General features: G+C 43.8%; 90 protein-coding genes and 8 tRNA genes (2 of these 98 running past the window's edge). 70 read left to right on the top strand and 28 right to left on the bottom strand.

Features of this window, described 5'->3' with window-relative positions:
• The 3 genes from phoB to CXF83_RS17410 all read left to right on the top strand — a co-directional run.
• Positions 1-668: the 3' portion of a phosphate regulon transcriptional regulator PhoB gene (gene phoB / locus CXF83_RS17420; RefSeq protein ID WP_101090388.1), read on the top strand. It extends 22 nt beyond the left edge of the window; the window shows 668 of its 690 coding nt (coding positions 23-690); its start codon lies off the left edge, out of view; it ends in the stop codon at positions 666-668.
• A 69-nt stretch (positions 669-737) separates the two neighbouring features.
• Entirely contained in the window at positions 738-2060 is a 1323-nt protein-coding gene (gene phoR / locus CXF83_RS17415; RefSeq protein ID WP_101090387.1) for a phosphate regulon sensor histidine kinase PhoR, read from the top strand.
• Positions 2061-2250: 190 nt separating this feature from the next.
• Positions 2251-3222, top strand: coding sequence for a PstS family phosphate ABC transporter substrate-binding protein (locus tag CXF83_RS17410; RefSeq protein WP_101090386.1), 972 nt, complete (start codon positions 2251-2253; stop codon positions 3220-3222).
• A gap of 78 nt (positions 3223-3300) precedes the next feature.
• Here the strand turns inward: CXF83_RS17410 and CXF83_RS17405 are convergent, their stop codons facing one another.
• Positions 3301-4185, bottom strand: coding sequence for a collagenase (locus CXF83_RS17405; RefSeq protein WP_101090385.1), 885 nt, complete (start codon positions 4183-4185; stop codon positions 3301-3303).
• Positions 4186-4323: 138 nt separating this feature from the next.
• Between CXF83_RS17405 and CXF83_RS17400 the strand changes: the two genes are divergently transcribed.
• Positions 4324-6114 (top strand): M1 family metallopeptidase, encoded by a 1791-nt coding sequence (locus tag CXF83_RS17400; RefSeq protein WP_101090384.1) that lies wholly within the window; start codon positions 4324-4326, stop codon positions 6112-6114.
• Between the two features lie 2436 nt (positions 6115-8550).
• Here CXF83_RS17400 and CXF83_RS17395 read toward each other — a convergent pair.
• A complete protein-coding gene (locus CXF83_RS17395) occupies positions 8551-9033 on the bottom strand; it encodes a glutathione peroxidase (protein WP_101090551.1) in 483 nt (160 codons plus the stop codon).
• A 203-nt stretch (positions 9034-9236) separates the two neighbouring features.
• Positions 9237-10322, bottom strand: coding sequence for a DUF4382 domain-containing protein (locus CXF83_RS17390; protein ID WP_101090552.1), 1086 nt, complete (start codon positions 10320-10322; stop codon positions 9237-9239).
• A 419-nt stretch (positions 10323-10741) separates the two neighbouring features.
• On the opposite strand from CXF83_RS17390, the gene CXF83_RS17385 reads away from it, so the two are divergent.
• Positions 10742-11281, top strand: coding sequence for a YfaZ family outer membrane protein (locus CXF83_RS17385; protein ID WP_101090672.1), 540 nt, complete (start codon positions 10742-10744; stop codon positions 11279-11281).
• Positions 11282-11522: 241 nt separating this feature from the next.
• A complete protein-coding gene (locus tag CXF83_RS17380; RefSeq protein ID WP_101090553.1) occupies positions 11523-13193 on the top strand; it encodes a 7TM diverse intracellular signaling domain-containing protein in 1671 nt (556 codons plus the stop codon).
• Between the two features lie 72 nt (positions 13194-13265).
• Here CXF83_RS17380 and CXF83_RS17375 read toward each other — a convergent pair whose 3' ends face one another.
• From CXF83_RS17375 to CXF83_RS17365, 3 genes are all read right to left on the bottom strand, one after another.
• A complete protein-coding gene (locus tag CXF83_RS17375; RefSeq protein WP_101090554.1) occupies positions 13266-13493 on the bottom strand; it encodes a hypothetical protein in 228 nt (75 codons plus the stop codon).
• A gap of 215 nt (positions 13494-13708) precedes the next feature.
• Entirely contained in the window at positions 13709-15058 is a 1350-nt protein-coding gene (locus tag CXF83_RS17370; protein WP_101090555.1) for an RsmB/NOP family class I SAM-dependent RNA methyltransferase, read from the bottom strand.
• A gap of 188 nt (positions 15059-15246) precedes the next feature.
• Complete coding sequence (locus CXF83_RS17365) at positions 15247-15918, bottom strand: DUF2461 domain-containing protein (protein WP_101090556.1); 672 nt, start codon at positions 15916-15918, stop codon at positions 15247-15249.
• A gap of 372 nt (positions 15919-16290) precedes the next feature.
• Here CXF83_RS17365 and CXF83_RS17360 point away from each other — a divergent pair, with 372 nt between their 5' ends.
• From CXF83_RS17360 to CXF83_RS17350, 3 genes are all read left to right on the top strand, one after another.
• Positions 16291-16746, top strand: a complete 456-nt coding sequence (locus tag CXF83_RS17360; RefSeq protein WP_101090557.1) for a YaiI/YqxD family protein — start codon at positions 16291-16293, stop codon at positions 16744-16746.
• Positions 16747-17294: 548 nt separating this feature from the next.
• Complete coding sequence (locus tag CXF83_RS17355) at positions 17295-17858, top strand: OmpA family protein (RefSeq protein ID WP_101090558.1); 564 nt, start codon at positions 17295-17297, stop codon at positions 17856-17858.
• Between the two features lie 31 nt (positions 17859-17889).
• Positions 17890-18714, top strand: coding sequence for a mechanosensitive ion channel family protein (locus CXF83_RS17350; RefSeq protein WP_101090559.1), 825 nt, complete (start codon positions 17890-17892; stop codon positions 18712-18714).
• A gap of 75 nt (positions 18715-18789) precedes the next feature.
• On the opposite strand, the gene CXF83_RS17345 is transcribed toward CXF83_RS17350, so the two are convergent.
• A complete protein-coding gene (locus CXF83_RS17345; RefSeq protein ID WP_101090560.1) occupies positions 18790-19428 on the bottom strand; it encodes a trimeric intracellular cation channel family protein in 639 nt (212 codons plus the stop codon).
• 413 nt (positions 19429-19841) lie between these two features.
• On the opposite strand from CXF83_RS17345, the gene ltaE reads away from it, so the two are divergent.
• Complete coding sequence (ltaE, locus tag CXF83_RS17340) at positions 19842-20855, top strand: low-specificity L-threonine aldolase (protein ID WP_101090561.1); 1014 nt, start codon at positions 19842-19844, stop codon at positions 20853-20855.
• Between the two features lie 130 nt (positions 20856-20985).
• Here ltaE and CXF83_RS17335 read toward each other — a convergent pair whose 3' ends face one another.
• The 3 genes from CXF83_RS17335 to CXF83_RS17325 form a co-directional block, all read right to left on the bottom strand.
• Positions 20986-21750, bottom strand: coding sequence for a hypothetical protein (locus CXF83_RS17335; protein ID WP_157822898.1), 765 nt, complete (start codon positions 21748-21750; stop codon positions 20986-20988).
• A gap of 126 nt (positions 21751-21876) precedes the next feature.
• Entirely contained in the window at positions 21877-23511 is a 1635-nt protein-coding gene (locus CXF83_RS17330; RefSeq protein ID WP_101090563.1) for an alkaline phosphatase, read from the bottom strand.
• Positions 23512-23595: 84 nt separating this feature from the next.
• The gene (locus CXF83_RS17325; RefSeq protein WP_101090564.1) at positions 23596-25101 is read right to left on the bottom strand and encodes an alkaline phosphatase; all 1506 of its coding nucleotides are present in this window, start codon (positions 25099-25101) and stop codon (positions 23596-23598) included.
• Positions 25102-25388: 287 nt separating this feature from the next.
• Here CXF83_RS17325 and CXF83_RS17320 point away from each other — a divergent pair, with 287 nt between their 5' ends.
• Positions 25389-25757 carry an acyl-CoA thioesterase gene (locus CXF83_RS17320; protein ID WP_101090565.1) on the top strand — a complete coding sequence of 123 codons (369 nt, stop codon included), beginning with the start codon at positions 25389-25391 and terminating at the stop codon, positions 25755-25757.
• Positions 25758-25785: 28 nt separating this feature from the next.
• Here CXF83_RS17320 and CXF83_RS17315 read toward each other — a convergent pair whose 3' ends face one another.
• Together CXF83_RS17315 and CXF83_RS17310 are read right to left on the bottom strand one after the other, a co-directional pair.
• A complete protein-coding gene (locus tag CXF83_RS17315) occupies positions 25786-25995 on the bottom strand; it encodes a hypothetical protein (RefSeq protein WP_101090566.1) in 210 nt (69 codons plus the stop codon).
• Between the two features lie 214 nt (positions 25996-26209).
• Positions 26210-26572: a cytoplasmic protein gene (locus tag CXF83_RS17310; protein WP_101090567.1), complete on the bottom strand. Its 363-nt coding sequence runs from the start codon at positions 26570-26572 to the stop codon at positions 26210-26212.
• A 569-nt stretch (positions 26573-27141) separates the two neighbouring features.
• Between CXF83_RS17310 and CXF83_RS17305 the strand changes: the two genes are divergently transcribed.
• The 3 genes from CXF83_RS17305 (at position 27142) to CXF83_RS17295 (ending at position 32626) form a co-directional block, all read left to right on the top strand.
• The gene (locus CXF83_RS17305; RefSeq protein ID WP_101090568.1) at positions 27142-28302 is read left to right on the top strand and encodes an efflux RND transporter periplasmic adaptor subunit; all 1161 of its coding nucleotides are present in this window, start codon (positions 27142-27144) and stop codon (positions 28300-28302) included.
• A gap of 9 nt (positions 28303-28311) precedes the next feature.
• The gene (locus CXF83_RS17300) at positions 28312-31464 is read left to right on the top strand and encodes an efflux RND transporter permease subunit (protein ID WP_101090569.1); all 3153 of its coding nucleotides are present in this window, start codon (positions 28312-28314) and stop codon (positions 31462-31464) included.
• Positions 31465-32155: 691 nt separating this feature from the next.
• On the top strand, positions 32156-32626 hold the full coding sequence (locus CXF83_RS17295; protein ID WP_101090570.1) for a hypothetical protein: 471 nt from the start codon (positions 32156-32158) through the stop codon (positions 32624-32626).
• 141 nt (positions 32627-32767) lie between these two features.
• Here CXF83_RS17295 and CXF83_RS17290 read toward each other — a convergent pair whose 3' ends face one another.
• The gene (locus tag CXF83_RS17290; protein ID WP_101090571.1) at positions 32768-33190 is read right to left on the bottom strand and encodes a MarR family winged helix-turn-helix transcriptional regulator; all 423 of its coding nucleotides are present in this window, start codon (positions 33188-33190) and stop codon (positions 32768-32770) included.
• 99 nt (positions 33191-33289) lie between these two features.
• Between CXF83_RS17290 and CXF83_RS17285 the strand changes: the two genes are divergently transcribed.
• The 4 genes from CXF83_RS17285 to CXF83_RS17270 all read left to right on the top strand — a co-directional run bounded on the left by CXF83_RS17285 (position 33290) and on the right by CXF83_RS17270 (position 36051).
• On the top strand, positions 33290-33736 hold the full coding sequence (locus tag CXF83_RS17285) for a DUF2798 domain-containing protein (protein WP_101090572.1): 447 nt from the start codon (positions 33290-33292) through the stop codon (positions 33734-33736).
• 41 nt (positions 33737-33777) lie between these two features.
• A complete protein-coding gene (locus tag CXF83_RS17280; RefSeq protein WP_101090573.1) occupies positions 33778-34215 on the top strand; it encodes a cupin domain-containing protein in 438 nt (145 codons plus the stop codon).
• A 127-nt stretch (positions 34216-34342) separates the two neighbouring features.
• Positions 34343-35335 carry a transposase gene (locus tag CXF83_RS17275; RefSeq protein WP_101090574.1) on the top strand — a complete coding sequence of 331 codons (993 nt, stop codon included), beginning with the start codon at positions 34343-34345 and terminating at the stop codon, positions 35333-35335.
• A gap of 281 nt (positions 35336-35616) precedes the next feature.
• Positions 35617-36051, top strand: coding sequence for a GNAT family N-acetyltransferase (locus tag CXF83_RS17270; RefSeq protein ID WP_232775139.1), 435 nt, complete (start codon positions 35617-35619; stop codon positions 36049-36051).
• An 824-nt stretch (positions 36052-36875) separates the two neighbouring features.
• Here CXF83_RS17270 and yiaY read toward each other — a convergent pair.
• Positions 36876-38024 (bottom strand): L-threonine dehydrogenase, encoded by a 1149-nt coding sequence (yiaY, locus tag CXF83_RS17265; RefSeq protein ID WP_101090576.1) that lies wholly within the window; start codon positions 38022-38024, stop codon positions 36876-36878.
• Positions 38025-38470: 446 nt separating this feature from the next.
• On the opposite strand from yiaY, the gene malQ reads away from it, so the two are divergent.
• The 6 genes from malQ (at position 38471) to CXF83_RS17235 (ending at position 50909) form a co-directional block, all read left to right on the top strand.
• Positions 38471-40783 carry a 4-alpha-glucanotransferase gene (gene malQ, locus CXF83_RS17260; protein ID WP_101090577.1) on the top strand — a complete coding sequence of 771 codons (2313 nt, stop codon included), beginning with the start codon at positions 38471-38473 and terminating at the stop codon, positions 40781-40783.
• On the top strand, positions 40776-43046 hold the full coding sequence (gene glgB, locus CXF83_RS17255; RefSeq protein WP_101090578.1) for a 1,4-alpha-glucan branching protein GlgB: 2271 nt from the start codon (positions 40776-40778) through the stop codon (positions 43044-43046). Before malQ ends, glgB begins: the two co-directional genes overlap by 8 nt.
• A 3-nt stretch (positions 43047-43049) precedes the next feature.
• On the top strand, positions 43050-45287 hold the full coding sequence (glgX, locus tag CXF83_RS17250; protein ID WP_101090579.1) for a glycogen debranching protein GlgX: 2238 nt from the start codon (positions 43050-43052) through the stop codon (positions 45285-45287).
• The gene (locus CXF83_RS17245; RefSeq protein ID WP_101090580.1) at positions 45284-47815 is read left to right on the top strand and encodes a glycogen/starch/alpha-glucan phosphorylase; all 2532 of its coding nucleotides are present in this window, start codon (positions 45284-45286) and stop codon (positions 47813-47815) included. The genes glgX and CXF83_RS17245 overlap by 4 nt, the downstream gene beginning before the upstream one ends.
• 55 nt (positions 47816-47870) lie before the next feature.
• Positions 47871-49136 carry a glucose-1-phosphate adenylyltransferase gene (gene glgC, locus CXF83_RS17240; RefSeq protein WP_101090581.1) on the top strand — a complete coding sequence of 422 codons (1266 nt, stop codon included), beginning with the start codon at positions 47871-47873 and terminating at the stop codon, positions 49134-49136.
• Positions 49137-49235: 99 nt separating this feature from the next.
• Positions 49236-50909, top strand: coding sequence for a glycogen synthase (locus CXF83_RS17235; RefSeq protein ID WP_443018868.1), 1674 nt, complete (start codon positions 49236-49238; stop codon positions 50907-50909).
• Positions 50910-51051: 142 nt separating this feature from the next.
• On the opposite strand, the gene CXF83_RS17230 is transcribed toward CXF83_RS17235, so the two are convergent.
• From CXF83_RS17230 to ettA, 7 genes are all read right to left on the bottom strand, one after another.
• A complete protein-coding gene (locus CXF83_RS17230; protein WP_101090582.1) occupies positions 51052-51525 on the bottom strand; it encodes a LabA-like NYN domain-containing protein in 474 nt (157 codons plus the stop codon).
• 187 nt (positions 51526-51712) lie between these two features.
• A complete protein-coding gene (locus tag CXF83_RS17225) occupies positions 51713-51892 on the bottom strand; it encodes a hypothetical protein (RefSeq protein ID WP_101090583.1) in 180 nt (59 codons plus the stop codon).
• A 293-nt stretch (positions 51893-52185) separates the two neighbouring features.
• Complete coding sequence (locus CXF83_RS17220; protein ID WP_101090584.1) at positions 52186-55290, bottom strand: multidrug efflux RND transporter permease subunit; 3105 nt, start codon at positions 55288-55290, stop codon at positions 52186-52188.
• The gene (locus CXF83_RS17215; protein WP_101090585.1) at positions 55291-56397 is read right to left on the bottom strand and encodes an efflux RND transporter periplasmic adaptor subunit; all 1107 of its coding nucleotides are present in this window, start codon (positions 56395-56397) and stop codon (positions 55291-55293) included. It lies immediately after the preceding gene.
• A gap of 340 nt (positions 56398-56737) precedes the next feature.
• Positions 56738-57823, bottom strand: a complete 1086-nt coding sequence (locus CXF83_RS17210; protein WP_101090586.1) for a shewanella-like protein phosphatase — start codon at positions 57821-57823, stop codon at positions 56738-56740.
• A 30-nt stretch (positions 57824-57853) separates the two neighbouring features.
• Positions 57854-58969, bottom strand: coding sequence for an acyltransferase family protein (locus tag CXF83_RS17205; RefSeq protein ID WP_232775138.1), 1116 nt, complete (start codon positions 58967-58969; stop codon positions 57854-57856).
• A 390-nt stretch (positions 58970-59359) separates the two neighbouring features.
• A complete protein-coding gene (gene ettA, locus CXF83_RS17200) occupies positions 59360-61027 on the bottom strand; it encodes an energy-dependent translational throttle protein EttA (protein WP_101090587.1) in 1668 nt (555 codons plus the stop codon).
• 508 nt (positions 61028-61535) lie between these two features.
• Here ettA and glyA point away from each other — a divergent pair.
• The 9 genes from glyA (at position 61536) to CXF83_RS17155 (ending at position 69132) form a co-directional block, all read left to right on the top strand.
• Entirely contained in the window at positions 61536-62792 is a 1257-nt protein-coding gene (glyA, locus tag CXF83_RS17195) for a serine hydroxymethyltransferase (RefSeq protein ID WP_101090588.1), read from the top strand.
• Between the two features lie 124 nt (positions 62793-62916).
• Positions 62917-63366 carry a transcriptional regulator NrdR gene (gene nrdR / locus CXF83_RS17190; RefSeq protein ID WP_101090589.1) on the top strand — a complete coding sequence of 150 codons (450 nt, stop codon included), beginning with the start codon at positions 62917-62919 and terminating at the stop codon, positions 63364-63366.
• Between the two features lie 46 nt (positions 63367-63412).
• Entirely contained in the window at positions 63413-64534 is a 1122-nt protein-coding gene (gene ribD / locus CXF83_RS17185) for a bifunctional diaminohydroxyphosphoribosylaminopyrimidine deaminase/5-amino-6-(5-phosphoribosylamino)uracil reductase RibD (RefSeq protein WP_101090590.1), read from the top strand.
• Between the two features lie 4 nt (positions 64535-64538).
• Positions 64539-65204: a riboflavin synthase gene (locus CXF83_RS17180; RefSeq protein WP_101090591.1), complete on the top strand. Its 666-nt coding sequence runs from the start codon at positions 64539-64541 to the stop codon at positions 65202-65204.
• Between the two features lie 147 nt (positions 65205-65351).
• Positions 65352-66455 (top strand): bifunctional 3,4-dihydroxy-2-butanone-4-phosphate synthase/GTP cyclohydrolase II, encoded by a 1104-nt coding sequence (gene ribBA, locus CXF83_RS17175; RefSeq protein ID WP_101090592.1) that lies wholly within the window; start codon positions 65352-65354, stop codon positions 66453-66455.
• Positions 66456-66600: 145 nt separating this feature from the next.
• Positions 66601-67077, top strand: a complete 477-nt coding sequence (gene ribH / locus CXF83_RS17170) for a 6,7-dimethyl-8-ribityllumazine synthase (protein WP_101090593.1) — start codon at positions 66601-66603, stop codon at positions 67075-67077.
• A gap of 14 nt (positions 67078-67091) precedes the next feature.
• Entirely contained in the window at positions 67092-67499 is a 408-nt protein-coding gene (gene nusB / locus CXF83_RS17165) for a transcription antitermination factor NusB (protein WP_101090594.1), read from the top strand.
• Between the two features lie 179 nt (positions 67500-67678).
• Positions 67679-68638, top strand: a complete 960-nt coding sequence (thiL, locus tag CXF83_RS17160) for a thiamine-phosphate kinase (RefSeq protein WP_101090675.1) — start codon at positions 67679-67681, stop codon at positions 68636-68638.
• A complete protein-coding gene (locus CXF83_RS17155) occupies positions 68638-69132 on the top strand; it encodes a phosphatidylglycerophosphatase A (protein ID WP_101090595.1) in 495 nt (164 codons plus the stop codon). Before thiL ends, CXF83_RS17155 begins: the two co-directional genes overlap by 1 nt.
• Positions 69133-69203: 71 nt before the next feature.
• Here CXF83_RS17155 and recN read toward each other — a convergent pair whose 3' ends face one another.
• Both recN and CXF83_RS17145 read right to left on the bottom strand, forming a co-directional pair.
• Positions 69204-70865: a DNA repair protein RecN gene (recN, locus tag CXF83_RS17150; RefSeq protein ID WP_101090596.1), complete on the bottom strand. Its 1662-nt coding sequence runs from the start codon at positions 70863-70865 to the stop codon at positions 69204-69206.
• A 272-nt stretch (positions 70866-71137) separates the two neighbouring features.
• Entirely contained in the window at positions 71138-72094 is a 957-nt protein-coding gene (locus CXF83_RS17145; protein ID WP_101090597.1) for an AEC family transporter, read from the bottom strand.
• Between the two features lie 145 nt (positions 72095-72239).
• On the opposite strand from CXF83_RS17145, the gene CXF83_RS17140 reads away from it, so the two are divergent.
• The gene (locus CXF83_RS17140; protein ID WP_101090598.1) at positions 72240-73142 is read left to right on the top strand and encodes a LysR family transcriptional regulator; all 903 of its coding nucleotides are present in this window, start codon (positions 72240-72242) and stop codon (positions 73140-73142) included.
• A 108-nt stretch (positions 73143-73250) separates the two neighbouring features.
• Here the strand turns inward: CXF83_RS17140 and CXF83_RS17135 are convergent, their stop codons facing one another.
• Both CXF83_RS17135 and barA read right to left on the bottom strand, forming a co-directional pair.
• A complete protein-coding gene (locus tag CXF83_RS17135) occupies positions 73251-73856 on the bottom strand; it encodes a YjaG family protein (RefSeq protein WP_101090599.1) in 606 nt (201 codons plus the stop codon).
• Complete coding sequence (gene barA / locus CXF83_RS17130; RefSeq protein ID WP_443018867.1) at positions 73846-76635, bottom strand: two-component sensor histidine kinase BarA; 2790 nt, start codon at positions 76633-76635, stop codon at positions 73846-73848. The genes CXF83_RS17135 and barA overlap by 11 nt, the downstream gene beginning before the upstream one ends.
• Before the next feature lie 116 nt (positions 76636-76751).
• Between barA and rlmD the strand changes: the two genes are divergently transcribed.
• The 13 genes from rlmD to rpoS all read left to right on the top strand — a co-directional run bounded on the left by rlmD (position 76752) and on the right by rpoS (position 90612).
• Positions 76752-78089 (top strand): 23S rRNA (uracil(1939)-C(5))-methyltransferase RlmD, encoded by a 1338-nt coding sequence (gene rlmD, locus CXF83_RS17125; RefSeq protein WP_101090601.1) that lies wholly within the window; start codon positions 76752-76754, stop codon positions 78087-78089.
• Between the two features lie 137 nt (positions 78090-78226).
• The gene (gene relA / locus CXF83_RS17120; protein ID WP_101090602.1) at positions 78227-80440 is read left to right on the top strand and encodes a GTP diphosphokinase; all 2214 of its coding nucleotides are present in this window, start codon (positions 78227-78229) and stop codon (positions 80438-80440) included.
• A gap of 24 nt (positions 80441-80464) precedes the next feature.
• Positions 80465-81268: a nucleoside triphosphate pyrophosphohydrolase gene (gene mazG / locus CXF83_RS17115; RefSeq protein WP_101090603.1), complete on the top strand. Its 804-nt coding sequence runs from the start codon at positions 80465-80467 to the stop codon at positions 81266-81268.
• 116 nt (positions 81269-81384) lie between these two features.
• A complete protein-coding gene (locus CXF83_RS17110; protein ID WP_101090604.1) occupies positions 81385-83022 on the top strand; it encodes a CTP synthase in 1638 nt (545 codons plus the stop codon).
• Positions 83023-83150: 128 nt separating this feature from the next.
• Positions 83151-84446 (top strand): phosphopyruvate hydratase, encoded by a 1296-nt coding sequence (gene eno / locus CXF83_RS17105; protein WP_101090605.1) that lies wholly within the window; start codon positions 83151-83153, stop codon positions 84444-84446.
• 90 nt (positions 84447-84536) lie between these two features.
• Entirely contained in the window at positions 84537-84833 is a 297-nt protein-coding gene (ftsB, locus tag CXF83_RS17100) for a cell division protein FtsB (protein ID WP_101090606.1), read from the top strand.
• Between the two features lie 33 nt (positions 84834-84866).
• Positions 84867-85568: a 2-C-methyl-D-erythritol 4-phosphate cytidylyltransferase gene (gene ispD / locus CXF83_RS17095; protein ID WP_101090607.1), complete on the top strand. Its 702-nt coding sequence runs from the start codon at positions 84867-84869 to the stop codon at positions 85566-85568.
• Between the two features lie 38 nt (positions 85569-85606).
• Positions 85607-86086, top strand: coding sequence for a 2-C-methyl-D-erythritol 2,4-cyclodiphosphate synthase (gene ispF / locus CXF83_RS17090; RefSeq protein WP_101090608.1), 480 nt, complete (start codon positions 85607-85609; stop codon positions 86084-86086).
• Between the two features lie 15 nt (positions 86087-86101).
• Positions 86102-87169 carry a tRNA pseudouridine(13) synthase TruD gene (gene truD, locus CXF83_RS17085; protein WP_101090609.1) on the top strand — a complete coding sequence of 356 codons (1068 nt, stop codon included), beginning with the start codon at positions 86102-86104 and terminating at the stop codon, positions 87167-87169.
• Positions 87166-87918, top strand: coding sequence for a 5'/3'-nucleotidase SurE (surE, locus tag CXF83_RS17080; RefSeq protein WP_101090610.1), 753 nt, complete (start codon positions 87166-87168; stop codon positions 87916-87918). The genes truD and surE overlap by 4 nt, the downstream gene beginning before the upstream one ends.
• A 34-nt stretch (positions 87919-87952) precedes the next feature.
• Entirely contained in the window at positions 87953-88588 is a 636-nt protein-coding gene (locus tag CXF83_RS17075) for a protein-L-isoaspartate(D-aspartate) O-methyltransferase (protein ID WP_101090611.1), read from the top strand.
• 82 nt (positions 88589-88670) lie between these two features.
• Positions 88671-89567: a peptidoglycan DD-metalloendopeptidase family protein gene (locus CXF83_RS17070; protein WP_101090612.1), complete on the top strand. Its 897-nt coding sequence runs from the start codon at positions 88671-88673 to the stop codon at positions 89565-89567.
• Between the two features lie 76 nt (positions 89568-89643).
• A complete protein-coding gene (gene rpoS / locus CXF83_RS17065; protein ID WP_101090613.1) occupies positions 89644-90612 on the top strand; it encodes an RNA polymerase sigma factor RpoS in 969 nt (322 codons plus the stop codon).
• A 75-nt stretch (positions 90613-90687) separates the two neighbouring features.
• Here rpoS and mutS read toward each other — a convergent pair whose 3' ends face one another.
• The gene (gene mutS, locus CXF83_RS17060) at positions 90688-93270 is read right to left on the bottom strand and encodes a DNA mismatch repair protein MutS (RefSeq protein WP_101090614.1); all 2583 of its coding nucleotides are present in this window, start codon (positions 93268-93270) and stop codon (positions 90688-90690) included.
• A gap of 319 nt (positions 93271-93589) precedes the next feature.
• On the opposite strand from mutS, the gene recA reads away from it, so the two are divergent.
• The 22 genes from recA (at position 93590) to CXF83_RS22995 (ending at position 111972) form a co-directional block, all read left to right on the top strand.
• Positions 93590-94657, top strand: coding sequence for a recombinase RecA (gene recA, locus CXF83_RS17055; protein WP_101090615.1), 1068 nt, complete (start codon positions 93590-93592; stop codon positions 94655-94657).
• 469 nt (positions 94658-95126) lie between these two features.
• Complete coding sequence (gene alaS, locus CXF83_RS17050; RefSeq protein WP_101090616.1) at positions 95127-97751, top strand: alanine--tRNA ligase; 2625 nt, start codon at positions 95127-95129, stop codon at positions 97749-97751.
• A 474-nt stretch (positions 97752-98225) separates the two neighbouring features.
• Positions 98226-98423 (top strand): carbon storage regulator CsrA, encoded by a 198-nt coding sequence (gene csrA, locus CXF83_RS17045; RefSeq protein WP_101090617.1) that lies wholly within the window; start codon positions 98226-98228, stop codon positions 98421-98423.
• A gap of 200 nt (positions 98424-98623) precedes the next feature.
• Positions 98624-98715, top strand: a tRNA-Ser gene (locus tag CXF83_RS17040).
• 21 nt (positions 98716-98736) lie between these two features.
• Positions 98737-98813 (top strand) — tRNA-Arg (locus CXF83_RS17035).
• Positions 98814-98845: 32 nt separating this feature from the next.
• Positions 98846-98922, top strand: a tRNA-Arg gene (locus tag CXF83_RS17030).
• A gap of 31 nt (positions 98923-98953) precedes the next feature.
• Positions 98954-99030: transfer RNA gene (locus tag CXF83_RS17025), tRNA-Arg, on the top strand.
• A gap of 33 nt (positions 99031-99063) precedes the next feature.
• Positions 99064-99140 (top strand) — tRNA-Arg (locus tag CXF83_RS17020).
• 30 nt (positions 99141-99170) lie between these two features.
• Positions 99171-99247 (top strand) — tRNA-Arg (locus tag CXF83_RS17015).
• A 32-nt stretch (positions 99248-99279) separates the two neighbouring features.
• Positions 99280-99356 (top strand) — tRNA-Arg (locus CXF83_RS17010).
• A gap of 104 nt (positions 99357-99460) precedes the next feature.
• Positions 99461-99552 (top strand) — tRNA-Ser (locus tag CXF83_RS17005).
• Between the two features lie 465 nt (positions 99553-100017).
• On the top strand, positions 100018-101568 hold the full coding sequence (locus tag CXF83_RS17000) for an arylsulfatase (protein WP_180960995.1): 1551 nt from the start codon (positions 100018-100020) through the stop codon (positions 101566-101568).
• Positions 101569-101665: 97 nt separating this feature from the next.
• Complete coding sequence (locus tag CXF83_RS16995; protein WP_101090618.1) at positions 101666-102643, top strand: AAA family ATPase; 978 nt, start codon at positions 101666-101668, stop codon at positions 102641-102643.
• 19 nt (positions 102644-102662) lie between these two features.
• A complete protein-coding gene (locus CXF83_RS16990; RefSeq protein WP_101090619.1) occupies positions 102663-103601 on the top strand; it encodes a DUF58 domain-containing protein in 939 nt (312 codons plus the stop codon).
• Positions 103598-104071, top strand: coding sequence for a DUF4381 domain-containing protein (locus tag CXF83_RS16985; RefSeq protein WP_101090620.1), 474 nt, complete (start codon positions 103598-103600; stop codon positions 104069-104071). The genes CXF83_RS16990 and CXF83_RS16985 overlap by 4 nt, the downstream gene beginning before the upstream one ends.
• On the top strand, positions 104055-105056 hold the full coding sequence (locus tag CXF83_RS16980; protein ID WP_101090621.1) for a VWA domain-containing protein: 1002 nt from the start codon (positions 104055-104057) through the stop codon (positions 105054-105056). The genes CXF83_RS16985 and CXF83_RS16980 overlap by 17 nt, the downstream gene beginning before the upstream one ends.
• Positions 105046-106626, top strand: coding sequence for a vWA domain-containing protein (locus CXF83_RS16975; protein ID WP_101090622.1), 1581 nt, complete (start codon positions 105046-105048; stop codon positions 106624-106626). Before CXF83_RS16980 ends, CXF83_RS16975 begins: the two co-directional genes overlap by 11 nt.
• On the top strand, positions 106619-107875 hold the full coding sequence (locus CXF83_RS16970; protein WP_157822899.1) for a BatD family protein: 1257 nt from the start codon (positions 106619-106621) through the stop codon (positions 107873-107875). The genes CXF83_RS16975 and CXF83_RS16970 overlap by 8 nt, the downstream gene beginning before the upstream one ends.
• 522 nt (positions 107876-108397) lie before the next feature.
• Positions 108398-108643, top strand: coding sequence for an OadG family protein (locus CXF83_RS16965; protein ID WP_101090624.1), 246 nt, complete (start codon positions 108398-108400; stop codon positions 108641-108643).
• Positions 108644-108660: 17 nt separating this feature from the next.
• Positions 108661-110469, top strand: a complete 1809-nt coding sequence (gene oadA / locus CXF83_RS16960; RefSeq protein ID WP_101090625.1) for a sodium-extruding oxaloacetate decarboxylase subunit alpha — start codon at positions 108661-108663, stop codon at positions 110467-110469.
• A gap of 8 nt (positions 110470-110477) precedes the next feature.
• Positions 110478-111608, top strand: a complete 1131-nt coding sequence (locus CXF83_RS16955; protein ID WP_101090626.1) for a sodium ion-translocating decarboxylase subunit beta — start codon at positions 110478-110480, stop codon at positions 111606-111608.
• 238 nt (positions 111609-111846) lie between these two features.
• On the top strand, positions 111847-111972 hold the full coding sequence (locus CXF83_RS22995; protein ID WP_269801715.1) for a hypothetical protein: 126 nt from the start codon (positions 111847-111849) through the stop codon (positions 111970-111972).
• Between the two features lie 58 nt (positions 111973-112030).
• Here CXF83_RS22995 and CXF83_RS16950 read toward each other — a convergent pair whose 3' ends face one another.
• Positions 112031-112219 (bottom strand): hypothetical protein, encoded by a 189-nt coding sequence (locus CXF83_RS16950; RefSeq protein WP_101090627.1) that lies wholly within the window; start codon positions 112217-112219, stop codon positions 112031-112033.
• A gap of 97 nt (positions 112220-112316) precedes the next feature.
• On the bottom strand, positions 112317-113567 hold the full coding sequence (locus tag CXF83_RS16945; protein ID WP_374702313.1) for a dicarboxylate/amino acid:cation symporter: 1251 nt from the start codon (positions 113565-113567) through the stop codon (positions 112317-112319).
• Positions 113568-114060: 493 nt separating this feature from the next.
• Here CXF83_RS16945 and CXF83_RS16940 point away from each other — a divergent pair, with 493 nt between their 5' ends.
• Positions 114061-115343, top strand: partial view of a M16 family metallopeptidase gene (locus tag CXF83_RS16940; protein WP_101090628.1) — the 5' portion only. The gene runs 1555 nt beyond the window's last position; only the first 1283 of its 2838 coding nucleotides appear in the window; it begins with the start codon at positions 114061-114063; the stop codon falls past the right edge of the window.

Below are 115343 nucleotides of genomic sequence, written 5' to 3'. Positions count from 1 at the left end.
TTGAAGATGAGTTAGCGATTCGCGAGATGCTAACTTTCGTGTTAGAGCAACATGGCTTTACCACAACGTCGGCTGAAGATTACGACTCAGCACTGGATATGTTAACAGAGCCCTATCCCGATCTTGTTTTACTTGATTGGATGTTCCCAGGTGGCAGTGGTATTCAATTAGCTAAGCGATTACGTCAAGATGAATTTACCCGTCATATTCCAATTATCATGTTGACGGCTCGTGGTGAAGAGGAAGATAAAGTGAGGGGCCTTGAAGTGGGCGCCGATGACTTTATTACGAAACCTTTTTCTCCTAAAGAGCTGGTTGCGCGTATTAAGGCGGTATTACGCCGTGCCGCGCCAACATGTCTTGAAGACCCCATCGATGTGCAAGGATTACAATTGGACCCTGTAAGTCATCGTGTCACCGTTGGTGAACAAGTATTAGACATGGGCCCGACAGAGTTTCGTTTATTACATTTCTTTATGACGCACCCGGAGCGTGTTTACAGCCGTGAACAGCTGCTTGATAATGTTTGGGGCACCAACGTATATGTTGAAGATAGAACGGTTGATGTGCATATTAGACGTTTACGCAAAGCGGTGACTGAATCAGGGCATGATCGCCTTATTCAAACTGTTCGTGGCGCTGGCTACCGTTTCTCAACGAGACTTTAGTTCAATATCTCATAGGCATAAGATAGCTTTTCCGTTATCTTATGCTCAGCTCTCCCATATGGTCGGTCTATGTTTGATTCATATTCTGGGTATCGTCTAATTTCTCGATTGGTGATCTATCTACTGCTTTGTTTAGTGGTTGGTTTGCTGGTTAATGAAGTCTTTTGGATACTTTTACTCGGTTGTATCTGTTTACTGTTTTGGAATTACCGTCAGCTTTCACGGCTTAACTATTGGCTGTGGCATGACCGCCGCTTAACACCGCCGAACGGCAGCGGTAGTTGGGAAGGGGTATTTAACGGTATCTACCGCTTACAGGGCAAAAACCGTAAACGCGTATCTCAACTCGCATTTCTACTCGGCCGCTTCAGGCAGGGCGCTGAAGCACTTCCTGATGCTGCCGTCGTGCTCGATGCTGAGCACAATATACTCTGGTGTAATAAACTCGCGCAGCTGTTATTAGGTTTTGTCTGGCCGCAAGATAATGGCCAGCGAATTGATAACCTTATCCGTCATCCTGATTTTTCTAATTACTTAAAAGATGCTGAATACCAAGAGCCTTTAGAATTAGCGGCCCCCCTGTCTGAAGGGCGCTTATTAGAGATTCGGATCATGGGCTATGGCTCTGGCCAATTACTACTGATTGCACGAGATATTACTCGGGTGCGTCAACTGGAGGGGATGCGTAAAGAGTTTGTCGCTAATGTATCACACGAGCTAAAGACGCCTTTAACTGTGCTGCAGGGCTATTTGGAAATGATGCAGTCCATGGCGGAGCCTGACTCTCCCAATATTAAAGCGATGGAGCAGATGCAACAGCAAACCACGCGTATGCGTTCTATGGTTGAGCAGTTACTCGCGTTATCAAGAATTGAGGATGCCGGGGATGTAAACCTCGAAGTTAAAGTGAACATGTCATCGATGATGGACATACTGCATGACGAGGCACTCGCGTTAGCACAAGATCAGTATCAGGTAAGTCTTTATTGTGAGCCAGGGCTTGATATGTATGGTAATGAGGTACAGCTACGAAGTGCTTGCACAAACCTTATCTCCAATGCGATTCGATATACAGAACCTGGTGGGACTATCGATATTAGCTGGCGGAAGATTGCCACTGGCGGACAATTTAGTGTGCGTGACAGTGGTGAAGGTATCGCAGCGCAACATATTAGCCGCTTAACGGAACGCTTCTATCGGGTTGATAGTGCGCGCTCAAGACAAAGTGGTGGTACAGGTTTAGGCCTTGCGATTACTAAGCATGCGCTGAATCATCACCAGAGCGAGCTTATGGTATCAAGCCAGTTAGGTAAGGGCAGTACATTTAGTTTTGTTATTCCGCCTAACCTGATTGAGTTTACGGTGCCTGAGGCTCTCACTTCAGCCGACTGAGGGCGATAAGCTAAAATTAGATGACATAAAAACAGGCGCTTAGCCTGTTTTTTTATATTACCGCTATTAACTTGTCAAAAATACCCGCGTTGTCATCCAAGTGTCACGTTACAGTAATAGACTTGTCATCATAGAAGTTAATACTGACAGCGTTTTAAGAAACCATGATATTTAAACACTGGAGCAAAGAATGAAATTGAAACAACTTGTTGGCGCAGTAAGCTTAACTGCAGCGACTGTATTTTCTGCAGCATCAATGGCTGCAATCGACCAGTCTTTACCAACTTATGAAAAAACAAGTGGTGTGTCTGGTAACTTATCGTCTGTTGGTTCAGATACTTTGGCTAACATGATGACGCTATGGGCTGAGGATTTTAAACAACTGTACCCTAACGTGAATATTCAAATTCAAGCAGCGGGTTCTTCTACTGCGCCGCCAGCATTGACTGAAGGTACTTCTCAGTTCGGCCCGATGAGCCGTAAGATGAAGCCAAATGAAGTTGAAGCATTCGAAAAGCACTACGGCTACCAGCCAACTGCGATTCGTGTTGCAATCGATGCGTTAGCAGTGTTTGTGCATAAAGATAACCCAATCAAAGGCATGAGCATGGAGCAGATCGACGGTATCTTCTCTTCTACTAAAAAGTGTGGCGGTGATGATGTTAAGCGTTGGGGTGATGTTGGCCTAACGGGTAGCTGGTCTACACGTGACGTACAATTATATGGTCGTAACTCAGTATCTGGTACTTACGGTTACTTCAAAAAGAAAGCGCTTTGTAAAGGCGACTTCAAAGCTAACGTTAATGAGCAACCCGGTTCAGCTTCAGTAGTTCAGTCGGTATCTCAATCACTCAATGCGATTGGCTACTCTGGAATTGGTTATAAAACAGCAGGCGTAAAAGCAGTTGCGATTTCTAAGAAAGGCACCAATTACATCGCTGCTTCACCTGAAAATGCGGCAAGCGGTAAGTACCCACTATCACGTTACTTATATGTTTATGTGAACAAGCATCCTAACAAGGCACTTGCGCCAATGGATCGTGAGTTCATCCGCTATGTACTGTCACTGCAAGGACAGCAAATCGTAGAGAAAGACGGTTATGTTGCACTTCCACGCAGCGTTATTGCTAAAGATTTAGAGAAAGCCGGTATCCGCCTTTAAACTCTAATCTAGCAAGATAGACCTAAAAAGGCCTCATTAAGAGGCCTTTTTTGATGGTGATATAAACGGTAATCGTAACTAATTTTTTACTGTTAGGTCTGTTAACCACACTTGAAACTCATCATCCATACTGGTTCCCCATTGGCTCACTAATGCTTGGTATCTCGGGTAATCACCTTTACGTGTAAAAGTCAGCATCTCATCAATCTTGTCTTTATGGTTTTCAAGCATAAAGCGCACCGCTAAATAGCCCCAACGGTACACTCTATCACCACCACCATTACGCTCATAACTGGTATTAAACAAATCACTTAAGACTAAGTTTTTATCGCCTATGACCTTGATGGCCTTTGGGTTGTCATCGCCAAGAGAGATGTATTCTGCAACACCTTCGCTCCACCAAACAGTATGAGGGTACAAAGGAGCGGGTTTCGGGCAATATTCTGGTGCACTATGTGAGTCATGCAGTGATGCGCAAAAATCGCCGTAAAGGTTAAAGCGACCATCGAGATAATGCACATACTCATGGGCGAGGTTCCAAACTTGGCCTTTTTTCTCATAGGCAACAAACTCTGCTTGATTGCCATCTACCCAAGGAAAGCCCTCTAGGTACATGCCGCCGTTATCACTAGGAACATCAAAGTGAGCGGTCACATTGGCTATATAGTCTTCTCTGGAATGGTAAACATTAGCCCGCATACTGTGGTTGTTGTCGTTGGCTACAGGCTTATTCAATGTGCCGAACAAAAGGTGAAACTTAGCTTCCTGTGTTTGCAGTAATAAGCATGCAGACTCAATTTGTTGTGACGTTAATGCTTGAGAACGAATTATGATAGTGTCACTACAGGCATAATTTTGGCTGAGTACAGTATTAAGGTCCTTGGCCGACTCGGCAGCAGCAAGCTGCGGTGTTATAAGTAGAGGACTGAGCAATAAAGCGAGTGTAAGGTGTTTATTTTTCATGGAGGGTTTCTCTCATTTTTATATTTGCATACAATATCCGCAAGTGTTCCATTTAAACTTATTCAAGTCAATCTCATCTACATGGATGAATTATGGCTAAAATACCCTCAAAGATTCAGTGACTAAAAAGGATATGCCGTGTTAGAGCCCTGGGATAATAGCCGTGACTACCATTCATTCGCCAATACAGAGCAAGTTTGTGTTAAGCACTTATCATTGATGTTAGATGTGGATTTTGCATCTAAACAATTGACTGGGCTGGTGGAACTCAAGCTTACATTTTTAGATAACGACACTCGTGAATTGATGCTCGACCTGCGTGATATCACCATCTTTAATGTGACCACCGGGGCAGATCAACAGTTAGAATACGCCATCGACAAAGAAGACGAGATCTTAGGTCAACGCTTATGCGTAAAATTAGATCCGTCTGTCAGCAGTGTCAAAATACATTACGCTACATCGCCAGCAGCGCAAGGCTTGCAGTGGTTAACGCCCGCTCAAACAAGTGGCAAGCAACTGCCGTTTCTTTTTAGTCAATCTCAACCCATTAATGCTCGTAGCTGGATCCCACTGCAAGATACACCAAAGGCTAGAATTACCTTTGATGCGGTGATCAACGCACCTAAAGGCATGCGAGCGGTAATGAGTGCCATGAATGATGCCAATGTTGCGCTTGATGGTCGCTTTAGTTTCACCATGGAAAAAGCGATGCCGACTCACCTGCTTGCCATCGCCGTTGGTGATCTGGCTTTTGGTCGATTAGGAGCACGTACCGGAGTTTATGCCGAGCCTGAGGTTGTCGAATCGGCAATCGCTGAATTTGAAGACACCGAGAGCATGGTTGAAGTGGCTGAGTCCTTGCTTGGCCCCTATCCTTGGGGCCGTTATGACATGCTCGTTTTGCCACCCAGTTTCCCATTTGGTGGAATGGAGAACCCGCGACTCGCTTTTATGACGCCAACGTTAATTGCTGGTGATAAAAGCCTAGTGTCTACTGTTGCTCATGAGTTAGCGCACTCTTGGACCGGTAACTTGGTCAGTAATGCGACTTGGCGTGACTTATGGCTAAACGAGGGCTTCACCACATACTTCACTAACCGTATCGTCGAAAAAGTCTTTGGTAAAGAGTTAGCTGAACTTGAAGTTGTGCTTGAATACGGCCGACTAAAAGAAGCCATTGAGTCTACTGCACTGCAGGCACAAACCTTGCCTGCCAATATGCAAAATCAAGATCCAAACGAAGCTTTTAATCGCTTCACTTATGACAAAGCATCAATGTTCGTACACGACTTAGAAAAAAGGCTTGGGCGTGAGTCTTTTGATACATTTCTTTATGATTATGTGCAAGCGTTTGCTTTTGAAGCGATAACAACGGAAACCTTCGTTGAGTATGCTAAAAAGACCTTATTAGTTGAGCATGCAGATTCAATAACTGAAGCTGACTTATTGGGTTGGATCTACGGCGAAGGTATGCCGGAATGGTTTACCGCACCCACTTCAAATAGCCTAGATAAAGTGAACGTTGCACTCGCTGCATTCACATCGGGTTGTCTTGCGACAGAGTTAAATACCCTTGGCTGGTTAGTACACCATTGGCAGTACTTTTTGGCTAACCTACCGTTGGTGATTACACACACGCAACTGAGCGATCTTGATAACGTCTTTTCATTGACAGTTTCGACTAACGCAGAGATCGCATGTGATTGGTATAAGGTCGCTATTCGTAACGGCTATACTGCGGTATTGCCAGCGGTAAGTGACTACCTCGTTAAAATAGGTCGGGGTAAACTTGTCAGGCCTCTCTATGCTGAATTACTCAAAGCGGGATTTACAGCTGAGATTAAAAATATCTACGCGCTGGCACGTGATGGTTATCATCCGTCAATAGCTGTGATGCTAGATATTCAGCTTGAAGATGTTCGTTAATGGGAAAAAAAATGGCAACCCAAATGGGTTGCCATACAATATGTTTCTCAGGAGTTAAACAAGTCAATGCGCTAGCGAAACTGTTAACTCCAATGGCAAACCTCAACAGGAGTGCCCAAGGGAATGATGATGAACAATGAAACTAAAAGCTAAGCCAACTGATGAAATTCACTTAACGAGAATCGGTTCATATAGTGAGAGTCGTTTATTTCAAATTAGTTCCCAAATGAAGGCGTTTTATTGCATTTTATTTCACTTCTTTCTCTTGGCTTAAACTGAACATAAAGTCTATGTGCTTCTTTTGTCTTAAATTCTATTGTTTGAGCCTTGTAAAGCTGGATAAGAACCGCGATTAAGTCTCAAGTAAAAAAGTCTCAAGTAAAAACAGGCAAAAAAAATGGCAACCCAAATGGGTTGCCATACAATATGTTTCTCAGGAGTTAAACAAGTCAATGCGCTAGCGAAACTGTTAACTCCAATGGCAAACCTCAACAGGAGTGCCCAAGGGAATGATGATGAACAATGAAACTAAAAGCTAAGCCAACTGATGAAATTCACTTAACGAGAATCGGTTCATATAGTGAGAGTCGCTTATTTCAAATTAGTTCCCAAATGAAGGCGTTTTATTGCATTTTATTTCACTTCTTTCTCTTGGCTTAAACTGAACATAAAGTCTATGTGCTTCTTTTGTCTTAAATTCTATTGTTTGAGCCTTGTAAAGCTGGATAAGAACCGCGATTAAGTCTCAAGTAAAAAAGTCTCAAGTAAAAACAGGCAAAAAAAATGGCAACCCAAATGGGTTGCCATACAATATGTTTCTCAGGAGTTAAACAAGTCAATGCGCTAGCGAAACTGTTAACTCCAATGGCAAACCTCAACAGGAGTGCCCAAGGGAATGATGATGAACAATGAAACTAAAAGCTAAGCCAACTGATGAAATTCACTTAACGAGAATCGGTTCATATAGTGAGAGTCGCTTATTTCAAATTAGTTCCCAAATGAAGGCGTTTTATTGCATTTTATTTCACTTCTTTCTCTTGGCTTAAACTGAACATAAAGTCTATGTGCTTCTTTTGTCTTAAATTCTATTGTTTGAGCCTTGTAAAGCTGGATAAGAACCGCGATTAAGTCTCAAGTAAAAAAGTCTCAAGTAAAAACAGGCAAAAAAAATGGCAACCCAAATGGGTTGCCATACAATATGTTTCTCAGGAGTTAAACAAGTCAATGCGCTAGCGAAACTGTTAACTCCAATGGCAAACCTCAACAGGAGTGCCCAAGGGAATGATGATGAACAATGAAACTAAAAGCTAAGCCAACTGATGAAATTCACTTAACGAGAATCGGTTCATATAGTGAGAGTCGCTTATTTCAAATTAGTTCCCAAATGAAGGCGTTTTATTGCATTTTATTTCACTTCTTTCTCTTGGCTTAAACTGAACATAAAGTCTATGTGCTTCTTTTGTCTTAAATTCTATTGTTTGAGCCTTGTAAAGCTGGATAAGAACCGCGATTAAGTCTCAAGTAAAAAAGTCTCAAGTAAAAACAGGCAAAAAAAATGGCAACCCAAATGGGTTGCCATACAATATGTTTCTCAGGAGTTAAACAAGTCAATGCGCTAGCGAAACTGTTAACTCCAATGGCAAACCTCAACAGGAGTGCCCAAGGGAATGATGATGAACAATGAAACTAAAAGCTAAGCCAACTGATGAAATTCACTTAACGAGAATCGGTTCATATAGTGAGAGTCGCTTATTTCAAATTAGTTCCCAAATGAAGGCGTTTTATTGCATTTTATTTCACTTCTTTCTCTTGGCTTAAACTGAACATAAAGTCTATGTGCTTCTTTTGTCTTAAATTCTATTGTTTGAGCCTTGTAAAGCTGGATAAGAACCGCGATTAAGTCTCAAGTAAAAAAGTCTCAAGTAAAAACAGGCAAAAAAAATGGCAACCCAAATGGGTTGCCATACAATATGTTTCTCAGGAGTTAAACAAGTCAATGCGCTAGCGAAACTGTTAACTCCAATGGCAAACCTCAACAGGAGTGCCCAAGGGAATGATGATGAACAATGAAACTAAAAGCTAAGCCAACTGATGAAATTCACTTAACGAGAATCGGTTCATATAGTGAGAGTCGTTTATTTCAAATTAGTTCCCACAGCTTAGAGTCTTTTTGCTTACTTTTTGTTTTTTGTCGTTGAATTTGACTGTTTTTGATAATTTAGGATAAAAAAAGGGCAACCCAATGGGTTGCCTGATTGACCTACTTAGAGATCAAGGGGACTGCGCTAGAAGTCCCAGGGAGAATGATGAACATGAAAACAAATTCAATGCTCAAGAAGTTAGAGGGTGTTGTTTTGTGAAAGTTCAAAAAATAGACAAATAAATTTCAATTTTTTTTACTCAATAATTAAGGCACTGTTTATTCAATGTTTTTATTTACAGTAACTTTAAAATATCATTTTCAATAGCCATTGGTTTGGTTGTTGAAGCAAAGCGCTTTTCAACTTTACCTTGCTTGTTAACCAAGAACTTTGTGAAATTCCACTTTATCCGCTCAGAGCCAAATAGGCCTTTTGCTTCAGCTTTTAAGTGACGATATAAAGGGGCTGTATTTTCCCCATTGACCTCTATTTTTTCAAATAGAGGGAAGGTGACGCCAAAGTTAAGTTCGCAAAATGAACTTATCTCTGCGCTATTACCTTTTTCTTGAGCACCAAACTGGTTACAAGGGAATCCGAGGATCGCTAAGCCTTGTGATTGGTACTTCTTATAAAGCTCTTCAAGCTCCTTGTACTGCGGAGTAAAGCCACATTCACTAGCAGTATTAACAATTAAAACCACTTTTCCTTTGTAGTCCTCGAGAGAGGTTTCTTGCCCTTGAATATTTGTTACTGAAAACCCGTAAATTGAAGATGACATAATGTGCTCCTTTTTCTGCTGATACCTTACTATTATTTATAATTGCTAGCAATATTGTTGCGCACAATTTATTTTAATGTGACATATTCAGCAACCAGATGTAGAAGATATCAAATTTATGGGATGGTATTTTTTTGATGAAAAAAAGGCATGCATTAAATCATACCTTTTTTTCCGTAGCGTGATGTTAAATCCAAGCGACTTTACGAGTCACTTGGTACAAATGATTCAGGGAAGTGACGTGTTGTTGTTTCATCAACGACAACAGTAACGTCCTGCTCGGAAGAGTCGATGAAAAAAGCCGCTGTTCCATCCTGAGGATCACGAACATTGGATGCTTCAGGATCATCATTTTGTGCAAGACAGGTGTAACCTAAGCTATATGTGTCGGCGACAACAAAGCCAAACTCATATTTATAACCTGAGGTGTTTCCTTCATTGTCTTCAATAGGGTTAACTCTAGCGGAGGTGATCGGGGCTACTTGAGTTAGTACATTTTCACCCGTTCTAAAGTCTGCCATATTATCTAATGCTGTACTGTTAGGATAAAGGTATACCGCAGGAGAAAACTCTGAGCCGCTAGCGTTGGTTTCACAGTTGCTCATCGTCTCAGTACTAATTTCGCCGGCTATTGCGCCAACATCTGCACTATTCACCAATTGGACCGATGTTGGTTTTAAGGTCCAATATTCTTTATTGCCATGAGGGCCTTGGAGGCCTTGTGATAAATTGAATTCAGCCACAAATGAGTTGTTGCCCGCTGCAATAGTGAATGCTTTATTAAAAAATAATCGACCGGTATTTTCTTCATCAGCACCAACGCCGCCGCAAGATCCATTACTATTGGTGACTAAGCCTTCGACAACGCCACCGACATAGTCGCCATTGGTGTCTTTGCTTGCACCTGAAAGAACATAAGAGCTGTCTGTATCAGATATCTGGTTATTTTGCATATAGATACACATTTGGTACTCACCAACAGCGACAGATTGACCACTGACGAGTGTTTCCACATCTTGCCCTTGCACACTCAGTAAGTCGACGTGTTGTAGGCCATCATCACCGACAGAAACATCGAATGATACTGAGCCAGCACTGTTTTTTAGCACGACTTGCTTAAATGCGATATTAACCACATTGGCATCGGCTGGATTGTCGGATACACCAAGGCTAAATTTGCCGAACTCTGGGTTCGGTGATGAATCAGAATCTGAATCAGAACCACAGCCCATTAGCACGATGCCGGTTGTAATTGCTATTGCTATCGAGGTGAATTTTAATTGTTTCATGCTTGCTCCAAATCATACCACTCAGGATATTTATTATAGTTGTTTTAAACATTTTTGAGATTTTAAAACTAGGTATAGCAAAGCCATTAATTGAGATGATTAAAGGCTTTGTCGACCAATACCATCGATTAGTATAAAGGCGTTATAACGAGTCTGTAACTCCCAAAATGAGGAATATATCGTAAAATATTTAGATGTTTTTTATCAAGGGAGAAATCAAGCGTTTAGCGAATAAAGCCTTTATATAATCTCCTGCCCCACTTGATACCAAGGTTGTGTTGATGTTGATTTTGTTGGTTGGTGGTTTACTTTTGGTAGCGCTTTATTGAAATGCGAACTTGATCTCACTGTTTAGATGAAACATTAGCTTGGTTTTGTGTATGCTCGCCGCAAATGACAACTATGTGTTGAGACGACAAATGAAAATTAAAGTGTTAGTGGGCGTGGCTTCGCTCTATTTGGTCAGCGTTTCAGCTCTGGCAACAGATGCTAGCGTAAGTTTAAATGATGACACCTTTTTAACCGACCTACAGGTTGACCTGAATAAGGATGTTAACGCGTCTGCAGAGTATATTTATTCTGAAAATGGCGGACAGATGCTATCCGGTGCGATGCATATTGCTCATGATGCGGGTATACACCATATTGAGATTGGCGCAAAGTTTAGTCAGCTTTGGTCTAAGAAAAGTCAGAATGGTAATGTTGTTGGTGTTGGCGGGCGTTATGCAATGCAGTTAGGCTCGAATATTTCGTTTCAGGGGTCGGGCTACTATTCACCTTCAGTGCTGTCATTTGGCAATATTGATGGTTCTTGGCAAGTAGACGGTAAGGTTCAATATCAACTTAACCCTGCACTGGCGTTATTTGTGGGTTATAGAGATATCCGTTTTCAATATGATGATGCTCCAAATGCAACCTTTGAATCAGGCTTTTATTTAGGTGGCAGAGCAACGTTCTAGCGACTTTTTTTATGCTGTTCTATGCAGCTAATAGCGCGGTTATAACATCAGCTATTGGTTGCATGTCTATTTTTCTTTATTTTACCTTCCTCTAAAGTATATCCTCGGGATAACAAAGTGTGCTTTAAATTGTTGATAAACGCCTGTTTCATGTAGACTTAAGTCAAAATATTGTCGAATACGTGAACTTTGTCACGTTGATTTTTGTTCGATGTGGCTTTAGGAAGTGAATTTATCCCCCATGCACATAAAAATTATAACAATCACTTTATTGATATTGTCTCTCTTTGGCAGTAATGAAAGTGTTCATGCAAGTGCTGTATTTGATCATACTTTTCTTTTTGAAGCCTCTGAAGGTGAAAGTTTTCCGCAAGACTTTATGGCAATTACACCTTGGATAAAATCACATCCTCAGCTGAATAAAGTCTCATTGGCGGGCGGTGATTATTGGATGGCAAGCGCTTTTGTTATCTCAGCAGATGAAGGCTTGTGGAGCGTTAATGTCAAAAATGCCATTATTGAATCTATTGACTACTGGATAATTGGCGAAGATGGTTCGAAGCAGTATTTCCACAGCGGTTATTATGCGCCATACGAATTTTTGTTCGACTATGCACGAAAAGCTGAGCTTAAAAAGGCAACTAACTACTGGCTAGTGACCCGAATAAACAGCCGTTATTACTCCTCACAACCCAAGCTTCAAGTGCAACCCTACGAGCAGCATCGTCTTGACTCTGACTTTAGTGCAATGTTTATTGTGCTGTGCTTAGGGGCTCTAGTCTCAATTGCTTTTTATAATCTACTTATTTATGCATCCATTAAAGATAAAGCCTTTTTATATTATGGATTTTACGTGTTAACTTATTTCTGTGGTTGGGCGTTAACATTCCATATTCCGGCACACCTTTTTGGGTTTCATGGCTTGCCGTTGCACCATCTGTTCTTTATTGGTTTACCTATATTTAACATTCTTTTTTATAAGCATTTTTTGCAATTACCAGAACTGTCACCGAGATTATGGACATTAAGTAAATACCTTATGTGGGCATGTATTATTGCGTTGCCAACCAGTATTTATTTAATCTCTTACACTGCTATCATCGCGTCTATTTTGATTATGCTGTGGATTGCTTTAGCGATTACCTGTGGCAATGTGTGCTTGTTAAAAGGCTTTTACCCAGCCCGATACTTCATCTTTGCATTCACCTGTTTGTTGTTACCAGCCGTATTAATTCTTCCTGGAAATATGGGGTTAATGCCTGACTTTTTTGACAACGCTGAGTTAGCGACTTTGATTGGTGGCACAGCCGATGCGTTATTATTGTCGCTAGCATTGGCACATAAAATTCGCATGTTGTCGGATGAAAAACAGCGCTATATTGAAACGCTCGATATCGCCTGGAAAAATGCCCGTATTGATGAGTTAACTAAAATCGCTAACCGTTTTGCATTTGATGAGTTTATGCGTCAAGAGCAACCTATCGGGTCATCGGCTATCTCTGAATGTTACTTAGTACTGGTCACGATAGAGGGCTTGTCACTGGTTAATAAAAAATTGGGTCTTGGAGAGGGAGATAAGCTCATTTGTTTTGTTGCTGCGCAATTAGGTCGACGGACAAGTAGCCATAACCAAGAAAGTATTTTCCGAATAGGTGTAAATGATTTCGTGCTGTTTATTAATAAAGAGTGTATCGAAGATATTGAACTGGCAACAGCTCAGATAGAATCTCACTTTAGTGAAAAAGGCTTTAGCGATGCAAGTCTTCATGTTGGTCGGTGTTTGAATACCAATGTACAGAATAATCATGAATGGTTGCGTAATGCAGATCAAAATTTGTATGCCAATAAGAGCGTTAAGCGTCGTCAACTATATGCGCAGCGGTTAAACAGTACGCTTGATGTAGATGTGTGAGGCTTAGTCAGTATAAAGAGTAAGAGGTTGAAACCATGTTAACCTCTTACTTTATTATAAAACTACAAAATATCAACGCCTTCTACTCTCACTCACAAAATGTTCTTCAGAAAATGCTTCTATTGGCGCTCGCTTATTGTGGCTGCGCTGCTCTTTTCGTCGCAACTTTTGGCGGTTACTTTTACTGTCTTCAGTGAGGTTATCGTCGACATCATTTTCGTAAGATAAATTGTTGTCGAAACGGTTTTCTAAACTATTGTCCCGCTCTACATGTTGATCAAACTCGTATGTATTTCTCATCGCCTTAATCCTAACATTTCCGATTATTGGTGCGTTTTGCACATTGAACTTTGCTGGCTTACCACTGGATAATAAAAACAGAACATGACAGCACAATGACAGCATCGACAGTAATTTGGATTATCAGACAAAGGAAACAAAAACGCCGTGCATTGCACGGCGTTTATCTCTCAATATAGCACTAGATTTTCTCAATATAGTTCTTAAGTATTGAGCTAGCTTTTTCGGCACATTTTAGCAACGAACATACCATCAGTATCTGCATCTTGCGGCCATACCGTGAGCATTTCTGCTGGTTGCCCTGTAAACGGGTGACTCAGTTGCTGCAATGCAAAATGTGGGTGTTGAGAGAGAAATGCATTTACAACCTGCTCGTTTTCAACCGGTGACAGTGAGCAAGTGGCATACACTAATTGTCCCTCTAACTTTACCGCTTTGGCACTGCGGTTAAGAATATCCAATTGCAGTGCTTGCTTGTCATTGACCACACTTACATCGTCTAGCCAGCGCATATCTGGGTTACGGCGCCAAGTGCCAGTGCAACTGCAAGGTGCATCGACAAGTACTCCATCAAAGCTGCCTTGGGAGACGGGGAGAGAATCGTCCTGCCAAGGTGCAATAGAAATGCCACTAAACCCGGCTCGTTTTGCCCGCTTCATCAGCTCTTCTAATGGTTTTTTACGAATGTCTGATGCTGTGATTGAACCCGTTCCGTTCTCATCTTGATTGAACATTAAAGAGCGGATCTGCAGTGATTTTCCACCAGCGCCGCTGCAGGTGTCCCACCAATGGTCATCGGCTTTAGGATCACAAATTTGTCCAATCACTTGTGAGCCGAGATCTTGGATCTCTAAATGGCCCTGAAGGTAAGGTTTTATCGCATTAAGGTTAATGCTCTTATGCCCAAGGTTGACGGTATCACTAAAAAAATCACTGCTGCTAGCGTCAATGTTGTCATTTTTCAGTTCAGTGGTGAGTTGCAGGGCAGAGCACTTTTGCGCCCGTCCCCAAATCGGTGGACGTGAACTCATGGCTTCGATAAGCGCAAGCTCATGCTGAGCGTCTATATCGGTAATGTCCCAAAACCACTGCGGTAATAAGTCTTTTTCTTGAAAGTCGATATCAGTAAAACATTGCTGAACAAATTGGCACTTATCTGACACTGTCGGCAAAGGCTGAGGGCTAGCGTTGACATTGAATTTACCCGACTGATTAGCAAAGCCTTGCCAAGCTTCACTAAATTGGCTCCAAGAGTGGCCTTCTAACTCCGCGACGACCGCAAGTGCTGCAAACCAACTATCGTCTAGCTCTGTGCTGGTATGCACTTTTTTAAGCCAGCCCCACCAACGGAACAGCGCAAATAAGCTTTCTCTAATAACTCGGCGGTCTTTAGAACCATGTTTCTTATTGGCTCTGAAGTATTCGCCTACGATACGATCAGCGGGCATTTTTTGCTGGAACACGCTGTTAAATAGCTGATGTATGGTATTGCTATAGCTAAATGCGCGTTTTTGAGCGCTGGTTTCAGCTTGAAATGCATTAGCTGCTGTAGATGATTCGACCATGTAAATGTGCCTGACGCAGAAGCCTCGAAGGGCTCAGATAAAAAGTGGCGCAATTGTAGCAGAGTCTGCGGTTAAGCGCCTCAGCCAAGGTTGACAGAGTGCACAGGCTTCACCGCCTTTATCCAAGCTGTAGGTGAAAACGGCTGCAGTTGCATAACAAGGAGTTGATTAACTACTAAACGGGTAAGTTAGTAATCCAATTCCAGTGCAAAGCACAGGTAGCGCATGAGTTGCTGGCATTGCTCAAACTCTGCTGCGCAAACGTCGGCAAATTGCGTTGAGCACACTTGCTCTATACTTATCGGTTTAATGGCGATGAAGTCTTTTCGTTTAAGCTCTTCTAGCATAGGGTGAGTTTTATCAAACCCTCTGGGCGGCCTAATTAGCTGACTGCCTTCCATGTTAAACCCGCTTTGTGATAGCGCTGTTAATGCTTTTTTATAACCATTGGGATTTTCGTCGATACAGCTACGGATAGCATTGAGTGCTTTGGATTCAGGATGCCAAATACCCGCCCCTAAAAAGCAACTGTCGTTGGCGATATGTAAGTACAGACCTGGAGCATGTACATCTTTACCTTGAAAGTGGCGAAATTGGATGCCGACATTGGTTTTATAAGGTGTTTTATCCTTACTAAAGCGGCTATCACGCTGGGGGCGCATCATACTGCCGCCGACCTTTTTCGGTACCGCGGTTAATCTAGGTGAAAGCGCTAAGACGGCTGGCTGCATCGATTCGATAAACTGCAGTGCGGGCGTTCGCACTTGATCTTCATATCTTGACTGGTTGGCTTTAAACCATTCTCGCTCATTGTTGACCGATAATTCGTTTAAGAAATCAAAACTGGCATGAGTAAACATTGCTGCGCTCTCAAAGAAACTTAATTGTTGATTAACATAACAAAGTAGCAGCGTAATTTATAGGTTAAATCGACTCACTGACTCGATTAAGGACGAGGTTTTAGCGGGGCTGGTCTCTGTCTAAATAAGTGAGATACTGCTATAGTCTGCGCCAAAATTTATATGGCGGCGCTAAACATCGGTGATGTAAGTTGCAGCGGTGACGGGGCTGATTATGCGTGAGCTAAGCCACTTTAACAGCTTGCGACGGTACAGTATTTAAATCCATAATCGCCATATTTTTAGACACTGTTGTAGGTTCTTATCTGCAGGGAACTTATCGGCAGTCATCGATTTAATACGCCATAATGGCTCGATATATGAAGGAATATTATGAAAATTTGGGTTGATGCTGACGCCTGTCCAGGTGTCACCAAAGAGACGCTTTTTCGCGCTGCTGATCGTGCTGAAATTGAAACGACACTGATTGCGAATCATAGCGTTAAAATTCCACCTTCGCGCTTTATTAAAATGGTCATTGTTTCCTCTGGCTTTGATGTCGCGGATGATGAAATTGTTAGACGACTGCAAGTGGGGGATTTAGTCATTACAGCCGATATTCCTCTAGCAGCTGAAGCCATTGAAAAAGGCGCACTCGCGTTGAATCCACGTGGTGAGCTGTATACCGATCAAAACATTAAATCGATTTTGAATATGCGAGACTTTATGGATACGATGCGGGCAAGTGGGGTTCAAACCGGAGGCCCCGCAGCCATGGGACAAAGTGAGCGACAGGCTTTTGCCAACCAATTAGACCGTATTATTACTAAGTTTAAACAACAAAAGTAATTCGGGTTATTAGCACATCTTATGATGTGATCAGCCCTAATAAAATTTTGAGTGTTACTTTTATCTCGACGGCATGCCGCTAACAGCGTATTGCCATTGTTTGCTTATTTTATTTACTATTTCCGCTAGCTTTCACTGCTTTTTATCTTCTATTTTTTTACTGTTATTTCTCACCCAAAAAAGCGGTTAAACAATCATAAAACTAAGCCAATGAGTTGTAGCGCTGGCTTCAAGGGAATGACTCCCTAGGCGATGTGCTTTGAATTGAAGGCGCACAAAACCTCTGCAACGAGTCTTTTCAAGTCCTGCTCTGCTCAATAATTCACATACAGCCCTATAAATAGCGAATGGCGACGTTTGTTAACCTCTGTAAATACAGTGGTTAAACGGGTGATGTTGGGGTAATTACCGAAAACTGACTATGATGTAGTGATTAAGTTAATTATTTAACTGCCTTTTTGCTTTTTGTTAGTTAACATAGTTAACAGGTAGCCCCTGTCTAATCATGCGGCTTTGCGAAAGGTTTGCTCCGACTCTAGGTTAACGATATGCGATGGTTGATATTCGGTCTGCTGTTTTGCTTGTTATTTACCCGTCCGACTTTTGGGCGAGACTGGTTAGATAGCGATGCAGATGGCGTACCTGATCGCAAAGATGCGTGCGTCGAAACGAATACCGGTCAAGCGGTAGATGCTAGCGGCTGTGCTCGCACGGTATTAACGACTGAGCTTTGCCTTAACACATTGATGGGGGATTTTTACCCGACCCATTGCACGCAGTTGTCATCTAATGTTGTTAAATTCGACTTTGCTAAGTCGGATCTATTATCCAGCCAAAGGCCAGTGCTTGAACGTGTTTCGCTCTGGTTAAGCAAGGTACCGGTTAGGTTGTTACTGATTGGTCATACGGATTCTGTCGGCAGTGAGCGTTTTAATCTGACGTTGTCATTGTCACGGGCAAACGGGGTTAAACGAGCGCTAATAGATGAGTTTAATTTTAATGCCAAGCGTTTTGATGTAAAAGGCGTCGGCGATCAACAGCCCATTGCTGATAATCAAAGTCGTCGTGGTCGAGCGTTAAATAGAAGAGTTGAGTTTTTCGTTATTTTTTAAAAATACATTTCAAAATTAAGGGAGTATATACATGGATAATTTGCAAGGTCTGATGGATCAAGCACCAGAACTGATTGTCACTTATGGTCTGAGAATTCTATTCGCAATCATTATTTTTGTGATTGGTAAGTTTTTTGCTGGAGTTGCCAAAAAACTCACGACAAAACTACTTAACAAGCGCAAAGTCGATGAAACTGTCACTTCGTTTGTTGGCAATATAGCTTGGTCATTGGTATTTGTATTTACCATAGTGGCGACATTAGGGCAGATTGGTGTGCAAACTGCGTCTCTGGTGGCTGTTATTGGTGCCGCTGGCTTAGCGGTTGGTTTAGCGCTACAAGGTTCACTGTCCAATTTTGCCGCAGGCGTATTGATGGTGTTATTCCGCCCTTGTCGTGTGGGTGACTATGTTGAAGCTGCAGGTATTGCAGGTACGGTCAGTGAAATTACGATTTTTTCAACCAAGCTACTTAGCCCTGATAATAAAGTGATTATTGCACCAAACTCAGCAATGATGGATGGCACTATTGTCAACTATTCGGCAATGGAAACTCGTCGTTTAGACTTGGTCATTGGCGTGTCTTATGATGCAAATCTTGCTGAAACAAAGAAGGTATTAACCTCAATACTGGATAATAGTCAGTATGTACTTAAAGATCCCGCTTACACTGTAGCGGTAGCAGAACTTGCTGATTCTTCAGTTAACCTTGTGGTTCGTCCATGGGTAAAAGGCAGTGATTACTGGCCTGCGCATTTTGAAATTTTAGAGCAGATTAAAATTGCTCTTGATGAGGCGGGTATTGGAATTCCTTATCCACAAATGGATCTCTATGTGAAAGAGACCCCAGCAAGCTAATAGCTTAATTGGATAAGTAAAAGGTCAGCATTTGCTGACCTTTTTTATGATTTTAAACTGCTAGCTTAGTGGTTATTAATGGATGTTGTCTGACTGATATTGGTAGTCAAACTTGGGCATTGACCAATGATAGCGGATAGCGAGCATTCTAAAGCTAAAGCCAAAGGTCAGTGCGATAGAAAGGCTTATCCATTCAACTACACCGTTTAGCTTCATCGCCACATATAAAGCAGATGTTAGCAAAGCTACTAATGCGTATAGTTCTTTCTTAAAAATAAGCGGCACTTGATTGCATAAAATATCACGGATAACGCCGCCAAAAACGCCAGTCACAACCCCCATCACAATCGCTATCTCAATGCTGTAACCCAGCATTAAGGTTTTTTGTGTACCAACAATAGAAAATACCGCTAGACCAATTGCATCAATGGCCAAAAACAATCGCGATAAGTAGCGCATTAACGGTGCAATCATCACCGTGAGCAGTGATGCTGCCGCGATGGCTAGCAAGTAATGTGCATTTTCAATCCATACTAGGGGGTAATTTCCAAGGAGCATATCACGCAGGGTGCCACCACCAATCGCGGTGACACAACCAATAATCACCACACCAAAAAGGTCCATCTGTTTTTTACCGGCGGCTAGGGCGCCCGTCATCGCTTCAGCTAAGATGCCGATGAGCCACAAAGCACTGATCACTTTTACTTCTAACATAAGATAATTCTAGCTAACCAAAAGAAAGCGAAGTCTGCCCGTATTTCAGCAAAAAATACAGTGATAAATATTGTTTTTAGCATTACTTAATCTAATGCATTATTTTGGCGTTTGTTTGTCATAGCCCAATAAATTTGGGTTTTTGGTGATGTTTAGGCATAGTTTTAATGATTAAGTAAAATAAACGGTGTCTATTTATGGTGCTTTGGCTGTATTCGCTGCAGGTATCGTTCATTTGATTTATTGAAGTATCTGTAAACTTGGCGCTGGTAGAAGCTGGGTTGTCACAGTATTATTAGGGGGCTTTAATCATTCTATTCTTTGTAGCCAAGAACAGAACAAAAACTAAGCTCGAAAGAACAACCGTCCCCGAGTAATTGAGTTCAAACACAATATTGATAATGAGGTAAGTGATGATAGATTTTCGCAGTGACACTGTGACGAAGCCAACAGCCGCTATGCGCGCTGCAATTGGCGTTGCTGAAGTCGGAGATGATGTATATGGCGACGATCCAAGCGTTAACTACCTTGAAGATATGGCCGCTGAAATGTTTGGTTTTGATGGCGCTTTATTTACCTCATCAGGCACTCAAGCTAACTTACTAGCCTTGATGGGCCATTGTGAACGCGGAGATGAGTATATTTGTGGCCAGCAAGCGCATAACTATAAGTTTGAAGGCGGTGGTGCTGCTGTTTTAGGCAGCATTCAGCCGCAGCCACTGAACAACCAAGCCGATGGTAGTATTTTACTGTCGGACATTGAAGCTGCGATTAAGCCCGATGATGTCCATTTTGCGCGAACTCGGTTATTGAGTCTGGAAAATACCATTGGTGGCAAAGTGGTACCACAAGGCTATTTGGCCGATGCACAATCTTTAGCATTTGAAAAAGGGCTTAAGATTCATCTTGATGGTGCACGCGTTGCGAATGCTGCCGTGGCTCAAAACTTACCGATGACCGCAATTACGCAGTATTTCGACTCCGTATCTATCTGCTTATCTAAAGGGTTGTGTGCGCCAGTGGGTTCAATATTACTGGCTGATGAGCGCTTAATTAAAAAAGCTCGACGCTGGCGTAAAATGCTTGGCGGAGGGATGCGCCAAGCGGGTATATTGGCGGCAGCGGCTCAGTTGGCATTGACTGACCAAGTCGAACGATTGGCTGACGATCATGATAATGCCGCTTATCTGGCGTCGCAATTGTCTACGATTGATTGTTTTGATGTTGATATGTCACTGGTGCAAACCAATATGGTGTTTGCCAAGGTTGTTGGCGAGTTAGATATTCATCAGGTTACCGAGCAACTTAAGCAAAAAGGCATACTGGTTAGCGCGGGTAAAACACTGCGTTTAGTGACTCATGCTGATATATCGCGTGTCGATATTGATTGCTTTATCCGCGAGCTTAAAATAATTTTGAAGCGTTAAGCTGGATCCAAATCATCGTCCTTCATTCATTGATGGATTGAGATGTTTGAGTACTTAAGCCCTACGCTAATGAAACTTAAAAGCCCTTAATGTTAAGGGCTTTTTTGTGACCTAAACCAATTTTCAGCCTCTAGTGCTGATGGCCGCTTTCTCCGTTTTGGATCTGCTTGCCTTGGCTATCATAAAATCCACTGCTACCGTGTTGAATAAAGCCTTGATGGATCATTTTCGCGATGAAAGGGTCTGACTCATTGTCGCCGACATCGGCAAAATCAATATCCCGATAGCCCGACGTCAGTGCGATAAACTCGCTCTTAGGAAGCGCTTTTATCTCTAGCAATTCATATTGAATACTGCCTTTTTTATCGGTCACTCGAAACGATTTTGGCAGTGCGAGTTTATCGAGCCATGTGATAGCTAACAGGTGATTTCGTTGTTGCCCTTGATATTGTTGCTCAGTCATACAGATGTCAGTCGCTTTATTTGAGTTCGATGGCAGCTGTTGCATACTGGCGATCGTCTTTGGGGAGATAAGGTGATTGAGCTGCTTGAAGTCAAAATGGATATTCAGAGAAAGAAGGTCGCCATTCTGATAACTAACTGAGCGACGTTCGGTTGGAAAATAACGCACATATTCCCCGCGAGTATTCCACAGCTCAAAGCTTTGCGCACTATGCTGATAGATGACTTCTTGGTCATTTCTTAGCAAGGTTATCTCTTTAGTGACTCCTTGGTTATTGGAGACTGCATATCGCGCACTGAGGTGTGATGAATCTAGCGATTCGCATTGCACTGCATGGGCCGCTGTACTGCTGATTAAGAGCGCAATTAATGTGCCCGCCATAGTAAGCGCTGAAGTATAAGAGAACGGCTTTGAAGATGTATTGTGCTGCATGATCACTCCTGATAAGGGCTGAATATTGGATACTGATTGTTGATTAAAGTGATTGTTGATATCCATATCTGAAGGCTTGAATAAGCCACTGAAACTATCCAGTGGCTTTTCAATCACCGTTTGTTGTTATGGTTGGGCAGCTTCTGCCTTTTCAACCAAATTGATGGCATGGTTCATGACATGAAAAATGTGGTTTTGCTCAACAGTGCCTTGAATAAGGTGTGAACCTGGACCGCTGGCAAATATAGCAACATCTTCACCTGCATGCGTTTCACTGCCCAGTGGTACGAGGGCTTCTTGATGGAAGCCTGCGCTTTGGGTATCAACATAATTTAGGTCAAAACGACCCGATGCTGCAGCGTAGCCATAGCGCTCGTCGCCACCGGTGGCTAAGTTGGCGTAACCTAGGCCGTTAGCGTAGCCAACAGTGGTATACGGTAAGCCATTTGTATCGGTTGAATTAGTGATAACAGGTTGACCGTCAGTGCCATTACCTTTAACTAAGCCCAAGATTGGGTTACCACGAGTAGGGTAGCCTGCAATGGTAAACACATGGCTATGATCGGCGGTAACAATTAGTAAGGTGTCTTTAGCGGACGTTTTCTCCATCGCAACGCGAACCGCTTCTGACATGGCTATCGTGTCATGTAGCGCGCGTGCTGCATTACCCGCATGGTGAGCATGATCAATGCGTCCGGCTTCAATAATGAGCACAAAACCTTTGTCATTTTTCTTCAAAATATCAATCGATTTTGCGGTCATCTCAGCCAGTGATGGTTCGCCAGTGGCACCCGTCGTTGTGCGGTCATAGTCATATTCCATGTGCGAGGAGTTAAACAGGCCTAACACATGGTCTGTGGTGCTTGGGTCTAACGCTAAGAAGCCATCTCTATCAGCAACATAAGCAGCGTTAGTATATTTATTTAGCCATTCATCGGTTAAGTCGCGGTTATCGAGACGTTTACCTGATTTACCTTCTGGATCTGTCATCGAACTCGGAATAAAGGCACGACGACCGCCGCCCATTACCACGTTAAGTCCGCTGCCAAAATTAAAGTCGATTAACTGTGATGCGATATCTTTACAACCATTGGTGACCGCTTCTGCTGACAAGTCAGCATCGCTTTCCCAGTTACGCTCAGGTGCATGGGCATAGGTTGCCGCTGGCGTTGCATGGGTGATGCGAGCAGTAGAGACCACACCCGTTGATAATCCCGCCATCGCGGCTAGCTCAAGTGAAGTGACCAGGTTTTGGCCTGAAGTTGAAGCGCAGTTACCCCGTGAGACACCTTCCGCTTGTGAAAGCACGCCAACATCGGTTTTGACGCCAGTGATCATCGCAGTCATGGTGCCTGCTGAATCGGGTGTTTGACCGTCGACATTATACGTTTTAGCCAAGCCTAAATAAGGGAGGGTTTCAAAAGAGAGCGAGTTTTCTTCACCCGTTTGTCCTTTTAGCTGACCTTCTAAAATACGCGCTGCCGTGACGGTAGATACTCCCATACCATCACCAACAAACAGAATGATGTTCTTGGCCGCGCCAGCTTGGTTGTTAACGGTTAGCTCCTCGGCTTTGGCGACTCTAGCTTGGCCGTCGATATACCACTGGTTAACAGCGCTCCAGTCTTGGCCATTGTTACCGTTGCCACCATTATTGCCATCAGTGCCATTGTTGCCGTCGGCACCATTATCACCATCGCTGCCACAAGCTGCTAAACCAAGCATTGCTGCAATCGAAAGTACGAGTAATTTCTTGTTCATTTTAAACTCCAATTATTGGGTACTATTGCTGACGTATTTGAATGAGTCAGTAAGAAAAATTATTAATGACCAGTTGCTTAGGTATTAATATTTAGTACCGCCTAGCGTTTGTGCTTGATTGATTATGTGGAAGATTACGTTCTGCTCAATAACACCTTGGACAAGGTCTGAACCTGGACCCGTTGCATGTAGCGTAATATCTTCGCCTGCATGAGTTTCGCTATTCATCGGGACCAATGACTGCTGCATAAAATCTTTGTCTTTGGTATCGACAGAGCTTAAATCGTCACGCACACCCACAACAGCGCCAGGACCATTGGTATAACCGACAGTGGTGTAAGGTTTACCGTCTTTAGCGATGGCGAGATCACCCCCCACATTGTGGACTAATCCTAATATTGGATTGCCGCGCTTTGGGTAACCTGCGATGGTGAATACGTGGCTATGATCGGCAGTGACCATGATGAGTGTTTCGGCTGGATCAGTTGTTGCAACGGCTGCTTTTACCGCATTAGACAATTCAACGGTATCCATCATTGCGCGATAAGCATTACCCGCATGATGGGCATGATCAATACGTCCCGATTCAACGATGAGCAGGTAACCGTTTTCATTTTTGTTGAGTAGCTCAATCGATTTGGTGGTCATTTCAGTCAATGATGGCTCGCCTGCGGTATCATCAGCTCGGTCAGCTTCATATTCCATGTGCGATGAATTAAATAAACCCAGCAGGTGGTCGGTTGTCGTCACATCAATGGCGTCAAAACCCGTTTTATCCCACACGTAAGCTGAATTGCTAAGGTTGTCGGTCCAAGCTTGAGTTAAATCAACACCATCGTCGCGGCGACCGGTTTTATTTTCGCCATCAGTGACATCGTTTGGAATGAAGTTACGACGACCGCCACCAAGTGCCACGCTTAACGCATTGGCTTCATCGCGCATCACCAACTGATAGGCTATATCCTTACATTCGTTGGCAACGGCTTCTGCTGGAAGATTAGAATCTGCTTCCCAATTACGCTCAGGCGATGCCGCGTAGGCTGCTGCTGGCGTGGCGTGGGTGATGCGAGCCGTACTGACGACACCCGTCGATAAGCCTTTTGCATTGGCGAGGTCGACCAAGGTGATGAGTTCATTGCCTTTTGAAGATAGGCAATTAGCACGCAAGCTGTTGTCTGATACTGATAACACACCCGCCTTTGATTTTACGCCGGTGACGATTGCAGTCATGGTGCCAGCAGAATCAGGTGTTTGTTGGTTGGTGTTGTAAGTTTTAACCAGTGCCGTTTTTGGGAAGTGCTCAAAGCTGAGGAGGTTTTCTTCGCCGCCTTTATTATCAACCTGTTGCTGTCCTTCGAAGATGCGGGCTGCTGTTAAGGTCGAAATACCCATGCCATCACCGACAAATAAAATCACATTTTTAGCTTTCTTTGGCGCTGTCTGTTGAGTTTTATCACTCACTAATTGAGCGCTGTCTTTAAACCATTGACTGTCAGTTTGGTTGCTAGGAAGTACCGCTGCATTTGCTGCTATTGTCACGAGACTGCAAGAGGCTATTGCCGCTATCTTTTTGATATTAATCACTATCATCACCGTCAATTTATATTATTTATAGGAGGTTTCTTTGTGGCGATGTGATTGTCGAGTATAAGCATGACGATATGGCGATGATTTTGTTTCAGTTTTGTTGCTTTAACAACTGACTGGCTAGCGCTGCAGGCGATTCACTTCGGTGCAAGTAGGCTCTATTAATGTGCATTTCATGCTGTGAATAGATGTGATAAATCCTTAGCTGTTGAAAAATATGATTAATATTGTTGGCGCGCTTGTTGCTACCTCTTTGGGGGTATTATTAAGTAAAGCTAAGAGGCACCATTATGAAATTTTATAGTCGACGATTTATTAAACCAGAACATCTCAATCCTGCTAATTCACTGTTTGGTGGTCAACTATTAAGTTGGATAGATGAAGAGGCGGCTATCTTTGCTGGTTGCCAAATGAAAAGCCTAAGTCATGTCACCAAGCTCATCTCTGAAGTGAACTTTATGACATCTGCGCGGCAAGGGGATGTGATTGAGTTTGGTTTGTCGTTGCTAAGTTATGGTTCAAGTTCAATAACGGTTTGTTGCCAAGTGCGCAATAAGCTCACTCATGCCCCTATCGTGAGCATAGACAAAATGGTATTTGTTCACGTTAATGAGCAAGGGCAACCGGCACCGCATGGCATGCGAGCCAATGCTGCTTAATACTGACCGCAAGCTTGGTTAACTCACTTTAGTTTTTACTGAGGTCATCTTTTACTGAGTTGACAGCGTCACGGGATGCATGGCCGATAGCACGAGTGGTATCCCGCGAGGCATGACCAATGTCGGTGGTGACCTCTTTGGTGGTATCACCGATCTGACGGCCGGCTTCTTTTAGTTCTGCACAGGCACTGATCGTGGTTATTGTGCTAAGGAAAATAACTAAGGTCGATAATCTCACAATAAGATCCAATCATTAATAATGGCAAGCACTATGCCAGCAATTACCCAATGGGTCTAGTGTGTAATGTGGTCAATTACGGCTGCTTTTGATACGAGATAAACAATGGTGAATGAGGAGGGATATCACTGTTTGGCAGTGTCGATGGAATGGGATTTTCTAGTCGTTGAAAATTAGCGGCATGTTCTAGTGATTAGAACATGCCTACTGATGGTTACAGTTTGCTTAAGCGCGACTTATAATCATCAATGATATGTTCCATAACCTCTTGTACTGACGTGTCTTTGGTTTTGTTATCCATAAAGACTTTAAAGGTCGCTAGCACATGAATGTCATCTCTCAGACGATCATTTTTAATCGAAAAGTAGGCTTGTTCTGCTTCTGCTTCTCTAACGACGCATCCCTCGTGCTCGAACAATCGAGTGCCTGAGTGGCCATGCCACTTAGTGATTCTGTCGAGTGCTATTTCACATGAACGGTTAATCTCGATATGGTTTAGCCAGCTTGTTGGGTGAGCGGGATCCTTTATCTGTGGGCATCGGACTGTATAGTTATAAACGTGAGAAATTGCTGTCATAAATTACCTACCTGTTCGCTGTAACGGATGCCATATTGGGCACTGTTCTTATTATGCTCAACACATGGTGTTGGCCTGTGCGTACTGTATGTGTCTAAGGTTAACAATTAACTGCTAACTTGGGTTATTCAATCTAATAATAGCTTACGTGTCATGCTGTTATAGAAAACAGCGTAAATGAGCTAAGTCATTTGTACCACTATTGGGCTGCTATTGAAACTAGAACACTTACTAATTTTAAGCCTAGTTAAACTTAGTTGCTCTGAGTATTTTTTACCACGACATGAACTCCAATAAACTTGCTCTAGCTCCCACTTTTGCCTCTCACAACAATTCCATAGGTTACTTTGACTAATAAAGCATCAGTTAATTTAACAAAGCATCAGTTAATTTAATAAAGTGCTTTTGTTGGTCGCTTGATTCGTTTTATTTAGCAATATGAGGTTATCTATGCTGTTTTATGTAAAAACAATGATACTTCAATGTAAAAAGGTTTATGTGCGGTGCAGTATGTGCTTATAATTTCAAGATAAATATAATGCAAATATCTGACACTTCAGGAGGCTTAAATGGCCTGTTCAACAGTTTCAAAACTAAAACTGCTCACCATTGGGTGCATCAGTATTATTGCCAGTGGGTGTGGTGAAGCGCCAGCGCCTCAGGCAGCAGTGTTGCCAAGCGTGATTGTTAGCACCGCAAGCATGCAAGATATTCAATCTAAAAGTGAAATTGTTGGCCGTACAAGAGCATCTGAAGATGTGACGATTAAATCGCAAATTCAGGGACAACTGCTTAAACGCAGCTTTATCGAAGGTGAAGATGTTAATCAGGGGGACTTACTGTTCGAGATTGATCCTGCAACTTATGTGGCAGAGTTAGCTCAGCAAAAAGCCGTACTGAAACAAGCTATCGCCTCAAGAGATGTCGCAGTAATGAACTGGGAACGTGGTCGTCGCTTACTGCCCGATGGCATGATCAGTGCGCAGGATATGGATGAGTTGACCTCTCGTAAGCTGACAACCGCCGCTGGCGTTGTGCAAGCCGAAGCGGCCGTTAGTGGCGCTGAGTTACAGCTCAGCTATACCAAAGTGTACGCGCCAATCTCTGGGCGGATAAGTAACGCTAAAGTGAGTACCGGTGACATCATTAGTCCGCAATCTGAAATGGCAAACTTAGTCCAGTTACAGCCAATGTGGGTTAACTTTCAAGTTGCTGAACGTGCGTTAATTACCGCTCAACAAAGTTTTTCTAAGGCGTTATCTCGCGATATAAAGATCCAAGATATTGTGATTAATCTGCGGTTGCCCAATGCAACCATGCATAAAGAATCTGGTTATATCGATTTTGTGAGTAACAAGGTTGATCCCGCCACTGGCACCTTACCTATCCGTGCCACTTTTAAAAATGCCGATAACTTTATGTTACCTGGCATGTTCGTCACTTTGATTATCGAATCGCCCATTACAGAACAAGCGTTATTAATCCCGCAAGCGTCAGTGCAAGAAGATCAACAAGGCCGTTTTGTGATGGTGCTTAATGATAAGAATCTAGTTGAGAAGCGTATTGTCGAGCTCGGTGAACGTTTCGGCATTCAATGGCGCGTGTTAAGTGGCTTAGATGGTGGCGATCGTATCGTTGTTGATGGACTACAAAAAATTCGACCAGGCATTGAAGTTAATGCGGTTGAGCAAGAGATTATTCCTTTCCAAGAAGCTAACCAAACAAAGTAGGGGATAACTATGATTAGTGAATTCTTCATCAATAGGCCTAAATTTGCCTTTGTGATCTCTACCGTACTGACGTTGGTGGGGCTTATCTCTATTCCTATCTTGTCAGTGTCAGAGTTTCCTGAGATCGCACCGCCACAAGTGAGTGTGTCGACCAGTTATTCGGGTGCCAGTGCCAATGTTGTAAAAGACACCATTGCCCAGCCTTTAGAAGCTGAAATTAACGGCGTGGAAGGCATGCTGTATATGGAGTCAAAGAGCGCCAACGACGGTAGCTATTCACTCAATGTAACCTTTGAGGTCGGTACCGACCCTGACATGGCGCAGGTAAAGGTACAAAACCGGGTACAGCAAGCCATGCCAAGATTGCCTGAAGAGGTGAAAAGGCAAGGGGTGAAAGTCGAGAAACAAAGCCCCAATATCTTGATGGTAGTGAACCTAGTTTCCCCTAACGAAACGTTTGATTCGCTGTTTATTACTAACTATGCAGGCCTCAATGTAAAAGATGCCTTAGCGCGTCAGAACGGCGTATCGAAAGTGCAGATTATTGGCGCGCTCGATTATGCGATGCGCATATGGCTTGATCCCGATAAAATGGCTAGCTTTTCAATTACTGCCACCGACGTTATTGCAGCGCTGCAAGAGCAAAATATTCAAGTGGCAGCGGGTCGAATTGGTGCTGCACCAGTCGATCCAGACCAGCAGTTTCAATATACGCTGCAAACCAAAGGACGACTAAAAAATACCACCGAATTTGCTAATGTTGTGGTTCGAGCCAATGAAGATGGCTCAAAAATCACCGTAGGTGATGTGGCTCGAGTTGAACTAGGGTCACAAACTTATGATGCTCAAGGCAAGCTTAACAATAAACCATCAGCGATTATCTCTATTTACCAGTCACCTGATGCTAACGCATTAGAAGTGGCGGCGGGCATTAGGGAGCAGATGGATACTTTGTCGGCTAACTTCCCAAGAGATTTAGAGTACGAGGTGTTATATGACACCTCAGACTTCGTCGAAAGCTCGATTAATGAGGTGGTGCAAACACTGTTTATCTCGGTAGCCTTGGTTATCTTTGTGGTGTTTATTTTCTTACAAGATGTGCGCTCAACATTGATCCCAGCGATTGCGATCCCAGTGTCTTTGATTGGTACCTTTGCCTTTTTGCTAATATCTGGCATGAGCATTAATACGGTATCGCTATTCGCGCTTATCTTAGCCATTGGTATTGTGGTTGACGATGCCATTGTGGTGGTCGAGAACGTGACCCGCTTGATGCAGGATGAGGGCTTGTCACCTAAAGAGGCCACCTCTAAAGCGATGAAAGAGGTGACAGGGCCGATTATAGCGACCACGTTAGTGCTATTAGCGGTATTTGCACCCACGGCCGTGATGCCCGGGATCACCGGGCAGATGTACGCACAGTTCTCTGTGACTATCTGTATTGCAGTGCTTATCTCGTCAGTTAATGCATTGACCCTAAGTCCTGCATTATGCGCCTCGGTATTACGTTCTCCAAAGGAGCATACCACTGGGTTCCACGCCAAATTTAATAAATACTTCAATATCTTCACCGGTAAATACACCAAACTAGTCCATGTGCTAACCCGTAAATTGGTGTTGGTGTTGGTGGTCTTTATCGGGCTATTGGCGGCGACCGGCGGTTTAGCGACAATCTTGCCATCAGGCTTTGTGCCAATGGAAGATAAGAAAGCCTTTATGGTCGATATTCAACTCCCTGATGGCGCGTCACTTAACCGTACTGAAGACGTCATGCGTGATTTAGTTGAGTTAACGCTGGCAGAGCCAGGTGTTGAAAATGTGATCCATGCCAGTGGCTTTAGTATCTTGTCGGGCTCAGTGGCATCAAACGGCGGTTTGATGATTGTCACTCTGTCTACTTGGTCTGAACGTGAATCTGCCGATATGGCAGAACACGCGATTGTGGCAAAGCTGCAAGCCAAATATGCGGCGAATCCATCCGTTAAGGCGATGGCTTTCTCACTGCCGCCCATTCCGGGCGTCGGCAGTGTCGGTGGTTTTGAGTTTGTATTGCAAGACACCCAAGGCCGCAGTCCGCAGGAGCTGGCATCGGTGATGCGTGCGCTTATTATGAAAGCGAACGAGCAGCCAGAAATTGCGATGTCATTTAGTAATTTCCGCGCCGATGTGCCGCAAATGTTTGTCGATGTAGACCGTGATAAGGCCAAAGCATTAGGCATACCGCTGAATGAGATTTTTACCACCATGCAGACGATGCTGGGCTCAATGTACGTCAATGACTTTAACCGTTTCGGTAAGGTCTTTAGGGTCATACTACAAGCGGAGGGTGAATACCGAAATTCCGATATGGATATTGCGCGCTTTTATGTGCGTTCTTCTTCCGGGGAAATGGTGCCACTGAGTACCTTGGTGACGGTGACGCCGATATTGGGGCCCGACGTGATGAACTCATACAACATGTTTAGTTCTACCACGATTAACGGTTTCCCAGCACCTGGTTATAGTTCCGGTGATGCTATTCGCGCCATGGAACGCGCAGCGGCGCAGAGCTTACCAACAGGTTATAGCTATGAGTGGACAGGGCAAACTTACCAAGAGATTAAGGCGGGTAACTTAGCGCCATTAATCTTTGCTTTGGCGTTGGTATTTACCTATCTATTTTTGGTGGCTCAGTATGAGAGTTGGACCATTCCATTTGCGGTGATGCTCGCGGTGCCGATTGCCATATTGGGGGCGTTCCTCAATATTTGGCTGGTGGGCGCTGAACTTAACTTGTATGCCCAAATTGGCTTAGTGTTGTTGATAGGCTTAGCGTGTAAGAACGCCATCTTGATTGTCGAATTTGCCAAGCAGTTAAGAGAAGAGGGCAAGAGTATATTGGATGCTGGTGAAACGGCGGCTAGACTGCGTTTTCGCGCGGTATTAATGACAGCCTTTTCGTTCTTACTCGGAGTGCTTCCGTTAGTTGTTGCCACTGGCGCAGGCGCGGGAAGTCGTCGAGCACTGGGTTACTCGGTGTTCGGTGGTATGGTCGCGGCGACGATAGTCGGTACACTGCTTGTGCCAGTTTTTTACGTGATGATGCAAACCATGCGTGAAAAGTTTAAAGGTACAGCAGAGCCTAAAGAGGAAGAACTTAAAAACGAAGAGGTCAAGAGTTAAACGCTTAAGCCTTAGTCTCTAAGTCCGTTTCAAGTCCATCTTGAATTAATGAAGGCCTGCATTGTTGCAGGCCTTTTTGTTTACTAAGCGTGGGGTGAACGAGAGTTCTGTGTTGGCTAAAGGTGAGCTGATTGGGGGACTCATTTGTGCCCCAAAACGTTTTAGTTATCTATTAGTTTCATCAAGCTATGCTTGAACAAAGTCGTGGCGACAAGGAATTGAGCTCTAAATTACAGCTTCATTGTTATCAATCGCCTACATCGGGTGCTGGACAGGATGTCCGAATGTCGTGAACAGATGGGTGTGTAGGAACGACCGTATGTGCAGACACTGCAGTGACACGCTATAAATACATCCTTGTAAGCTCGGCCATGACGTCCATGTCATGGACGGTCACGGCCGTATCTACACTGACAGTTGGTGTAGATACGACCTATAACGGTTTGATTGCTAACTTGTATAAATTCAGTAAGATGTAAGTGTGCGTTCATGAAAAGTTTAGATAACAGGAAAGCAAAGTGTGCGACTCACTTTTGTCCTGAGGTGTATTGGATACAATCTTAAGCGTAAATGTTTAATTATTTGTTATTAGTGAGTTTTTCAGGCTTTTACCTGTGCACGCTTTCTCAACATGGCTTGGCAAAACGCGCAAGCCGTATATTAAAATGTTATGCAAATGGAGTATTGCAATATGCACACGTGTAAATCTTGTATAAAAGAAATAGAAACTGGAGCTACAAAATGCCCTTACTGTCAGGCATATCAGGTTTGGTATAAAAACCCTCAAAACTATAGCTTTATTTTTATGCTGCCTTTATTTATTTTCATTTTTTGGAATACTGGCTCATTTAATAAAAAAGACTTTTTAGATTATGAAAGCAAATTTACATTTACCAAAGAAAAAATTATCGATGTAGGTGGTTCTAAAGCAAAACTAATAACGTTTAATGTTACCAATAACACTGAGTATAAATGGAATCATATTAGTTATGAGGTAATAAGCAAGAAAAACGGAGAGTTGTTAGCTTCAACATCAGACAGTATCTATAGCTGGGTAATCCAGCCTAATTCAGAGTCATTATTAACTGTAAAGGCGCCTTTTATAGCTAATGCAAATGAATGGCAATTAAAGATAAAAGATTTGAAGTCTGACCGTTACTAAAATTTGCCTAACAAGAAATTAAACAAGGACAAAAAACAGTTGATTTTTGCTCCTTCGTCGCTTATTTTAACCAACTATTTTTTGCCTGTTAATTAGGCGTTAACAATGACTGGCTGGTATAAGCCCTTGTATCTTGTATAGTTATCTTTTCAGGTTCTTAGTCATCGCTAATGCTATGGCATTAAATTGATCAACTTGGTTCTCTGTTATTGAATCCAGCATGACTTTCATGATACCACTTTCAATATGTAGTAATTGCTTCAAAACTTCTTGCCCAAATTCAGACAATTCAATCAATTGGCTTCTGCTATCTGATGGATTAGACACTTTATAAATTAAATCCTTCTTTAACATATCTCTAACGAGTCTAGCTACTTGCCCTTTATCCCTATCTAGCTGTTCTGAGATATATGCAGCGGTACAACTATCAATACGATTAATACAATGAAGCGACTGGATTTCCATCGGGGCAATATCAATGCCTACTTCACGTATTTCCTTGTTTACACAAGATTTGAAGGTATAGGTAAGCGCTAAAAAAGAATCTGGGATTTTAATAGTCAAAATTGGCCTCTAAGAATAAGTTGACAGTGTCAACTATAACAGTTAGAGTTCAATTTGTACATGGTTGACAGTGTCAACTATAATTGAGAAGCGATAAATATGAAGAATATGGCAAAAAAAATCCTAGTGACTGTGTCTTTAGTTTTGACGCTAATCGGCAGTCTTACCTTTGTGATGACTTATAAAAATATTGGCTTTGGCGAACAGTTCCTTTATCAATGGATAGCGTCGACATTAATAGTAGCCATAACGATGGCTCCAATAGGGTTTATGATGGTTGCTGTTATCAGTAAAATAGTTGTTCTTGTTTTGCCCAGGGCTTCAGAATCGAAACGTAATGTTATTATTGGTGTCGCTATGGCATTAGTAATGGAAAGTATTATGGCATTAGTAACTACCCTAAATAACATTGAATTTACGACGTTATCAGAACTCATGAATGTTTGGTGGAGTGCGCTAATTATTGCTCTGCCATTAGGGCTACTGATCTCTTTGATGATGACAACACTCGTTAAACCTAAGCTTGAGCGATATCTGGCTAGTTAACATTTTTACACTGAACAAGACGAAATTAGGTGGAGGTCAAAATGAGATACAAACATGTTAAAGCTGGCAAAGCTGAAAGATACTATCTTGATCAAGGTGAAATGACTTCAATTCTTGCCTCTGGTGCTGACACCGATGATCGTGTTTCTATCTTTGATAGCAAACTTCCCAAAGGCAATGAAGCTCCTTGGCATTACCATGAAATTGATGATGAGATATTTTATCTGATTTCAGGGGAAATTGAATTTGGTGTAGAAAATGAGGAGTTTGTTGCAAGTGCAGGTGATCTTGTTATTGCAGGGCCTAATGTAAAAAGGCGTTTTAGGGCAATCACAGATAGCCATTTACTCGTTATAAATGCACCGTCAGGACCTTCTGAGGGTTTTATTAGGGATATTTCAACATTCAGCCAAGATAACCAGCCAACAGATTCAGACAGGCAAGCGTTTATCGATAAGTATAGAATTCATATAGTCTAGCTATTAAAGCTTCATAAAAGCTAATTAATAAGGGTAACAAACAGTAAAATACATAGACACCCATAGTTAATAGCAATAAGAACGACCTTCAACTAAGCTTTGCAAGAGCATTTAACAAGGAGGTTGTATGCCCCGTCCAAGACGAACGCTAATTAGTATCGAAGACACACCTTACTATCATTGCTGTAGCCGTGTAGTACGGCGTGCCTTTTTGTGTGGTGATGATAAATACACGGGTAAAAACTATGACCACCGTCGAGGCTGGGTTGAAACGCAAATATTGAAGCTTACCGAGGTGTTTGCTATTGATGTGGCGGCTTATGCCGTGATGAGTAATCATTTGCATGTTGTGCTTTATATTGACCTAGAAACCGTGAATAACTGGTCAGATAGAGAGGTTGTTGAGCAATGGCATAAGCTTTTTAACGGTACTACATTGACTCAAAAGTTTGCTAAAGGTGAAGTGATTGATGAACACCTAGTTGCTCAGTTAAAGCATCAAATAGCGATTTACCGCTCAAGACTCAGTGATATCTCATGGTTCATGAGATGCTTGAATGAACCAATAGCCAGACAAGCCAATCTTGAAGATAATTGCACTGGGCATTTTTGGGAAGGGCGATTCAAATCCCAAGCTTTGTTAGATGAAGCAGCCGTATTGGCCTGTATGGCCTATGTTGAGCACTTTTTGCCAATAGATAGGCCAATCCGTGCGAAGATGGCTTGTACGCCAGAGCAATCAGACTTCACCAGTTTAAAACTAAGAGTCACCGCAGCGCTTAAAGGTCAACAACCGAGCAAGCTATTAGCCTTTATTGGCAACGAGCGAGAGCACCAGGTAAAAGGTATTGCTTTCTCGCTGAAAGACTACCTTGTATTGGTTGACGAAACAGGCAGGATTATCCGTAACGATAAACGGGGGGCTATATCTTCGAATGCAGAAAAAATCCTGAGTCGATTAAATATCCCAGCGGCAAATTGGGTAAAAATCACCACCGAGTTTGGGCAACTGTTTCACGGCCCAGTCGGGACGTTGCAAGAGCTAAGTAGCTACTGTGAACACTTAGATAAGCGACGACGGCACTTTTCAAATAGTTGTCAGTATATGCAAGTAAACTAGCCTAAAGACCGTAACTTCAAGAACACTCTTCTCTGTTAATGCACAGGGTTAACAATCCACGCCTTAAAACTCACTAATCTCTGTTAATTCACTTCTTTTCCGGCATTTATTCGCGCCACTCTGTTGAAAATGGTTCAAGTACTTCTTTGATAGACGTCAATCGTTGATATTGGGTTGAAAGCTAGTTATGTTATTGATTAACAATGGCTGGCTGGTATAAGCCTTACGCTTAAGCGGGCGTTATGTGTACTTAATCATTTACTATATGAAGTGAGATAAACGTGAGAATTGTTGTAAGTAATGACGCAGAGTCAATAAAAATATCACAGGAAATCCGCAATGAAGTATTTGTTAAAGAGCAAGGAATACCGTTACATTTAGATCTCGATGGGTTGGACGCTAATTCATACCATTCGTTAGTTTATATTGATGGTATAGCAATTGGTGTTGCAAGATTGGCTTTAGTCGAAAATAACAATGCAGTTATGGCTAGAGTCGCTATCAAAAAAAATTATAGAGGCAAGGGGATTTCAACAAAACTTGTGGATTCATTAATAACTAAGGCTAGGGAATTAGGCATCAACAGCATTGAAATTCATGCCCATGAATACCTAAAAGAATATTACGAAACGTTTGGATTTCATTACATTAAACAAGTTGAAAAAGTTGGTGAGCATCAATTAATTCAAATGTGTTTAAATCAAACTAACACATAACAAGCACTTTAAACGTAACAAAAACAGTTAGCTACGTCCCGCTTCGCTCAACAATTTTAACCAACTAAATTTTGTCTATTAACGAGGGCGTTACCGCATATCCGATTGCCACACTTTCCCTAATGGTAATCGTAGATTTCAGAGCTTAACCATTAACTAATTTTTGTCCATAAACGTGCTGAAAGTGAGCAGGCTATAGGGTCACGGGCTCAATTTCTTTAAGGCGCCAGTCTTTGTCGCATCGATCAAAACTTAAGATGAGTTCAGTTCCTTTATCTGAAAACGTATAGATAAATGATCAAACTTTATTGAGTGCCGACAACGGACTCGCAGCATGGATGTTTCGCTTAAGCGTTCATAGATGAGTTAACATTTTTTGGTGGAATATTGAATAGCACGAGCTGTTGGTAAATGTAAAGGGGAGCATAGAGTGGAGGGATTGACTGAAAGGAAAAAGCCCACTCCGAGGAGTGGGCTTTTAAGCTGGCTTTAACTTTTGCAGGGAAAAAGCGAACACTTTAATTATATCGTAACTGTAGCAATTTGTATCATTAAAATCGATCGAAAACCACTTGAAATCGCCTATCTATAGGCTTTTTTACTGATTTTGAGATATTTGTATATCTGGAAATCTTCTCAAAGCACATCTCATAAAGAACTCGGCGTTAAGTTAAGTAGATTTTTTACTCAAGCTTTATAATCTGCTTTAAATTAAGCAGTAGATTGAAACGGCAATGAAAGATAACAAGCTCTGCCAAGGGAGTGTTGACAAGCTTGCTACCGCTTCACCTTTTACTTAACCAATACTCAGTTCAAGCCTAACGCTATAAAGCGTTAGTAAAGATCTGACAGATCTCTTCATGGGTTGCTTGTTTAGGGTTGGTGAATCCACAGGCATCTTTCAATGCATTGTCTGCTAGCGTTGGAATATCTTCAGCTTTTACACCAAGCTTTGTTAGGTTTTCTGGGATTTTGACAGCAACAGATAGCGCTTTAATTGCTTCTAATGCAGCTGCAGCTCCCTCTTCATCGCTCATTGCAATGACATCGACACCCATCGCTTTAGCAACGTCTTTTAAGCGTTCAGGTACCACTTGTGCGTTGTAGGCTTGTACATGCGGTAATAACAATGCGTTACATACGCCGTGTGGCAGGTCATAGAATCCGCCTAACTGGTGCGCCATTGCATGCACATAACCTAAACTCGCGTTGTTAAATGCCATGCCTGCTAAGAACTGTGCATAAGCCATTTGCTCACGTGCTTGAATGCTTTGACCATTTTCAACCGCTTCGACAAGGTTACCTTGGATAAGCTCAATGGCTTTAATCGCACAGGCATCCGTGATTGGGTTTGCAGCAATTGAAACATAAGCTTCGATTGCGTGAGTGAGTGCATCCATACCTGTTGCAGCTGTTAAGCCAGCAGGTTTGAGCAGCATCAATTCAGGATCATTAACGGATAAAAGTGGCGTTGTATTTTTGTCGACGATGGCCATTTTAATGTGGCGACTTTCATCAGTGATGATACAAAAACGCGTCATTTCACTTGCTGTGCCAGCTGTAGTGTTAATCGCGACAAGTGGTAGTTGTGGCTTAGTAGACACATCCAGACCTTCATAGTCTTTAATGCTGCCACCGTTAGTTGCCACTAATGCGATGCCTTTAGCGCAATCATGAGGAGAACCACCACCCAGAGAGATGACAAAGTCACAATCATTTGCTTTGAGCAGCTCAAGGCCAGCTTCAACGTTACCAATAGTCGGGTTTGGTTGTACACCATCGAATACTACCGCTGCAATACCATTGCTTGCGAGCTTATCCGTGACTTGAGCAACCAGTCCGATATTAACTAAAGGCTTGTCTGTCACAATTAGAGCATTCTTAAAGCCAAGATCTTTGATATCTGCAATAGCTTCGGTAACCGCGTCTTTGCCTAAGATATTGACAGATGGGATAAAAAATTTAGCAGCCATAAAATTCACCTATACGCTTAATGTTAAAAGTTGTTATATCTTCTGGTAATTAAAGTACCAATACTGATGCGATAAAGGTGTGATCTGGCTCTTAATTAGCCCTTAAACTAGTGGAAATGACTCCAAAATTCGATCTAGGTAGCTAATTCTGTAATTTTATGACGTTGACAGCTGCTAATTTCATCATTCAACCCCCTTTATGTGGCCCAAGTGCTCTTTATTGAAGCACTGTTGCGTTTTTTTTGTGCAAAAAGCCAATCACCCTATGTCTAATTATCATTTTATAACTGAGGAGGCAACGAGCGATTGCTGGTTTAAGTTATTGATTTTCATTAGCAGAGAATTGTCACCTCATTGAAATAAAACTGTCTTTAAGCTGTTACTTGTTGTTGGCATGGTTACTGCTCCATCTAGAGAGTGGGTCACTAAATTCAAGGAAGACAAGTATGGGGCTAGAGAAGTTACTGTATTTGCAAGGTGTCGGTGCCGAGTTTGTCAGTTGTAGTGGTGAGAATATCTATACTCCAGAACAAGATCGCATCGGGATTTTACGCTGCATGTTGGATGCTGGTATTACTGACAACCAACAACGCCTTAGCGATGATATGGTTGCGAGCAAAACCTTCGAGCTCGATGCACTGCCATGGACCCAACCATTGCCGAGTTTTCAGCACTGCAGTATCAATGCGCCTTTGCTCAGCCTTTATTTGCCAGAAAATACCAATGACTTGCTGAATATTCGTCTACAACTTGAAAGTGGTGACGTTTATCAATTCTCCCTTTATGCCGCTAAGCTGCACTGTCACATTGGCGGTTTGGTCAATGTAGTGGGTAATTATCAAATGGGTGCAGTGGCATACCTGCATTACCAATTGTCGATGACTCAAGCGCTGTTGCTGTCTGCTCTTGTGCGCACTGAGCCAATGTCCGGCGCTGAACTTCCTTATATTGGACTCGGTTATCATCGAGTAAGTATTGAGTTGGAAAACTCCACCATTAAAGGCGAGGCCGTTTCTGGTACTTGGTTAGTTGCGCCCGCAACGACCTATCAAGGCAGTCCTAGTCGCACAACGTTAAACGATAGATTGTGGGGCCTTAGCATTCAGTTGTTTAGCCTACGCAGTGATACCCAGTGGGGTATTGGTGATTTTGCTGATCTGTTATCTCTCATTGCCGTCGTCGCCAAAGAGGGCGCGAGTTTCATCCTACTTAACCCTTTGCATGCGCTTGATATTGCAAGCCCGCAAACTTGTAGTCCCTACAGTCCATCTGATCGACGCCGGTTAAACCCGCTCTACATTAATATTGAGATGGTGCCTGAATTTGAGTTGTTATTGCGACAAAAGGCTAAAGGGACAATTGACTCGGGTGATGTTGAATTTGAATCCGAGTTATTGGCAACTAAGGCGCTGGTTAACGCGACAGATTGGCTCGATTATCGTTTGGTCAGTAGCCACAAATACCGTATTTTTACTCAGTTATATCGGTTGTTTGTATCAGGTCATGTTGAGCCTATGAGTGCGCGGGCACGACGCTTTAACGCTTTTATCGCCGAAAAAGGCGAGGCGTTAATGCAGTTCTGTGATCAGCAGGTGGCTGACACACAAAGTTTAAGCGAGTTTGAAGGCCTAGATAACCGCTTTTTTGCCTATCTACAGTTTGTTGCTGAGCAGCAATTATCCCAATGCCAAGGACACGCTAAACAGCTTGGAATGTCGATTGGCTTAGTACGCGATCTCGCTGTTGGCGCCGCGGCAAACAGTGTTGAAGTCCAAGCGGGTAATAATCCCTTTTGCCAACAAGCCAGTATCGGCGCGCCGCCAGATCCATTTGCACCCCAAGGTCAAAACTGGGGGCTGACTCCGCTCGATCCTATTGCCCTTAAACACAGTGGCTATCAACATTTTATCTATCTGTTGCGGGCCAATATGCAGTCTTGTGGTGCGCTGCGGATCGATCATGTGATGTCGCTGTTGCGCCTATGGTGGTGGCCCGCATCTGCGGCACAGGGTAATGGCGCCTACGTTTATTATCCACTGGATGCGTTACTGGCCATTTTGTGCATTGAAAGTCAGCGAGCACGCTGCCGCGTCATTGGTGAAGATTTAGGGCTTATTCCGCCTGAGATAGTCAGCAAACTCTTTGATGCGGGTGTGCTGTCAAATGATCTGTTCTATTTCAGTAAGCAAGATGATGCTTTTACCTTGCCCGAAAACTATAAACCGCAAAGCTTGATGATGCTGGCTAATCACGATGTGCCGCCGTTATTGGCTTGGTGGCAAGCCGATGATCTTCATCTTAGACACAAGATTGGCCTTATCGACACTGACACTGATAAAGACAGTCATCTTCAACATGCGCTGTCACATCGTCAGCATGAAAAGCAGCAATTACTCACGCTGCTGTGTAATGCAGGCGCATTGAGCCATAGCGATATCAACACCACCGACTATTCAACATTATTGCCGGCTTGGATCTCCGTTTGCGCTGCGGGTACTGCCGGATTGTTTAGTGTGCAGTTGAGCGATCTAGTGCAAGACAATCAACCGGTAAATATCCCTGGTACTTGGCTTGAATACCCCAATTGGCAGCGACGTATGCCAGTTACGCTTGAAGTCTTAGCCGCTGCGACGAGTGTTAAGGCGCTGTTTAAACACCTTAGGCTGGCGCGAGCATCCGCGAGTGTAACCGATGCTCAAACTCCACCTTGCCCGACAACATTGTCACCACAATCTAATGGATTAAACCGCTATGACTAACAACGCTCCCGAATTTCAACATGGTTCCGCTGTCGCCTTGCTAAACGGTGAGTTTGTCGATGTGTTTTCGCTATTAGGGATGCATGCAAGTGATAACAGTAAATCACTTACGGTGCGTTGTTTTTTACGTGGCGCGGTGAGTGTTGAGGTGATTTGCATTAAAACGTCTCGCAAAGTGGCCAGTTTAACTAAAGAGAATGATGAAGGCCTGTTTAGCGGCAAAATGGGCCGCAGAGTTAAGCCATTTCTCTACAAATTGCGAGTTCAATATCCTTTATCTGAGGTCGATATTGTCGACCCTTATCAATTTGACAGTTTACTCGCTGCTGATGACCTCTATCTTTTTGGCGCAGGAGCTCAGCAACAAGCTTATCGATTTATAGGGGCTAATTGGCGTGAATGCCAAGGCGTTGCTGGTGTGCTGTTTTGTGTTTGGGCACCTAACGCTAAACGGGTTTCTTTAATCGGTGATTTCAACCATTGGGACGGCGCTGTTAATGTGATGCGCCAGCATCTTGCTAACGGTGTTTGGGAGATTTTTGTGCCCAATGTGGCGGCTGGTGCTTACTACAAATTTGAGATCATCGATGCCAATGGCGCTTGCATCGAAAGAGCCGACCCATATGCCAAAGCGATGCAACCCGCCCCGGGTAATGCCTCGGTGGTGAGCAGTGCAAAGGTTCATGTTTGGCAAGATGAACAATGGCTTGCTGAGCGTAGCCAAAAGGTGTGGCATCAAGCGCCCATGTCCATCTATGAAGTGCACTTAGCCTCTTGGCGCAGGCAAGGTGATGATGGTGCTAAGTATCTTGATTATGCAGCACTAACGCTGCAGCTGATCCCCTACCTACTTGAGATGGGCTTTACGCATCTGCAGTTAATGCCAATCAGCGAGTATCCGTTCGACGGTTCTTGGGGCTATCAGCCCGTGGGGCTGTATGCGCCGACTTACCGTTTCGGAGATATGAATGGCTTAAAAGGCTTTATTGATGCTTGTCATCAAGCAGATATTGCGGTGCTGCTTGACTGGGTTCCGGCGCACTTTCCAAAAGATCCCCATGGATTATGTCAGTTTGATGGCACGAGCTTGTATGAGCATGCCGACCCGCGCCAAGGTGAACATCCTGATTGGGATACATTGATCTACAACTATGAACGCGGTGAGGTACAAAGTTATCTGTTGAGTAACGCTTGCTACTGGCTGGAAGAGTTTCACTTTGATGGGCTAAGGCTCGATGCCGTGTCTTCAATGCTGTATTTAGATTACAGCCGAGAAGCGGGGCAGTGGTTACCCAATGCTAATGGCGGGCGAGAAAATCTAGCCGCTATTAGCTTTCTACAAAATTTGAATCAACGCGTTTATAGCTGCTTTCCAGGGGTTTGCATGATAGCCGAGGAGTCGACAGCTTGGCCTGGGGTAAGCCATATTATCGACCAGCCGTTAGCAGAGTCGGCGTCGATAGATAGCAAAACGCAACATAATTTGGGCTTTGGCTTTAAGTGGAATATGGGCTGGATGAATGACAGCTTGGGTTATTTACAACGCGACCCTATCCATCGACAGCACCACCATCACGAGTTTAGCTTTAGCCTTGTGTACCAATATACCGAGCAGTTTATCTTAGCGTTAAGCCATGATGAAGTCGTCCATGGTAAAGGCTCATTACTGCATAAAATACCGGGAGATGATTGGCAGAAATTTGCCACGTTAAGGGCTTATTACGGTTTTATGTGGGGTCACCCGGGCAAGAAGTTGTTGTTTATGGGGGATGAGTTTGCTCAGCGAGATGAGTGGAACCACGATGTGAGTTTGGATTGGCACTTACTGCAGTACGCGCCTCATTCGGGGATGCAATCTTGGGTCAAAGATTTAAATCAGCTCTATAAAGCATCCTCTGCACTGTGGTTAAAAGATTGCGACCCCAGCGGTTTTAGCTGGTTAGATTGTGATAATGCTGAGTCGAGTATTTTCAGTTTTATCCGCTATGGGGCTGATGACACTGATCAAAGTGAGGGGAGTCATAATAGCCCGCTGGTGTTTATCGTTAATATGACGCCAGAGGTGCATTACGGATTTAGAATTGGGCTTGCTGACAATAGCGATGTTGTTGAGAAGCTTAACAGTGATAGCGCATTTTATGGTGGCAGTGACGTTGGTAATCAAGGTGTTATTAGCGCAGAAGCTAGCCCTTACCAAGGGATGCCTTATAGCGCGCTGGTGACGGTTCCGCCGCTGTCGTGCTTAGTCATAGGGAAGGCGTAAGTGATGCAAACCACAGTAGGGCGGCCTTACCCACTCGGTGCCACGGTAGATGAGCATGGCGTTAACTTTGCCCTGTTCTCAGCCCACGCCACAGCGGTAACCCTGTGTGTGTTTGATAGTGCAGGCGAGAATGAACTTGCACGTTATCCGTTGACGCAAAAAAGCCAGCAAGTGTGGCACCTGCATATTGAATGTTCGGACAAGGCGTTGGTTTATGGTTATCGAGTCGATGGTCCTTACGAACCCCATTCTGGTCACCGCTTTAATGCCAATAAATTACTGCTCGACCCATACGCCAAACAATGGCTGGGTCAATTTATTGAACATCAAAGTCACTATGGCTATTGCGCTGATCATGCCTTAGAAGATCTCTCTTTTGACGAGTGTGATAACGCGGCTTATATGCCTAAATGCAAAGTGGTTGATACCTCCTTGCTATCTGCTATCTCTCCTTTACGCGCGTCAGCAACGCCTATTACTAATGATCTCAACGGCCACATTATTTACGAGCTACATGTTAAGGGCTTTACCCAGCTTTGCGGTGAGATAGAGGAGTCAATTCGAGGCTCATATTTGGGGTTGGCGGAGCCTAATGTGCTGCGTTACTTAACGGAATTAGGGGTTACCTGTGTTGAGCTATTGCCGGTACACAGTTTTATAAGTGAAGCATTTCTACAAGATAAACAACTGACTAACTATTGGGGCTATAACAGCTTAAGTTTTTTTGTGCCTCAGCATCAATATCAAAGTGACTCTCCCACAGCCCCAACACCTATTGAACAGTTCAGAAACATGGTGAGTGCACTGCATGGCGCTGGTATCGAAGTGATTTTAGATGTGGTTTATAACCACACCGCCGAGGGCAACCGTCTTGGACCTACCTTGTGTTTTAAAGGTATCGATAATCTGAGTTATTACGGGCTCCTCCCGAGTGATAAACGGTTTTATATCAACGATACCGGCTGTGGTAATACGCTCAACATTAGTCACCCCAAAGTCTTGCAGTTGGTCATGGACTCGCTGCGTTACTGGGTCGAGATTATGGGTGTTGATGGTTTTAGGTTTGATTTAGCCAGTTGCCTAGGTCGAGAAAGCCATGGTTTTGATAAAGGCGCCGGATTTTTCGATGCGATAGCGCAAGATCCTGTACTGAATAAAGTCAAACTGATCGCCGAGCCTTGGGACATTGGGCCTGGAGGCTATCAGTTAGGGGGGTATCCGCAGGGCTGGAGTGAATGGAACGATCGTTATCGCGATACCGTGCGCCGCTTTTGGCGCGGTGACTTTGGCATGCTACCTGAATTGGCTCGCAGGCTACATGGTTCGAGCGACTTGTTTGAACATGCTGATAGAGGGGCAAGTTCGAGTATCAACTTTATTACCAGTCATGACGGTTTTAGTCTGCACGATCTGGTGAGTTACTGCCAAAGGCATAATGATCCTAATGGTGAACAAAGCCGCGACGGGCATCAAGAAAATCACAGCCATAATTATGGTGAAGAGGGAGAAAGTAACAGCGCTGCTGTTAACGCACTGCGCCAGCGCCAGGTGAGAAACATGCTCACCACATTAGTCTTGTCGCAGGGCGTGCCGATGCTGCTAGCGGGAGATGAAATAGGCCACAGTTTAAACGGTAACAACAATGCTTATTGCCAAGATAACTCGACCAATTGGCGTGACTGGTCAAATACTGCCGAGCAGCGCAGTTTACTGCATTTTGTAAAACGTCTGATTGCGATTAGAAAGCGTTTCTGTGGTTTATACCCTCAGCATTTTATTCACCAAAACGTATCGACAGACGGCGGTGGGCTAGGTTGGTTCTGTCGGCAAGGCGAACCGATGAATAAGCTGCAGTGGGGCGATGCTCACACGCGCAGCTTAAGCTTGGTACTTTGCGGTGAGGTTGCCGCTGAACATTCAATAGCGCCAGAGCAGCAGGCGTTACTGTTAATGCTTAATGCTGATGATCAAAGCTTGGTATTTAATGCCCCGAGTATTGAAGGTTACAGCGAGTGGCACTGCTTATTACACACCCAAACCGATGATGACATAACGTCGAGTACCGTCGCCATGGAGGGGACTGCTCCCTTTGTGCACCAGGTCTTTTCTCAGCCAGAGCTGGGCTTAACCAACACTGAATCAAAAAGAGACACTTCACCTTCAGCTTTCACTCAGAGCTATCAGCTCAAAGAGCGAAGTGTGATGTTGTTCTATGCCCAACTTAAAGGAGCAACCGCATGACTGCACCTGTAAAGACGACTACCACTAAAGCCAAATCAACAGCAAAACTCACAAAAGCCAACAAGACGAAGGTCACTTTGGTGAATGATAAGCCGACTGAAAATAGCCCATGTGAGCCTTGCGATGCATTTCATCTGGTGATGGCGCGGCATATTAATAATGGTTTAACGCGTGATGAGTATGAAAAACAGGACTTGTTTCAAGCGCTGGCGACCACGGTAAAAGAGCAGATGTTAGCCCCTTGGCGACAAACTCGAATTGATGATGTTGCGCAACAACGTAAGCAGGTGGCTTATTTGTCACTGGAGTTTTTGATGGGGCGCGCGCTGGGCAATGCGTTGCTTAATCTCGATATTGAGCAAACCACTCGTGATGCATTAAAGGATTACGCAGTAACGCTTGAAGAGGTTGAGCAACAAGAGCATGACGCTGGGCTAGGTAATGGTGGTTTAGGGCGCTTAGCGGCCTGCTTTTTGGATAGCTGCGCCAGTATGAACTTGGCGGTGACAGGCTATGGCATTCGTTATGAATATGGCATGTTTGCCCAAAAGCTGGTGGACGGTTTTCAAGTAGAGCGTCCGGATCGCTGGCTTAGAGAGGGGAATCCTTGGGAAGTCAGAGCCGCACAACATAATGTTAAAGTGCCTTTTTTTGGCCGAACCAGCAGTTATATCGACCCTAATGGACGCTGTAATGTCACTTGGGTTGATAGGCAAGATGTGCTTGCTGTGGCTTTCGATATGCCAGTGCCGGGTTATCAAAATGGTCGTGTTAATACCTTAAGATTGTGGAAAGCGGAAGCGACCGATGATTTCGACCTCACTGAGTTTAACCAAGGGGATTACAGTGAAGCTGTGGCACGCAAAAACATGGCTGAGCAGATCACCATGGTGCTCTATCCAAATGATGCCAGTGAAAACGGCAAGGAGTTAAGGCTACGGCAGCAATATTTCCTGTCGTCTGCCAGCTTACAAGACATTCTTAACACTTGGGTTAGTCTGCATGGCAATGACTTTAGTGATTTTGCCACGTTCAATGTGATGCAACTTAATGATACGCATCCTGCTATCGCCATACCTGAGTTGATGCGTTTACTGGTTGATGAGTACTTCCTTGAATGGGATGACGCATGGCAGGTTACAACGCAGACCATGGCCTATACCAACCATACATTGTTACCTGAGGCGCTGGAGCGCTGGCCGGTAAAAATGATGCAGCATATGTTACCGCGGATCATGGAGATCATTTTTGAGATAAACGCGCGCTACTTAGAGGTTGTCGCTCATCAGTGGCCAGGCGAACCGGTAAAGCTGGCTGATATGTCAATTATTGAAGAGGGCGATGAGCCGCATGTACGCATGGCGTATTTAGCCATTGTGGCCAGCTTCTCTATCAACGGTGTTGCCGGTTTACATACTCAGCTGCTGACCTCTGGTTTGTTCAGCAATTTTTATCAGCTTTGGCCTGAAAAGTTCAACAATCGAACCAATGGTGTGACCCCAAGGCGCTGGCTTGCACAGTGTAATCCTAAGTTAAGTGCATTGATCTGTAAGCGCTTAGGGGATGAATGGGTGACTGATTTAAGTCACCTAAATGCGCTTAACGCCTTTACCGATGATGTGGCGTTTATCAAAGAGTGGGCGGATGTTAAGCAAGCCAATAAAGTGGTGTTGCAACAGTTGATCCGCACCGAGTGCAATGTTGAATTTGATCCGGAGATGATGTTCGACGTACAGGTTAAGCGTATTCATGAATATAAACGCCAACTGCTTAATATCTTGCACGTTATCCATCTCTATCAACAGATTAGGCTGGGTAATACTGACAACTTAGTGCCGCGTTGTGTGCTTATTGGGGGCAAAGCCGCGCCAGGTTATGCGATGGCTAAACTGCTGATTAAATTGGCCAACAACGTTGCACACATGGTTAATTCTGATGCGGTTGTTAGCCCATATCTGCGATTTGCCTTTTTGCCTAATTATAACGTCAGTGCAATGGAAAAAATTTGTCCGGCAACGGATCTGTCTGAACAGATCTCAACCGCAGGTAAGGAAGCTTCAGGTACTGGCAATATGAAATTTATGATGAACGGTGCGCTGACCATCGGCACCCTAGATGGCGCCAACGTTGAGATGTTGGAGGAGGTGGGCCATGACAACTTTTTCCTATTTGGGCTTGATGCCAGTGAAGTCACGCAATTGCGACAGGACGATCAATATCAACCACAGTCGTTTATCACCGCTTCTAGCGCCTTATCAGGGGTGATGGAGTTATTAGAAAGTGGTCACTTTAACCTGCAAGAACCCGACATTTTTGCCTCTATTATCAATAGTATTAAAAACCCTGATGATCCCTGGATGACTGCGGCTGATTTTGAATCTTACCGTCTAGCGCAAGTCGAGGCGGCTAATAGCTATAAAGATCAATTGAGTTGGACACAAATGAGTATTAGAAATACCGCGGCCAGTGGTCGCTTCTCAAGTGATATGACTATCGCTGGATACCGCGATGAAATTTGGAGAGCGTGATGAGCATTCAGTTAATAAAGAATATCAATAACGTACGTTCAAGGAGTGAACCAGTATGAGCAATGATCCACGCTACATTAGTAATTTAACGCGCGATACCTATGCCATTATTCTTGCGGGTGGCAGGGGCTCTAGGCTACATGAACTCACCGAATGGCGTGCTAAGCCGTCACTGTATTTTGGAGGTAAGTTTAGGATCATTGATTTTCCATTATCGAACTGCGTTAACTCCGGGATCCGCCGTATTGGGGTGGTGACGCAATATAAGTCACACTCGCTTATCCGTCATGTTATGCGGGGCTGGGGTCATTTTAAGAAAGAGTTGGGCGAATCGGTTGAGATTTTACCGGCCTCACAGCGCTACTCTGAAAACTGGTATCAAGGCACTGCCGATGCTGTGTTTCAAAACATTGATATTATTCGCCACGAACTACCGAAATACGTGATGATTTTGTCGGGAGACCATGTTTACCGCATGGACTACGCGGGACTTTTAGCCACGCATGCTGAGTCGGGGGCAGATATGACCGTCTCTTGCCTAGAAGTGCCCACGCCTGAAGCGGCTGGTGCATTCGGTGTTGTTGAGGTCGATGAGTCTGGACGGATCTTAGGATTTGAAGAGAAGCCTGAATTACCAAAACACCTACCTGAAGACCCTGAAAAGTGTTTAGCGTCCATGGGCAACTATGTATTTAACACCGAATTTTTATTCGAGCAGCTTAAACGTGATGCGCAAAATGAGAACTCTGAGCGCGACTTTGGTAAAGATATTATTCCGTCGATTATTGAAGATCACAAGGTCTTTGCCCATCGATTTAGAAGCGCATTTCCAAATGAAGAGGCTTATTGGCGCGATGTCGGTACGCTCGATTCATTCTGGTTGTCGAATATGGAGCTATTGTCGCCCACGCCAGCGTTAAACTTATACGATGCTAAATGGCCTATTTGGACCTATCAAGAGCAGCTACCGCCAGCAAAATTTGTCTTTGATGATGACGACAGACGTGGCATGGCACTCGACTCGATTATTTCGGGTGGCTGCATTATCTCTGGCGCAACGGTGCGGCGCAGCGTGCTGTTTAATGAGGTGAGGGTTTGCTCATACTCATTGGTTGAAGACTCCGTGATCCTGCCTGACGTGGTGGTGCTTCGAAACTGCAAGATTAAAAATGCCATTATCGATCGCGGCTGCATCATTCCAGAAGGCAGTGTGATTGGTTATAACCTTGACCATGATCGCGCCAAAGGTTTTAGAGTTTCCGAGAAAGGTGTGGTGCTGGTTACGCGAGACATGTTGGGTCTGCCAGTGGGGTACGAGTAAACGATGGCAAATGAACAACCAGCAGCTAATGTTGCAAGCCATATCACTGGCAACAAAACACATCAATATTCTGAGCATAAGATCATGCCCAGAATATTGATGTTAGCGGCTGAAAACGCTGCTATCGAAGGCGGTAAAGTGGGCGGCATGGCGGACGTTATCAGGGATCTGCCACTCGCGCTAGCAAAGGTCAACGTTGCCGTTGATGTGGCTATGCCCAGTTATGGTTTTTTGGACCGTGCTGCTAATGCGCAGTGGCTTGCAGAGATCAAGGTTAATTTCTCTGGACGAGAAGAGCAGGTTACTGTCTATAAAGCGGCTCATCCGAGTCTGGATAATCGCTATTTCTATCTGTTCTCACATCCATTGTTTAACACTAATGGCGAGATCTATTCCCAAGGCGATGCAGCGCGTCCTTTTGCAGATGATGCGACTAAATTCGCCCTGTTTAGTTTATCTGTCGCCAAGGCATTGAATGATGATTTGTTAGCCATTGCAGCGGATGAGCCAAGTCAGGTGATATCGCCAGCGCCCGATGTGATTCATCTACATGATTGGCACTGTGGTGTTTTTGCACTGTTGCGGGCATTTGATAGCCATTTTCATTCACTTAAAACGCTACCTTGTGTGTTTACAATTCACAATTTGGCACTGCAAGGTATTCGACCACTTAGCAATGATTGCTCTTCACTTTCGGCTTGGTTGCCGACGCTAACGGATAGGCTAAGCGAGCAACAGTTTGCAGCGATTACCGACCCAAGGTATCCCAATTGTGTTAACCCGCTACGAGCCGCGATTGTCTTGAGCGATAAGGTGCATTTGGTGTCCCCCAGTTATGCCGCAGAGGTGTTACAGCCTTCAGCACATAATCGAGGTTTTTTTGGGGGGGAAGGGCTGGAAGCTGACTTGCAAGCAAAGCTTGACCAGCAAAGCCTTATTGGTATTTTGAATGGTTGCATGTACCCCGCACTGCCGTTAAGTAAAGTCACAGACATGGGGGGCAACCTGTCTGCTCCGCGTGTATTCCCGCTTAACGATTGGCAAGCATTGTTAGCTCAAGCTGAATCAGCATTGCTGCGTTGGCAAATGGGGAGAGAGCATGTCAGCAGTCAGGATTTTATTGCGCTGTCTCGGTTGCATCAATGGCAGCAAGATTCAGCATTAACCAGTGAAGCTGATTTTCTAATGACCTCTGTTGGTCGACTCACCGACCAAAAAGTGATGATTTTACGCTATCGTTTTGCTGATGAGGTGGTTGAAGCGTGCTGGCGTGGCAAAACGGTGTTGCAAGTTTTACTTGAGCGCATGGCGTTGCTAGCGCCTGACGGCAAGTTTGTATTGCTGGGCAGCGGCGATCCTCAAATCGCACGTGAGTTTGCAGATGTTGCTGCTCGCAATGCTAATTTTATCTTTCTTGATGGTTATGATGAAGGGGTGTCTACGGCGCTTTATCAACACGGTTCACTGTTTCTGATGCCGAGCTCCTTTGAGCCTTGTGGCATTAGTCAAATGTTAGCCATGCGAGAAGGGCAGCTTTGTTTGGTCAATCACGTGGGTGGACTTAAAGATACGGTGCATCATTTAGAAACGGGATTTGTATTTGAAGGAAGCAATGTGTTTGAACAAAGCGCTGCGCTTGTCTCTACTTTTGAAGGTGCTATGGCGCTATATCAGAGTGACAAATGGCATTCGATGGAGCGATTAGCGAAACAGCAACGTTTTGATTGGCAAAGCCAAGCGCCTAAATATGTAGAACAGCTTTATCGAGTTTAAGAGGGGTTGCTCGGAATAGCCTTTAATGAAACCGTTAAAGGCTTTTTGCAGGTTTAGGTTTGCAGTAACGATGAAGCAGCATTGCGAGCGATATTCAACATCGGCTGTTCGCTACACTTTAGTCAGCTAACAAGGTCGCAATTTAGAGTAACAAGCTATCATCAATTTCGTGGTATTGACCTGTAGAGTCGATCAAGGATTTTGCCGTTAAACCTGGGACGCCATACACTTGGGTTTCAACGCCATATTTTTGGTAGATTTTTAGCATCAACAGGTCGAAGTCGCCATCTCCTGACAGTAGAATCACACAATCAACGTCACTTGCGGCTTCCATAATGTCGATGGTGATCCCCACATCCCAGTCACCCTTAGCCGAACCGTCACTGCGTTGTATAAAAGGCTTGAGCTTGACCTCAAAACCTATGTGTTTCAGCGCATCTTGGAATTTTAACTGACCGTCATCGCCACGATGAATGGCGTAAGCTGTGGCATTGGTTATCTCGCCTTCATAGCCAAGGTGTTGCCAAAGTTTACGGTAATTGAATTGACGACCGTAGGCTTGTCGGCAGGTGTAGTAGATATTTTGTACATCAACAAACAGAGCAATTTTTTTCACGGGATGACCATTTTTAGAAAGTAGCGATCAAGACAATACATTAGGCTGGTAAAGGAGTGAAGCGTCGCGAGAGATTAAAAGCAGATAGTTAACGTTAGTGACAGCTGAGCATAAGCAGAGCTTATTCCCATCGCACCCAATATAGGGTTATTCAGTGGCAATACAAAGTGCAGTAAGTAAGTTGATATTAGACCCAAATGTCGATATTGGTGTATCTATGACTGCTATTTTTGCGTCTACGCTCATAGGCTTCGACTTGAGTATTGTCAGTCGTTTGCTCGCTGGATACAGCACGTCGGTCAGCAAAATACTTGCCATTAATATTAATAGTTTCAATTACTCGAGGGGGCACTTTAGACTTAATCATAAGCTTAACCGTCTTATCTGAGGTTAAAGACCACTTACTTTCAACCAGTTGAATATACTTTTAATTGTAGTAGGGTTTTACAAAACTGTGTATTAGAGGGGCTAAATTGTCCAACATTTGGTTTAGCTTTATGGGTAAGTTAATTTGTTCTATGGAGCGAAGGCATTTATTACAGCGTCTTCTAACATTACTCCATTTGTCCTAGCTTGAGATAGGCAGATTCAGCACCAGGTGACTGACACAACAAAAGGGCTTGCGCTAGCAAGCCCTTTTAAGTGATGTAACCTTGATATTTATTGTAGTTTTAGCTCCTGCTCAGCAATGGCTTTATCGAGCTGAGCCTCTACATACCCTGGTGACTTAGTCGCCCCCGAGATCAATCGATACATGGCGGGGATCACCAGTAGTGTGACTAATGTGGCGAATGCCATGCCGAAGAACACGACTGTACCTACGGCAATACGACTTTCTGAGCCTGCACCCGTTGACATAATCAAAGGTATCGCACCAATCAGTGTGGTAAAAGCGGTCATTAGAATAGGGCGCAAACGCCTTGCCGATGCGTCAATAATTGCTTGCTCTATCTCCAAGCCTTTATCTCTAAGCTGGTTGGCAAATTCAACAATCAAAATGCCGTTTTTGGTCACCATACCGATAAGCATGATCATGCCAATTTGGCTATAAATGTTCAGCCCTTGACCCGTCAAATATAACCCTAAGAAGCCACCGAATATGCCCATAGGCACGGTAAACATCACCACTAACGGGTTGATAAAGCTTTCGAATTGCGCTGCAAGCACTAAATAGGCGACCAGTAGTGCTAAACCAAATACGATAAATATGCTGCTCTGGTTCTCTTTGAAGTCTTTTGACTCACCGGTATAAGCCACTGAAATATCGCTCGGCAGCATCTCAATCGCTTTTTGATCTAAAAAGTCTAACGCTTCACCTAAAGTGTAACCTTCGCCTAAGTTGGCTTTAAGGGTTATCGACTTCTGTTTATTATTGTGGCTTAGCTTTTGCGCTGAAGCGACCTCTTCAATATGGGTGATAGTGTCTAACGTAATGAGCTCTCCTTTTGCGGATCGCATATAAATCTGGCTGAGATCGGCAACGTTGTTAAAGCTATTTTCATCACCACGAAGATAGACGTCATACTCTTCACCACGCTCGACAAAGGTGGTTTCACTGCGGCCACCTAACATGACCTCTAGAGTTTCAGACACTTCTGCCACGCTAACGCCCAGTTCAGCTGCGCGTTCACGATCAACCGTGACCACCAGTTCCGGTGTGGTCTCTTTATAGTCAATTTCAGGACTTTCTAGGATTGGACTGTACAGAGCTTCCTCTTCCAGCGCGGACGCCCATTTAAATAATTCTTGGTAATCTGAGCCCCCTAAAACGAATTGTACTGGTTCGCTCGAACCGCCCCTAAAGCCAGGCAACATTGGGCGCACCATTACATCGGGGATCCCTTTTAAGGCTTTGGCAATGACGCCTAGCGCTTGTTGGGCATTGATGTCACGTTCGTTCCAATCTTCTAGCTGAATAATCACAAAGCCAGTTTGATCACCAGCACGACCACCAAAAGCGGGAGCTTGAATGCTAAAGGACTTGACCACACCTTGGCCTAATAGCGGCATGAGTTTCTTTTCGGCTATCTCCATATTGGCGGCCATACGGTTGTAACTGGTACCTTCTGCACCCTTGATAAAGGCGAATATTACTCCTCTATCTTCCTGTGGGGAAAGCTGAGCGGGCACTTGATTCATCAAAAACCAACTGCCTAAAATACAAGCGATAATCACCAGTGGTGCCGCTAATCTTAATGACACCGCTTTGCTAACCATGCGTCGGTAGAACCGTTCTAGCCGCGCGAACATGGACTCTATCCAAATATTGAATCGATTCGGCTTAACATTTGCTTTTAGCAGTTTACTGGCCAGTACAGGCGTTAAAGTTAATGCGACAATCGAGGAAAAAATAACGGATACTGCCAACATCACCGAAAATTCGGTAAATAGCAGGCCAACCATGCCTTCCATAAATGAAATGGGTAGAAACACCATCACCAGTACAGCAGTGGTGGCGACAACCGCAAAACCAACCTCACGCGTGCCTTTGTAAGCAGCAAGGAGAGGGGGCTCCCCTTTTTCAATATGGTGGAAGATATTTTCAACCACCACAATGGCGTCATCGACCACTAAGCCAATGGATAAAATTAGCGCCATCAAGGTCAATAGGTTAATCGAAAAACCCAGAGTGTTAGCGGCGATAAAGGCTGAGATCAAAGACACTGGCACGGTAACGGCAGGAATAAGCGTTGCGCGTGCTTGGCCAATAAAAATGTACAGCACCAATATCACCAGTAAAGCCGTTACCGCTAAGGTATTAAACACTTCATCAATAGAGCGATCGATAAACACGGTGGAGTCATAGTCGACGATTAACTTTGTTCCTTCAGGAAGAAACTGCTGAATGCGGTCGACTTCTTTATGCACATCTTGAGCAACTTCAAGCGGGTTTGCATCGGATTGCGGTACCACGCCTAAACTGATATTGACGACGCCATCACTTTTAAACGTCGAGTTTTCGTTCTCTGCACCAATAAAGACATTAGCTACATCCTTTAAATAAACCGGTGTGCCATCACTCGATCTGCGCAGTACTAGGTAGTCAAAATCTTCAGGTTTTTGATATAGCCTTGCCGTTCTTACGGCCATCACAGTGGTGTCATTTCTGACTTCACCGCCTGGGGTTTCTACGTTTTCTTGATTGAGAACCTTAATAATGTCGCTGGCAGTCACTTGCCTGCCCGCCATGAGTTCTGGTTGGAGTTGAACGTACATGACTTTGTATAAGCCGCCAGAGATGTCGACACTACTCACGCCGCTGATGAGGCTGAATCGGTCTTCAAGTACGCGCTGGGCGTAGTCGGTAAGTTGAGTTCTATCCATTATTGAGGAACTCAAGTTAACGTATACCGAGGGCTCACCGGTGCCGTTATCTTTTGAAACGATAGGATCTTTTGCTTCATCTGGCAGCCGGCGTTGAGCGCGGGCGACAGCATCACGTACATCGCTGACCCCTTCAGTTAGGTTCCATCCTAAAAAGAAGGTCACTGTTATCCGACTCATGCCGTTACGGGTCACCGACTCAATTTGGTCTACGCCGCTAATACCGGTAAGTTCATCTTCTAATGCGGTGGTGATTTGACTCTCCATAATGGTCGCCGAGGCACCATCATAGGTGGTCATCACTGTGACGACTGGACTTTCAACGTCAGGCATTTCACGCACAGAGAGCTTACTAAACGAGACTGCGCCAAATACACACAGCAGTAAGCTTAAAACAATCGCCACCACAGGACGTTTGACGGATACATCTGATAACCACATTTAAATGCTACCTCGAGCTTGTTCTGTAAGCTGTTCAGCTTCTTTGGCGATCACTGAGGGAGTTGTTAAATCTTCGACACGTAAACCATCGCGCATATTGACCAGCCCTTGTACGACGACCTTATCGCCAATGGTTAAGCCATTAGTGATCAATACTTCATTATCGATGCGGGCACCCAAGGTCACTTTAGTGCGCTTAGCGATATTGTCTTCTCCAATGACATAAACAAATCGATTGGTACCGGAATACTCCAATGCTTGCACGGGAATAACCGGCTCAGAGACTGTCGGAAAAACCAGGGTGGCAGACATCATCATGCCAGGCTTTAGGTGATGATTAGGATTGGTGAATTGGACCCTAACGCGCAAATTTAAGGTGTCTTGGTTGACGCGAGAATCGATTGCAATGACTTCACCGGTAAAGTGGGTATCTGGCCAAGCACGGCTAGTAGCGACCACTGTCATTCCGGGACTTAGCAAGGCTAAGTAATGCTCTGGGACTTGAAGATCTAAGCGCATACTCGACAGGTCGTCGAGGGTGATGAGCTCCGTTCCGGCCGTCACCATCTTTCCTTGGCTAAAGTCGACTAAACCTGCAGTTCCCGAGAAGGGGGCGATTAAATAATGATAATCCAAGTCTGCTTGGGCAGCTGCGAGTCTGGCTGTTGCCATATCAACATTGGCTTTTTGTGCATCAATTTCAGTCTGGGTAATGGCATTGCGGCTAATCAGTTTTGAAAACTCTTTGAGTTTGCGCTTTTCATCCGCGAGGTATGAAGCGGTTTCTGCTAGTGCTGCTTGCGCTTTTGCATCATCAAGTTGAATGAGTAGTTGGCCTTCGTTTATCTCTTGGTCTGAGCTGATATTAATCGCACGTATTTTCCCCGCGATTTGTGGTGCAATAAACACTGACTGTTCAGCATCAAGTTTACCAACGAGTGATAGGGATTGTGCTAAATCATGTTGCTCAACAGTCCCGGTTATCACGGGGACAGTACGAACAGCTCGCTCTTTTGAAACTGGTTTTTTAGCCTCAGATAAACGGCTATACGTCAGCGTACCGGCCAGTATCAGCAAGATAGGAATGAGAAAATATGAGGTTTTCATGAGTGATTACTTAAGACAGCCGAAGTTGGGTGTATTTTAAGAAAAAAACAGCCTCAGTAGGGTAAAGCAATGTAAAGTAGAGAAAATTAGCGTTTAGTTATTTACAGTCTCAGTACAAAAAACCTGCTGAGTTAACATCTAAATAGCATCTCTTGAGTTTGCGTATCATTTGTCGCGCTGTAAGTGGGGTTTATTGAGTAATGAAGCGCAGATAAGCGTGTTGACTGACAGAGTGTGCTAAATGAATAATGCTTAGAGAGCCAACCAAACTGAATTAGGTGGCTGTCACTTATTGACCGCCACCATACTGCTTTGCTTACTATCTAGCTTAGAGGACTTTTTATTGATTACGGCTATTTGCCTGCAGTGTTTCACGTGTTCCGTCATATAACCCGCGTATAAGCTGGTTATTTTCCAGTAATAGCAGTTCACCTGATTTACCGACTTTTATGCTGCTATCAACGGCAATCACCTTGTTGTTAAATAGACCTAAGACCCGTTCTTGGGAGGTGTGTCCGACCACGATATGACTAACATTAAAGTGTTGCAAAATGGCATCCAGTTCAGCTTCGGTAAATGTTTCTGAAAAGTAGCCTCGATACCAAGTTGGCCCGTTTCCAAAAAAAAGGAAATTGAGTAAGTCATCTGCCTTTAGTGATTTTTTCGACGCATCCACATTAGCACGATACAGGGCATTCGCTTTGGCTAAGGTTAGCTCTCGACTGATCCATTCACTGCTGATCCCACCATGCATATACAGCACATCGTTGATCTTGATAATGGTGTTTTTACTTCTTAACCACTGACCTATTTCAGTATCTGCGCCGTAGAGCTTGTTATAGGGGCGATTAATGAGGGTTGCGGCTATATCATAACGCTGGTGTACATAGCGCAAGTCACCGCCGAGTACCATCTGTTCATGATTGCCCATTAATAGATGTACCATGCCGCCAGCATCTCTAGCTTGTTGGTCGAGCTGATACATAAACCACAGCACTTCATTGACTTGATGGCCGCGGTCAAAAATATCCCCCGTCATCACCATATGCCCCTCGCCGAAGGCCCAATTTCCCTCACTATCAATAATCTTTTGCTTTTTAAGCAGAGTAATCAGCACGTCATACTGGCCGTGTACATCACTTAACGCGACCACCTTTTTAATACCTACGTAAGTGTCAGGCATGAGCTGCTTAATCTCGCTTGAGATCTTAGCCTCGGGTAAATCCCCGCAATGCTCTGGTCGATTCACTTGCAGCTTGTCTATCGAGGTCGTTTTGAGTTTATTGTCACAGATCCAGTAAGCCGTGCTTTGGCCAGATATCGGGGTTATCACGTAAGGGCCATCAAACTCAGTTGCTGCATCGGCGCGTGCTAGTGGGCCCTGCAATGTCAGACCCAGTAATGCAAGGCAATAAATTTTATTCATTTTCTACTTCTTATTATTTTGTACAAATGATTACCAACCAATAAGGTATCGGCTGCGTTTACTTAATAATTTTTTGATTAACACGGCGATCATATACGAGATGGCGACCACTATGAGCGTGACAATTAACGTAGTGAAGATGTTGCCTTTACCTGCGAGGCCGAATAAATCTGGGCTATCGTAGATCATCCACCAAGGCGTAGTAAGCCACGGGTGGATAAAGTAAATGGCAAAACTCACCTCCGCTAACTTTTGCAGTGGCGCGATTGAAATATGTTCAAACTTGTTCAAAATGGCCAAGATCACCAATGTCAGTAACAGTTTTTGCGGTAGCATCAGGTCTGGCACCGTCATTTCAAATGGCGCTTTATTAAGCACGCCAGCACCAAAAAATTGTGCTTGAATCAATGCCAATGCAATGGCTGAAATAAACATAGGGATCCAGTACTTATCAATAAATGGGAACAGCTTATCGCGATGTGCTGAGCCCCACACCCCCAGCAAATACACCGGGAGAAAGTAAACCAAGGATTGAATAGCATTAAGGTTGGAAATTGGCCGATGCACCATCACGGCAATAGCAAGCAGCGCAACAGCCCAATACATGACGTGTTGTTTTTTAATTAAGTACATTACCCACGGTGACAGGGCAAAAAGCATCATACCCATTGGAATATACCAGTAGGCGGTTAATGTACGGCCGGTGATGACATACCAACTGGCAGCCTCTGCAGGCGCTGTTATATCGGCATAAAGAACATGTAATGCAGGCTCGGTTCCAACGGTGAGATGCCAGACAATCCAAGGTAGCGACAGCAGTAAATAGGGCAGAAAAACAAACTTAGTTTTGCTCTTCATGTATTTTTTGTAATCCCAGCGGTTATAAAATACATGGTGAAACAGAAAGCCTGAAATAAACACAAAAAAGACCGTGCCATTCATCATTAAATTAAACCAAGCTTTGTCGGCAAAAGTTTCAATCTGCCACCCGGCAGGGCGGTAGCAGTGCGCCATAACAATAAAGATGATAGCGATGCCACGAAAATGATTAATGCTGTTTAAAAATTTCTTTGGTTTTATATCTTTAGGTGCACTAACAGTTTGAGGAGGCGTATTGTCTTGTGGCTGAGTAATTTTTTCATCCATGGTATTTACACTTATTGTTATTCCACTGATTTACAAACTAGCATCTCATAATTTGAGCTTATTTTGTTGTGAAATTGAAAATAAGCTGTGATGAGTTTTTGTTGTTGTTATTCAGTCTACTCGAACAGTGAGTGAGCTAAAGGCAAATGCGGTATTTGTATCGAGAAACTCTATGCCTTGCTTTTGGGATTAGAAGTTAGAAGATACACCAATGAAAAGTTGATAACTTTTACCTGCTTTCATATTTGAATAGCATCCGATGTCACTAGTATTTTTTGCGGTTTTGAGGTGTATTCCTCTGAGATGTGGCAGAAAAATACGAAGTAGGTTTAGATTGTAGAAATAAAAACAGAGACCTAAGTCTCTGTTTAACAGTGGATAATTGAAGTGTTACTTACTCATTCGTTTGTATTTTAAGCGATGAGGCTCAACAACGTCAGTGCCCATTTCTTCTTTTAACCAGGTTGAATACTCGGTGTAGTTACCTTCATAGAAGTTCACTTTACCTTCATCACGATAATCGAGAATATGCGTCGCGATACGGTCAAGGAACCAACGGTCATGCGAAATCACCATGGCGCAACCAGGAAACTCGAGTAGCGCTTCTTCAAGTGCTCGTAGTGTTTCAATATCGAGGTCGTTGGTAGGTTCATCGAGCAGTAGCACGTTGCCACCGGCTTGTAACAGTTTGGCTAAATGCACACGGTTACGTTCACCACCCGATAAGGTGCCAATGATCTTTTGCTGATCGCCACCACGGAAATTAAAGCGGCCAACATAGGCTCTGCTTGATATTTCAGTGTTGTTAATTCGCATAATATCTTGGCCGCCAGAGATCTCCTGCCAGACGGTGTTCTTGTCATTCATCGAATCACGGAACTGATCTACTGAAGCAATTTGTACCGACTCACCGACTTCAACGCTGCCGCTGTCTGGCTGTTCTTCGCCAGAGATCATTTTGAACAGTGTTGATTTACCTGCACCGTTGGCACCGATAATACCGACAATCGCCCCTTTAGGGACGGCAAAGCTCAAGTCATCAATTAACACCCGGTCGCCGTAGGATTTTGTCAGGTGATTAATTTCAATCACCTTGTCACCTAAGCGTGGTCCTGGTGGAATAAACAGCTCGTTGGTCTCGTTACGCTTTTGATAGTCATTGGTATTAAGCTCTTCAAAGCGAGCCATACGTGCTTTGCCTTTTGATTGACGTCCTTTAGCACCTTGGCGCACCCACTCCAATTCTTTAGCGATGGTCTTTTGACGAGCGCTTTGAGTTGCAGATTCTTGCTGTAAACGAGCATCCTTTTGCTCTAACCATGAAGAGTAGTTACCTTCCCATGGGATCCCTTCACCACGGTCGAGCTCTAAAATCCAACCCGCCGCATTGTCGAGGAAATATCTATCGTGGGTAATTGCCACGACAGTCCCCACATAGTCTTGCAGAAAACGCTCTAACCAAGCGACTGATTCAGCATCTAAGTGGTTGGTGGGTTCATCAAGCAGTAGCATGTCTGGTTTTTCAAGCAGCAGACGGCAAATAGCCACTCGGCGTCTTTCACCACCCGATAGCACTGCAATTTTTTCATCCCAATCAGGCAAGCGCAGTGCATTAGCAGCGCGCTCTAAAACGACATCAAGATTATGAGCATCTTGTGATTGGATGATGGCTTCGAGTTGGCCTTGCTCTTTAGCGAGTGCATCAAAGTCAGCATCTGGCTCTGCATAAAGCGCGTAAACCTCATCGAGTCTTACGAGGGCATTTTTGGCATCGGAAACCGCTTCTTCAACAGCTTCACGAACCGTCTGATTTAGATCAAGTTTTGGTTCTTGCGGTAAGTAACCAATCTTTAGGTCTTGCATCGGTCTTGCTTCGCCCTCAATTTCGGTATCGAGACCGGCCATGATGCGTAGCAGAGTTGATTTACCTGAACCATTGAGCCCTAACACACCAATTTTGGCACCAGGGAAAAAGCTTAAGGAGATATCTTTTAGAATTTGCTTTTTAGGCGGAACAATCTTGCCCACTCTAAGCATGCTGTATACAAACTGAGCCATTTTATTTCTCTTTGACTGGGAATGGCAGCAATTCTACTCGAATCGCCGCCTAACTTAAATCTGATCTTTATCTTAGGTGCAGCTTAGTTAAATAAAAGTACTGTTCTACATTTGGGGATTGGCTAATATCTCCAAAAATAACCGTTACTGAGGGGCATACTAGATTGTATTTTATATATTGATACTGGACGGAGGAGTAATGAATAACAGAAAGACATCGCGTATCGGTGTTATTGCCATTATGGGCCATTAAATGATGTCAGGGCTGGAGTGTTTGCAGAACAGAGTTTTCTAGATTTACACCACAAAGTAATGAATCAATAGATTAAAGGCGTTTTTTCTATGTAATACAATCGTTGAGCAAGTTTACGGCGTCTATTTGCTATTGTTGAAATATCGCTGATGGGAAATTGCAAGTAATTTCATGTTTCTAATGCTGGGATTGTGATCAATTGCGCTGTATCATACCGCGCAACCCTACTATAAGAATTTACAGCTGGAGTAAATAATGCTGAAAAAAGACATGAATATCGCGGATTACGATCCACAATTGTTTGCAGCGATTGAAGATGAAACTCGCCGTCAAGAAGAGCACATCGAACTTATTGCTTCAGAAAACTATACGAGCCCACGCGTTTTTGAAGCTCAAGGTTCTCAGCTTACTAACAAGTATGCCGAAGGTTACCCTGGTAAGCGTTACTATGGTGGCTGTGAGCATGTTGATATTGTTGAAGAACTCGCAATATCTCGTGCTAAAGAGTTGTTCGGTGCAACGTATGCTAACGTTCAGCCGCATTCTGGTTCACAAGCTAACGCAGCCGTATTTATGGCCCTTCTTCAAGGTGGTGACACGGTTCTAGGTATGAGTCTTGCTCACGGTGGTCATTTGACTCACGGCTCACATGTCAGCTTCTCTGGTAAGCTCTATAATGCGGTTCAGTACGGCATTGACGAGTCAACGGGCAAGATTGATTACGCTGAAGTTGAGCGTCTAGCGGTTGAACATAATCCTAAGATGATTATTGCGGGTTTCAGTGCATACTCTGGCATTGTTGATTGGGGCAAGTTCCGCGAAATCGCCGATAAAGTAGGTGCTTACCTATTTGTTGATATGGCGCACGTTGCAGGTCTTGTTGCTGCGGGTATCTATCCAAACCCACTTCCACACGCACATGTTGTGACAACGACAACGCATAAGACGTTAGCGGGCCCTCGTGGTGGTTTGATCCTTTCTGCTATCGATGATGAAGCTATTTATAAAAAGCTAAACTCAGCCGTCTTCCCTGGTGGTCAAGGCGGTCCTTTGATGCATGTTATCGCTGCTAAAGCGGTTGCATTCAAAGAAGCGCTCGAGCCAGAGTTCACGACATACCAAGAGCAAGTTGTGGTAAACGCAAAAGCAATGGCTCGCACGTTTATTGAACGTGGCTATGATGTTGTTTCTGGCGGTACTGATAACCACCTGTTCTTGCTTGATTTGATCAGCAAGGATATTACCGGTAAAGAAGCTGATGCAGCGCTCGGTAATGCCAACATTACTGTCAACAAAAACTCAGTACCTAATGACCCGCGCTCACCATTTGTGACATCTGGTCTGCGTATTGGCTCACCTGCGATTACTCGACGTGGTTTTGGTGAAGAAGAGTCTGTGCAGCTGACTCACTGGATGTGTGATGTACTTGATGATATTACAGATCTTGCTGTTAGCGAGCGTGTAAAAGCACAGGTTCTTGAATTGTGCGCTAAGTTCCCTGTTTACGGTTAACCTTAAGCGTTAAATCAGGTAAACTTTAATGGCCGCATTTATGCGGCCATTTTTGTTGGTAATTGATAATGATTTTTTATTAAATCGTTTATATAAGTCGTTTTAATACCTGACCGGAGGCTAGATGCATTGTCCATTTTGCAGCGCAACAGACACTAAAGTGATTGATTCGCGACTTGTCGCAGATGGCCATCAGGTACGTCGTCGTCGAGAGTGTGTGCAATGCCATGAGCGCTATACTACATTTGAAGGTGCTGAACTGGTGATGCCTCGTGTGGTTAAACAAGACGGTAGTCGTCAACCTTTCGATGAAGATAAACTGCGTGGTGGCATGCTTCGAGCGGTAGAGAAAAGACCGGTATCGATGGACCAAATCGAGCAGTCCTTAACTAAGATTAAGTCGATGCTGCGAGCGACAGGTGAGCGTGAAGTTAAATCAGAGATGATAGGTAACTTGATGATGGACCAATTGGTCAACTTAGACAAAGTGGCTTATATACGCTTTGCCTCCGTTTACCGCGCGTTTGAAGACGTGTCGGAGTTCGGCGACGCTATCGCGAACTTACAGAAGTAGTTATACCCTCTTATTACCCAATTGATTAATCGGAACTCATTTCACTATGTGGTCAACTGAAGACAATCAAATGATGAGTCTTGCTATTGAATTAGCGCAAAAAGGACTCTATACCACCCGACCAAATCCTTGCGTTGGTAGTGTATTAGTTAAAGACGGCGTGATTGTGGGAGAAGGTTACCATATCCGTGCTGGTGGCCCCCATGCCGAAGTCTACGCACTTAACATGGCTGGTGATGATGCCATTGGTGCGACCGCGTACGTCACATTAGAACCGTGCAGCCATTATGGTCGAACTCCACCTTGTGCCAAGGCCTTGATCGAAAGCAAGGTTAGCCGCGTTGTTATTGCCGTTACGGACCCCAACCCACAAGTCTCTGGTCGTGGTATTACCATGCTCCGTGATGCAGGCATACAGGTTGACGTTGGTTTATTAACCGATGCAGCTAAACAGGTTAACCTCGGTTTTTTGAAGAGAATGGAGCAAGGGTTACCTTGGGTGACGGTAAAGCTTGCGGCGAGTCTTGATGGTAAAACGGCACTATCAAACGGTGAGTCTAAATGGATCACAGGGCCAGAAGCTCGCAGAGATGTGCAGCGGGTACGTGCAAGACATTGTGCACTCATTACTGGCGTTGAAACGGTTTTGGCCGATAACCCGAGTCTAAATGTACGACATAGTGAACTGGGTTCTTTATCAAATGAGATCGCGCCAGCAGAACTACATCAACCGATGCGTGTAGTATTAGACAGCCAAGCACGGCTAGGTACTGACCTTAAGATGTTTAGTATCAACAGCCCGATTTTACTAATTAGCACTTGTGACTACCCTGATAAGGTGAAGTCGGCATGGCCGGCCCATGTTAGTCACCAAATATTATCCGCCAAAGATAAGCGGGTAGACCTTAGTGCCTTGCTGGTATTTCTCGGTAAAAGCTGTAACTCGGTGTTAGTTGAGGCCGGTGCAACACTCGCTGGTGCATTTGTTAGCGCGCTATTAGCGGATGAAATTATTTTATACCAAGCAATGAAAATACTCGGTGCTCAGGGGCGAGACTTACTTGCTTTGCCTCCATTTGAGGCGATGTCCCAAATACCCAGTATTAATGTAATAGATGAACGAAAAGTGGGTAAAGATACTCGCTTGACGTTAAGAATGAGTAATTAACTTTATGTTTACCGGAATTATTGAATCTGTAGGTCATTTACGAAAAGTTGAACGTCGTGGCGATGATATTAGATTAACAGTTGCAAGCGCTAAGCTTGATTTGTCGGACGTTAAGCTCGGTGACAGCATTGCCACCAATGGTGTGTGCCTTACTGTTGTAGAGCGGCTAGCAGATGGTTATGTTGCGGACATTTCAGCCGAGACAGTCAGCCTTACCGGGTTTGCACATTACGCTGTCGGCACCTCGGTTAACTTAGAGAAAGCCGTGACGCCAACAACACGCTTGGGTGGCCATATGGTCAGTGGTCATGTAGATGGCATGGCGCGTGTAGATGACCGTCAAGTTCGCGGTCAGGCAATTGAATTTTGGTTATCACCTCCCGTAGAGCTGGGTCGCTATATCGCCCATAAAGGGTCTATTACTATTGATGGTGTGAGTTTAACGGTTAATGAAGTGCAAGGGCATCGATTTAGACTGACCATAGTGCCGCATACAGCAGGTGAGACTACCTTAATAAATTTGAAGGCTGGTGATAGCGTTAATATTGAAGTTGACCTCATTGCTCGCCACTTAGAAAGATTGATGAACTATTCATCAGAGCATGAAAAACAGCAACCTAAGTCCGAAGTTACTATGGAACTGTTAGCTCGCTCAGGTTTTTTACGTTAAATACTGGCTTAAGGCTATTTTAAAGATAGAATTTATCTTTAGAAGCTCCAAAAAAATAATCATATAAATTTATATACTGTTTTGCCACGATAGGCATAAAGGTTAGCAACCTCACTTAATGCAGTAATACAAAATAAAGGTCTGAACATGTCGCTACATAGTATAGAAGAGATCATCGAAGATATTCGTCTAGGCAAGATGGTTATCTTGATGGATGATGAAGATAGAGAAAATGAAGGCGACCTTATTATGGCTGCTGACATGGTGACGCCAGAGGCGGTTAACTTTATGGCGATGTTCGGTCGCGGTCTTATTTGTCAAACCTTGACTAAAGAACGTTGCGAACAGCTAAACCTGCCTTTAATGGTCACCAACAATAATGCCCAGTTCTCAACCAACTTTACAATGTCTATTGAAGCGGCTGAAGGTGTCACAACGGGTATTTCAGCGCAAGATCGTGCCGTCACGGTAAAAGCTGCAGTTGCCAAAGATGCTAAGCCTAGTGATATTGTGCAACCTGGCCACATATTCCCATTGATGGCAAAAGAGGGTGGCGTGCTCATCCGTGCCGGTCATACTGAAGCGGGCTGTGACTTAGCAAGATTAGCAGGTTTTGAAGCTTCATCAGTCATCGTTGAAATTTTAAAGGACGATGGCACCATGGCGCGTCGTCCAGATCTTGAAATTTTTGCTGAAAAGCACGGATTAAAGATGGGCACTATTGCTGACCTAATTGAATACCGCAACACTAAAGAAACCAGTGTTGTACGTGAAGCGCAATGTAAGCTACCAACCCGTTTTGGTGAGTTTGATATGCTGACTTTCCGTGACACTATCGATAATCAATTACACTATGTATTAGTCAAAGGTCCGGTTACAGAGAACATACTTGTACGTGTTCACCTACAAAATACCTTTAACGACCTTTTACATTCCGAGCGCGATCAGCAACGCAGTTGGCCACTAGAAAAAGCAATGCAGCGCATTAGCGAAGACGGTGGCGTACTGGTACTGCTCGGTCATCAAGAGCATAGCAGTGATATTTTAGCCAAAGTTAAAGCATTTGAAGCTGAAGATAACGGCAGTGCACCTATTACAGCTAAGTGGCAAGGAACCTCACGTCAAGTGGGTGTTGGCTCGCAAATCCTAGCAAATGTAGGCGTGACATCAATGCGGTTACTTAGCTCACCAAAGCGTTATCATTCACTATCAGGCTTTGGTTTAGAAGTAACTGATTATATAGCAGAATAAAATACTATCTTGGGTTGGAAAATCATCCAAGGGGTAATTTAACACTTTTCTTATAAATTGCATGGGGATCAGCGTTAACGGCTGTGGTATCATACCGCCTCTTCCGCCCCCATGCTGGGTAATTAGCTAATTTTAGGTAAGATAAATGCACATAGTTCAAGGTAATATCGAATCGAAAAACGCAAAAATTGCGATCGTAGTTTCACGTTTTAATAGCTTTGTTGTAGATAGTTTACTTAGTGGTGCGGTAGACACTCTTAAGCGTTTTGGCCAAGTTTCAGATGATAATATCACTGTAATTAAAGTGCCTGGCGCTGTTGAACTGCCACTTGCTGCACGTCGTGTTGCGGCAAGCGGAAAATTTGACGGAATAATCTCACTTGGTGCGGTTATCCGTGGCGGTACACCTCATTTTGATTTTGTTGCAGGCGAATGTAATAAAGGTCTAGCTCAAGTTGCACTTGAATTTGATATTCCTGTTTCATTCGGCGTTTTAACCACTGATACTATTGAACAAGCAATTGAACGTTCAGGTACTAAAGCAGGCAACAAAGGCGGCGAAGCTGCTTTGGGTCTGTTAGAGATGGTTAACGTGCTGCAAGCACTTGAAGAACACCTGTAATCTAGGACAATTTAATGAAGCCTTCAGAGCGCCGAAAGGCACGTCGTTTAGCGGTTCAGGCCATTTACTCTTGGCAGCTAAGTGGCAACAATATTGCTGATGTTGAGCATGAGTTTCTAACTGAACAAAATGTTGATGGTGTCGATATAACTTACTTTCGTGAGTTATTAGCGGGCGTAGCAACTAAGAAAAGCCAATTGGATGAGCTAATCATTCCATTTTTGACTCGTCCTTTGAATGAAGTTGACCCTGTCGAAAAGGCGATTGTTCGTTTAGCAACTTATGAGCTGACTTTCCGCAAGGATGTTCCTTATAAAGTAGCAATTAACGAAGCTATCGAGCTTGCCAAAGCATTCGGCGCTGAAGATGGACATAAGTTCGTTAACGGTATTCTGGATAAGCTAGTCGCAAGAACGAAATAGTAAAAACGGCATCTTCGGATGCCGTTTTTGTATGCCTAAAAAGAGAATAACAGTTGCATGATCCGTGGCTGGCATTTAATAGCAGAACACATCTAACGTAACTAAAATCATAGCTAAGATCCTCTTACTATTAGATCCTCTTTTTTCCTCAAACCACTTCTTAATTTGTGATTGGTATTGTGAAAGAATTTCAATTAATCGAAAGCTTTTTTATTGGGCGTGCCCAGTCTCGAAAAGACGTTGCACTTGGCATTGGTGATGATTGCGCCATTGTTGAACCCGCTGCAAATAAATCTGTTGTGATATCTTGTGACACCTTAGTGGAAAACGTGCACTTCTTTGCTGATATGCCTGCAAAAGATCTGGGGTATAAGTCGCTAGCGGTGAATTTATCCGATCTGGCTGCTATGGGGGCGGAGCCTGCATGGATGACATTGGCGCTAACCTTGCCAGAAGTCGACGAAAATTGGTTGGCAGATTATAGTGAAGGCTTGTTTGAAATTGCCGAATACTATGGCGTAGCACTTATTGGCGGTGATACTACTCGTGGTCCCCGCTCAATCACCATTACCATTAATGGCCAAGTGCCTAAGCATGCGGGTCTGACTCGTAGCGGCGCAAGAAATGGAGATTGGATCTACGCTACCGGCACATTAGGTGATTCAGCTTTAGGGCTAGATCTACTGCGCGGAAAAGCGGATTGTAATGAAGACGATAGAAACTATCTTATTAATCGTCATTACCGGCCAACTCCAAGGGTATTAGCGGGGCAAGCACTGCGCACGCTGGCATCGAGTGCCATTGATATTTCTGATGGTTTAGTCTCTGATATCCGACATGTACTGAAAGCCTCGAATATTGGCGCCACAATCAATGTCGATAAGCTGCCTTTATCTCCCCAGCTCAAAGCCAATGTCTCAGCTGAGATGGCGCTAAGCTATGCATTAACGGGTGGTGAGGATTATGAACTACTCTTTACTGTCTCTGAAGCCCAAAAAGGCGCACTAGAGATCGCATTGGCTGAGACGGGTGTGAAGTTTACTAAGATTGGTCAAATTTGCACGGGTGGCAAGTTGAAATTGTTGTTAGATAAACAGCCATTTGAGCCCATTAACCTCGGATTTGAGCACTTTAATTGATGAATTTACTTTCAAAAGATAAAGCACTAACCAAGCTGTCTCTTAAAAATCCTATTCATTTTTTGGCATTAGGATTTGGCTCAGGTTTAGCCGCAAAGGCGCCAGGTACGTTTGGTACGCTTGCCGCCATACCGCTCTACTTATTAATGGCACCATTGAGCTTACCTTGGTATATCGGCTTGACGCTTTTTACCGTCTTAATCGGCTTTTATATATGTGATAAAGCCGCTAAAGATATGGGCGTGCATGATCACGGTGCTATTGTTTGGGATGAGATTGCCGGTTTACTTATCACCATGATAGCGGCGCCAGTGGGTTGGCAATGGTTACTGGCCGGTTTTGTGTTGTTTCGCTTTTTTGATATTTTGAAACCATGGCCGATTCGTTGGCTGGATGCAAAAGTGCAAGGTGGTTTTGGGATTATGATTGATGATGTACTTGCAGGGATATTTTCCTTGATTTGCTTACACACCGCAGCTCACTACTTGATTTAGGTCGTGAGTGTGGCATTAAAAAAGGAGCTATTGTTAGCTCCTTTTTTAATGGTTGTTTTACGCAAGTTCATTTAACTAAACAGCAGCTCTTTAGCATTGGCAATCGTATTACTGGTAATGGTGTCACCTCCCAGTAAGCGAGCTAACTCCTCAATTCGCTGGTCTTTATCTAGGGCAACCATGGATGTTTCTGTTTTACCAGATTTACTGGTCTTATTAACAAACATATGTTGATGGCCATTACCGGCAACTTGCGGTAAGTGGGTCACGCAAAATACTTGAGTCGATTCCCCTAAACTCCGCAGCATCCGGCCGACGACAGCCGCCGTTGGACCTGATATCCCCACATCTACTTCATCAAAAATGAGTGTTGGAGTCGCGACTTTTTTAGCGGTAATAACTTGTATGCCAAGGCCTATTCGAGAGAGTTCTCCGCCTGAGGCCACTTTAGCAATGGGCTGCAAAGGTTGACCTGGATTGGTGGTCACGAGAAACTCAATAGCATCGGAGCCTTGAGGGCTAATGACGGCTTGATTAAAGTTGACTGCGATACTGAATTTACCCTTAGGCATGCTCAGCTCATGAATCGATTGAGTCACTTTTTTATCGAGTTCTTTAGCGTAGCGGCCACGACTAAGGCTTAGTTTTCGTGCGTGATTCAAATATGCCTGTTGGCTATTTTGCAGTTGATTGCGGATCTCTTCAAGTTTGTCCCCGTCCGATCCAAGCTCATTGAGTTCATTCAACAGACCTTGATGGTGAGCAAACAATTCACTGGCATTGACATGGTGTTTGCGCGCCAGTTGCAGTGCTTTAGAGATCCGAAGCTCTAATTGTTCAAAGTATTCAGGGTCGAGTTCTAAACCTTCTAAATACCGTTCAAGCTCGCTACTACTCTCTTGTACTTGAATAAGTGCATCATTAAGCATGGCGACAACGCTGCCAAGTTCGGCATCATAACTTTCTAAATCTTGCCCCTGACTTATAGAGGTATTTAATAATGACTCAACACTCGCTTGATCATTGTCCTGCAAAATATTTAATTGGCTACGGCATAGCTCGATTAATGCTGTGCTGTTGGCGAGTTTTTTATGTTCAGCCTCTATGGTTTCAAACTCGCCTTTAGCAATGGCAAACTCATTGAGTTCTTCAACCTGGTATTGCAGTAACTGTTTACGAGCAAGCCTTTCATGCTGCGCTAACTCTAATTGATGTAACTGTTTTTCAACAGTTTTACATCTCTGATAACTCGCCGCTACAGTGTCGAGTAGCATTTTATGGTTGGCGTAACTATCGAGTAAAGTAAGCTGGTGCTCACTTTTTAGCATCGCATGGTGAGCGTGTTGGCCATGAATGCCAATCAGCAGTTGTCCGAGGCATTTTATCTGTGCAAGTGGGACTGGATTACCATTGATATATGCGCGTGAGCGGCCATCATTATTGATGGTTCGTCTTAAGATACACTCATTATCTAGTTCGAGATCATTATCTTCTAACCAGCGCTTTGCGAGTGGAATATCAGATAATGAAAAGCGTGCACTTACCTCCGCTTTGGTGGCGCCAGGCCGAATGGCATTAGCGTCGGCTCGATTACCTAGGCACAAGCCTAATGCATCTATAGCAATAGATTTACCCGCGCCGGTTTCACCAGTGATACTGGTCATGCCGGCTTTAAAATCGAGTTCCAAAAAACGCACAATAGCAAAATTATTAATGCTGAGTTGGCAAAGCATAGTGATGTCCTATCCCAATACACTGTATTAATGAACAGTATATACTGTTTTTTTATACAGTAAACTATCAGTTGGAAAATTAATCGATATCGGCAACTTTTTTCATCTCTAATTACCGCGTTCTATAAGCTAAAAGGTAATAAATACAGTTAGATGGGAAGTATTCATTAGCGGAGTAATAAATTTATCTAGTGCACTCTCTCACTATGCAGAAGTAAAAGTTGCTAGAACCAAGGTTTAGCAAGGCGGGCTTTTAAATTAAGCATCGAATGTTAACCCAATAGATAAGCTTCTAATAACGGTAAAGTAATAAAGGTGACAAGGGTACCCAATAGTATTCCCTGAGCACTGGTGATGACTTGAGTTTGGTACCGTTGTGCAAGTAGGTAGACACTGGCAGCAGTCGGCAGCGCCGCGAGTATGACGCCCATAGCAATCAATTGTGGATCAACATCTAGGCTAAACATGATCAAGTAAGTGACTAGAGGCTGAAAAATCAGTTTAATGGCATTGATAACACTAATCTCTGTGAGCTGTTTCAGGCTAATAATATGTGTTGAAGTTTGGTGTTGAGCTGATTTAGCGAGCACCATACCTATGGCAAACAGTGCACAAGGGCTCGAGGTCATACCCAGTTGACGAATGATGAGGGCGATACTATCAGGCAAAGTAATTGTCATTGCGGATAGGACTATCCCAACCATACTACCCACTACAATAGGGTTGTGCATTAAGGCGAGGCTAATGATTTTTGCCGCTGAGCTGCTTTGCTTGCGGCCAATCATTTCCAATGACACGAGCGCGATGGCAAAAATTAACACCGATAATAGACTGGCAATAGCGGCTGCGGCGAGTGCCGTTTGATTATTGGGAAACAACATCGCCATTAAGGGAATACCGATAAAAGCAGTATTGCCAAAGGTGGCGTTGAGCGCTCGCATAGACGCGACTGCGTTTTGAGATGGATTGGTCCAACGCGAGACGAGAAAGGTGATCGCGTAGCTGGTTAGCATGGCGCCACTAAACCCAGCGATATAACCCCAGTGCAGTATGTCGTTGATCGGGGTTTGTGCCAATGTGATCAGCATAATGGCCGGAAACGCAATATAGTACACATATTGGTTTAAAACTTGATCGGTCTCAGCAGGCAGCAGTTTTGATTTTTGCACCAAAGTGCCAATCAACATGATGCCAAATACAGCGAGTAGTGGCGTTATAACAGCTGACATATTTTCTCTATTAACTTGTCCACAATATACGTAAAACACGCATAAAATTGAGTTAGAACATTATCATATTTACGTTTTGTTATACTATTAATCTTAGGTCGTAGCCGATCCCCTTTTTATGTTTTAAACGCTTGGGTTTATATTGATGAATAGTAATTTTGGTTTGGAATTACAGCTGATCTACCAATTTGTTCATTTAGTTAATGCAGGGAGCTTTTCCCAAGCCGCTAAAGAGCTGGAGATGCCAATTGCAACGGTGAGCCGTAAGTTGACTAAATTGGAAACACAGCTCGATAAGCAGTTGTTGATGAGGAACACTCGCAAGCTGCGTCTAACAGAGGAGGGCATAGCGCTGTTTCAGCAATATCAGGCCATAGTATCTCAGTTTGACAGTATCAGAGGCGCTGCGGTGGATAAGCCTGAAGGTACCCTTAGAATAGCGGCTCCGGTGTCAATTATTTCGATGATTTTCATCCATGCCATTAACGAGTTTTGTGAAAAATTCCCAGATATACAGCTGCATATAGTACAAAATAATAACGTAATCGATCTTATAGATGAGGGGGTTGATGTTGCTATTGTCGGTGGCACCCAACCAGATTCTTCTTGGGTGTCGAGCTCTCTTGGCGTGCTTAATTATGGTTTGTTTGCCTCGTCGCAGTATATGGATAAGGCACCTAGCTTGTGCCATCCAAGCGATTTAGAACAACACGCGTTGATTAAAGTATGGCCTTTGTTTAACTGGACTTTAAAGCACCCATCGGGAGAGAACTTTTATTATGATGGACCTGCAAAACTGACGTTAAGTGAGTTAAATGGCGCAGTGCAGGCCGCTGTAGATCATGGTGGGGTTTTATATGGCCCAGCACTTTTTGTGAAAAACCAGCTTAAGAGCGGCCAGTTGACAACGCTATTACCTGAATGGATTGGTGAGAAAAGGCGGATTTCAATCTTGTATCATCAACGCAGTCATCAACCTTTGAAGGTTAAGCTCTTTATCGAGTTTATGCAGTCCAAAGCGGAGCAATTGTTCTCGATGGACAGTTAAGGGAACAACTATCACCTTGAATTAAGCGTATTCTATACCCACGTGATCCTGATGTTACAAATGGCATGAGTATAAGAGTCGCTTTAATAAAGCGACTCTTTTGCGGTATTACTCTGCTGCGCTGACGCCAATATTTGATATGCCGACGGTGACAATTTCTCGGCGTAACTCTTTGATGAAATCGGCTTTGAGATGTGGGTTCTTTTCGATGGTTTGCAGAAGATCTTCTTGCATCTCTTTTTCTTCAACCATGACTTCATGGTTAAAAATATAATCATCTAATTCTGATTCTTTATCAAAATCTTGCTCGCAGGTTGCTTCAATATAGTTGGCAACCGTAGCTGACGAGAGCTTACTGATATTAGTGATATCTTCTTCAACTTTACTTTCTAGTGCGCTTAGCAAAGAGGTTAAGGCTACCGCTGCATCTAGTGCTGGATATACGCCGTAGACGTCAAAATCAGCAGGCTCTGGCGTATTTTCTTCTATACGTTCCATTTGTAGCTCTAAATTTAGTTTCAGTTTATTGTCGTACATTGACTGCCAAAGCAGGTTGAGCAGTGTATCGAGCACCTTCGGGTTGCCAAATTCACACACTTCAGAAAAAAGCTGATAATTGGGTAGCATGCGCTGGCATAATGCAATAGCAAAAAGTTTCTTTTGTGCTAGTGTTAGCCCTTTTAAGCGTTGAAAAAAGCCCGGTTTATTTGTCATCTTTTATTTCCACTGATAGCTGGGTGATCACTTGATTAGCGGCTGATTCTACCTTAGTTAACTCATCAAGTAACTCAAGGATTTCAGGTTCTACATCTTCTACAGTAACACCACGCTTTAACCCTGACTCTATCTCCTGACAAAGTTGTTGGGTGGTCGGCACGCCACAATAACAGCTTGCACCGTGTAATTTATGAATACAGGTAAGCATGTTTTGCTGATCAAAATTCGTGAGTGCACTATTGATATGCTCCACCGTCTCTGGCAGTGACTTTAACAACATCTTCAACATATCAATGGCTAAGTTTGGCTTGTTATTTGCCTGCGTCAAACACAGTTCCCAATTTAAGGTGCGCTGATCAAAGTGGGTGAACTTGGGTTTGTTTTTCCATTTGCGGATCACTTCCTTCAGTGCTGCCTCATCGATAGGTTTGGGTAAGTAGCCATCCATACCACTCGATGATATACGCTCTCGCTCTTCAGCTATAGCGTGGGCGGTCACTGCTATAATGGGCGTATTGCGATTAGCTGAATTTTGTCTTATTAGTTTAGTGGCGCTAATGCCGTCAGTGCCTGGCATTTGAATATCCATAAAGATAAGGTCAAAACTGCGTTGTCTTGCAATTTCTACCGCGGCATCACCATTATCGACAATGAGCACTTGGGTCACTAGCTCTTTTAGTAATGTATCCATAAGCTTTAAATTAGCAGGGTTGTCGTCAACTGCCAGTACGGTTAAGTTTTCTCTCACCTCGGGGGCCGACATTATTGCAGGCATTGGCAATACTTCGGCTTCAAGTGTAGATTGTTGATCGATCAAGCTACTGGACAGTCGCTTCTCACCGATAGGCATCGTGAGTTGCTTGTCGATATAGGGGCGAATTTGAGTGAAGATATCCTCACTTTCGACGCAATTGTTTATCAGCATTAAGTAACTTATTTTAGGTTTAGCCACTTTGAGCAGCTCAACACCGTTGCCGCCAGTCGCGAGCGGTTTACAACTAAAGAGCCCATAATCAAACAAGTGATTTGACTGAGTCACAATAAATTCGAGCTGTTTACTGCTGGTCACCTTAGTGACTTTAAGACCCCAGCGTAGCAGCATACGTTCAATGGCATGCTGTGATAACGGATTAGGTTCGAATAGTAAAATGCTTTTATTCTTAAGCGTACCAATTGGTAAGGTATCGCTGATGGGGAATTGGCTTAAGTTAAGAGGTAAGGAAAACCAGAAGGTTGAGCCTTGTTGTAGCTCTGAATTACAGCCTATTTGGCCACCCATTCGATTAACCAAACGCTTGGTGATCACCAGTCCAAGACCGGTACCACCAAAGCGCCTTGAGATAGAAGAATCTGCTTGGCCAAAAGCTTGGAATAATGCGGCCAGTTTTTCGGCATCAATACCGATACCTGTATCAATTATCTCAATACGGACACGCGCTTTACCGTCCGCAATCTCTTCAAGTTGCATCTTAAGCTGCACACTCCCCCTGTCGGTAAACTTAATTGCGTTGCCGACTAAATTCGTCAGGATTTGGCTAAAACGCATCGCATCGCCAGTAACATCCTCTGGAATACGTGGGTCAACATCGATCACCAACTCAATCTGTTTTTCTCGTGCACTGCTAGACAACATAGTGACGGTTTCTTCGACTATTTCACGCAGAGAAAATGGCATGTTTTCCAATACCATTTTACCGGCTTCTAGCTTAGAAAAATCCAAAATATCGTTGATGATACTGAGTAGGCTCGTGGCGCTGCGCTCAATGGTACGAATATAGTCTTGCTGACTGGAGTGTAATGGGGTCTTTAATAACTGTTTTGCAAAACCAATGACGCCATTAAGTGGGGTGCGTAACTCATGGGACATGTTGGCTAAAAATTCAGACTTAATCCGGCTGGCTTCTAGCGCCCGCTTTTTGGCCATATCAAGCTCAACGTTTTGGATCTCAATTTGTTCGAGTGTCTCTCGTAAATCAGATGTGGCTTGGTCAATATTTTGCTGCATTTCATCATGGTATTCCGACAAGGAGCCTGCCATGGCATTAATACCGCGTTTAAGCAGATCCAGCTCACCAATGAGGTTTCCGGTTAAACGGGTGTCGAGTTTACCTTCTCGAATTTTGGCTACCACTCGTACCATTTCAGTAATGGGTTGGGTTACGTTTTTAACCAGTCGGAAAGTAAAAAATAGATTCAGCTGCACCCCAATCAATACAATAATAAACGCCGCCACAGCGGCGCGATGTTGCTCAAGCAGCGCATTCTCTTTATTGATCAATATCGATATGTAGCCGAGTTTAACGGCCTCTATTGAGATCCTATTGTCATTCTCATCGAAGGTATCGACAGGTCGCACTGCACTGTTTTTGAAAATCGGGCTGCGTAAAATCATACTGTCACCGACTTGCTCAAGTTCAGTTCTTAGCATCGAACTTAGCGGTTTGTCGTAACGCATGACTTCATGATTTTTATAATGATGCGAGGTGACGACGACACGGTTGTCGACATCAAAAATAGCAATAAACTGTACTAAAGAGGCTTTGTTGAGCTGAGCGGCGGTGATTAAGCGCTTTGTGGTTTCAAAATCTTTACTGTCTAAACCGACCTCTGCCGCAATGGCTAAAGGCTCGATGATACTACTCGCTTGATCTATGAGCGTTTCTTCAAGTTCATAAAATCTATTTATGGTAAAATAGCTTCCCAATAAAATACCCACTAAAATAGTTGGAGCTAACGCCAATACCAGAACCCATGAACGCAGGCTGTACTTGGTCATATTGTTGGCTTCATTCATGAGACGATTGGGTTACCGATAAATATAGTGAGAGTATTCGATAGACTGCCAGTAACAGCCTGTGTTGGCCAGTTTTTTTTATCTATTTAGAGAGTAACATGGCACAATTTTTTAAAGCAAAACCAAATAGATCTAAACAATTATCCTCAAAGTTATCTTTGGCTGTAACCCAGCTGGATCATCTCGGTGCAGGCATTGCTCATGATCAAGGGAAGATTGTGTTTATAAGCGGTGCACTTCCTGGCGAAACGGTTCAAGTCCAGTTGACTGAGCAGAAAAAGAAGTTTTCTAGAGCAAAACTGTTAAAGGTTGAAAAACCATCAAGCGAGCGTGTCGAGCCTGCGTGCCCGCATTATGCTAGCTGTGGCGGTTGTGATTTACAGCATCTAGATATAGAGGCTCAACGAGCACACAAAGCTCGAGCATTGCAGGAATTGGTCGCTAAATTTGCTCAAACTCAGGCAAGTGAAGTCTGTGATACATTGAGTGATTCGCCTTGGCACTATCGTCGAAGAGCGCGCTTAGCGACTTGGTTTGATCGAAACACCAAACATATTAGTTTAGGGTTTCGGGCCAGTAGTAGCAGCGACGTCGTAGAGATCCAATCCTGTGCTGTAATGACAAAACCACTATCGGGGTTGATCCCTGATCTGGCTTACTTATTAAATCAGCTCAGCGGCAAAAAAGCGTTAGGGCATGTAGAATTGACCCAGGCTGACAACGGCATTTTTGTAGTATTACGTATTACCAAGGCGTTATCGGATAAAGACAGAGAACGTTTGGCTGCATTTGGTGAGAGCAAGGTGCTCAATCTGGTGTTGCAAGACGATAATGCCGAGACTGAACATCTTAGCGGCAATGGTGAACAACCATTCTATTGTTTGGGTGACAGCGATACTGAACTTAAGTTTTCAGCGGGTAACTTCATTCAAGTTAACGCAGCGGTTAACCAAGCAATGGTCAAGCAAGCGGTAGACTGGCTTAACCCTCAAGCAGATGAGCGGGTGCTTGATCTGTTTTGTGGTATCGGTAATTTTAGTTTGCCATTAGCTAAAAGTGGCGCTGAAGTTATTGGTGTTGAAGGGGTGCCAGCCATGGTGGCTCAGGCAACGCTTAACGCGCAGCATAGTGGTTTAGATAAAGTGTCCTTTTTTCATGCCGATTTAAGCGCGGATTTGTCACAAGAACCATGGTTAGGCAAAGTGGATAAGATGCTGATTGATCCTGCAAGAGCGGGGGCTTATGAAAGCATGTTATCGCTAAAGAAGCTTAAACCTAAGGCGTTGGTTTATGTCTCTTGTAATCCTGCAAGCTTAGCGCGTGATAGCGAAGTGATATTAAAGCAAGGTTATGCACTTAAAAAGATAGCCTTGGTGGATATGTTTCCACAAACACACCATTTAGAATCAATGGCATTATTTGAACTGGATAAATAGACAACTTTAGTTACGATTGTCAGCGTTTGTTTATTGACAATATACGCTCAATGCTGAAGATAGAAGGTCTGAATTTTAATGGTTTGGACTGATGTTTTTGGTTTAATCCACTTCGAGACGTAAAGGAATAATAGACGATGGTATCAGTTCGCGAAGCACATTTTAACGACCCTCACTTTCAACTAGAAGAGTGGGTAAAACGTTATATTAGTGATTCCAACGAAGCCAAAACTCTTTTGGAGTTGATAGAGCAGGTTGAGTTATTAGTGGGCCAAAATAAAGAGGCCAACCTTCCTGTACTGCAACGTGCTCGAGAGATGATTGAAATCCTTGCACCTTTGAATATGGATATTGAAACGCTGCAAGCTGCCATTTTGTTTGTTGTTTTTGATGCAGACTTAATCACTCAAGAAGACATTCAAGAGCGCTTTGGCCCAAAACTTGAAGTTTTGGTCTCCAGTGTGGAAACCATGAATGCCATTGGTGCGCTAAAAGTTAACAATCAAACCCGCCATGGTGAGCCGCAAATAGACAACATTCGTAAAATGTTGCTGGCGATGGTTGAAGATGTGCGTGCCGTGGTGATTAAGCTTGCTGAGCGTATTTGTTTGCTGCGGGAAATTAAGAATGCCGACGAAGACGTAAAGGTACTTATTGCGAGAGAGATTGCTGATGTGTATGCACCGTTGGCAAATCGTCTTGGTATTGGGCAGTTGAAATGGGAGCTTGAAGATATCTCTTTTCGCTACCTGCATCCGCAAACTTATAAAGATATCGCCAAGCAACTTGATGGTAAACGCCTCGATAGAGAAACCTTTATCGACGACTTTGTGAGCCAGCTGCAAGCGCGTTTAGATCAGGACGAGATCCGAGCCAAAGTGTATGGCCGTCCAAAACATATCTACAGCATCTGGAAAAAGATGAATGGCAAGCAACTCAAATTTGATGAGTTGTTTGATGTTCGAGCGGTAAGAATTGTTACCGACAGACTACAAGATTGCTATGGAGCATTGGGTGTTGTACATACTCTTTGGCATCATATTCCGCGTGAATTCGACGATTACGTCGCTAACCCTAAGCCGAATGGCTATCAGTCAATCCACACTATTGTGGTGGGGCCTGAAGGTAAAACAGTCGAGATTCAAATCCGTACTGAACAGATGCACGAAGATGCTGAATTAGGTGTCGCCGCCCACTGGAAATATAAAGAGGGCAGTGCAAGTAGCAGTGGCAAGCAAAGCGGCTATGAAGAAAAGATTAACTGGTTACGTAAAATCCTACAGTGGCAAGAAGATGTCGCTGAAAGCGGTAACCTCGTCGAAGAGGTACGTAGCCAAGTTTTTGAAGACCGTGTCTATGTATTTACCCCTAGTGGCGAAGTTGTTGATCTTCCGCTAGGTTCGACGGTGCTGGATTTTGCTTACTATATTCATTCGCATGTCGGACATAAGTGTATTGGCGCCAAGGTTGACGGCCGTATTGTCCAGTTTACTTACCAAGTTGAAACAGGGCAGCGGATTGAAATCATTACTTCTAAAAATCCAAATCCGAAAAGAGATTGGCTTAATCCTAATCTAGGCTATATCAAAACGTCACGGGCACGCTCTAAGATCCAACATTGGTTTAAGCAACAAGATAGAGACAAAAACATTGTTGCAGGCCGTGAAATGCTTGAAAACGAACTGGCGCGCACTAACTTAAAACTCAAAGACGCTCAATCCGCCGTGGAACGATTTAACATGGTCAGCATGGACGATCTCCTTGCCGGGATCGGTGGTGGTGATGTTCGTCTTAATCAAGTTGTTAACCATGTTCAAAGCAAGTTGCGTACTCACGAGCAGTCTGACGAAGAGGTACTAGAAGATCTTGTTAAAAAGAGTCACAGCAAACCGGCCAGAAAAGGGCAAGGACAGGTAGAGGTTAACGGCGTAGGCAATTTAATGAGCCACATTGCTAAATGTTGTCAGCCGGTCCCCGGTGATGAGATTTTCGGTTTCATTACTAAAGGCCGTGGTATCTCGGTGCATCGTGCCGATTGCGATCAAGTAAAAGAGCTTATTCGCGCCCAACCAGAACGTTCTGTTGATGTTGTCTGGGGAGAGAACTACTCCGGCGGCTACAAAATTCGTTTACGAGTGATTGCAAGTGATCGTTCGGGATTGCTTAGAGATCTGACATCTGTACTTGCTGCGGAAAAGTCTAATGTTCTTGCAATGAGCTCATCGTCAGATGTCAAAACGCAAACAGCAGCCATTGAACTTGAGCTTGAACTGTACAATTTGGATGGTTTATCTCGTGTGATGGCCAAGTTGTCACAAGTCGATGGCGTCAGCGAAGCTCGTAGAGTATAAGCCAACATAAAGTAGGAAAGCTTAATGACTAAGCCAGTGGGAAACATGCAGCCTTTGCTGACGATTATGCAAAAGCTGCGAGATCCTCAATCGGGTTGTGCTTGGGATAAAGCCCAAACGTTTCAATCAATCGTGCCTTTCACTTTAGAGGAAGCCTATGAAGTCGCCGATACCATCGAGCGTATTGCACTTGATGAACTGCCAGACGAGTTAGGTGACCTATTGTTTCAGGTGGTATTTTATTGCCAGTTGGGTAAAGAGCAGGGCATGTTTGATTTTGACACTGTCATTAATCGCATTTGCGATAAGTTGACTCGGCGTCACCCGCATGTATTTACCGACCTCAAAAGCAGTAGTACCGATCAGATAAAACAAAACTGGGAAAAAATTAAGGCATCTGAACGCGCAGAGCGTGAACAACATTCAGTACTAGATGATATTCCTCTTAACCTACCAGCACTTTCTCGTTCGATGAAAATTCAAAAAAGAGTCTCTCGTGTCGGTTTTGATTGGCCTGAATTGCCTCCAGTGGTTGCAAAAATCCACGAGGAGATTGATGAAGTACTGCATGAGGTCAATCAAGACGATATTGATCCTGCTAGAGTTAAAGATGAAATGGGTGATCTGCTATTTGCGGTGGTCAATCTAGCTCGGCACTTGGGAGTTGAGCCTGAAGCTGCATTAAGGCAAGCAAATCAAAAGTTTGAAAGGCGCTTTAGAGGGGTTGAAACTAGTGCCGAAGCTAACGGTAAGCCGATGAGTGAACACACATTAGCAGAATTGGATAGCTATTGGGATCAAGTGAAACGAGCTGAGTCGGACAAATAAACTGAATTTTAGGTTAATTCTAGTTTGTCGAATCCGCTATGCTTTGGTATAATATTTCCCCGTCCTCGTGCTTTCTTACAAGCACATATTTCCAACTCATTTTTCTCAGGTTCAGAATGACTACAAGGTATATCTTCGTTACTGGTGGCGTTGTTTCATCACTAGGTAAAGGCATTGCAGCAGCATCTTTGGCTGCAATTTTAGAGGCCCGTGGCCTAAACGTAACCATTATGAAGCTGGATCCATACATTAACGTTGATCCAGGTACCATGAGTCCAACACAGCACGGTGAAGTGTTTGTGACTGAAGACGGCGCGGAAACAGATCTTGATTTAGGTCACTATGAGCGTTTCATTCGTACCAAGATGAATCGCCGTAATAACTTTACTACCGGTCGAATTTACGAAGAAGTATTGCGTAAAGAACGTCGTGGCGATTATTTGGGAGCCACTATTCAGGTTATCCCACATATCACCAATGCAATTAAAGAAAAGGTACTCGCTGGTGGCGAAGGCCACGATGTTGCCATCGTTGAGATTGGCGGCACGGTAGGTGATATTGAATCACTGCCTTTCCTTGAGTCTATTCGTCAACTGGGTGTTGAACTCGGTCGCGAAAGAACACTCTTTATGCACCTTACGTTAGTGCCGTTCTTAGGCGCTGCAGGCGAAGTTAAAACCAAGCCTACCCAGCATTCAGTTAAAGAGCTCCGTTCAATCGGTATCGCTCCTGATGTGTTGGTTTGTCGTGGTGACCGTCCTGTACCTGCAAATGAGAAAGCGAAAATTTCGCTATTTTGTAATGTAGAAGAACGTGCCGTTATTTCACTTAAAGATGTTGATAGTATCTATAAGATCCCTGCTTTGCTTAAAGCGCAGAATCTTGATCAACTGGTCACTAAGCGTTTTGGCATTGATTGTCCTGAAGCTGATTTGCACGAGTGGGAACACGTTATCTACCAAGAAGCGAACCCAACAGGCGAAATCGTTATTGGTATGGTCGGTAAGTATATTGAACTACCTGATGCCTATAAATCAGTTAACGAAGCGTTGAAGCACGCGGGTCTGTTTAATCGTGTATCTGTGCATATTAAGTACATTGATTCACAAAACGTTGAAGCTAAAGGCGACGAAGTCCTTAAAGGTCTTGACGGTATCTTGGTTCCTGGCGGATTCGGTGAACGTGGTATCGAAGGTAAGATCATGGCGGCTAAATACGCTCGTGAGAATAACTTACCTTACTTTGGTATCTGTTTAGGTATGCAAGTTGCGCTGATTGAGTTTGCACGTAACGTTGCGGGCCTTGAGGGTGCGCATTCAACTGAATTCAATAAAGAGACACCACATCCTGTAGTTGGCTTGATCACTGAGTGGACTAACGAAGAAGGTCAGGTTGAAGAGCGTCATGAAACATCAGATCTAGGCGGTACTATGCGCTTAGGTGCGCAGTTATGCCATCTAGAAGAAGGCACAAAAGCGGCTGGAGCCTATAAAGAACTCAGTTGTGTTGAGCGTCATCGTCATCGTTATGAAGTGAACAACAACTACAAAGATCGTCTTGAAAATGCAGGCATGATTTTTAGTGGCCTTTCTTCAGATCGTCAATTGGTTGAAATGATTGAGCTACCAAATCACCCATGGTTTGTAGCGAGTCAATTCCACCCTGAATTTACATCGACACCTCGTGATGGTCAGCCATTATTTGAAGGGTTTATTGCAGCAGCTGCCGCGTATCAGAAACGCGATTTAGGCTAAACCAAAATATCAACCGCTTCCATGTAATGGGAGCGGTTTTTTTGTTTTTGGTGATGTGAGTTTAGATATTACAAATTCGTTTTACTTTTTACTTTAAATTTATCTTTCAAACTTAAATCGAGGGCATTATGGCTAAGATTATTAACATTATCGGTCGCGAAATCATGGATTCTCGCGGTAACCCAACTGTTGAAGCTGAAGTTCATTTAGAAGGCGGATTCATGGGTATGGCTGCAGCACCATCTGGCGCATCTACGGGTAGCCGTGAAGCACTAGAACTTCGTGATGGCGACAAGTCTCGCTACATGGGTAAAGGTGTATTAAAGGCAGTGGCAAACATTAACGGTCTTATTAAAGACGCGTTACTGGGCCAAGATGCAACGGCACAAGCGACAATCGATCAGATTATGATTGATGTTGACGGCACTGAGAACAAAGATAAGTTAGGCGCTAACGCGATCCTTGCTGTTTCTTTGGCTGCTGCAAAAGCGGCTGCTGCATTTAAAGGTATGCCTTTATATGCGCACATTGCTGAGCTGAACGGTACTCCAGGTCAGTACTCAATGCCTGTTCCTATGATGAACATCTTGAACGGTGGTGAGCACGCTGATAACAACGTTGATATCCAAGAGTTCATGGTTCAACCTGTTGGTGCTAAGAGCTTCCGTGAAGCATTACGTATGGGCGCAGAAATTTTCCATAGTCTAAAGAGCGTACTTAAGTCTAAAGGCTTAAACACTGCTGTTGGTGATGAAGGTGGTTTTGCTCCAAACCTTGCTTCTAACGCAGACGCACTTGCTATGATCAAGATTGCTGTTGAAAAAGCGGGTTACAAGCTAGGCACTGATGTCACGCTTGCACTTGACTGTGCTGCTTCTGAGTTCTACAAAGATGGTCAGTATAATCTTGCTGGCGAAGGCAAAGTTTTCACTGCAAACGGTTTCTCTGACTTCCTTAAGTCATTAACTGAGCAGTATCCAATTGCATCAATCGAAGATGGCTTAGATGAGTCTGATTGGGATGGTTGGGCTTACCAAACTCAAATCATGGGCGACAAGATTCAATTAGTGGGTGACGATTTATTCGTGACTAACACTAAAATCTTAAAGCGTGGTATCGACAACAATATCGCTAACTCAATTCTTATTAAGTTCAACCAAATTGGTTCACTTACTGAGACATTAGCTGCAATTCGCATGGCGAAAGAAGCGGGTTACACTGTTGTTATTTCACACCGTAGCGGCGAAACAGAAGATTCAACTATTGCTGATCTTGCTGTTGCGACTTCTGCTGGCCAAATTAAGACAGGTTCTCTATGTCGTAGTGACCGTGTTGCTAAATACAACCAATTACTGCGTATCGAAGAGCAACTTGGCGAAAAAGCACCTTATAACGGCTTAAGCGAGATTAAAGGCCAAGCATAATTTGCTATAAATTTTGAAAAGGCCACCACTCGGTGGCCTTTTTTGTTGTACTATCTGTTTACTATTCCCAGACTCTTTCTATTTAGCATCATGAAACGCCTTCTTCTTGCCTTAATAGTGTTACTTATCTTGCTGCAATATCGCCTTTGGTTAGGGGATAAAAGCCTTGCGGACTCTATTCACCTGCAAGAGCAGATTAAACTACAGCAAGAGAGCAATGCACAATTGGTGGCTAGAAACCAAGTATTAAGAGAAGAAATCAATGATCTACGTAGCGGAACTGAAGCGATTGAAGAGCGAGCCCGTAACGAATTAGGCATGGTTAAAGAGGGAGAGACATTCTTTCGAGTTGTTGGTGGTGACCGCCTCTCAAAACAGAATGATTGATGCTAGATATCAGCTGCTAAGTGGAATTCTTTAATGAGCCAATCAACTAAACAAATCATCGCTGTCGTACCAGCCGCAGGGATAGGCAGTCGCATGGGTGCTGAGGTGCCAAAACAGTATTTAGCCCTTAACGAGCAAACGATCCTCGGACACACTTTGGATTGCTTGTTGAGTCATGCTGGCATCTCAACGGTGATCATTGCGCTCCATCCACAAGATAAGTATTTTTCAACGCTGCCTCAGGCGACACATCCTAAATTATTAGCCGTAATTGGCGGAAATGAGCGAGCTGACTCAGTGCTTGCGGCTCTGCAACATGCTGATGAAGACAGTTGGGTGTTAGTACATGATGCGGCGCGCCCCTGTTTAAGTCATGCCGATATCGATAAACTCATAGCTTCAAGCTCGGTCTTTCCACAAGGGGCGATATTAGGCGCTCCAGTGCGTGACACCATGAAGCGCAGCAAGGATAATGGCGAGATATGTAATACTGTTTGCCGTGACAAACTTTGGCATGCCTTAACACCGCAGTATTTTCCTGTTAAGCCGTTAAGGGATAATCTAAAAGCTGCATTGGCTGCAGGAGCACTTATCACTGACGAAGCGTCAGCTATGGAGTGGGCAGGCATTATGCCGGGTATTATTAGCGGTCGCGCTGACAACATCAAAGTGACCCATCCTGATGATCTGCAGCTGGCTTCGCTATTTCTTAAAAATCTAAGCAGCATAGGCTAACGTTTAAACGCTGGTTAGTGTCATCACTAGGAATTGAAATGAAAATTAGAATTGGCCATGGGTTCGATGTGCATAAATTTGGCGGCGAACCACCATTGATCTTAGGCGGCGTTGTTGTCCCTTTCGATGTTGGTCTTATTGCGCACTCAGATGGTGATGTGGTGTTACATGCCATTTCTGATGCAATACTCGGTGCAATGGCATTGGGTGATATAGGTAAGCACTTTCCGGATACTGACGCCCAGTTTAAAGGCGCTGACAGCCGGGTCTTGCTGAGGCACTGTTATAAATTGGTGCTGGATTTAGGCTTTTCGTTATCAAATTTGGATGTGACCATTATTGCGCAAGCCCCAAAGATGGCACCACATATAGAAAGTATTCGTTGTTTGTTAGCTGCGGATCTGCAGTCTGATATTGGCGATATTAATGTTAAAGCGACAACGACAGAGAAGCTTGGTTTCACAGGCAGAAAAGAAGGTATTGCAGTTGAAGCTGTAGTGCTGCTGGCAAAGATATAAAGAGATTATAGAGATATGAGCGAACTTCATTATTTACACGGTAAGCCCGCAGCTACTGCTGATCTAAGAACACATAATAGTGATTTCTTAGTACAAGAAATTCTGCCTTTTGTGCCAACAGGCGAGGGCGAGCACCACCTGCTACACATTCGCAAAGATGGCCTTAATACACTCGAAGTCGCAAAAATGCTCTCAAGTTTTGCTCATGTTCATCCAAAAGAGGTGACTTACGCAGGGCAAAAAGATAAACATGCAGTGACCGAACAATGGTTTGGTGTTCGTATCCCAGGTAAAGAAACACCTAATTGGCAAGCACTTAACAGTGACAAAATCACAGTGATGACCGCTTCTCGTCATGGCAAAAAATTACGGATAGGGGCTTTGGCGGGAAACCGTTTCACCTTAGTATTGAGAAACGTCACTGAGATTGACGATGTTGTCGCTCGGTTGGAAAAGATAACTCAAATAGGTGTCCCCAATTATTTTGGTGAGCAACGTTTTGGTCATGAAGGCAAGAACCTTGTATTTGGTCGGCAGATGTTTGGCGGTCGCAATGTTAAAGACCGCAATAAACGCAGTATGTATCTTTCTGCTGTTCGCTCGAATGTGTTTAATGTGGCTACATCCGCGAGATTAGCCTCACATGGCATTGCGACGCTAAGCGGTGATTGTGTCATGCTGGCGGGTAGCAAGAGCTATTTCATTGCCGAGCAATGGGATGAAACCTTAACCGCACGTTTGGCCAAAAAAGATATCCAACTCTCGGCTCCTATGTGGGGGCGTGGTTTGCCATTAGCTCAAGCTGACGCCGCTGAAGTGGAAGCAAACGCGCTTGAAGACTTAGCGATTGATCGTGATGGATTAGAACATGCGGGGCTAAGTCAGGAGCGTCGTGCTCTGCTACTTGAACCACAGCATTTACAGTATCAAATTGAAGAAGATACCATTACGCTTAAATTTGCTTTACCATCAGGCTCTTATGCTACTTCTGTCTTACGAGAACTGTTTGAGTATCAAGATGTGCAAGAGGTGGCTAGAAAACAAATGCTAGCGGCACAACAGGAACTCGTTGCAACAGAATGAAAATTTTAATTAGTAACGATGATGGTGTAAATGCCGAAGGTATCGTTGCTTTGACAAACGCGTTAAAGCAGATAGCAGAAACCTTAACTGTTGGCCCAGATCGTAACTGCTCTGGTGCGAGTAACTCGCTGACCTTGACCAATCCACTGCGGCTGAATAAGTTAGACAATGGTTATATCTCGGTGAGCGGCACTCCAACTGATTGTGTACACCTTGCGATAAGAGAGTTGTATCAAGATGAACCAGACATGGTAGTGTCGGGGATCAACGCTGGTGCAAATATGGGCGATGATACTCTCTATTCTGGCACTGTTGCGGCAGCAATGGAGGGCCGCTTCTTAGGCTTTCCAGCGATAGCTATTTCGCTTGTGGGCTCTGAGTTAAAACATTATGAAACAGCAGCTTATTTTGCGTTGAAAATTGTTAAAGGCTTACAGAAACAACCTATTGCGCAAGATAAGATTTTGAATATCAATGTGCCTGACCTGCCTATTACTGATGTTAAAGGCATCAAGATCACTCGATTGGGTGCAAGGCATAGAGCTGAAGGGATGATCAGGACACAAGATCCCGCAGGCAAAGAGATATTTTGGTTAGGCCCGCCAGGTGATCAACAAGACGCAAGTGAAGGTACTGACTTTTATGCTGTTGCCAACGGCTATGTTTCTATAACGCCATTGACTGTCGACTTAACCGCCTTTGAGCAGTTAGCGGCAATGACGACTTGGTTAGCAACCGTAGAGTTGTAGACAAATAATTTTAATACTATTGGAACCGTTATTTATGAACCGGCTCGCGTCAACGTCAGCTTTGAATCTAGCAAAAAGTCTGTATGAAGCTGGCATCCGTCAAGAGTCAGTTTTAAAAGCGGTGGCTAATACGCCAAGAGAGCGTTTTTTAGATGCTGCGCTAGGGCATAAAGCCTATGAAAATACGGCACTGCCAATTGGTCAAGGACAGACCATATCGCAACCTTATATTGTTGCCAGGATGACCGAGATTTTATTGCAAAGTAAACCGAAAAAGGTGCTAGAAATAGGCACTGGTTCAGGTTATCAAGCGGCAATATTAGCTCAGTTAGTACCACAGCTATGTACTGTTGAACGGATTAAGAGCCTACAAATTCAAGCAAGACAACGTTTAAAAAAGCTTGATCTACATAATATTGCTTTTAAATATGGCGACGGTTGGCAAGGCTGGCCGAGTAAAGGGCCTTATGATGCGATTATGGTCACCGCTGCTGCTGCGAGTGTGCCTAGCGCGTTAATAGAACAGCTAGCAGAGGGTGGTGTGCTTGTTATCCCTGTAGGAGAAGCATCTCAGCAATTACTGAAAGTCACTCGTGTGGGTGATAAATGTGTGTCAGAGGCAATAGAGGTTGTGCGATTTGTGCCATTAGTGAGTGGTGAACTTGCTTAACTTTATTGTTACTCTTGTTGTAGTCCTTGTCCTAAATTTTAAGTCATGGTCGCAGATTTGCGATTTGGGGTAGCCGAGTCATATGAAGTTTATTGCGTACTTCTGTATCATTTTTACTTTTGCATTATCAGGTTGCAGCTTCCAAGCTGAGCGCCCCGCACCCGTGGAATCCTTGAACTCCCCGATAAAGCCGTCTTATGACAGAGGTTCGATTACCAGTAGCCGATATAAAGTTAAACAGGGCGATACCTTGTACTCTATCTCTTGGGGGGCAAATAAAGATTTTGCTGATGTTGCTAAGGTCAATAACCTGCGAAAGCCTTATACCATCTACCCTGGACAGGTATTGAGTTTTCGCTCTAAAAAATCTGTTACAAATACTAATACTGCCAAAAAAACGTCAAAAACAGCTGTTAAATCGACAGCGAAGAACACTAAAGCTGTTAGTAAACAAAGTGTTAAGCCTAATTCCGTTGATAAAAAAACGACTAAAACAGCGTCAAAAAAACAGCTTGATCAAGTTGCAAAGCCTGCGTACTCTGTAACAAGCAGTCAACAAGTTGTTAACCCTGTTATCCACAAGCGAGAGTCAACCTTACCTAAAAAGGTAAGTCGGTGGTTCTGGCCTGTGAAAGGTAAGGTGATTGGAACTTTCTCAGCCAAAGAGCAGGGAAATAAAGGAATAAAGATCGCGGGTAATCGTGGTGATGCAATTAAAGCTGCTGCTAGTGGTAGAGTGGTTTATGCAGGAAGTGCACTACGAGGTTATGGTAATTTAGTTATTATAAAGCATAGTGACGATTATCTAAGTGCATATGCACATGCTGATAAGATCTTAGTAAAAGAAAAGCAACTTGTTAATGTTGGACAGACAGTTGCTGAAATGGGTAATACCGGCACTAATCGGGTCATGCTACATTTTGAGATCCGTTATCATGGGAAGTCAGTAAACCCACTTAAATATTTGCCTAAGCAATAGTTGATTAGGCTGCCAGTTTGGCAAATCGGAGGACAGTACAGTGCAGTAGTTAAATATGAAATTTGGGAGATATATTATGGGCAGAACAAATAATGCCGTAGTGGCAGAAAAACCTACGAATACTTCTGTAAAAGGATTAACATCAGACGTCAATAAAAAGGAAGTTAAAGAAGCAGAGTTGGAGCAACAAGTACAAGACGATTTACAAAAAAACCTCGATGCGACACAACTGTATCTAGGTGAAATAGGATTTTCCCCCCTTCTCAGCGCAGAAGAAGAGGTGTTTTTTTCACGCAAGTCACTTAAAGGCTGTGAAAAATCCCGCAACCGCATGATCGAAAGTAACCTCAGATTAGTCGTAAAAATTGCACGTCGATATAATAATCGTGGCTTAGCGCTGCTCGATCTTATTGAAGAAGGTAATTTGGGCTTAATCCGTGCCGTAGAGAAGTTCGATCCTGAACGTGGTTTCAGATTCTCAACTTATGCGACGTGGTGGATTAGACAAACAATCGAACGAGCAATTATGAATCAGACTCGTACGATTCGATTACCCATCCATGTCGTAAAAGAGCTTAATGTTTACCTGCGTACAGCACGAGAGCTAGCTCAAAAATTAGACCATGAGCCTACCGCAGAAGAAATTGCAGATAAACTCGATCTATCAAGCAGCGATGTCAGTCGTATGCTCAAGTTAAACGAACGCATCACCTCAGTTGATACCCCGTTGGGTGGCGAAAGTGATAAGGCGTTACTGGATGTATTAGCTGATGACGACAATGTTGGACCTGATTATAAGGTTCAAGATGAAGATATGTCGAAATCAGTAGTGAAGTGGTTAGATGAACTTAATACCAAGCAAAGAGAAGTGCTAGCGCGCCGATTTGGTTTATTAGGCTATGAGCCATCAACACTTGAAAACGTCGGTAAAGAGATTGGCTTAACCCGTGAGCGTGTACGCCAAATTCAAGTTGAAGCATTAAAGCGCTTAAAAGATTTGTTAGGCGCCCAAGGTCTATCTGTTGAGGCTATTTTTAGAATTTAGCAACCGGTAGATAAAGAAAAGGCGCCGCTGGCGCCTTTTTTGTTTCTATTGCTTAAAGCAAAGAGACTTATATTATTACAGTGACAACTTTTTTAAGTGATAAAGATAATCGAGCGCTTGCCTTGGTGTCAGTTCATCGGGATTGAGCTTTTCAAGTGCCTCAATCACAGCTGATGATGCTTGTGTTGGTAAACTGATGGCTTGTTGAGCCAAAATCTGACCATTTTGCGACTGCTCCATTGCCTGATCGCGGCTTTCTAAATGGTGAAGCTTTTGTTTGGCAGCACTTATGACGCTGTTTGGCACACCTGCAAGTGCGGCAACCTGCAATCCGTAACTTCGACTGGCTGGGCCCTCTTGCACCGCATGCATAAACACGATTGAATCACCATGTTCAACGGCATCCAGATGCACATTTTCGACGTTATCCATCAGCTCAGGAAGCTGGGTTAACTCAAAGTAATGCGTTGCAAATAGCGTCATTGCGTTAAGGTTTTTGGCTAAATACTCTGCAGCCGACCATGCCAATGATAAGCCATCGTAGGTAGATGTACCACGGCCAATCTCATCCATTAAGACCAGACTGTTTGGCGTTGCATTATGAAGGATATTCGCCGTTTCGGTCATCTCGACCATAAAAGTCGATCGTCCAGAAGCGAGATCGTCTGACGCGCCAATACGGGTAAATATTCTATCGACAGGGCCAATTACGGCATGCTCCGCAGGAACGTAACAACCAATATGTGCCATCAAGGTGATTAAGGCTATCTGCCTCATATAGGTGGACTTACCCCCCATGTTTGGACCGGTAACAATCAGCATTTTACGTTGGTCATCTAGCGTTACTGGGTTCGCTATAAAGGGACTTTGACTTACTTGCTCGACAACAGGATGGCGACCTGCTTCTATATGTATTCCTGAAGCTTCTGATAGTTCTGGGCAGGCGTAGTTAAGTGTTTCAGCGCGTTCAGCAAAGTTACACAAGACATCCAATTCAGCCGCGGCTTTGGCAAACTCTTGCAGCTCATGTATTTTCGGCAATAGGAGGTCAAATAACTGTTCCCATAACTGTTTTTCTAATGCGAGTGCTTTACCTTGGCTTGAAAGGACTTTTTCTTCGTGTTCTTTCAGTTCCGCAATGATATAACGCTCTGTGTTTTTTAGCGTTTGACGGCGTTGATAACTCAAGGGCACCAGATCTGATTCGCGGCGGCTGACTTCAATGTAGTATCCATGTACTCGGTTGTAGCCGACTTTTAGGGTAGATATCCCTGTTTGTTCTTTCTCTCGAGCTTCCAACTGGGCAAGGTAATCGGTAGCACCGGCGCTTAGTACACGCCATTCATCAAGCTCTGCATCATAACCGTCACGTATTACACCACCATCACGAATAAGCATTGGTGGATTATCGACAATGGCATTTGACAGCAAGACTAGTTCCTCAGGGAACTCGCCAATGACTTGAGACAGGTATTGAAGGTGAGGAACTGTTGTCGACTTAAGCGTTTGCTGTAGTTGCGGTAACAAGCCTAATGCTTGACGTAAGCGCGCAAAATCTCTTGGTCGGGCATTGCGAAGGGCGATACGAGCTGTTATTCGCTCAACGTCACCTAACGCTTTTAAGTCTTCAGCAAGGGTAAGGTAATGCTCACTGGTAATTAACTCGGCAATAGATGACTGTCGAGCATTTATGACTTGGTGATCACGCAGTGGCTGATGCAACCAGCGCTGTAGCATGCGGCTACCCATAGCTGTAACTGTATTATCTAATACAGAGGCTAAGGTGTTAGTTTGTCCGCCTTGCAGGTTTACTGTTAACTCTAAATTACGACGCGTCGCAGCATCAAGTATGATGCTGTCAGCTTGGTTAAAACGTATGATAGAGTTTATATGTGGTAATGCTGTACGCTGAGTATCTTTCACATACTGCATTAGGCAACCTGCAGCTTGCAGTGACAGTCTGGCATCTTCAATACCGAAACCTTTAAGGTCTTTAGTGCCAAATTGACTTAGCAGCAAACGGTGGCAAGTCTCAAAATCAAATTCCCACTCGGGTCGACGGCGAGTGCCATTCATGCCTGCAATAAGACTCATTTGTGAAAAGTCTTCGCTATAAAGCAATTCTGCCGGATTGGTTCTTTGCAATTCAGCTTCCAGAGACTCGGTATCTTTCAGCTCTGTGACCACAAAACGGCCGGATGCGATATCAAGAGTCGCGTAACCATATCCCGCTTTGCCTTGATAGAGTGCGGCAAGTAAATTATCTTGCTTCTCTTGTAGCAAGGCTTCATCAGTCAAAGTCCCTGGGGTGACGAGACGGACAACTTTGCGATCAACTGGCCCCTTTGAAGTGGCTGGATCGCCTACTTGCTCGCAGATCGCGACAGACACACGAAGTTGCACTAGCTTCGCTAAATACCCTTCAACAGCGTGGTAGGGTAGGCCAGCCATAGGGATCGGGTCGCCACCACTTTTTCCGCGTGCTGTTAATGAGATACCGAGCAACTCAGAAGCGAGTTTGGCATCTTCGTAAAAAAGCTCGTAGAAGTCCCCCATGCGATAAAATAGCAACATATCTGGATTTTCCGCTTTTAGCGTCAAATATTGACGCATCATCGGGGTGTGTTTTTCTAAGTTTTGCGGATCAATAGCAGTCATCAATTTGCTTTGCCTGTACTTTACTGCGGCGCGTAGTGGCCATTAAACATTTATGGTTGCCAATCTTAACAATTTTTTACTCATCTTAGTGGGGATTATTATGATGAAATACTGCTAACTAAGGGCGTTTTTTACGTACTATTGCTTATCTGTATGATTTTGTTGGTTTAATAAAAAAATCTTGCACAGTACTTGATACTGTATGATTGTACAGTATACTAGTTTCATATTGAGGCCCTAAAGTAGATATTAGAGTCGTCATCAAAATGATAATACAGTGCTGAAACTGTGTTAGCACTGTGATTTTAAGGAAATAATAATGAAGATAGATCCAAATAAAGAGAAAGCGTTAAACGCCGTTTTAGGTCAAATTGAAAAGCAATTTGGTAAAGGTTCAATTATGAAGTTGGGCGAAAATCGTTCAATGGATGTTGAAACAATCTCTACTGGCTCTCTATCTTTGGATGTGGCGTTGGGTGCTGGTGGCCTGCCTATGGGGCGTATTTGCGAAATCTACGGTCCAGAATCATCAGGTAAAACAACACTAACGTTGGAAGTGATTGCTGCAGCACAGAGGCAGGGCAAGATTTGTGCATTTATCGATGCCGAGCATGCTTTGGACCCCATCTATGCAAAGAATCTAGGTGTTGATATTGATAATTTACTTTGCTCACAACCTGATACTGGTGAGCAAGCGTTAGAGATTTGTGATGCATTGAGTCGTTCTGGCGCAGTTGACGTTATTGTTGTTGACTCCGTGGCGGCATTAACGCCAAAAGCTGAAATTGAAGGCGAAATTGGTGACTCTCACATGGGCCTAGCGGCGCGTATGATGAGCCAAGCAATGCGTAAACTTGCAGGTAACCTTAAGCAATCAAACACTTTGCTTATCTTCATTAACCAAATTCGTATGAAAATTGGTGTCATGTTTGGTAACCCTGAAACCACGACTGGTGGTAACGCACTTAAGTTCTACGCTTCTGTTCGTTTAGATATTCGCCGTACTGGTGCGATCAAAGACCGCGATGAAGTTATTGGTAACGAAACGCGCGTTAAAGTGGTTAAGAACAAAATTGCTGCGCCGTTTAAGCAAGCTGAATTCCAAATCCTTTATGGCAAAGGTATTAACAGTACTGGCGAGCTAGTTGACTTAGGCGTTATTCATAAGTTAATTGAAAAGTCAGGTGCTTGGTATGCATATAAAGGCAGTAAAATTGGTCAAGGCCGTGCAAACGCTGGTAAGTATTTAATTGAAAACCCAGAAGTGTCTGACGAAATTGAGGCTACTTTGCGTTCAATGTTATTAGGCAAAGGCGAAAAAGTAACAGCGGAAACTACTGACACTGCAGGTGACAATGTTGATTTAGAAACAGGCGAAGTTTTTTAAGTCCCTTTTTTGAGTTAGCTTGGTAAGTTAGCTTTTTAATACTTATGCCCCAATCAGCATTACACGTCACGGCGCGCTTATAGCGCGCCGTGATCATTCCCGTAAAAAATCCAAACCAAACTAAACTTTCTGAGTTTGACGTACTAAAAATTAAAATGGTGCTAATAGCCGTGCTCTTACAGTCTATTTAGACGACAGTCGTTATCTAATAGGGCAAAGTCTTCATTCGAACAAATATCTTATGCTCTTGAATGTGATCCTTACGATTAATTTGTCATTTGCTAGCAACCTCATTTTCACCACTCATATCTTAGAATGATCCCGCAATACCCATTTTTTTAGCTGTCTACGCAGTTTTGTCACTACAGGGCTGGTTGTTAGCCATGACACTGCTTATAATGCTTTTCATAAAAATTTATCATTAGGCTCTTTTTCGGGCTAGTTGCACAACCTAATTCAGGACGGTTTCATGTATCAAACTACTGCAGCACTGCGTAGTGCTTTCTTGGCATATTTCGGTACCAATGGTCATCAGGTCGTTGATAGTAGCTCTCTAGTGCCAACTAATGACCCTACGTTATTATTTACTAATGCGGGTATGAACCAGTTCAAAGACGTATTTCTTGGAGAAGACAAGCGCAATTATAGCCGTGCCACCTCATCTCAGCGATGTGTAAGAGCGGGCGGTAAGCATAATGATTTAGATAATGTTGGTTACACAGCGCGCCACCATACATTTTTTGAAATGCTCGGTAACTTTAGCTTTGGTGATTACTTCAAAGAAGAAGCGATAAACTTTGCTTGGAATTTTCTAACTAAAGAGCTAAAACTGCCCAAAGAGCGTTTATGCGTCACTATTTACGACACCGATAACGAAGCTTACGATATCTGGACGAAAAAAATCGGTATTGCACCTGAAAATGTTATTCGTATAGGCGATAACAAAGGCGCTGCTTATGCTTCCGATAATTTCTGGCAGATGGGCGACACAGGACCTTGTGGTCCTTGTTCTGAAATTTTCTATGATCACGGCGAACATATCTGGGGTGGCCGTCCCGGTACGCCAGAAGAAGACGGTGACAGATTTATTGAGATCTGGAACATCGTATTCATGCAGTATAACCGTCAATCAAATGGTGATATGAATCCGTTACCTCGACCTTCTGTTGATACAGGAATGGGGATTGAGCGAATTGCTGCGATTATGCAGGGCGTGCATTCAAACTATGAGATTGATATTTTCCAAGCGTTAATCAAAAAGACGGCTGAAATCCTCGGCGTTACTGATTTAGAAAATAAATCACTACGTGTTATCTCCGATCATATCCGCTCATGTGCATTTTTAATTGCTGACGGTGTGATGCCATCGAATGAAGGCCGCGGTTATGTATTACGTCGTATTATTCGCCGTGCCGTTCGTCACGGAAATAAATTAGGTGCTACTAGCAGCTTCTTTTATAAGCTGGTTCCGACTCTGATCGAAGTTATGGGTGATGCCGCTAAAGGTTTAGTGGCTACGCAACCAATAGTTGAAAAGTCACTTAAAGCTGAAGAAGAGCAGTTTGCTCGTACACTCGAGCGCGGTCTAGGTATTCTTGATAATGCGTTAACAAATCTTAAAGGTGATGTATTAGACGGTGAAACAGCCTTTAAATTGTATGACACATACGGATTCCCAGTTGATTTAACCGCAGATGTTTGTCGCGAGCGAGATATCACTGTCGATGAAGCTGGTTTTAAAACTGCCATGGCAGAGCAGCGAAGCCGTGCTCAAGCCGCTGGTCAGTTTGAAACTGATTACAATGATGGTCTAAAGATAGATGCACAAAGTGCTTTCGTTGGTTATGAGAGTCTTAATAACCAAGCGACGATTATTGCTATCTATAAAGCGGGTGAATCGGTCAATGAGCTTGCTGCAGGTGACGAAGCGGTAATTGTACTGGATAACACACCATTTTACGGTGAATCTGGTGGCCAGTGTGGCGACAAAGGTGTGCTTATTGCTGATGGTGTTGAGTATAACGTTACTGATACCCAAAAATACGGCCAAGCAATTGGCCATATTGGCAAGTTAGCGAGCGGCTCAATTAAAGTTGGTCTGTCTGTTTCTACTGATGTCGACAAAGACCGTCGTCATAGAACAGAGCTAAACCACTCCGTTACGCATTTACTTCATGCAGCGTTGCGCCAAGTGTTAGGTACGCACGTAACTCAGAAAGGCTCGTTAGTTGACCCTGAACGTTTACGTTTCGACTTCTCTCATTTTGAAGGCGTTAAAGCCTCTGAGGTCAAAGAAGTAGAAGAATTGGTTAATACTCAAATCCGCCATAACCACGCGTTAACTGCTGAAGTGATGGACATAGAGCAAGCCAAAGAGAAAGGCGCTATGGCGTTATTTGGCGAGAAGTATGACGATGAAGTTCGTGTTGTCTCTATGGGAGACTTCTCAATTGAGCTCTGTGGCGGAACACACGTAGGTCGTACTGGTGATATTGGCTTGTTTAAGATCACCTCTGAAGGTGGTATTGCCGCGGGTATACGTCGAATCGAAGCGGTAACAGGGGCAGCTGCAATGGCTTATATTGCTAAGCAGCAGGATCAGCTGGAAGAAGCTGCGTCGTTATTGAAAGGCGATAGTGCCTCTGTTGTGGTAAAGCTCAAGGCACAACTGGATAAGGCTAAGTTGCTTGAGAAAGAGCTTGCACAGTTAAAAGATAAACTTGCGGCAGCAACCAGTGCCGATCTCGTTGGTGAAGCTGTTGACGTCAATGGTATTAAAGTTTTAGTTAAGAAGCTTGATGGTGTCGATGCAGGTTCGCTTCGCGGTTTGCAAGATGAACTCAAGCAGAAGCTTAAGTCTGGTATTGTTGTATTAGGGATTGCTGGCGACGCCAAGGTGAACCTCATTGCGGGTGTCACTAAAGATCTCACTGGCAAAGTGAAAGCAGGTGAACTTATAGCTTCCATCGCTGTGCAAGTTGGTGGTAAAGGCGGTGGGCGTCCTGATATGGCACAAGCAGGTGGTAGCCAGCCTGAAAACCTTCAAAGTGCATTAGATAGCGTTATACCTTGGATTTCTGACAAGCTGGCTTAATCGAGATAGCTGTTGAATGAAAGTTTGAAAAACGCTCTTTATGAGCGTTTTTTGTTGTCTGAAGGCTAAAAGTTAGCATAAGTGCTAATGGTAGCGGCTATGTTTAGCAAACTAATTGCATAAATATCACTATTTACGAGAAAACTAGTAGATATAACAGTTAACTTTGGTATGGTGATTGTGACAATGTAATGTTGTTTGGCTAATGGATTTTAGAGGTGTTGCTGAAATGGTCTTCAAACTGTTTTCATGCCCGTTTAATCTCTATGTTTAATAATAGCCTTTTAGTGCAGAATTTTTTTAATATGGCTTGTAGGGTTTTGATGCTAGAACTGTATATAAAGGCAGTAAAGGTGCAATTAATTGGCGTATTTCAAATTGAATACTGTTAATTTGTACTAAGCTAACTCTATAATAAGTATATAGCGGAATAATGCCGTATAAAGCAAGTTTAGGAACTAAAGGAGCAACATAATGCTGATATTGACTCGTCGTGTTGGTGAAACACTGATGATTGGTGATGAAGTTACGGTCACTGTATTAGGCGTTAAAGGTAACCAAGTAAGAATTGGTGTTAATGCACCTAAAGAAATCTCTGTCCATCGTGAAGAGATATATCAACGCATTCAATCTGAAAAATCAGGGACTGCTCCAGAAGGCGGAAACTTCTGATTGTAGTTTGATGATTACTGAGAATTTTAGAAGCTAGTTTTTTAACTGGCTTTTTTATTTTTTAGGATATGAAAAGTCTTATTATGGGCGTTCTTAGGCGGATATACAGTCAACATGCTTAAAAACAGTCCAAACGGAAATAGTTTCTTCGAAATGGTTTGACTTATTTTCGGCAAACAGTAATATGTGCGCCAAGAAACGGAGAGGTGGCCGAGTGGCCGAAGGCGCTCCCCTGCTAAGGGAGTATGGGCGTTAAATCCCATCGAGGGTTCGAATCCCTCCCTCTCCGCCATTTCTTACAGTAAACGACGATGCGGATGTAGCTCAGCTGGATAGAGTACCTGGCTACGAACCAGGCGGTCGGAGGTTCGACTCCTCCCATCCGCACCATAATTTACTGTTGTGTTTAAATGTTTTAGTGAGCGGATGTAGCTCAGCTGGATAGAGTACCTGGCTACGAACCAGGCGGTCGGAGGTTCGACTCCTCCCATCCGCACCATTAAATCATTTGAAAGTTTTGCTTAATATTTGCGGATGTAGCTCAGCTGGATAGAGTACCTGGCTACGAACCAGGCGGTCGGAGGTTCGACTCCTCCCATCCGCACCATTAAGTTGTTTTAATTGCTTTACCTTTATATATGCGGATGTAGCTCAGCTGGATAGAGTACCTGGCTACGAACCAGGCGGTCGGAGGTTCGACTCCTCCCATCCGCACCATAAAGTTTTTAATTTTTTACCTTAATATATGCGGATGTAGCTCAGCTGGATAGAGTACCTGGCTACGAACCAGGCGGTCGGAGGTTCGACTCCTCCCATCCGCACCATTAAGTTTTTTAAATGTTTTATCTTTATATATGCGGATGTAGCTCAGCTGGATAGAGTACCTGGCTACGAACCAGGCGGTCGGAGGTTCGACTCCTCCCATCCGCACCATATAAGGCTTACAGATTTTGCGTTTTAGTTTTCATCGATAATGTCTTTGGAAACTAATTAAACGGATGGTGAATATAACTCCTTCCACGCGCACCATGTTTTGCGGAGAGGTGGCCGAGTGGCCGAAGGCGCTCCCCTGCTAAGGGAGTATGGGCGTTAAATCCCATCGAGGGTTCGAATCCCTCCCTCTCCGCCATTCTTAAAATACAAAAAAACCGCTTACTAAAGCGGTTTTTTTGTGCCTGAATTTTACCTATATGAATAGTGTCATTATGTTCATCAGTGTCAGTATCCATAATAATCTCCTTTCGTTTTTATCTTAATCCGTTACTTGAAACTTTCCTGATAGTTGCTTGCAGTATTAACAACAGATTGCATCAATAGTTTTAAATTCTAAGCAAAGCTTTGTTCATCTATTTACCTCACTAAAGATAGACTTTAGTTTTACGACTGCCACGAAACATTGCAGCCCTACCTTACTTTTAGTCCATTAATCTATAGTTAGAGTCAAATAGTTGTAATTTTAGTTGATTACACTTTGGTAACGTGTGATTTTAAAGTTAGCAACTATATTTGTCGTAGTCATTCTGGAAGTCGCTTTGCGCAGAATGAGTTCAGGTTTGTATAAAAACAAGTTTGTATTAAAGAACGGAGATCTTTTATGACGCTACTTCGCAATAAGTTTACAAAAAAGTTAGCTCTACTATCGGTTACTGCTGGATTAATGTCCTTCGCGGCGACCGCAGCTGATAAACCTAATATTCTCGTTATCTGGGGAGATGATATTGGTCAATCTAATATCAGTGCCTATACCTTTGGCTTGATGGGTTACCAAACACCGAATATTGATAGCATCGCCAAAGAGGGGATGATGTTCACTGATTACTACGGTGAGCAGTCTTGTACCGCAGGTCGCTCTACTTTTATTACGGGGCAAAGCGTGTTTCGTACTGGTTTGTCAAAAGTGGGAATGCCTGGAGCTGATGTCGGATTACAGGCCTCTGATGCAACCATCGCTGAAATCCTCAAACCGATGGGATATGCAACGGGGCAGTTCGGTAAAAATCATTTAGGCGATAAAGATGAGTTTTTACCAACAAACCATGGTTTTGATGAGTTTTTCGGTAACTTGTATCATCTTAATGCTGAAGAAGAACCTGAGAATATTGATTACCCTAAAAACCCTGAGTTCCGTAAAAAGTTTGGACCTCGTGGCGTTATTAAGTCTTCTGCCGATGGCAAAATCGAAGATACTGGACCGCTAACGAAAAAGCGTATGGAGACGGTGGACGATGAAACGGTCGCTGCGGCAATAGATTTTATGGAACGAAAGGTCAAAGCCAAGAAGCCATTCTTTGTTTGGTGGAGTGGTACTCGTATGCATTTTCGTACTCATGTTAAACCTGAGCTTCAAGGTTCAAGTGGTTTGAGTAATTATACCGACGGTATGATTGAACATGATAACCATGTAGGGCAATTACTCGATACCGTTGATAAGTTGGGCATAAAAGATAATACCATTGTTTTTTATTCAACCGACAATGGGCCACACATGAATACTTGGCCTGATGCGGGTACAACCCCATTTAGAGGTGAAAAGAATACAAACTGGGAAGGGGCTTACCGAGTTCCGGCCATGGTACGCTGGCCTGGAAAAATTGCAGCGGGTTCGGTTTCCAATGACATTATGCACCATATGGACTGGTTGCCGACTTTTGCCGCTGCCGCTGGCGATAGCAAGGTGAAAGAAAAGTTGTTAAAAGGCCATAAAGCGGGCAGTAAGAAGTTCAAGAACCATCTCGATGGTTATAACTTTTTGCCCTATTTAACCGGTAAAGATAAAACAGGTCCTCGTGAGGAGATTTTCTACTTTACTGATGATGGTGATTTAGCGGCGCTTCGCTTCAATAATTGGAAGCTGGTATTTATGGAGCAAAGAATGGCCGGTACATTAGCGTTATGGGCTGAGCCTTTTGTTGTTTTACGACTGCCAAAAATCTATAACTTAAGAACTGACCCGTATGAAAATGCAGATATCACTTCCAATACCTACTGGGATTGGATGTTAGACAGAGCGTTCATGTTAGTACCGGCGCAAGCTTATGTGGGTAAATTCCTAGAAACCTTTAAGGAATATCCACCTAGCCAAAAAGCAGCTAGCTTCAGTTTAGATCAGGTGATGGAGAAACTGCAGCAACCTGCGAGTAAATAGAAGTTGGTATCATTAAGGGCGCTTGCGCCCTTTTTCTATTTTTAAAGGGTACTGGTTTGGTGTCCTTTCAAAATGGGTAAAAAGGAAAAGCCATCATATGGAAAGCCAAGCGGTATATTCACAGCTGAGTGATTTACAAATAGCTTTAGAAAAGCAGGTTCTAGGCCAAGCACATGTAGTAAGAGGGTTGGTATTAGCGCTGTTGGCTGATGGGCATGTATTACTTGAGGGGCTTCCCGGTACCGCAAAAACCCGTTCGGTTAAAACGTTAGCTGATTTGCTGCATCTATCTCAAGGTCGAGTGCAATTTACCCCAGATTTGTTGCCATCGGACGTTATTGGTTATGAAGCGTTATCTTCCTCTGATAATAACCACATTGATTTTAATCCTGGCCCCATCTTTAATCATATTTTACTCGCGGATGAAATCAATAGAGCGCCGCCTAAAGTGCAGTCAGCTTTGCTTGAAGCAATGGAAGAGCGGCAGGTCACCATCGGTAATACTAGCCATCCGATGGAATCTGTTTTCTTGGTTCTAGCGACTCAGAACCCTATCGAACAAGAGGGAACTTACCCTTTACCCGAAGCGCAAATGGACCGGTTTTTATTTAAAATAGTGATTGATTACCCTGAGGATGAAACCGAACTAGCGATCATTCGTCTAACCAGAGGCCAAGAAGTTCGAACTGATAGTCCTCCAATAAAGATAGAAAATGCTGAAGTGTTAATTATGCAGGCACGTAGCTTAGTTCATGACGTATTTATGTCTGAGAGTATTGAGAAATATATCGTCGCTTTGGTGATGGGGACAAGAAAGCCGGAAAGATATCCTGATAGTGAGTTACAAAAATACATAAAAATTGGCGCCAGCCCAAGAGCTTCAATTGCACTCGATAAGGCGTCTCGCGCTCACGCAGTGCTAGAGGGGAGAGACTATGTTGATCCTGATGACGTGAGGGCGGTTGTAATGGCCGTACTTAGCCATAGGATCATGCTTTCGTATGCTGCAGTGGCAAACGGCAAGAGTGCTCAGGATGTGGTTAAAGAGCTTGTTAGTGTGACCCCCATCTTATGAAACAAGCTATGAGCAGTTTATGAGCAAGCAAGACTCGCGAATTTATACCAACTTAAGTGCATTATTAGCCCTTAGGGAAGATAGCCGTCATTTGTCATTGTCACCGCGTTTCCGGCCGGCAGGAATGCTCTCCGGTCGGCATGCGTCGCGTATAAAGGGTCGTGGGTTGAATTTTGAAGAGCTTAGGCAATATCAAGCGGGGGATAACATACGCCAAATAGACTCTAGAGTGTCAGCGCGCTTGGGCAAACCTTATGTGAGAGTCTATTCTGAAGAAACAGACAGACCAGTACATATTGTTGTTGATCAACGCTTACCGATGTTCTTTGGCAGTCAAGTCAATACCAAGTCGGTTACAGCAGCTCAGTTGGCGGCGCTGTTAGCATGGCAAGTCTTTGATGGAGGAGACCGCGTTGGCGGCGCGGTTATCGGTTGTCGAGGTACGGTGCAAATGTCGCCTAAACGCTCAAGCCACAATGTTATTCATCTGCTCGAAGCGATAGTGACGGCTAATAATCAATTGGATTTAGCATCACTTAAAAATGGTAAAGAATCCACAATCACCAGCTCGTTGCTGTCTCAAGTTAGACCATTAGTCACGACGTTAAACAGTCAAAGTGTGATGATATTGATCACTGATATTGAGGGGGTTGAAATTGAAGAATTAGCGGAGTTAGAAGTGTTGTCGCAAAAATCAAATGTATTGCTTTTTGTCATTCAAGATCCGCTAGAAGATGATTTAACTGCTGCCCATGGTTTGAGTGTTTCTCACGGGGAACAACAAATTAATATTCAAGCCAGTGCCCAAAATCAACAGAAATACGATGATCTTTATCAGCAACGCTTAGCGAGTTTGAAAAAGGCAACGCTAACAAGCGCATTGCCTGTGGGGCTGGTTAATACATATGAGCCTGTTATCACCCAATTAAGTCGTTTATTAATGGGTGAGCCTGCATGAATCCGGTAACTCAACTCGTCGATATACCGCTACCGGAGTTAATCCCATGGTGGCCTCTAGCGCCGGGTTGGTACGGGGTAATACTTGCCATATTACTATTATTGATGCTACTTATTGTTCGAAAAAGGCAACGCTGGATGGCTAATGGCTATAGACGAACAGCACTGGCTCAGTTGCAATCAATGACGGTGCATGACGCGAGTGCCATGAACCAAGTCATACGGCGCACAGTCATGTTAGCCAAGCCCTGTGATGATAAATTAAGCCAAACAGGTGTGAGTTGGTATCGGGTCATCGTAAGCTGTAGCCCGCAAGCTATCTTTACCGAGGCGCAGTTAAAACAACTAGAAGCGTTAAATTATCAATCGGCTAAACACATTTCGCAGCACCTATCAGAAAGTGACTTCTCTAAGCTGAATCAATTATGTCAGCGTTGGGTAAAGGAGCATCGCTTTGAACATCAGTCTTGATTACCCATGGATGCTAGCGCTAATCATTTTACCGGTCTTTGTGTTTCGGATCTTTCCCGTCTATCTGCAGCCAGCAGCCTCTATCTATTTGCCCTTCTTTGCTCGATTAGTTGCTGCGACTGGACAAGCACCCACGTCGGGTAGCCAAGTTAAACAGCGAAAACGTATTCAAGCAATGGCGTTACTGCTTAGTTGGTTAGCGATCATCATTTGTTTAGCACGACCTGTATTGTTGGGTGAGCCTGTTGTCACACAAAAGACGGGGCGAGACTTAATGATAGCGGTCGATCTTTCTCAATCCATGGAGCAAGAGGATTATCAGCTCAATGAGTACGGTAAAGTGTCTCGCTTAGTTGCACTTAAATCGTTACTTAATACGTTTTCAGAGCAGCGTAGCGGCGATAGACTAGGGCTGATTGTTTTTGGTTCTGGCGCATATCTGCAAGTGCCCTTTACGGAGGATATTGTGCTTTGGCAGACATTACTGCAGCAAATGGATACTCAAATGGCAGGCCCTGCTACCGCAATTGGTGATGCCATAGGCTTAAGTATTCGTGCTTTTGATGGCTCCAATACCACAGAGCGAATACTGTTGTTAGTGACCGATGGCAGTGATACTAGCTCTAGATTAGATCCGGTGGATGCCGCCCGCGTGGCTGCAGCCGATGGTATCGAAGTTTTTACGTTAGGCATGGGCTCAATTGATACCGAAGGGGAAGATAAAGTCGATTTTAATACGCTCAACAAAATTGCCAAGATCACTGGAGGCCAAGCATTCGAAGGCAATAGCACTGGTGCTATTGAGCAGATTTTGCAACAGGTGAATCAGATTGCACCGGCAAAGTATCAGCAACAAAGTTACCTACCTAAGTTAGACCTTTACCCTTGGCTTATCGGGCCTATGCTCGTTATCTATATTTGTGTGTGGTTGGCGCTAACTATCTCAACGGTGATGGTCAATAAGGGGCAGGCTGATGTTAAGTAGTTTTCAGTTTGCTGAGCCACTTTGGTTGTGGCTATTTTTGCCTATAGGTTTACTTATGTATGGTCTTTGGCGCAATCGAAAAATGGCGCAAGAACAAGCTGGAGAAGGCGTAATAGCAGCTCACCTAGCAAAAGTATTTTCAATGCAGAATAGTCACAGAGCGACAAAAGCACCTATAGGGTTAACGTTGCTCACCGCCAGCTTTATCATTTTTGCATTAGCGGGTCCAAGCTGGCTAAAGGCCAGTGACGATGATATTAAAGCGCCGCTGATTATAGCCCTAGACTTATCGCCTTCAATGTTGAAAAGCGAAGGCAGCATAAGCCACCTAGAGCGAGCTAAATTACTGGTATCAAAACTGCTAATGCAGGGGAGTTCTAGGCCTATTTCGCTGGTTGCATTTGCAGGCAGCAGTCACCAAGTATTACCGCCATCGGATCAATTTGCGCTGTTAACGCTATATTTGGGCTATATGTCGCCTCAAGTTATGCCCGTAGAAGGTGATGATATTGACAGTTTGATTGCCGTTATTGCCGCAATTCCCGACGCACAAGAGTTTGGTTTCGACTTACTTGTCTTATCGGATGGCTTTGCAGGCCAAGGCCAAGCATTGGCTAAGTTCACTCAAAAACAGCATGCACAAGTGTTATTCGCTGCATTAACGGCATCAGCCGAGTCTTCTGCGACGCAGCTTGGCTTTACGGTGATGACTGCGGATGGCCTTTTGTCTGGCAATGACAATTGGCTTGAGCAAGTATCAAAGCTAGAACAGGCTGCTCTCAGTCAATCGAGTCTGGTGGTTAATCAAGGCTACTGGTTACTCTATCCGGCTGCGTTGCTATTATTACTGTTTTTTCGTCGAGGCTTTAGTCTGTATTGGGCTAGCTCTATTGTGCTCTGCGTCAGTTTGATGCCAGTACCAGTCCATGCACAGTGGCTAGACTTATTCTTTAGTGCCGATCAGCAAGGTCAATACTATTACGACAAAGGTGATTATCAAGAAGCCGCATTACGCTTTGAAGATCCTAGCTGGAAAGCCCGCGCCTATTATCAAGCAAAAGAGTACAGCAAGGCCGCTAAGATATATCGTCAGCAGGATGATTTACAAAGCCTGTTTAACCTGGCAATGACCTACACTCGTGGGCGCAACTACAGTAAAGCAAAGACGCTTTATCAATTGTTACTCGACATTGAACCTGATTTCCCCGGCGCTAGCAAGAACTTACAAATAGTGACTCAGCTGATAAAAGACATTAAGCAGCTTGGGGAGAGTCAACAAGAGGAAAACCCACCAGAGTCGATTAATCCTGACGATATGACCGATATGGATCTTGGTGCTGACAAACCGCAAATGGGCAAAATAGAAGTTGAACTGCAGCAGTTGTCAGTTGAAGAGTTATTAAACAGTGATACTAAAAAGCAACAGTGGTTAAGGGATATCAGTAAAGACCCGCAAAAGTTTTTAGCTGCAAAATTCCAAGCTCAGTACAATGAGTCCCAGCAAGAAGATAGATCTCTACCGCCAAAGGCGAATAGCAACGCTGACGCTAAGGAGGAGGGGAATGATTAGCAAGACGTTCAATTTAACTCTTCATTCAATAACTCTGCAATGTAAGCGGGTCGCTTTATTTTTATTTTGTATGGTTTGTATCAACGCTAGTGCGGCAGCCACTAATACTAATGCTGTAAACACCGTGGCTCCTTCGAGCCAGATTTTGACTCAAGTATCTAATGTTCATCCTGTGGTCGGTGAACAAACTGTATTGCGTTTTGAGCTACTTGTTAACGGTTTTTTTAACGGCGGCACCGAGTTTGATTTACCTTCGATGTCCAGTGCTCGATTGTCTCAAGCATCTTCATTTGCCATTAATGGCAACAGAACAATCGCTGGGACAGCGCTCTCCTCTCAGATCTGGGAAGTGTATCTTTACCCCGAACATAAAGGCGTTATAGAGGTGCCGAGTGTTCGATTCAAGGTCAAGTATATGGACAACATTAGCGGAGAGTCTAAGACTGCAATATTGATATCGGATGCTGTAGTGCTTTATGCGCATATCCCAGCAAGCCTTATACATGCTGAACAATACATCGTATCAGGATCAGTATTGATTGAGGATCAATGGTCAGTGTCACAGCCAAGTTACAATGTTGGTGACGTGATTAAGCGTGAAATCAAGATTTCTGTGACTAACCTCCCTGCAATGAATATCCCTCGAATATTCATGACAGCACCAGATGGCGTTAGTGTTATGCCGCTTGAAGCTGAACTGACTGACAATAATAATCGTGGTGAAAACAGCGCAATATTGAGCCAAGAGTTTAACTACATTATCGAAGCTGGTGGAGAATTTGTAGTCGGAGGAGAAGAGGTACTTTGGTGGGATCCTGACGTTGGTTTACATCGGTTAAATTTCTCTGAGATTAAACTTAACGTTACTGGGGCTAATATTGACCGTTATAGCGTATTGCTCAGTATCATCGTCTTGATGTTAGTTGTTTTGCTTATATTGGGGCTAAAAAAGCAAACGCTACCGATACGAGTAAAGCTGACCCAAGCATTGTTAGTAAAAGACTGGCGTGAATTTATCAACCTATTGTATCGGCGTGGTGATCTTATATCTGCACCAGCCACAATAAAACCTTCGTTATCGCTGCAAACGCCGCATGCTTCCACCAAGGTACTGCAAAAACACCAGCTTATATCGCAGCTATTTAGAGCATGCTTTAGCTCAACAGCTGAAAACGATGACCATGGGTTTAAGTTGAAAAAGGAGGAGAAGCTTTTCGTAAGAGAAGCCTTTAGGAACTTAATAAAATAATGGCTTTTGCAAAAGGGCTACCCAGTTAATTTGTACTCCTGAAAAAACTAAGTTTAACGAGACCCATAGTTTGATTGATTAGTGCATAAGATCTCATTCTAGCTACTGGGTTACTCTTTGTTCTTATATCTGAAATTACTTTCCTTTAACTTAAGATTCAAATTATAAATATTTTGGATTGCCATGGCTTACGCTGATGATTCACTGGTTATTTCAATAATAAATTATAGAATCATCATCAGTGTAGTAATATTTTTATGCTTATTGGTATGACCAATTTACAAAGGCCTCGCTATTTTGTTATAGATTGGTTATTGTTTTTGTCGATGATAGCAGTCTTCTAGCTGCTTTAAGCTTAGGCATTATCGAAATGAATGCATAACATGTGAACTGTTAGTGAATAAATATTTGTTTTATTCCAGTATATTTACATAATCCGTAAAATGGGCCGACAAAACTAACATACACTGATTTGGTTGCACCGTTTTGTCTTAGTGTATATAGGGCTGGAGAGAGGAAGAGATGGAAACAATATCAGAACAGTTAACCGATGCGCTGGGGATCATGATCCTCGGCATGTCGTTGGTTTTTGTATTTTTAGGTATATTGATTTTGGGAATGAAGCTAGTTGCTAAAAAATATGCGCCTGCACCCCAAGAGAAAATAACCGTTAATGCTCGCCAACCGGCGGTAACTAAACCCGCAGTGAGTCCTTTAATGGCAGCCGTTATCGCCTCTGCAATTCATCAGCACCGCCAAAAAGCATAAATAAGTAGGGAGTTACCATGAGCAAGCCACTGGCTTTAACCGACGTCGTCTTAAGAGATGCTCACCAATCCATTCTCGCTACTCGGTTGCGCACCGAAGATATGTTACCTATTGCGCCATTACTCGATAAAGTCGGCTTTTGGTCGCTAGAATCTTGGGGCGGAGCAACGTTTGACGCTTGCATCCGTTATCTTGGTGAGGATCCATGGGAACGTATTAGAGAGCTTAAAAAAGCCATGCCTAATACACCTCAACAAATGCTGCTAAGAGGACAAAATCTTTTAGGCTACCGTCACTATGCTGATGATTTAGTTAACCGTTTTGTTGAACGTGCTCACACTAACGGGGTTGATGTATTCCGAATTTTCGATGCAATGAATGATGTGCGTAACCTTGAAACCGCTGTTAAGTCTGTTGTTGACGTCGGCGCTCATGCGCAAGGTACTATCTCCTACACAACGAGCCCAGTGCACACGATGGACACTTGGATTGACATGGCTAAGCGTCTTGAAGATATGGGCTGTCATTCTTTATGTATCAAAGATATGGCCGGGCTATTAAAGCCGTTCGATGCCTTTGACATGATTAGCCAAATCAAATCTCAAACAGATTTGGTTGTTTCTATGCAGTGCCATGCAACAACAGGTCTTAGCACCGCCACCTACCAAAAAGCGATAGAAGCGGGCATTGATGTACTTGATACCGCCATTTCGTCAATGAGTCAGACTTATGGTCACAGCGCGACAGAAACTCTGGTTGCAATGGTTGAAGATACTGACAGAGCGACCGGTTATGACATGGCGTTATTGGAAGAGATAGCAGCTTACTTTAGAGTGGTACGCAAAAAATATGCAGCTTTCGAAGGTGAACTTAAAGGCATTGATTCGCGCATTCTTCGTGCACAAGTCCCTGGTGGCATGCTGACCAATATGGAAAGCCAGCTAAAAGAGCAAGGCGCTGCAGACAAGTTAGATTTAGTGTTAGAAGAGATCCCACGGGTTCGTGAAGACTTAGGTTTCATAGCCTTAGTCACGCCAACTTCTCAAATTGTCGGCACCCAAGCGGTGATTAACGTGCTGACGGGTGAGCGTTATAAATCGCTTACCAAAGAGACTGAAGGCGTACTCAAGGGCGAATATGGCGCCACGCCAGCACCCGTGAATAGCGAGCTGCAGCAACGCGTTTTAGCGGGCGCTGAAGCAATAACTTGTCGCCCAGCTGACTTACTCGAAGCTGAGCTCGACAGGTTACGTCTTGAGTTAGCTGAAAAGGCCAAAGCTGAAGCTATTACCCTATCAACAGAGGTGGATGATGATGTATTAACCTACGCATTATTTCCTCAAATTGGACTCAAATTCCTTAAAAATCGCAATAATCCAGACGCATTTGAACCCAAACCTGAAGTGGCTGCAAAAGCGCTCGAACAAATAAAAAAAGCAGAGCTAGCAGCTGCCAATAAGCAAGGGCCAGCAACTTACACTGTAACAGTGCAGGGTCAGCGATTTGTCGTTGAAGTGGCCGAAGGGGGGGATATCAGTGAAATAAGCTCTGCCGAAAATGTGATTCCTTTTGCTGCACCCGCAACAACTGCCGCCGTTGAGTCGTTGGTGGTCAAGTTAGAACAAAATGCACCGCTATCAGGTAATATTTTTAAAGTGCATGTGTCTCCTGGTGACACGGTTAAAGAGGGTGATGTTGTCATTATTTTAGAAGCGATGAAGATGGAAACGGAAATAAGAGCCGAGGCTGATGGAGTGATCTCTCAGGTTTGGGTTAAAGAGGGTGATTCGGTATCAGTTGGTAGTCAGCTGTTAGCGTTAGCATAGGAGTCATCATGGAAGGATTAATCGCCTTTTGGTCTGAGTCCGGCATTGCCAACTTTACGCCAGGTCAATTGTTAATGATGGGTGTCGGCTGCTTATTACTCTTTTTAGCTATCGCAAAAGGTTTTGAGCCGTTACTGCTTTTACCTATAGGCTTTGGCGCTATTTTAGCCAATATTCCTAATGGTGGATTTACCGACGAAGGTGGACTGCTCTATTTTGCTTATCATGTGGGTATTGAAACGGGAATTTTCCCGCTATTGATCTTTATGGGTGTGGGGGCATTAACCGATTTTGGGGCATTGATTGCTAACCCTAAAATGTTATTACTTGGCGCCGCAGCACAATTTGGTATTTTTGCCACCTTGCTTGGGGCGATTGGTTTGAATTTAGTCCCTGGGTTTGAGTTTTCAATGCAAGATGCTGCCGCTATTGCGATTATTGGCGGTGCAGATGGGCCAACGGCTATCTTTTTAGCGTCCAAACTCGCCCCAGACTTACTCGGTGCTATTGCGGTTGCTGCATACTCTTATATGGCGTTAGTGCCACTTATACAGCCGCCTATTATGAGACTGCTAACAACAGAATCTGAGCGTAAGATCAAGATGGAGCAGCTGCGAGAAGTGAGTAAGAAGGAAAAAATAATCTTCCCACTCATGGTATTAGGATTAACTATTTTGTTCCTTCCTGCAGCAACGCCGTTAGTGGGTATGTTTTGTTTAGGTAACTTGATGCGCGAGTCGGGTGTGGTCGATAGATTGTCTAACACCGCCCAGAATGAGCTGATTAATATCGTTACTATTTTTCTCGGACTCGCTGTGGGTTCTAAATTATCAGCAGAGCAGTTTTTGCAAATTGAAACCTTAGGTATTTTGGTGTTGGGGGCTGTTGCATTTGGTATAGGTACCGCGACTGGAGTGTTAATGGCCAAGCTCATGAGTAAATTATCTGGCGGTAAGATTAATCCATTGTTAGGTGCCGCTGGTGTGTCCGCGGTGCCCATGGCGGCGAGGGTCGTCAATAAAGTGGGCCTTGAAGCAAATAATCAGAACTTTCTATTAATGCATGCAATGGGCCCTAACGTGGCGGGTGTGCTGGGTAGTGCGGTTGCTGCAGGTGTGTTACTTGCGGTACTGGGATAAGCATATCTGTAAAATTTAGAATAGTATTTTCAATTAAACCAATCCCGTACTTTTAAAGTACGGGATTTTTTTGCCTGCAGAAAATGATAGCGTGCGCTTGGCTATACTAAGAACAACTTAATCACCTATGCACCAGCATTCTCCATATACAACTGTTTGGCCGTGTCATTGCAAGCTTTAGTTATCACAGCCTTATCGTAAAATCCTCGCTTGTGGTGCAAGCGTCATTAGAGGTTACTTGCAACAAAGTAGTTTAAAATTTGAAATAGAAGTTGAGCTTACGACAGCGCTGGAGGGCGATGTGGTGATCTGGAGTGATACAGGTATTGGCGCTAGGTCATTAAACGATGAAGCGTTAGTTTGATGCCGTTAGCGCCTGGTCTTCGAGCTAGGCGCGTAAGCGATATTGGGTTATTTGTGGGTTACCAACTACGAATGTTTTGGTTTGCGGTCAGCCAAAGTAGAAAGCCTAAGGACAAAATAATCGTTATGCTAATGCCGACAATATAGATAAACCCGGTTCTTCCCTTCTTTAGAGGCACACCGTTGTAATTAAGAAATAGCGCCCATGCGAGAGATAGTAGCAGTGGAATAAAAAACAGCTTAGCCATACTTAAACACCCTCAATATGAATCACTTAGCAATATGATTTTAAAGTATAAAAGAAAAAGGCCACAATTGCGGCCTTTTTCTTTCACAGTAATCTTACTAACTTGTTACAGGTGCTGTTTTAGTGCTCTCATCGGCATAAAATTGCTCTTGATCAAGCTGTCCTTCAGATTTACCAATAACAACGGCTGTCATCATATCCCCGGTGACATTGGTTGCTGTGCGGATCATATCAATGATCCGGTCAATAGCGGCAATAAATGCAATCCCTTCTAGTGGTAGGCCAACAACACCTAAGGTTACCGTCAGCATCACCATGGCACTGCCTGGCACGCCAGCTGTTCCGACTGATGCAACTGTTGCCGTTACCGCAATCAGCATATAGTCAGTCATATCGAGTTGAATGCCATAAATTTGGGCAATAAAAATGGCGGCAATAGCGGGATAGATCCCACCGCAACCATCCATGTTCATGGTCGCGCCAAGGGGCAATACAAATGAGCTATAACGTTTTGATACACCCATTGATTCAGAACAACGCGTGCTTGCCGGCAATGTACCGAAACTTGATGCTGTCGTAAATGCCACAATTTGTGCTGGCATGGCTTTTCTGAAAAACTGTAAAGGGCTTAATTTTGCTGCGAATTTTACCAGTCCACCATAGACAAAAATAATGTGGATTAACGCAGCAAGGTAGATAGCACCGATGAACTTGGCAAGTGGTAATAACATGGATAAACCATACTCACCGACCACCCAGGCCATTAAACCAAACACGCCAATCGGAGTAAGTTGCAATACCATACGAGTCAGCTGGAACATCACTTCAGCCCCGGCCTCAAGGGTTCTTTTCAAGGGCGCAGCTTTTTCGCCAACCTTATTGATTGCGATACCAATTAATGCTGCAAATACGATTATTTGGAGAACATTCCCTTCTGCCAGAGAGGCAAATGGGTTAACAGGGATCATATTTAGCAGTACCTGTGCAAAACCAGGAACCTGACGTTCGCTCACTTCAGTAGCAACCAATTCCATTGAGCCGCCCATATCAATGAGCGAGCCAATGGTTAAGCCGATAAACGACGCTATAGTGCCGGTAAACATAAACATACCTAACGTCTTAAAGCTCAACCGTTTTAGGTTAGCTTCTGAGCCTAAAGAGGTAATACTCACCACGATAGCGCAGAAAATAAGCGGTGCGACCAGCATTTTGATCGCGCTAATAAATAGATCACCTAAAGGCTTTAATACCGTTGCCGATTCACCAAAAATGACACCAACAGTAGCGCCAAGTACAAAGGCGGCTAATACCTTTTGCCAAAAAGGGATGTTTTTAATTACTTGCCACATTATCAATATTCCAAATATATTATTTTTATGTCATGCGTATAGGTGGCAGGGTTGCCACCTAATTTATTGCAATCATTTGCTAGGAGACTAACACTTCAATGCTGTGAAGGTTTACATTTAGTTACCCAATCGTTGGCATTCTATAGATAGAGCACCTTGCATCACAAACCGATTTAGTTATAACTTATTGTCATATAAAAGCTTGTTTTAATTATATTAACAGTTAACTTTTGCGTAACATCGTGATGAGGGTTGTAAAAACTATAGAAACCACAATAGATTCATGGGTGTAGGCTAGATGAGCTATGATTGCTGATTAAGGTGATGGAAATATTTTGTTAGCAGAAATCGCAAAACCTTTTTTACGTCGTAAGTGATTTAAACTGATTAACACCCACTGGTTGTTTCAAGCTGACTGGGTAATACTAGTGCCAAGCATAGCTTACTGATCAGATGATAAAACGATATCGCATTCTGGCGAAGGAGATAATAATTGAAAAAATGGATATTAGCCGCAGCAATTAGTGCTGCGTTATTTGGATGTGCCGGTCAACAACAGGCTGAAACGACTTTACCTGCAGGTGTGACTTTACTGGAGTCGGTAAGTTTTTCAGGACAGGATGTTGGTATTCCCTATCGTAAATATGAATTAGCCAATGGCTTGACCGTTATTTTACACGAAGATCACTCTGATCCGTTAGTCCATGTTGATGTCACTTATCATGTAGGTTCAGGACGTGAATTAGTTGGTCGTTCTGGCTTTGCACACTTGTTTGAACACATGATGTTCCAAGGGTCAGAGCATGTCGCTGATGAACAACATTTTAAAATGGTCACTGAAGCGGGTGGAAATCTTAACGGTACAACCAATACCGATAGAACCAATTATTTCGAAACGGTGCCCAATAATCAGTTAGAAAAAATGTTGTGGTTAGAATCTGACCGTATGGGCTTTTTCCTACCGGCTCTAACGGAAGAAAAGTTTGAAGTGCAACGTGAGACGGTCAAAAACGAACGTGCACAGCGTATTGATAACCGTCCTTATGGCCGTATGGGTGAGCGCTTTGATCAAGCCTTTTATCCGCAAGGTCATCCTTACTCATGGCCTGTTATCGGTTGGCCAGAAGATTTAGACCGAGCAGATGTTGAAGATGTTAAACACTTTTTTCAGCGCTGGTATGGTCCTAATAATGCCACATTGACTATTGGTGGCGATTTTGACGAGATGCAGGCCCTTGCATGGGTTAATCAGTATTTTGGTGAAATCCCTGCTGGTCCTGAAGTTAAGGCGCCCGTAAAAACGTTAGTGACACTGGATAAGACACTTTATCTGTCGATGGAAGATCGAGTGCATTTACCCTTGATTAAAATGGCAATGCCAACGGTATATGCTCGCCATGAAGATGAGCCCGCTTTGGATCTGTTGTCTAACATCTTAGGTGGTGGCAAGACATCAATCTTCTATAAAAATCTTGTTAAAGATGGCTATGCGGTCCAAGCAGGTGTGAGTCATCCATGTCAAGAATTGGCTTGCCAGTTTTCAATGTACGCATTAGCCAATCCAGCACAGGGTGGCACGTTAGCTGATTTAGAAAAAATCATGCGTGACTCGGTCACTGAATTTGAGCAACGCGGCGTGACGGATGACGACCTTGAAAAAGTTAAAGTCAACTTTGAAGCTGCCACCATTTTTGGTTTGCAAAGCGTACAGGTAAAAGTCTCAAGCCTAGCATTCAATGAAACGTTTTCTGGTAACCCTAATATGATTGGTACTGA

This window comes from Shewanella sp. Choline-02u-19 (assembly GCF_002836205.1).
Classification (GTDB): domain Bacteria; phylum Pseudomonadota; class Gammaproteobacteria; order Enterobacterales; family Shewanellaceae; genus Shewanella.
Note: the sequence above shows the minus strand (reverse complement) of the source record. Positions and strands in the feature narration are given on the sequence as shown.

What these genes read in the sequence shown, in the direction of transcription:
- CXF83_RS17335 (WP_157822898.1), bottom strand. Translation starts at nt 21,750, where the DNA reads ATGCAGCACAATACATCTTCAAAGCCGTTCTCTTATACTTCAGCGCTT.
- glgC (WP_101090581.1), top strand. Translation starts at nt 47,871, where the DNA reads ATGAGCAATGATCCACGCTACATTAGTAATTTAACGCGCGATACCTAT.
- mutS (WP_101090614.1), bottom strand. Translation starts at nt 93,270, where the DNA reads ATGACTGCTATTGATCCGCAAAACTTAGAAAAACACACCCCGATGATG.
- CXF83_RS17245 (WP_101090580.1), top strand. Translation starts at nt 45,284, where the DNA reads ATGACTGCACCTGTAAAGACGACTACCACTAAAGCCAAATCAACAGCA.
- CXF83_RS17390 (WP_101090552.1), bottom strand. Translation starts at nt 10,322, where the DNA reads ATGAAACAATTAAAATTCACCTCGATAGCAATAGCAATTACAACCGGC.
- CXF83_RS17155 (WP_101090595.1), top strand. Translation starts at nt 68,638, where the DNA reads ATGAATTTACTTTCAAAAGATAAAGCACTAACCAAGCTGTCTCTTAAA.
- CXF83_RS17235 (WP_443018868.1), top strand. Translation starts at nt 49,236, where the DNA reads ATGTTAGCGGCTGAAAACGCTGCTATCGAAGGCGGTAAAGTGGGCGGC.
- CXF83_RS17350 (WP_101090559.1), top strand. Translation starts at nt 17,890, where the DNA reads ATGGATAATTTGCAAGGTCTGATGGATCAAGCACCAGAACTGATTGTC.
- CXF83_RS17360 (WP_101090557.1), top strand. Translation starts at nt 16,291, where the DNA reads ATGAAAATTTGGGTTGATGCTGACGCCTGTCCAGGTGTCACCAAAGAG.
- CXF83_RS17000 (WP_180960995.1), top strand. Translation starts at nt 100,018, where the DNA reads ATGACGCTACTTCGCAATAAGTTTACAAAAAAGTTAGCTCTACTATCG.
- ribBA (WP_101090592.1), top strand. Translation starts at nt 65,352, where the DNA reads ATGTCGCTACATAGTATAGAAGAGATCATCGAAGATATTCGTCTAGGC.
- oadA (WP_101090625.1), top strand. Translation starts at nt 108,661, where the DNA reads ATGAGCAAGCCACTGGCTTTAACCGACGTCGTCTTAAGAGATGCTCAC.
- CXF83_RS17180 (WP_101090591.1), top strand. Translation starts at nt 64,539, where the DNA reads ATGTTTACCGGAATTATTGAATCTGTAGGTCATTTACGAAAAGTTGAA.
- CXF83_RS16990 (WP_101090619.1), top strand. Translation starts at nt 102,663, where the DNA reads ATGAGCAAGCAAGACTCGCGAATTTATACCAACTTAAGTGCATTATTA.
- CXF83_RS17375 (WP_101090554.1), bottom strand. Translation starts at nt 13,493, where the DNA reads ATGAGAAATACATACGAGTTTGATCAACATGTAGAGCGGGACAATAGT.
- surE (WP_101090610.1), top strand. Translation starts at nt 87,166, where the DNA reads ATGAAAATTTTAATTAGTAACGATGATGGTGTAAATGCCGAAGGTATC.
- glgB (WP_101090578.1), top strand. Translation starts at nt 40,776, where the DNA reads ATGACTAACAACGCTCCCGAATTTCAACATGGTTCCGCTGTCGCCTTG.
- CXF83_RS17070 (WP_101090612.1), top strand. Translation starts at nt 88,671, where the DNA reads ATGAAGTTTATTGCGTACTTCTGTATCATTTTTACTTTTGCATTATCA.
- CXF83_RS16965 (WP_101090624.1), top strand. Translation starts at nt 108,398, where the DNA reads ATGGAAACAATATCAGAACAGTTAACCGATGCGCTGGGGATCATGATC.
- recA (WP_101090615.1), top strand. Translation starts at nt 93,590, where the DNA reads ATGAAGATAGATCCAAATAAAGAGAAAGCGTTAAACGCCGTTTTAGGT.
- CXF83_RS17300 (WP_101090569.1), top strand. Translation starts at nt 28,312, where the DNA reads ATGATTAGTGAATTCTTCATCAATAGGCCTAAATTTGCCTTTGTGATC.
- CXF83_RS17135 (WP_101090599.1), bottom strand. Translation starts at nt 73,856, where the DNA reads ATGACAAATAAACCGGGCTTTTTTCAACGCTTAAAAGGGCTAACACTA.
- CXF83_RS17395 (WP_101090551.1), bottom strand. Translation starts at nt 9,033, where the DNA reads ATGTCATCTTCAATTTACGGGTTTTCAGTAACAAATATTCAAGGGCAA.
- CXF83_RS17225 (WP_101090583.1), bottom strand. Translation starts at nt 51,892, where the DNA reads ATGATTAAGTCTAAAGTGCCCCCTCGAGTAATTGAAACTATTAATATT.
- CXF83_RS17285 (WP_101090572.1), top strand. Translation starts at nt 33,290, where the DNA reads ATGAAGAATATGGCAAAAAAAATCCTAGTGACTGTGTCTTTAGTTTTG.
- ispD (WP_101090607.1), top strand. Translation starts at nt 84,867, where the DNA reads ATGAGCCAATCAACTAAACAAATCATCGCTGTCGTACCAGCCGCAGGG.
- CXF83_RS17330 (WP_101090563.1), bottom strand. Translation starts at nt 23,511, where the DNA reads ATGAACAAGAAATTACTCGTACTTTCGATTGCAGCAATGCTTGGTTTA.
- nusB (WP_101090594.1), top strand. Translation starts at nt 67,092, where the DNA reads ATGAAGCCTTCAGAGCGCCGAAAGGCACGTCGTTTAGCGGTTCAGGCC.
- alaS (WP_101090616.1), top strand. Translation starts at nt 95,127, where the DNA reads ATGTATCAAACTACTGCAGCACTGCGTAGTGCTTTCTTGGCATATTTC.
- glgX (WP_101090579.1), top strand. Translation starts at nt 43,050, where the DNA reads ATGCAAACCACAGTAGGGCGGCCTTACCCACTCGGTGCCACGGTAGAT.
- ispF (WP_101090608.1), top strand. Translation starts at nt 85,607, where the DNA reads ATGAAAATTAGAATTGGCCATGGGTTCGATGTGCATAAATTTGGCGGC.
- phoR (WP_101090387.1), top strand. Translation starts at nt 738, where the DNA reads ATGTTTGATTCATATTCTGGGTATCGTCTAATTTCTCGATTGGTGATC.
- CXF83_RS17410 (WP_101090386.1), top strand. Translation starts at nt 2,251, where the DNA reads ATGAAATTGAAACAACTTGTTGGCGCAGTAAGCTTAACTGCAGCGACT.
- CXF83_RS17365 (WP_101090556.1), bottom strand. Translation starts at nt 15,918, where the DNA reads ATGTTTACTCATGCCAGTTTTGATTTCTTAAACGAATTATCGGTCAAC.
- CXF83_RS16975 (WP_101090622.1), top strand. Translation starts at nt 105,046, where the DNA reads ATGTTAAGTAGTTTTCAGTTTGCTGAGCCACTTTGGTTGTGGCTATTT.
- CXF83_RS16955 (WP_101090626.1), top strand. Translation starts at nt 110,478, where the DNA reads ATGGAAGGATTAATCGCCTTTTGGTCTGAGTCCGGCATTGCCAACTTT.
- CXF83_RS17385 (WP_101090672.1), top strand. Translation starts at nt 10,742, where the DNA reads ATGAAAATTAAAGTGTTAGTGGGCGTGGCTTCGCTCTATTTGGTCAGC.
- ftsB (WP_101090606.1), top strand. Translation starts at nt 84,537, where the DNA reads ATGAAACGCCTTCTTCTTGCCTTAATAGTGTTACTTATCTTGCTGCAA.
- CXF83_RS17205 (WP_232775138.1), bottom strand. Translation starts at nt 58,969, where the DNA reads ATGGATGAAAAAATTACTCAGCCACAAGACAATACGCCTCCTCAAACT.
- CXF83_RS17110 (WP_101090604.1), top strand. Translation starts at nt 81,385, where the DNA reads ATGACTACAAGGTATATCTTCGTTACTGGTGGCGTTGTTTCATCACTA.
- malQ (WP_101090577.1), top strand. Translation starts at nt 38,471, where the DNA reads ATGGGGCTAGAGAAGTTACTGTATTTGCAAGGTGTCGGTGCCGAGTTT.
- glyA (WP_101090588.1), top strand. Translation starts at nt 61,536, where the DNA reads ATGCTGAAAAAAGACATGAATATCGCGGATTACGATCCACAATTGTTT.
- CXF83_RS17220 (WP_101090584.1), bottom strand. Translation starts at nt 55,290, where the DNA reads ATGTGGTTATCAGATGTATCCGTCAAACGTCCTGTGGTGGCGATTGTT.
- CXF83_RS17355 (WP_101090558.1), top strand. Translation starts at nt 17,295, where the DNA reads ATGCGATGGTTGATATTCGGTCTGCTGTTTTGCTTGTTATTTACCCGT.
- CXF83_RS16945 (WP_374702313.1), bottom strand. Translation starts at nt 113,567, where the DNA reads ATGTGGCAAGTAATTAAAAACATCCCTTTTTGGCAAAAGGTATTAGCC.
- CXF83_RS16995 (WP_101090618.1), top strand. Translation starts at nt 101,666, where the DNA reads ATGGAAAGCCAAGCGGTATATTCACAGCTGAGTGATTTACAAATAGCT.
- ettA (WP_101090587.1), bottom strand. Translation starts at nt 61,027, where the DNA reads ATGGCTCAGTTTGTATACAGCATGCTTAGAGTGGGCAAGATTGTTCCG.
- ribD (WP_101090590.1), top strand. Translation starts at nt 63,413, where the DNA reads ATGTGGTCAACTGAAGACAATCAAATGATGAGTCTTGCTATTGAATTA.
- CXF83_RS17310 (WP_101090567.1), bottom strand. Translation starts at nt 26,572, where the DNA reads ATGACAGCAATTTCTCACGTTTATAACTATACAGTCCGATGCCCACAG.
- recN (WP_101090596.1), bottom strand. Translation starts at nt 70,865, where the DNA reads ATGCTTTGCCAACTCAGCATTAATAATTTTGCTATTGTGCGTTTTTTG.
- eno (WP_101090605.1), top strand. Translation starts at nt 83,151, where the DNA reads ATGGCTAAGATTATTAACATTATCGGTCGCGAAATCATGGATTCTCGC.
- CXF83_RS17075 (WP_101090611.1), top strand. Translation starts at nt 87,953, where the DNA reads ATGAACCGGCTCGCGTCAACGTCAGCTTTGAATCTAGCAAAAAGTCTG.
- nrdR (WP_101090589.1), top strand. Translation starts at nt 62,917, where the DNA reads ATGCATTGTCCATTTTGCAGCGCAACAGACACTAAAGTGATTGATTCG.
- barA (WP_443018867.1), bottom strand. Translation starts at nt 76,635, where the DNA reads ATGACCAAGTACAGCCTGCGTTCATGGGTTCTGGTATTGGCGTTAGCT.
- CXF83_RS17345 (WP_101090560.1), bottom strand. Translation starts at nt 19,428, where the DNA reads ATGTTAGAAGTAAAAGTGATCAGTGCTTTGTGGCTCATCGGCATCTTA.
- CXF83_RS17215 (WP_101090585.1), bottom strand. Translation starts at nt 56,397, where the DNA reads ATGAAAACCTCATATTTTCTCATTCCTATCTTGCTGATACTGGCCGGT.
- CXF83_RS17210 (WP_101090586.1), bottom strand. Translation starts at nt 57,823, where the DNA reads ATGAATAAAATTTATTGCCTTGCATTACTGGGTCTGACATTGCAGGGC.
- CXF83_RS17380 (WP_101090553.1), top strand. Translation starts at nt 11,523, where the DNA reads ATGCACATAAAAATTATAACAATCACTTTATTGATATTGTCTCTCTTT.
- mazG (WP_101090603.1), top strand. Translation starts at nt 80,465, where the DNA reads ATGACTAAGCCAGTGGGAAACATGCAGCCTTTGCTGACGATTATGCAA.
- CXF83_RS17305 (WP_101090568.1), top strand. Translation starts at nt 27,142, where the DNA reads ATGGCCTGTTCAACAGTTTCAAAACTAAAACTGCTCACCATTGGGTGC.
- CXF83_RS16950 (WP_101090627.1), bottom strand. Translation starts at nt 112,219, where the DNA reads ATGGCTAAGCTGTTTTTTATTCCACTGCTACTATCTCTCGCATGGGCG.
- CXF83_RS17145 (WP_101090597.1), bottom strand. Translation starts at nt 72,094, where the DNA reads ATGTCAGCTGTTATAACGCCACTACTCGCTGTATTTGGCATCATGTTG.
- CXF83_RS16970 (WP_157822899.1), top strand. Translation starts at nt 106,619, where the DNA reads ATGATTAGCAAGACGTTCAATTTAACTCTTCATTCAATAACTCTGCAA.
- csrA (WP_101090617.1), top strand. Translation starts at nt 98,226, where the DNA reads ATGCTGATATTGACTCGTCGTGTTGGTGAAACACTGATGATTGGTGAT.
- CXF83_RS16985 (WP_101090620.1), top strand. Translation starts at nt 103,598, where the DNA reads ATGAATCCGGTAACTCAACTCGTCGATATACCGCTACCGGAGTTAATC.
- ltaE (WP_101090561.1), top strand. Translation starts at nt 19,842, where the DNA reads ATGATAGATTTTCGCAGTGACACTGTGACGAAGCCAACAGCCGCTATG.
- rpoS (WP_101090613.1), top strand. Translation starts at nt 89,644, where the DNA reads ATGGGCAGAACAAATAATGCCGTAGTGGCAGAAAAACCTACGAATACT.
- CXF83_RS17325 (WP_101090564.1), bottom strand. Translation starts at nt 25,101, where the DNA reads ATGATAGTGATTAATATCAAAAAGATAGCGGCAATAGCCTCTTGCAGT.
- CXF83_RS17280 (WP_101090573.1), top strand. Translation starts at nt 33,778, where the DNA reads ATGAGATACAAACATGTTAAAGCTGGCAAAGCTGAAAGATACTATCTT.
- ribH (WP_101090593.1), top strand. Translation starts at nt 66,601, where the DNA reads ATGCACATAGTTCAAGGTAATATCGAATCGAAAAACGCAAAAATTGCG.
- CXF83_RS17320 (WP_101090565.1), top strand. Translation starts at nt 25,389, where the DNA reads ATGAAATTTTATAGTCGACGATTTATTAAACCAGAACATCTCAATCCT.
- CXF83_RS17140 (WP_101090598.1), top strand. Translation starts at nt 72,240, where the DNA reads ATGAATAGTAATTTTGGTTTGGAATTACAGCTGATCTACCAATTTGTT.
- CXF83_RS17275 (WP_101090574.1), top strand. Translation starts at nt 34,343, where the DNA reads ATGCCCCGTCCAAGACGAACGCTAATTAGTATCGAAGACACACCTTAC.
- CXF83_RS17295 (WP_101090570.1), top strand. Translation starts at nt 32,156, where the DNA reads ATGCACACGTGTAAATCTTGTATAAAAGAAATAGAAACTGGAGCTACA.
- relA (WP_101090602.1), top strand. Translation starts at nt 78,227, where the DNA reads ATGGTATCAGTTCGCGAAGCACATTTTAACGACCCTCACTTTCAACTA.
- rlmD (WP_101090601.1), top strand. Translation starts at nt 76,752, where the DNA reads ATGGCACAATTTTTTAAAGCAAAACCAAATAGATCTAAACAATTATCC.
- truD (WP_101090609.1), top strand. Translation starts at nt 86,102, where the DNA reads ATGAGCGAACTTCATTATTTACACGGTAAGCCCGCAGCTACTGCTGAT.
- CXF83_RS17370 (WP_101090555.1), bottom strand. Translation starts at nt 15,058, where the DNA reads ATGGTCGAATCATCTACAGCAGCTAATGCATTTCAAGCTGAAACCAGC.
- CXF83_RS17405 (WP_101090385.1), bottom strand. Translation starts at nt 4,185, where the DNA reads ATGAAAAATAAACACCTTACACTCGCTTTATTGCTCAGTCCTCTACTT.
- yiaY (WP_101090576.1), bottom strand. Translation starts at nt 38,024, where the DNA reads ATGGCTGCTAAATTTTTTATCCCATCTGTCAATATCTTAGGCAAAGAC.